Origin of the sequence: Methylobacterium sp. OAE515, assembly GCF_041806315.1 — a bacterium.
Classification (GTDB): Bacteria; Pseudomonadota; Alphaproteobacteria; order Rhizobiales; family Beijerinckiaceae; genus Methylobacterium; species Methylobacterium tardum.
This window is the reverse complement of sequence record NZ_JBGMUV010000002.1, coordinates 1-115,343: the sequence shown is the minus strand read 5'-3', so window position 1 is coordinate 115,343 and position 115,343 is coordinate 1. Positions and strand designations below refer to the sequence as shown.

Below are 115,343 nucleotides of genomic sequence, written 5' to 3'. Positions count from 1 at the left end.
GAGATCATCGGATTGTAGGGCAGCGAAACCCCCGAAGCGGGTTCCGGGAGAATGGATTCAGGGCCGAGCCGGCCTGCAGCACATAGGCGGCCCGCCGGCCACCCGCGACGATCGTCAGATCGAAGGCGGTCGAGGACCGTCCCGGGGTCGCGCGCGCGTGGTCCAGCAGCTTGAAAAGCGCCCAGGTGCCAGTGAACTGGAGGCTTGCGGGCGTCGGCCGCGGATCGCTCGTCGCGATCGCGAGTCCCCCGAAGACGCCGGGGTCCGGGGCGGGTTGATCATCGAAGGTCAAGGAGGCGGCACTTAGCCCCCCGCTCGGCCACGTGAAAGTCGCCGCCTGGTTCGGGTCCTTGCTGACGGTCGTGGCACCGATCGTCAAGCTTGCGGCGGGATCGTTGTTCGAGGCCGGAACCAGGGAGAAGCTGAGCTGCGGCGAGTTCCCTGCGGGGAAGAAGACGGCTCGTATCGCGGCCGCCTGCTGGAAGGCGGCGGCTGCGGCAGCGTCGAGCGGCGGAGCGATGCCACCCAACGTCCGTACCTGCCATGTAGGACCTCGGGTATCTACGAAGCCACGGATCTGCCTCTGGAAGTAGGTATCGAATTGGCCGCCGGGCGCGAACAGGCGCGAGAAATCGTCGATGGGAGCGTCGAGGCGGGAGTTCGCGTCGAACGGATAGTGTCCGTCGACGACGGCGTGGCAGAGGGCGAGAGGGCCGTCCGCCGCTGCGTAGGCACCGGCCGCGGAGGCACGCGTCGATGTGCCGAGGATCTGGCTGCCCGAGGTCGCAATCTCGCGTAGCCAGTTCGACAGGGGTATGGGCTGCCGATCGGCTTCGGCCGTCAGGAGCTGGGCAGGGTCGCCGCTCCGCTGGAGATTGTCCTGCAAGGGCGCACCGCCCGGAGCGGCGGCTGCCAGAACCTGCTGGAGATCGTTGATCAGTCGCAGGATGTTGGTGAGTGGCGACGCCTCTCCCTTATTCACCAGGTCGGCAAGCGCTCTGTAGTGTCCCTCCACGCTCCGCAGCGCGGGCGAGATCGGCGCCGAGACAGGAGTTCCGCCAGACGTCGAGGAGGGCCGGTCGGGCGGCGCAACGGATCGGTCCGTGGCTCCGTCCGGGATGCGCAGCTCCTGGCTGATCGCCGTCAGGAGATCTCGGATCGGAGATTGCGGCGAAGACAGCACGTACAGGTCGCGCACGGCCTTTTCCTGACCGTTGAGGTGCTCCAGGGCCAGGTCGCCGAGGAGCGCGTCCCAGTGAGCTTTGTAGTCGGCGGCGTAGAGCGAGAGGACGGCCTCCTCCAACGCTGAGATCTGCGGCTCCTCGGTCGGCACCTGCTCGGCCCGGCCGAGGACCCAACTCTCGGCCGCCGCCGCCCGCGCCACGCCCGGAAGAGTGGGCTGCAGCACGTCACGGTACCCGCGCCCGCTGTAGAGGCCCGGGATGCCCTCGCCAAGCGGTCGCCGGGAGAGCCGCGTGAACAGACGCCGTCCATCGGCACCGAGGGCCGCAGCGGCCGTCCATTCGGGGAGCGACAGGGCAGCGGCGCTCGTACGCAGCCGTCCGTAGACGCGTTCCGCCAGGGTGACGCGGCTGAAGGCGGCGCGGGCGGAATCGACGAGCGCTCCGTCGAGCTGGATCTCCGGCAGGCGTTCGGCAAGCAGCACGTCGAGGTGGCGGGACAGGGACGTACGCAGCGGCGCGTCCAGATTGGTCGGGAAGCGCACGTCCCAATCCGCACGCATCCGCGCCCGCACCGCATCGGGCTCGAGGGGGCCCTGACTGCCGAGCATGAGATAGATTCGCGTGGTGTCGTAGAGACGTGCCGGATTTCCGAACTCCGCCCGCATCTGATGCTCCAAGCGCCAAACGAGGCGGGGAAGAAGGATGCGCTGAAGCGCATGACGGTAGACCTGCCGGTTAGCCTCGGCCAGCTTGTTGCGCTGCGAGAGCCCGAGCATCAGCGGGTCGGCATCCACCTCGCGCGACAGCTCCGCCGCAGCGTCGAGGACCGGCGCGACCTTCACGAGGTCGTCGTCCGTGACCGGATCGAGCGGCAGGCTCGACAAGCGCTGCCGATACGTGGCGAGCGCCTCGCGGGCCTGATCGACCGCCTGCCGATCCTTCGCGTCCGCTCGAAAGATCAGGCTCCCGCCGGCCAGCAGGCTGGCCGCGACCAAGGCGAAGCCGGCGATCCGCAGTGCGTGCCGCCGCCAGCGGCCGCTCCCGCGGGTGATCAGCAGCGCCTCGCCCAGGATGACCTCTCGGACGAGCCGAGTGACGAAGTAGCTGCGTCCGCTCACCGGGCGTAGCGCCGGGACGCCCGTCTGATCGATGCCGAAGGATGCGGCCAGCATCCCGGTCAGCCTGTCGATCGGCGTTCCCTGTTGCGTCGCCGACGTGAGGTAGACGCCGCGCAGGAATGGAGCCGGGTCGAGGCGCCCTCCGGAGAAAGCGAGATTCAGAAAGGCGAGGAGAGGCTGCTCGAGGCTCGCGACCTGAAGGGCGAACTGCCCGATCAGGGCCCGACGCTCGCCGGCCCGCTCCGCCTGGAGACGTTCGACCTGACGATCCTCAAGCCGCCCGAGGAGCAGGCGGAACTCGGGTACAAAACGATCTGCACCGCCGTCGAGCGGAAACGTCATGCCCCATACCTGGCCGCGCCCTTCCGCATCGAGATCATCGAAGTAGGCATCGAATCCGCACAACCGGTCGGCCTTGCTCAGCACCAGGTATACGGGCACGCGCAGGCGCAGGCGCTCGGTGATCTCGTTGATGCGCAGGCGCACCGCCCTCGCGTGGGCGTCCCGTTCGGCCGGCGTGGCGGTTAGGAGATCGGGCAGCGACAGCACGACCACGACGCCGTTGATGGGCTGCCTCGGGCGGGTGCGCAGCAGGAGGTCGAGGAAGCTCCTCCAGCCCGCAGCATCGATTTCGGCGGACGAATCCTGGGTCGTGTAGCGTCCGGCGGTGTCGATCAGCACCGCCTCGTCGGCAAACCACCAGTCGCAGAGTCTCGTGCCGCCTACGCCCGGCAGGGACGGCTTCCCGCCGTCCTCCCCGAGCGGCAGGTGGAGGCCGGAGTTCATGAGCGCCGTGGTCTTGCCCGATCCCGGCGGTCCGATCAGCACGAACCACGGCTGGTCGTAGAGCTGCCCCTTGCGCCAACCACGCCGCTGCAGCCGAGCCAAGGTCCGCTTCATGTGTTCGCGAAGCTGCGCGACTTCCTCGGCCGCTTCGGCCTCGGCCTCGGCTTCCGCTGCCGCGCGGGCGCCAGCCTCGTCCGCCATGCCGGCGGCGAGCGCATTCCGGCGGCGGCGACCGCGCCACGAGATCGCGCCGTTCACGGCGAGGTAGACCACGAGCAGCGCGGCGATGGCGGAGAGCCGCACGGCCGGCGCTTCCAACATCGGAACGACCGGAAACACGGACCAGACCAATGCGCTCAGGATGGTCCAGCCCGCCAGGCCGGCGCCCCATCGACCCGCGAGCTGCATCAGCAGTGACGAGACGGCGTTCATCGGGGACGGCTCTCCGGTTCGGTCACGATCTCGATGCGGCGGTTCTGCTGGCGTCCCTCCGGCGTGCCGTTGTCCGCTATGGGATCCGCGTCCGCGCGACCTTCGGATCGGACGCGGCCGCTGCCGAGCGTCCGGGAGAGGACGGCCTCGGCCGCTCGGGCCCGGGCCCGTGAAAGTTCGTAGTTCGACGGGAACGCGATCGTGCGGATCGGTGCGTCGTCCGTGTAGCCCACAATGAGGATCGAACCCGGTCGGCTCTTCAGCGCCGCCGCGATCCGCTCGAGGATCGGTCTGAACCGCGGCTGGAGCGTCGCGCTTGCAGAGGCGAACATGCCGACGCTCCGGACCCGGATGATCGGCGCCGCGGCGGTTCCGGTCAGGCTCACCACCCCCGCCTTGATCTCGGGCTCCAGAAAGCGTGCGAACCCGTCCCCTTCGACCTGTTGCGGTGTCGGCGGCATCCTCTTCGGCGGTCCGTCGCGGGCGATGGTCGGCATCGCGCCCGGAGGTACGGCGAGCGCGGCATCGAATAGCAGGTCCGAGCTCCTGCTGAGGCCGAACAGAACGAAGGCGTAGGCGAGGCCGAGGAGACCGAGAGCCGCGAGGCCCGCGAGCCAGACCGGCAACTCGGGCCGCAACGGCCGATATGGTGCCGAGATCCCGTGCCAGTGAGGCGAGAGCGCGGGCTCGGCGATCCCGCGCTGCCGCAGGATTACGAGGTAGGTTTCCTCGCGTACGCGGTCGAGCTCGGCGGCGCCCCGGGGTGAAACGCGATAGCGGCCCTGCATGCCGAGCGACATGCACAGATACATGAGCTCGATCGCCGGCAGAAACCTGCCCGGCGTCTGACAGATGCGCTTGAGCAGGTCGAAGAAGCGCTCGCCGGCGCGAACCTCCTGGTGGAAGGTCGATACCAGGGAGGCGTCGGCCCACGAGCCGCGGCTGCCCCATGGTGTGTTTTGCACGACGTCGTCGAGGCTTGCGCAAAGAGCGTAGTGGCTCGTGCGTAGGAGATCGACCGGGACCTTCGCGGCCCGGAGCGCTTGTTCGTAGCGGCGCACCTCGATCACGGTCCGCTCGCGCAGACTCGAGGCGTCCGGAACTGACGCGACGTTGCGCAGGCGCGCCAGCAGCGACAGCAACGGGGTGGCGGCCGCGATCACCGGCGAGCCGTTGCCGACAGGCAGATCCGTGAAGCTGCCGAGCCAGGGATCGGGCGCGCGTGGCGGCGCCGCGGCGCGACGGCCTGATCTTGGCACGACGAACGTGCGATCGTCGTCACCGGGCTCGACGAACGGATTCTCGGTCAAGGTACTCGTCTCACGCGCGGATCGCCCAGAGTTCCAGGCCGAGGTTCGGGAAGTCGCCCGAAACGTGGATGGCGAAGCCACCCGAGTTCTGCATCTGCGGCCAGTGCGGCGAGTTGCGGTCGAGTTCGAAGTACTGGGCCTCCGGGATGAAGCGCATCTGCCGCGGCGCCACAGGCAGCGCCTGCAGCTGGATGCCAGGGATCGCTACGTTCACGAGTTCGCGTATGTGCTCGACGGCGCCGATCTTGACGGTGCTCGGGAACAGGCGCCGGAGGGTCTCGCCCGACATGTCGGCCTTCGCGACCAGGACGAGCCTCGTGCCGGTCAGGAGGGTGCGATCGAGGATCGGTCCGACCCTGACTCCATGGCGGCGCTCCTGCAGCGCGATCTGGATCGCAGTCTGCTCCAGCACCGTCGAGAGCGAGCGACGGATGTCGGCCACCACCGGAGCGAAGGTGCGCTGGAGGTCCTCGTGCCTGTACGACTCGAAGCGGCCGGGGCGCCGCCGCGAGTCCGTGAAGGTCGCAAGTTCCCCCGCGACCTGGAGGAGCGTGAGGAACAGGGCTTCGGGGTGGATGCTCCCGGTATCCGCAAGGTGGGAGAACATGGTCTGCCAGCCATTCACGGACTGCAGCAGAAGGAAGTCGGCGACTTCGGCGCTGCTCTTGCCCGCAACCGCGGTGAGCCGGGCCGCGATCGCCTCGCCGCGCTGGTTCAACAGACCTGAGAGCTCGACGAGGAGACCGGCGAGCTGCGGGGCCGCGACGCAGGTCAGCACCGTCGGGATGAAGCCATCGTCGAGCGTGACTCGCCGATCCGCGCCGACCTCGACGATCCGCGCGACGGGCAGGCAGACGTAGCCCTCACGATCGTCGGTCTCCAGGAGGAAGCGCAAGCTGAGGCGGCCGAGCTGGAGTTGTGCGCTGTCGGGCGCACCCGAATGCGTATCGAAGGCTTCGAACTCCTCGGCCTCGTAACGTCCGATGCGCCCCTCGCCGGTGACCTCGGCAGCACCTGGCTGTTGGAAGGGAATGGCGAGGAAGACGACAACGTTGCGGGCCGTCTCGGGGACCGTCAGGGGTGACGGCAGCGCCGCCTCGTCCGGCGTCGCGAAAGGCGTCCCGTCCACGAACAGCCCGGCTGCCGCAGTCAATGCGAAACGCCCGGTGCCGAGCAGGTCACGGGAGATCGATAAGGTCGTAAATCCGTAGGGGAACGGCCGCAACCCGGTAACGCTCCGCCGCAGCTCCGCTGCGGCCCACCGGTCCTGCTGCTGGAAATGCTGGGCTCGAAGGAACATGCCCTCCTGCCATAGAACTCGGCTCTGCCAGGTCATCGCGTCTTCCCGGGCTGTGCCATGTCGACGGCATCGGCGACGTCCCCGGGGTCGGTCTCGCGCGTCGCGATAGTGTCGAGGGCGGCTTCGTACGCACGCGCGAAGGCGCGGCCGAACACGCTGTCAAAGTCGTCGCCCAGCGCCTGCGTCACCTCGGCATGACGGACGACGTAGGTGTCCCAGGCCGCCTGCTTTCGCCGTTTGAGCAGGTCGTCCAAGGGGCGTGGCCGCACGCCGCGCATCAGTCGCTCGGGCGATATCTGGGCGAGCAGGTCGCGCACGGCGCTCTGCAGGGCGGCTGCCGTCGCCAGCTCGTGGAGCCGGATGTCGCGCAGTGCCTCGGCCAGCGCGGCAGCCGCCGTCACGGAACTCTGACGGCCGAGACCCAGAAGTGCGGCGAGAGCATCGTCGTCGTCCGCGGAGAACTTCAGCGGGTTGTTGCCGGCCGGGCGGATCATCGTCTGACCGATGCGGAACTCGCTTTTCACAGCGGCCCGGGCAATCATGCTCTGGCGTAGGCCGCTCACCACCACCCGGAAGGCGGCACCGAGTCGGTGCAAGGCCGCGTCCGGGTCCGCGGGGACTTCCGAGCGAACGCGTGCACCCGCCAGGAACGCGGCGAAGCCCGCCTCGGACGGTTCAACGGCCGTCGCGTCCGCGTCGGCGGAGAGGATGTACGACGGTCCGCCCGCCGGCCGCGTCGGCAATGCCGGCGCGGAGCCGTCGTGCGCGGACGGGACGGCGACGGCGTCGTCGACATCCCAGTCCTCCGGCAGCAGGTCGACGCTCGGACGGGGAGGCCTGAAGTGCGATTCGAGATCCGAAGTCTGATCGGCTTCGGGAAAGGGGCGTTCGGGGATCCGGTCTCCGTCTTCCAGAAGGGTGTCCAGATCGAGCGGCAACACAACTGACGGATTTGCGACTTCCAACGGATCATCGTCGTCGAGCGGAAATGGATCACTCGTCAGACGCTCCTCGCTCGACAGATTCCCATCAGGATCGGGCGGCATGGCCAATCGTGTCGGCGCGTCGGCGGCATCGCCGGACGCAGTCGGCTCAAGCCGGAACTCGATCTCGTAGCCGCCCAAGGTAAGCCGGTCCCCGGCGCGCAGAGGAAAAGGCAGCCGGTTCTCGATCGCGCGGCCATTCAGCAGAGTTCCGTTCGCGCTGGTATCGGTCACGAGCCATGTGTCGCCGCGCGCCTCGATCCGGCAATGTTGCTTGGAGAGGACCTTGTCCGGATCCGGGAGAACCCAGTCGCAACCGCTTCCGCGCCCGATCGTCAGGTCGCCGTTGGAGATGTCCCGCTGTTCCCGCACGACGCCGTCGGGAGAACGTATCACTGTTAGCGTCACGCTCATCTCAGCCGCCCCAGATGGGAGGGCAACCGGACAGCCCCAGCATGCATCGCATCTTCATCCGATGAGGACTGTCGGACAGCCCTGCACGACTTTACCCCCGTGCTGACAAGGATCGTTCACGCGGGCTGCACGCTTGCCGCCGATGAACACCGTGAGGGAGCCGAGCACAATGCGATCAGTTGGGCCGACGCAGGTGGCGGCGTCGCCCTGGCGAGCTGCCGGAAGGTTGGCGATTAGGACCGTCTCGCACCCCTGAACGATGGGGCCGCCCACATGTGGAATCGGCCCCGTCGAGGAGGGGCAAACATGCTCGTCAGAGATTCTCGCTGCAGGAAATCCGGCCATACTTCTGCCCTTCCTCAGAAATCCAGTCTATAATGATGAGCTCTGTTTGTTATGTTGCAATCCGTAAATTGTATGGCCATGAATTTTTGAACTTAATTATATTCATAATATGCGGCAGATAGCTAGATCTATGGCGTTCTAATTTATCCGGATGAGCGGACCTTTGATAACTATTCCCCCCTCAGAGATCTCAATTTGGCTGGGGCCTGATCTAAGCGTAATAGTGCCAAAATTAGCGGTAATAGAGATATCTCCGCGTTGGCTTAGGATTTTTCCATCGCGTCCAATTGTGATAGTTTTGTCTCGCTTGACAACTACGCTTCGGTCGCGATCTACCACGGTCAACTGATCGTTCTCGACCTCGGTGGTTTGATCTTTTTGCGCGTGCAGGTAAAGAAGCTCGTTATCCTTCGCGTCGTCGAAGGACAACTCGTTGAAGTCTTTCGTGCCGCCTTTCACGGTCGAGCGGCTTCGGAATCCCTGCTTAGTCTGCTCGCCCGGGACGGGAAACACCGGCGGGTCGTCCTGATGGTAAAAGCAGCCGACCACGACCGGATTATCGGGATCCCCGTTCATGAAGGAAATCCCGACCTCGGTGCCGACCCGTGGCAAGTGCTGCCATCCCCAGCGGTTGCCGGCCCAGGCGTGCAGCACCCGGATAAAGATCGCGCCTGCGGCGGTCGTCTCCTTGCGATGCTCGAACAGCGGCTGCACTTTGATGCGTGCGAGGCTGTCGGCGTGGATCTCCTGTCCGGCTTCGCCTAGGACGATCCCGGAGAAAATTCCGGCCATAACCGGCCGCGGGATCGTCAGTTCGTCGCGCCAAGTCACCGATTGCCGAAAGCAGGCGAACTCGCACTCGAAGGTGGGTGGTGCGGTCCCCCCCAGCCACGTCTCGTCGCTCGCCCGATGCGTAACACTCTGCACGACGAAGTCGACGTCGGCCTCGCGATCGATAGGATCCTTCTCCAGGGTGAAGCGAAGCCCGGCGGACAAGCGAGGGTCGAAGCCGTGACCGCGACACAGCGCAGCTGCTGCTTCGGCAGCTTCTTGTCGATACTGAGCGCGTTTGTCGGCGACGTTCCTATCCACTGTCATGGCCGGCCAGCGGTATACGTTGCGTTTGACGGCGCCGGCGGTTTCGAGCCGCGTGCGTTGCTGCCCGTCCACCAGCCGGCGCGGCTTCTCCGGATCGTAATCCTGGATCTGCACGGCACCCGTTGTCGTAGCGAGGCTCTCGCTCCACTCGTTGAAAATATCGACGTTGTCGCCCTGCCCGACGACACGATGCAGGGGGCCAGACTGCTGTCGGAATGATTGATTCCGGTTGGTAATGACAAGCTTATGGTTGGCCTGTTCGAACTCAAAAAAATAATATAATCCGCTCTCCTGCATAATCCTTTGCACGAACTGTAAATACGATTCGTCAAATTGCGTGGTATATGGGCGCACCTCGTCGGATCCAAAAATTCTAAACTCGACATCCGTGATGTCGTGCTCTCTAAATATTTCAGAAAGGATGTCTTTTGCGGACTTATGTTGGAATATTCGGCAATCGACGGACTGGGCGAGAAACCATAGTCGTGGAACGATCTCGAGCCGGTACACCCAGCGGCCGCGTCGCTCGATGCCGACGGAAGTAAAGCGACGGACTATCCCGTGAAAGCGGCGGTCGATGCCGTCCTTGCGGCGTACAGTCAGCCCCACAGATCTGTATAGAAGCCTGTCCGGATCGATCGCCTGCTCGGCCGACACCGCCTCCACGTCTATCTCATAAGGTGCACTGATCCGCTCACGCGCCGTCATCGCGACGGCGTGCAGCGTTCCCGACTGGTAGAGTTGCCGGTCGTCGCCAAGAGGCGAATCGAGCAGCAGCAACGACGACAATGCGCCGGTCATGTCAGGTACTCTCCCGCGGCTGGGCGGAAACGCGTGTTCGTGTGCACGCTCGGCCGTAATCCGGAGTAATATTCGCCGTCATCGAGCGTCTTCGCATGCGATATTCTGGTTGCCCTGTGGCCACAACGATCCACAAATTGATTGATATTGCGCCTTCAGAATTGAAATATTGTCGGTCTTTGTTACAGTATCATTTCGAAGAATTTTCCCTGAGTTACAGCTGTAACCCTCCTGCATGGGCGTGCGTCTGCGACGTTTGATCCGGTTCGAGCTAGGTGTATGGTCCCGGGATGAGGTGTGACGGGTCGATCCTGAAGCGATTGGGCTCTTTCGTCCAGGCGTTCAGGATGAACTCGGTGGGTGTCAGGCCCCGCAGGGTCTTGAGCCGACGAGCGTGATTGTAGGCATCGACGAACAGGTGCAGATGCGTTCGAAGCTGGTCGTGGCTGTCGTAGTGGTAGCGCTTGACCGTCGCATCCTTGATGGTGCGGTTCATCCGCTCGACCTGCCCGTTGGTCCAAGGATGGTTCACCTTGGTCAGCCGATGCTCGATGTTGTGCTCGTCGCAGACGCGGTCGAAGATGTGCTTACTATCGTAGATGTCCTGTCGACGTGATGTGAACTGAACGCCGTTATCTGTGAGCACGGTGTGGATGCGGTAAGGCACCGCCTCAATGAAGTCGCGCAGAAACTGGGCGGCCTCCATCTTGCCGGCGCTCTCCACGAGCCGCACGAAGGCAAATTTGCTGGTTCGATCGATGGCTACGAACAGCCTGAGCTTACCTTCGGCCGTGCTCACCTCGGCGATGTCGATGTGGACGTAGCCAATGGCGTAGGTCGCAAAGCGCTGCTTCTTGGGTTTGTCGCCTTCGATCTCGGGTAGTCGGCTGATGCAGTGCCGTTCCAGGCAGCGATGCAGCGAGGATCGCGTCAGGTGCGGGATCGTCGGCTGCAAGCCATAGAGGCAGTCGTCAAGCGGCAGCAGGGTATGCCGGCGGAAGGCGACAATGATCGCTTCCTCCTCGACGGTGAGCACGGTGGAGCGCGGTTCCTTGGGGCCCATCCGGGCATCCGCTGTGCTCGTCCGTTTGCGCCACTTCTGCACCGTCGTCGGGCTGACGCCGTAGCGCTTGGCCAGCGCTCTTACGCTCTCTTCACGTAGCTGGATCGCGCGACGGACTGCCTCCGTCGTGGTGGCGCTTCCATGAAGAACCTGGCCCATAGCGCATCCCTCGCAGCATGGTGGTCAACCGTACCACCACACCGCGGGATCAAACACCTAGCCCTAAATAGCCTCCGGGGGCCGGTCGTTGAGCGGGTGCAGATCGCGGACCATCGCGGCTGTCCGCGACATGTCTGTGTGCAGGTAGATCTCGGTCGTCCCGAGATCGGCGTGACCGAGCATCTCCTGGATCTCCCGCAGGTTCGCACCGTTCGACAGGAGGTGCGACGCGAAGGCGTGCCGCAGCTTATGGGGCGACACGCGGTCCGGGTTCGGAATGCCCGCAGCAACGGCCGCCTCTTTGATCTCGGCGAGCGCGCTCTGCCGGCTGAGGGCGGTCGCGCCGTTGCGGACAGAGTGGAACACCCACTTCTCCGACCGCGAGCCATACGCGGCCGCGAGGCGCCACCAGAAGGCGACCGCCTCAATCGCCCTGTCGTGAAGCGGCACCAGCCTGTCCTTGCCGCCCTTGCCGGTAACGATCATCGAGCGGGTGCCGGATGCGATCGCCTTCGCGGGCAGATTCACGGCCTCCGACACGCGCATTCCGGAGGCGTAAAGGATTTCGAAGAGAGCGGCCCGCCGCGCGTAGCCCGCCTGCCGGTATAGACCGACGGTCTCGTCGCGCGCCTGCGCGTGTGCGGTCTCGACGAGCCTGTCGACCTCGGACATCGACAGCACGAGCGGCAGGCGCCTCGGGCGTTTCATGGGCGCGACGAGGCTCGTAGGGTCGATCTCGACCAGTTCCTCGGCCAACAGGAAGCGGTGGAGCGATCGCACCACCGTCCTACGATGGCCAATGGTCGCTTCGGAGAGATTTTTTGCGTCGAGGTGTCCGAGATAGTCGGTGAAATCGGCCCGGGAAGCCTGTACGATCGTCTTGCCGCGACCGGCCAGGAAGTCCGCCCAGCACCGCGCGCTGTTGCGGTACACTTCCAGCGAACTGTTCGCGGTCCCGCGCTCCGCAGCGGAAGCCTCGAGCCACTCTTCGATGAGATGCGCGGACGTCGTCGGGTGGTGCATCAGGCCAGGCTGGCTCGATCCAATGAGGATTCCGTCAACGTCGGCATGTCGGACCGGGTACGATCGGCAGCCGAATGCGCCGTGAGCAAGGGGAGGGGGCCCGGTTTGCGCCGACCGGCGCCGTCGATATTCTGCGATCTATGACTTCAGGATCGAAGCTTCGCGTCGTGGTGGGTCGGATGACCCCCGGGTGCCCGATGGTTCGCGCCGTCGCTCGGACCGGGGCAGGGCGGTCGAGCACCCTGCCCCGGTCCGGTGATGGTGCAGTGACCCGGTCGGTTCGCATCGATGGGGAGGGCGACCTCCATCGCATGCACCTGGCTGAGGAGGATTACGGCGTCTCCACCTCGCTGACCGAAGCCCTGGAATACGTCTGCGAGCTTGAGAAGGCGCACCCGCAGCGCTATGATCTCAAGTTGCCTGAGGCCTCGATCAAAGCAGCACGCGGCACCAACCTCGCGTGGGTCGAAATCGAAGGCTAGCCGAAGAAACGATCACGCTCTGCATGGACGGGGCCTATCCTTCGACACGCCCGCGTCATGGAATTCTTGTCAAAAGATGCCTTATGCGAATTTTGCATGTTGAACGACTTGATCTTGTGACCGTCGGGCCCCGTCTAATCTCACACTGGCGCGAGCCATAAAATGGGACTGGCTCAGCACTCCTCCCGACAAGGCGCCGTAAAATGGTTGTGAAGGAGCGCCGTTCACGAACCGTGATGGTTTCGGATTGTCATAGGCGGCTATGTGGTGAACCCGAACAGCGCAGGTGTTGGGTTGGGGGAGAGGGCAGTCCGGATCCCCTCCCCGCTCGAGCCCCTCCCCGGTCAAGTTAGGATGCCCGAGAAACGTGTGCTCGACGCGGACCGGTTCGCTGGGTCAGGGTCAGATCCTCTTCAGCGCGAGATCACATCAGGCAGCACCTGCTGGAGCAGGTCGCCAGTTCGCACGCGTACGGACACATCGATCTCTTCAACCACCGCGGGCTGGCTAAGCTTCCATGACTGTAAGCGAAGCTCCCGGCGGATCAAAGTTTTTTGACCGCTAAAATGGTCATAAAAGGCCATTGTGCCCGTTATAGCGGTCATTATACGGTCTCGACTTTCACGAAGGCCTCGCGTGGTCCGATGTAGCGTCACTGTGCGCTTACCTCCGAACCAGCAGCGGATCTTAAAGGTGGCCTCAAGGGCCGAACGCCGTCGCCGAAGATGTAGCCGCAAAGGTTGCGTCGTGCCCGACAGCTTCCCGGAAGCAGACATCCGGCATCAATCTTCTCACGGCTTTGGCGCAGGTCGATCGTGAAGGCGACGACAACATGCCCAGTGGGCGACCGACACTTGCGACGCACCAACGGAATTGACACGCTCGGCATCACAGTATGGTCGGCTCTTCCGGAGGCAGATCAGCCGCCTGCTTGTAGTGCTGGTACCAGAAGCGCCGTGACAAGCCCGCCATACTCTCCAGAAAGCTTACTGCGAACTCGTTGCGCAATGCCGTTGCGATTAGATCGTTTAACTGACGATCCAGGCGCGTAAACGTCAGGTCGTCCGACACCAAAGCGGACTCGCGCAGAGCCTGCGCGATGCCGGCGAAGACTTACCGCTCCACCTTCGTGGCCCACTCCGCGGCATGGCGGGCGATTAGGCGCTTCAAGACGCACGGGGTCGCCGGCAGGCACAGCTGAGTGCGGACGTGAATGTCGGATACGAGGTGATCCTCCCCTGATTTCGCGGACACGGGGAGATTAGCTCGCGGTCCGTTCGGCCTGCTCGGGCGTGAGATAGCCGAGTGCCGAATGGATGCGTTGCCGATTGTAGTAGCCCTCGATGTAAGCGAACAGATCGCGCCGCGCTTCATCCCGGGTCGCCCATCGTCGCTGATGGACGAGCTCGACCTTGAGCGTGTGGAAGAAGCTCTCCATCGGGGCGTTGTCGTAGCAGCATCCTGTCCGACTCATGGACGGCTTGACCCCCATACCGGCGAGCTGCTTCCGGTAGGCCTCGGCCGCGTACTGGCTGCCGCGATCCGAGTGGCAGATCAACCCAGCGGCCGGCCGCTGCCGCTGGGCGGCCATCATCAGCGCAGCCACGCTCAGCTCGGCCCGCATATGATCGCGCATCGACCAGCCGACGATCTTGCGCGTGGCCAGATCGAGGACGGCGGCCAGGTACAGCCAGCCCTCGCCGGTTGGCAGGTAGGTGATGTCGGCCAACCAGACCGTATTTGGCCGCGCGGCCGAGAAGTCCTGCTTCAGGAGGTTTGGGGCGATCGGGAGATCGTGGCGGCTGTCGGTCGTGCAGGGCCGGAACCGACGCCCCGCCAGCGCACGAATGCCGTGTTGGCGCATGAGGCGCTCCACCCGCCCGCGGCTGACAGTCCGGCCCTCGGCCCGCATGCACGCGCGGCGCACCGTAGCGCCGATGATGGGCGGCATGGATGCGCTGGACGTCGTCCAGGAGCGGGCGGTTGGAGGCCGAGCGGGCGCTCTCAGGCCGTGACCGCCAGCCGTAGAAGCCACTGGGTGAGACTCCGTGGACACCGAAGCCCGCGAAGTCCTGTTCGAGAACCGCCAGTGGCGAGTGGATGAAGACGGGGTGGAATCCGTCGATCCTGCGCCCGAGTACTGGTTCGAGGCCAAGCGTCTGAGCGAGACCACCGCCCGCTCAGGCGAGACCTTCTACGATTGGCCGCTTCAGATGGCCGACAAGACGTGGATCGACATTGAGGCGTTCATCGAGGCGTTCACGAAGGCCCTGGAGCTGCACGCCGGCAAGTACGCGCCGCCGGTGGATGAGGATATGCTTGCGCGCAGCGTGGAGCGGGCCCGTCGGGAAGCCCGGCGGCGGTAGGATACCGTGCAGCGGGGCGTCGCGGTCAGGGGTCGTGATCTGACTCAGGCGGCGCCCGGATACAGGTCGATAGTCGGGCCGCGTGCACGTTCGACGCGCCTTCCGTGCGGGCTTCGATCGGCGTCAAGTGCCTGTGAAAACGTACCAATCCTGCCCGACCGCAAAACTCTCGCGCGAAACTAATTCTGCGGGTGGCTCCCCATCCGGTCTGTGCTCCCCCGGCCTGCGACTTTCGACCCGCCCTCCCATCGGCGCGGTCATCACCGGCCGCCACGATGCCACCGACACGGCTCGCTGAACCATCTGTCCGCGCCGCCGTGTCGTTCTCGACCTATCGGGACCGGCGACCGGCAGACCAACGGTTTGCCTCACCTCGAAAAGGTGTGGTGTGGCGGTGTGGCGCTAGGATGCCTACCTCACTGCCTCACCACCCCCACCCCCTTTAGGGGGGTGTGGCAGGTGGGGCAGCGGCGTCGCGGGCCGAAAATGAGGTGGGGCAGACGATGGCGGCAGATCGCAGGATCACGTTTTTGATCGGCAGGTACGGTGAGGATCGGGCCAAGCAGGTCGAACTGTTGGCCACCATCCAAGCCGAGCGCGGCCTCGACCCGCCGCAAATCACCGAGGCGGCGGACGGAGCCGCCTACGCCGACCTTTTCACCGATGAAGGCGGAAGCGATCTCGTCTGCTCGTACCGACAGTTGAACCTTTCTCCGATGCGCCTGTCGGAGCGCATGCTTGCCGACCTCTAGTCGGACGCGCCTTCGCCGACCTCGATGAAGCTCCGCTTGTTGCGCTTCTCGTACAGGCCCTCGACCACCACAAGCATGCCCGTGCCGATCCACGTCTTGAGCATCGCCTTGACCCGCGCCTTGCCGGCGACATCGAGCTCGATCGCCAGCGCCTCGGCGATGGCGAGGCCGGCCCAATCCTTGGCCTGCGCGTTCTCGCGCCACCGGCCCGCGCCGATCGCCCGCTGCGCTTTGCGCAGATCCTCGACCGTGACGCCCTCCAGCATGTCGGGCCAACACCAGGGCTCGACCGCCGCGACGTGGTCGCCACCGTCCGGTCCGTTGCCCAGCGGCACCGAGGCGAGCCGGAACCAATCGGTGCGATCCGGGGGAGGCGCTAGGTTCGCCTTGCCGTTGTCGGCCCGGAAGTAGCCGCGAGGCGTGACGAGGCCGGCCTTCTCGGCCTGGTCCTTCGTCATAGGGTTCAGCACGCGGGCCGATCGGGCCGCGGCCAACAGCGCGCCGGCACCGCGCCCATCCTCGACGGTGAACTCGACGCCGCCGCTCTGCCCCTTCCGCACGTGGTGGATCAGCTCGACGGCGGCCCGCCCGGTCTCGGCCACTCGATTCCAGGCCTTAGCCACCAGATTGATCGCGGCGTTGTCGTTCTCGCTCACCCGGTGCGACGACACGAAAGGGTCGACCATCGCCACGTCGATCCGGTTGGCGACGATGGTCTTCACCAGGTCCTCGACCACCGGCTCGGCGACCTTCGTGCCATCCTTCGTCGTCGAGGCGATGACGATCTCGGAGGTGCGCCCGCTGTCGAGGAACAGCCGGCCCTCCAGCTCGGCAGGCTCGACGCCGTAGCGCAGGCAGATCGCGGCGACACGGCGCTCGATCTCCTCGAGCGGATCCTCAAGCGCGATGTACCAGACCCGCAGGCAGCGCGGCGGCGCGACGCCGAGCAAGGCGCGACCCGTCACCATGGCTATTGCCTCGACCAGCGCGAGGCTGGACTTGCCGACCGCGCCGGGAGCCACCGTCTTCGACAGGAATCGCCGGATCAGATGCCGGCCGTACAGCCATTCCCGCGGCGGGATCTTGGACGGGTCCCGCCATCTGAACGGCGTGGCCTTTATCGCCTTGCGGGGCTTGCCGCCATCTCCGGCGCCGTCCGTATCCGGTTCGAAGGCCGTGAACTCGACGTGATCCTCGGCGTTCAGATGCTCCGGTTGCGCCATCAGCGTCGAGCCTCCCGGACCGCATCGTTCATGTCACCGCCGACGCGCGGGCGGGCCAGCACCACCTCACGCCCGGCCGCGTGCCAGCGCTCGCCGCACACCCGCGCGGCCGCCTCGCTCGCCCCGCCATCGCCGCTCTCCACGAGGATCGTCAGGACCTCTATGCCAGCGAGCACGGGAAAGACGCGGATCGCGCCGACCGAACCCAGGGCCCATGCTGGCCGGATGCCGAGCTGCCGCGCCGCGAGACACGTCTCGATGCCCTCGCCGATCGCGAGGCCGGTCGTCACCGCGTCGTCGGGGTCCAGCTTCACCGCCGCGCCGCCGACCGGGCCCAGCATCTTACGCCCGACCTTCGCGCCGTCGGCCATCAGCGCGGTTCGATGCACGGCCTGCAGTCGATCCGAGAGCACGCACCGCATGGCGGCGACCATGACGGGCAAGCGCTCCTCCCCGAAGGCGCAGGCCGCGTGGAATCGAAGCACTGCGCCAGGATCATTGGGCAGCGTGATCCCGCGGCCGGCGAGATAGCGCTCGACCACCGTATCGGTCGGATCGCCCGCGGCGTGCCACACCGCCAGGGCGCGGCGGCGGCGCTCCAGATCGTCAGCCGCCACCGGGGCCGGCCGGTCGCTGGGCGGCGCCGAGCGGGCAGCATGTGTGGACCGCTCCGGCGAGATGCCGAGCCGGCCGAGCACGTGATCCTTGACCGCGCGCCAGTCGTCGCCGGCATGACTGTGCACGAGCACACCGCCGGGCGAGCCGGGATCCGGCCGGACGACCACGCTGCGATCCCGCGCCGAATGGCCGGGGCCGGGGCACAGCACCTGGCCGCCCGCCACTTCGCCGCCCAGCGCGTGCGCCATCTGGCGGAGATTCAGCATGATCCGGCCGCCTCCGCCGTCGTCGCGAGAGCCAGCGCGATATCGGCCGGGGCTCGCTTGCGGATCTCGGACAGCCACACCGCCTCATGCGCGGGGTGCGTCTCGACGATGACGACGTTTTCGCGGTTGCGCACCGCTCAGTTCACCGCCTCGGCGTAGATCGAGACGACGGGCTCGCTCGCGCACACCGCCGCCGCCCGGCAGGTCGACAGGTGCCGGCGAAGCGAGGCGCGATCGAAGCCGCGCGGGCCGAACGAGGTAGCTAGATCGTCGCCGATCAGCACCACCGCCGGCCGGTCCCGCGGGACAGTGAAGGCCACGCATCCCTGCGCCACGAACACGAAGGCGCAGCCGTGATCGCGCACCGCGAGGAAAGCCGGCCGGAGGTGCGCCGGCGCGCGCGAGATCGCGGCGTCGAGCATGGGGCGCTCGGCCGTGGTCCAGTCCACGAACATGCGGGAGATCCTTGCGATAAAGGCGAGGCGCGGGTGCACGCCGGTTCGGAGACAGGCGCGCGCTGACGCCGCCCGTGGGATGCGGTCGGGTCCGCCTATGCGGCCCGCCAGACCTTCTCGACGATGCCGTCCAGCACCCCGGCCTGCTTCGCGGAGAGGCTGCGGCCCTTCACCAGCTGCTCGGCCAGCGATTCGAGGAAGCCGAACTCCCATTTCCGAGCGAGCAGGCCGCGATCAACGCGGTGAAGGACGCCGAGACGAAGGCCGAAGCGGCCGACCCGGGCAAGTTCTTCCGGGAGAGCGCGGTGCTGACGCCCTACCGCCGCGCGCGGCTGGTGGGTCCGCACGTCGCAACGGCCGCCACCGCGGCGAAACCGCAGCCCGCGGCCAAGCCGGCTGCCCCCGCGGCACCCACGCGAGCCACCGGCATCCTCGACGCGATCACCGCCAAGCCGAAGCCCACGCGAGGGTGAACCGCCCTGGCCTTCAAATTTGGCTCAGGAGCCGCGCGAGACCGTTCGGGGCATGGTTTTGCCGCCCTCGACGCCCTGATCGCCGTCAGCGGCTAGATTTGCCGGCCTGCCGGGCATTCGGTGGGCACAGCTCGGCCCGCATGGCGGCGAGAGCCGTGCCGAACTCGCGATCAAAGGCGGCTTGCGTGAGGTCCGGCCAGCGGTCGAGGCACGCGGCCAGGAGGCTATCGGCGTCCCGGTACGCGCGGCCTTCGTCCGAGAGCGCGAACGCCTCGACGGCCTCGGCGAGGTCAACCATGGCGCGTGCTCCGCGATCGAATCGGTGGGGTATCGGACTGGCCGGTTCCGCCCTGCTGTGTCGCGGCCTCGGCGCGGACGGTCTCGGCCGCGATCTCGATGCCGCGCGCGATCTCGCCGGCCGTGATGCCGGGGCAGTGCCGAGCGCAGGCCAGCCGCCGCGCGCCGGGCTCGCGGAGCTGCCGGCCCCGAGGCGTGAGCAGGAACGCCGCCATGACGGAGGCGCGATCCTGGCTCACGGCCGGGCCGCCCGCGCCGCCGCCTCGCGCTCGGCCAGCCACGCGTTCAGGGTCGAGCGGCGGGCGCAGGTGAGCTTGCCGACCTTGAACGTCGGGATCGTCCTCTTGTCCGCGAGATGCCGCGCCTGCGGGACCTTCAGGCCGAGATGACCCGCGATAGCAGGCATGCCGTACAGGAGGTCGCGCGATCCAAGTTCTTCATCCGAAACATCCATCGGCTACCTCCTTGTCGCGTTTTTTGTCGCGTCGAGAAGCCGTCAGGCTTTCTCAGGTCGTTTGATATCAATGGGTTAGGTGGCAGCTCGTGTTTCGGCCCCTATCCAAAGAAAACGCCGCCCCGCGGCGGCGTAAGGTACTGTGACGATTGCGCTTTTTCCGCTCTCTTGCGACTTCGAATGTAGAACCAGTGCCGCAACATGGAGGGCTGGATCCCGAGCTCGGCCGCGACCTGCATCTGCGGCCGGCCGCTGCTCTCCAGAAGGGCGACCGCTTCGCGTTTGAACTCGGGCGTGAACTCTCGTCTCGTCTTTGCCATCCGACACCTTCCCCACTCAGCATGAGCGTATCAGAGGTGTCCGCGAAGCCGAGGGAGGATCAGACATCCAGTCACGAGCTACCCAGCAACCGCGATCCCAGTACGCGCTAGGTCTGCGAAGCTGTTGCGGTCGGTGAGCGCGATCGACCACCCGCCGGCCCTCGCGGTCCGCCCGAGTGTCGTTATCGGTTTGATGAGGCGATGCTGATCGGCAGGTCGTAGCGGCATGCTACTTGGAAAGCCGCTTCGAGCGGCGTTTCGGTTCGATTTTGGCTGCGGGCTCGCCTGCACGATTGCTCAATGTATCCGCAGCTACCACCAGATCGACTAGTTCGTGGATGTCGAAGCCAATAACCTCCGAAAGCTCGACGAGTTCGACGAGATCGATCCTACGTCCTCCCGCCTCGAGATTCGAGATGACGGATGGATATCGGTCGATGCGTCTCGACAGTTCGAGTTGCGTCATTCCCGCGCGCAGGCGGTATGCCACCAAGCTGTCGATCATCACCCTATGCCGGGCGCTTCGAAGAGTCTTACGCATCTGCCGACGGTTCGAAAAAAGCCGACCCGCCAGGTATCGATAAGTTTTGAAGTTCAGAAATTTCAAAATTCGAAATTTCTGATAGCGTCGCGGCGCCTTCTGATTCGGGACCCTCCGCGAGGCCGTCATGAAAGTCTGGTTCACCGCCGACCATCATTTCGGCCATGGCAACATAATCGGCTTCTGCAGGCGGCCATTTGCCGACAGCTTCGCGATGGACGAGGCGCTCGTTTCGCGATGGAACGAGGTCGTTGGCCACGAAGACGAGGTCTGGCATCTCGGCGACTTCGCCTACCGCTGCGATCCCCACAGGATCGCTTGTCTCTTCGACCGTCTGCACGGCCGTACGAAGCATCTGATTACTGGTCATCACGACCGTCGGCACACCTTGCAGTTGCCTTGGACGTCCACGCGTCCCTATGCGGAGATCATGATCGACAAAATACCGATCATCCTATTCCACTATGCTCTTCGAGATTGGAGCCGAAGCAGATACGGGGCGTGGAACCTACACGGACAAGGTCACGGTCGACTTCCGCCGGCAGGCCGCTCCTGCGACGTAGGCGTGGACGCGTGGGAGTACCGACCGATCTCATTCGAGCAGATCGTGGCAGCACGGTTGAACATGGGGCTGCGGTCCGAGCAGCCGCACGCGATCCGTTCGTAGGAGACCAACTCAAGCACTGCCATCTGCGGGAGGAGCGGCGGCCGCACCGATGTCGACCGTCGACGGCCTCAACGCGATCTGCGGCCAGAAATCTCGGGTTCGGCTGAACTTGACTCCGGCTTCCTGCAGACACTCCGCGAGTTGCCGAATCGTCTCGGGTTTCGGTTTGACCGTCGCCAGTTCGATGGCCGCGACCGTTCGCGGCGAAACTCCAGCACGATCTGCCAATTCCTGCTGGGACCAGCCCAGCCACGCGCGAGCCGCGCGCAGCTGAGCGATATCGATTTTAGCGAGTAGTTTCACTTGACGCGGCTCCAAAATTTTTGCATCGTGCGAATCGCTGTACGGCAGACCTGAACGCGAAGCGCGGAAGGTGCCGCTGCTAGTTGGCCCGATCCTTCGATGGCCTGCAAGCCATAGGATTGAGGATATCGCCGCACCTTCGTGGCCGTTCCTTCGATACATGTCGAAGACGACGCGCGATGCCGATGCAGTCGACCGCTCGGACGCGACGGAATTCCTGATCATTCCATCGATCGCTTGCCGACTCATCGGCGGACCGGGAACCTTTGCGCCATGCCCATTCCTTCAGGTTCCGAGGCGCGGAACAGCGATGCCGAATGCCGTCGCATCAGGCTCGCCGCAAGCCGCGCCCGTCTCGAGACTCTTCTTGAGATCGCGTTGATGGGACGCGACGACATCCGGACGGTAATGTCCCGCGGCCTCACCTGCATGCAATTCTACCGACAGCTGGAAGCAGAAGGCCTCGCCCACGCTTTCACGATCCGTAATGACGGCAGCCGCGTCATTATCTTGGCGGGGACCCGTCGGGTCTGGCGGAAGCGGCCCTTGAAGCGAAGCCTACTCGCGATCAGGTGCCGCGCCGCCAAGCTGGGACAGCGCGTCGTCCTCGTTACCGAACGCGGCCTTCTACGTACGATCGAACGTCAGCGATCCGCAGGGCCCTCCGGCTTCGACCGATCGGTCCCGGCATGACGAACATCGTCCCCTTTCGACGAAGGCGCGCTATTACACCGGCGTCGCGACGTGGCAGCCGCGGCTTCACCGGCGACCTGACGGGTGCGCTGGCGGGCCGCCAACCCCACGATTTCTGTCTACATCTCGTATTCACTGGTGAACTCGGCATCTCAGTCGCCTCGGCGCCGATTTGGTGCCGGGATAGGATCGCCGAAGCCGGTTTTCCATCCGGACCCGCCGTTATCCTGTTCAGCGGTCGCGATCTCGACGGTGCCGCAGCCTTCGCGACGATCGCGACAGCCGACTGGAAATCCGCGGTTCTACGCCTGTGCACAATGCCGTCTTACGCCTTCGCCGAGAGGATGCTCCTTCTCTTCTGGACAGGGGCACTTCGACCGAGAGCTCGGCGGGCTATGTCGGCCGAGATTGGTCGGCGGATCGCGTCGTATGGAAATGCCCGCTGGCTGGGCCGCATCGCGACAACCCAGCCCGTCCACGGACCGGATCTCGACACTGGTGCGCTGACCGCCTTCGTCGTCGCCGCAGCCACCCTCACCGACATGCTCGACGGGAGCAGCCTATGAATGCCGCAAAGATTGGGCCCGATAAGGCCTTGAAGAGGGACGTGCTCGCGCGCGCCTTTCTCCGCTCTCTGAAGCGGATCGAACGCAAGGACATGCTCCAGCGGGATCGATTCCGGCACGATATCCTGGACGGCGACGACGGTGTGACCCGCCGCGTCCGTGCGATTGACAGCGCGCCAAGAGGTGATCGTGTTCTAATCCGTGCGGATCTCGCGGCCGTGGCCGTACTCGTTGCCCGCGCCATTGAAGCCGAGCCCGGCCTGCTTCGCCGGCTGAGGCACGACGCGCCGGTGGTCACGATCGCGACCCATGTCGGAGGCGTCGGTGCCCTCGTTCGTAGAATTGTCCAGCGATGCGTCTTCGGCGATGGGAGGATGGTTGTGGAGCCGAGCCGCGGCAGCTCGATCGGCGCAAGGAAGGGGGATGCCGCGCTGATCGTGTGGGACGGCGCCGACAAGCGCGACGCGAACGAAATTGGGAACGACGTCGTCGCCGCGATGCTGCACGCGCGCGTCCCTTTTATCGGAGTTGCGCCCGACCCCAGACGGGAACTTCCCCGGGATCTCGTACGCGCGGCAGATGCCGCTATCGCTCTTCCATCCTTAGATCCCAGCGCACTCGCGCTCGTCGTCGAAGCCGTCGTCGGCAGCCGTCCGACGCGAGTATTCGACCACGCCCTCCTCTCGACCATCGAGGTCGCCGATCTTACGGTCGCCCTCCGATGCGCCGTCGATCCCGAAGCTGCACTCGATGCAATCGCCCGAATCCTCTCCGCGAAGAACGAGCACGTTCATGAAGGTCCGACGCTTCGGGAACTTCAGGGCTACGGCGAGGCCCGGGAGTGGGGCCTTGCCCTCGCACACGATCTCAAGCTGTTTCGTTCCGGTGCCATTGCATGGCGCGATCTGGATACCCGCGCGCTTCTCACGGGCCCGCCCGGCGTAGGAAAAAGCAGCTTTGTCGGAATCGTAGCCAGAGAGTGTTCGCTGCCGCTGGTCGCTACGTCGGTCGCCGACTGGCATCAGTCGGAGTATCTCTCCGGTACGCTCAGATGCATCCGCGAGGTATTCGCATCAGCCAGATCGCGTGCGCCGTGCATCCTTTTCATCGACGAACTCGATGGCATCTCAGATAGGGCCGAGTTTCGAGGACAGTACGTCCAGTATTGGTCACAGGTCGTGAATCTCATCCTCGAGCTGCTTTCGGCAGGCGATGAGCTGGAAGGAGTCGTCGTCGTTGCCGCGACGAACTTCCCGGACCGGATCGACGCCGCCATTAGACGCGCGGGTCGTCTCGACCGCGAGATCGCGATCGGTCTGCCCGGAATGGCGAGCTTGTCCGCAATTTTCCGACAGTACATCGCGAACGAGCTGCCGTCGGACGTGTCGCTCACGCCGCTTGCCCTGGCCGCGCACGGTCGCACCGGGGCCGACGTCGAAGCCTGGGTGCGCCGGGCTCGAGGAGTCGCCCGCCGGGCCGGACGCGGTATCCTCCTAGACGACATCCTCACCGAGATTCGGGCGGGCCGCCCTCCCCTCCCCGTCGACGTCCGCCGCCGGATCGCCCTTCACGAGGCCGGCCACGTGATCGTGTATCTCGAATTGAAGCTTGGCCCGGAAGTCGACCTGGTCCTTCACGATGGCGGGGGGGAGGCGTTCGTAACAGTCAATCTCGCAGGAGATGCGACGTACGACCGCGTCGAAGCATATCTCAGCGTTCTCCTGGCCGGACGCCTCGCCGAGGAGATTGGCCTCGGGGCGGTGTCGCTCGGCGGTGCATCCGACCTTACCAAGGCGACTGCGCTCGCCCGAGATCTCGAACTGCGCTTCGGCAACGGACTGACCGGGCTCGTTCAAATTGAGCCCTACGATGGCGATCTGGTAATGGTCCGCGGTCTGCTTGAGGCCGTTTCGGAACGCCTACGGGCGGCTGAAGCCCACGCCCGGATCCTGCTTGAAAGGAGCTGGGCGTCGGTTGAAGCCGTCGCCGCCTCGCTCGAAGCCGCAGGCTACCTTGCAGGTCCGGACGTTCTCGCGATCGTCGCGAAGGCGCAAGCCTCGCCGCCGTCGTCGGATAGGTCGGACCAGGATCCGCGGACGACGGATCCCAATATTGCCGACTTGGGCCCGGACTGGGAAGCCGAGCCATGCACGGGAGCCTCGTCGTGACGACCGGACTGCCGACGGTGTTGCTACGGGGTACGCCGCGCGACCGTTTAGTCAGCCTCGAACTAAACGGTTCGGCCATTGCGATGCACGCCGTACCTTTCTGGCACTTCGACGAGCTTCTGGAACTTGCCGACGTGCTGGCACAGGGTGTCTACTGTCTCGTCGGCGTCGACAACGATTCCGCCGGGAAGGCCCCTGCCCTCATCCGCGAAGGCGAGATGAAGCGGGAGCGGCTCGCGTCCCATGCGTCCGACCCGAGGCTGGACTGGGTCTACGAACTCATCTGCTGGCCCTGCCCCCGTGTCATGTCCGACACTGTGCGTCTCTGCCTTCAGCGGCGTCTCGCCGACGAACTCCTGTCTGCCGAAAGGATCGGCAGACTCGTCGGCGACGATCCCGAGAGAGCCACGGCGAGCATCTACGACTCAGTCGCTGCCGACGGCATCCTTGAGGACATGAGAATGCTCGCCGGTCTCGCGACGCCAGGCATTATGGACAACGTGATTTCGGTGAGGGCGCCGATCGCGACCCGGAGTTCGATCTTACCTCGCTGGGTCGATCCGCAGCGGATGACGTGTTCAACGCGAGAGATGGCTTATGCCGGGGCCCGAGCGACGGCGAATATGCTGGCTCGCGAGACCATGCTGCTTTCGCCTGCTCCGCGGTCGTCATCGAACCAAGCCGCATTTCCCACTCCTTCGGTCCCGGCTGAACCTTTCAACCAGCCCGCTCTAAAGTCAGGCGGTCAGGTCAGTAGCGCACGCGCTCGGCATGAAAGCCGACGACATCGCGCTACGTTCGCCCGTCTGCGGCGGCTACGCCAAGGCGCCGGGCACCCCCACTCACAACAGCACTCCGGACATGCTCGGCGCGTTGTTCGCCGGTCTCTCGGCCGAAATCGTGATCTGCCGCAGCCCGTCCGCCAGCGCAAAGCCCGACCTCGCGACCGCCAAGCCGCTAGCGCACAATCCCCATTTCCGCTTGGGCATGGGCCGCTAGCTTGCAGTCCGGGATGCAGCGGCCTCAGTCGCCTTCAACCTCGTCGAATGCGAAGTTCGATCCCCCTTGTGGATCGCCGGCGAGATCGAGCTGCATAGGCGAGTTGACGTCGAGAAGTTGGCGGGAGCACTGCTCGAACATCGAGCGCTGGCCGCACCGGATGTGATCCACTTGCTCGGTGGTTCGGACGATCACCGGCAGCAAGCGGGGGACGCGGTGAATTAAGGAGTCGGGCATGGCGCGGAAGCTGACGATCTCTCGCAATCCGCTACCGGGCACCAGTGGGCGGCGGCGAACGAGCGGACGCCCGCCGCCTCTGACATCGCAGCTCCTTGAACGACCACGACCACATCGAGATGCAACGGTGATGAATGTGCTTAAGACACCCGCCGAGATATTCCTGCGTGCCCTCGCACGTGTACTAGCCGATGCGGATATGCAGGCCGCGCAGGATTACGATCGTCACGATTAAAAGTCATTCGTCAACTTCGCCAAAGAAATCTTCATGTTAATCGGTCGTTTGTTATGGTCGGCTATGATTGGACAAAGATTGTGATGATAGTTGCTCATCGCGCAGAGCAGTAGCTCAAACGGATCGAACAATGGCCTTCGACTCGAAGAACACGCAAATATCCTCTGATGACGACGAGGAGGACGTCCTGTCCCTGGCAGATGCGCTGGATGGGAGGCGGGCCGGCACAGATGAATGGCTGGAACTGTACCTCTTTAATACCGACACTGGAGGAAAAAGGGTCATCGATCGACGCATCGTCGCGGGAACGAAGCGCTTCGCCGTATATTCTCGATTCTCGACATCAAAACAGAAGCAGACGAGCATAGCTCGACAAAGGAACATATGTGAATATTATGTTAATATGGTTGGTGGGTGCATAGCTGATTACTTTGACGATCAAGGTAAGAGCGGCGCGACAGCTGCAGGTCGGAGTGGATTACTGGACCTTTTGGGAAGACTCCACGAATTTGATGCAATTGTCATAGAAGATTTCGATAGGTTTAGTCGAGAGCTCTACGACGCAATCGAGATCGCTGAACGCCTCGAGAAAGAGGGGGTGGAACTCCATTCTGCAATCGACGAAAGGCATCTCTCCAAGGAGGATATTGGGCAAGCCGCCATCCGTTCCGAGCGGGACCGAATCAGACGACGGAACCTTACTCAGGCGGGGATCACGCAACTCGTGCAGAGCGGAGGCATTCCAACTGGGGCCTGCTTTGGCTATCAAAACAGCGGGCGTCCCGGCTTTCCTAATATAAACCTACAACAATCCGGCGTCGTCTTGAAAATAATGAGACTGGCCGCAGAACGCATCCCTTACGGGCGCATCGCCCGCATACTAAATGCCGACGGAGACTTCTCGCCCACCAAACAATTAAATTGGACTTCAGGTACGGTCCAGGTTGTATTAAGGCGGCCGATATACACCGGAAGAATATTTTATAGACGTAAAATTTCCGTTAAAGACAGGAGGACTCTTAAGAAGGAAATGCTGCATAACATCAGACAAAAAATTGAGTCGAGTTATAATCCGAGCTTTCGGATTGTATCGGATGATCTTTTCAGGGCGGCCAACCGGACGCGCGTAAAGAAGGGCCGGCCTAAAAATTACAAGCCGAGCGATCACCCCAAAAGGTTGTTCGGTGCGGCATCCTGCGACTGTTCACATGTCGTCGGCCAAAAATTTCTGCACGATAGCAGCCAGGGTGGGCGCCTCATTTGCAAGCACGGTGTTGATACTTCATCCTGTGCCGCACGTTCTATGAGGGTGGATCTCAGTTCGATCGAAACGGCTATCGTAGATGCATTGGCGGATGAATTAAGGATTGATCAAATTCATGAGGGATTCGCCTGCCACTACGAGGAAAGGATTGCCGAGCGATTGAATTTCTATGCGGAAAAGACGTCCGCGCTTGAAAGCGAACTCGAGATCGAACTGTTCATGCGGCAGAGAACCTTCGATAAAGAGTTGATGAAAGGATGGGCAAATGATTTGCTCGTCGAGAATCGAAACAAAATCGCAAGCCGCATAAATCATCTTAAGGACATGATCCAAAATATTAGCAAGCGGCAAATTGAACTTTCCGAAAGATCTGGACGTTCGGCGGACATAGTACGCGGATTTTCCGAACTGCGGGCTAGACTACCGTTCTGCGTCCTCACAGAAGCAGACAGCGACTTTCTAAACATGTTTAGGAAGCTTGTTCCGGAAGTGCGGATCGAACGTCATGGACGTCCAGTCGGCGAGGCGAACATCGTCATAAAGGTCGCATGGGAGGCCCTTTTGACGGATGATCAGAATGCGATCGCCGAAACAACGCCGATATTCTTGGAACGCACAACCATACTGAATATCGAATATTTTTACAATGAAGCGGCGCAGTTATCGATGCAAAAACTCGCGGAAGAAGGTCGCTATAATCTGACAGACGCGCAGTGGTCGACCGTCGTTAATTATTTACCCGAGATGGAATTTACGGATGGTGGCAGAGCTACCGATACAATAACAAGAGTTATTGTAAACGCGTTGGTTTTCTCCTTGTCGACGAAAACTCCATTGAAAAAATTGCCTATTGCCTTTGGAGACAGAAATGAAATTTACTATGGCATCAAAAGGTTTGTCTATGCCGGTGGTGCTGAGACCCTCCGGGTTATACTCGAACCAATGTATCCCGAATTTGTGTCCCAGTGGGATGTCAAAATCATCGCCGGCCTGCCGCGGGCGGCGTATCTGGTCGCCGAACCTCGCGTCCTCCTTAGGCCACACCTCGCCGCCGCCGATTGTATCGGGTCCGGACGGCATCGTATCGCAGACGAGCACTGGGAAATGGTTCGCTGCACGATTCATCCCAATATTGAGCGGCCCAAAAGCGGCAAGATCTGCGCGATACCAGCGCGCGAATTGTTAGAATTGATAATGCTTAAGCTACGCGTCCGCTGCTCATGGGAACGAATGCCACTGGGGGAATACAATCTCGACGACTTTTTGTACGCTAAAAAACGTCTTGTTTACTGGGGAACATGGGATAAAATCTGCCAAATTTGGCAACGCGACGCACCGAGCGTGCTCGCGGGCATCGACCTTACCCCGATGCACAACATGAGAAGACAGTCGCGGCGTCTCAACAGGCAGGTAGACATCGAGACGGAGCAACAGCCGTTAACCTCTTCGCAGCGCGCCTGGAACTTGTCGGGCGACGTCCGAAGGATATCCGTCGAAGAGTGGAAGGATCTAACCACGCACGAATGGTCGATTGTCGCTGATCTGCTCACGCCGCTTCAGAAGCGGAGGCATCGGAAGATCATCAACGGTGTATTCTTCGTGCTTTCGGTTGGAGTGCCTTGGCCACAAGTGCCGAAAAGGTATGGAAACGGAAGGGCAGCGTATTACATGCTTCAATGCATGACCGCCAAGAATGACCGTGGCACCTCAGTATTGGAAGAGATTGTAGAAACTCTACAGCGCAAATCTCCGCAAACACTTACGAGAATGGGGTGGCCCGCACTACGCGCAAAGTTGTAGCAAATCACAGCGTGGACATCGTTTGCGGCGTCTCTGTTGGGGCCGTTTGGGTAGTTTCGCCCCATGCGGTAATCTTCCTTAAGGTGGCGCATCGCGTGTTGCACGGCGGCGCTGCATCCTATGTGGCCGCGAATGCCGCGCTTCGGTCTTGCGATGTAGACCTTACCGCTGTGAGAAGGTGCGTGCAGCCTGTGGGGCCTGACCAGTCCTTACGATTGACTGCGTGTCATGGCATTGATCTGTCAGCCCTCCAGGCTGCACCCGGGGCGTCACGAGACGTGACCTGATAGAAGTACAAGGATGTCCACGTCGCCGTCGCGATCAACGGACTGGGCGCACGCCTTGCCGCCGCATCATTCCCGGTGACCAGCGCGGGGTATCGCGAGGTGGCCGCCTGGGCGGCCGAGCACGGTGTGGTGCATGCCTTCGGCATCGAGGGAACCGGCTCCTACGGTGCCGGCCTCACGCGGGCCCTGACTGCCATGGGCTTGCGTGTCATCGAAGTTGGTCGGGTCAACTGGCAGCTCCGTCGCCGCCAGGGCAAGACCGATACCGTCGATGCAGAGTCGGCGGCACGGGCTGTTTTGGCCGGTGAGGCTACCGACGAGCCCAAGCTCGGCGATGGCGCCGTCGAGATGATCCGTCACCTCAAGATTGCTCGCGACACCGCGCTCAAGGCGCGAACCCAGGCGATGGTCACGCTCAAAACGCTGCTGGTCAATGCACCACAGGCGCTACACGGCCGCCGAGACGCTGTCCTTCGCCGCAGCCCTGAACCTCCCGCCCTTTTTCACGGTGCGCTCGTCCGAGAGCAACGGGGTGAGCGAGGCGTTCGTCAAAACGCTCAAGCGCGACTATGCCAGCGTCCAACCCCGGTCCGACGCCGACACCGCCCTGGCGCGGATCGGCGCCTGGATCACCGACTACAATGAACATCATTCCCATCGTGCGCTCGGCATGCGCTCGCCGCGTGGGTTCATCCGAGCTCAGATGCAACCAGCCCGGTGTCCGGTTTGATGGCGGCAACTCCAGTTGTCTGCTTGCATGTGACAGTTCCACAAACTAATTGATTTCCGCCAAGGGGTCAGAAACAAATAGAAAAACAAGCTTTTTCAATTACTTAGTGCGTTATTTGGCTTCTAAGAATTCCTATCTCAAAAATGCGATTGGTCCAACGACCCACTCTCTTTTTCGAGCGCCGCAACAAAATGCCAATCACACCGACCAAATTTCCCCTTGACGACATATTTTCCGGCGTGAGTGACCTGATCGGCTGGCTTTGGACCGGGCTGATTGAGAGGATCAGCTGTGAGCGGCATGGCCTCGGGCTTCAAGGCGCTGGACGCCAACCCGGAGGCCCGCGCCCTCGGCCACGCCGAGTGACTCGGATTGCTCCTCGACCACGAGGCCACGGCTCGGCGGCAGAAGCGCTTCGAGCGCCCGCGCCGCACGGCTGCGCTATCCCGCCAGTATCGAGAACGTCGATTACCGCAGCCATCGCGGCCTGGACCGAGGGCTATTCCTGAAGCTCGCCACCGGCGACTGGATCCGGACCCGGCGCAACCTCATGACTACCGGTCCCTGCGGCGTGGGCAAGAGCTGGCTGGCCTGCGCACGCGGGCACAAGGCCTGCCGGGACGACCTCTCCGTCCTGTACTACCGGGTCCCACGCCTGTTTGCGGCGCTCAGCCTCGCGCGTGGCGATGGCCGCTACGGGCGGCTGCTGCGCCAGACCGCGAAGGCGAATCTGCTGATCCTCGACGATTGGGGCCCCGAGCCGCTCCTGCCCGAACAGGCGCGCGATCTTCTGGAGATCATCGAGGACCGCTACGACGCCGGTTCGACCCTGATCACCAGCCAGGTGCCGGTGGATCGCTGGTACGAGATCATCGGCATCCCCACGCTCGCCGATGCCGTCCTCGACCGGCTGCTGCACAACGCTCACCGCATTGAACTCGCCGGCGAGAGCCTGCGCAAACGCAAGGCGGGCGAGCCCGCCGCTTGACCTGTCCGACTGACCTCGTGATCCTCACCCCAGACTCGCGGGAGTGCCTCGTCACTGGCCGGCTTCAGATCGGTCCGGTGGCCGGCTTCGCCTCGGAATGAGGGCCGGCTTCAAATCAGAAACCCCAACCGGCTTCGTCGGAATACGCAGGCATCCTCGCGCTCTCGGCCTATGTATCAGGCGGAAGGGGTGGAAGTCACCGCGAACGAATGACGTATCGCCTTCATTTCGATGTCTGGATGCGAGACCTCCTTGGCGCGTGCGACTACTTTGAGGGCTTTCGGGAGTGCCTCCGGGTCCGGCGGTTTGGTGACCGGCTTGGCGAGCTTAGGCTTCGCCTTCAGCCGCTCGCGCAGGACTATGTCGGTTGAGCGGCCTTTCAGAACGCGCTGACGGCGGCCGTTGTAGGCGACGTTGAAGCCAGTCTGTAGCTTGGGCAGGTGCTTCACGCCCATATGCACGAAGCCGACGTCGTAGTCCTTGAAGCTGCCGTGCGGTTTGCGCGTGCGCTGGGCGGGCGGCAGGCGGTTGAGGCCCTCGGCCTTGAGGATGCGGTAGACCGCGTCCCGGTTCAGATGCGGCAGGAAGTGCGTGATGATGAAGGTGAGATCGTCGAGCGAAAAGGAAGTCGCGCGGCGGAGCGCGCACACGATGGCGCGCTCCTCATCGCTGGCTTTCCACGGCAGCTTATGAGGTCGGGCGGAGCGGTCCTGGCAGTCGCCTGGACCGCGCTTGCGCCACTTGCGGATGGTCTCGGTCGAGACGCCGTAGCGCTTGGCCAGCACGCCGGAGCTCTCAGGGGAGCGGGCGATCTCAGCGCGGACGGCCGGGGTGGTCCGAGCCTGAGGATGGATGGCGAGCATCACCGGGCCCCCCGGCGGGGGCCACGACCATGGCAACCGTCAAAGCGCCAGGCATGCACATCGATGGCCCAACGCACCCGGTCCCAACGATGTCCCACTACCAAACAGCTAGTGTGCGGAAGTTGTGGACGTCGCCTAACCTATAATATTGCACGCACGCAGGTGCGATTGACTACTCGGGCATGTCGAAGCTGTAGATCTCCAGGCGGCACCGGAACCTATTCGATAAACAAGTAAAGCGGATACTCAGGGGCGAGACCCCGGCTTCGCCGCGTCCTTTTCGGGTGATGCGGCTTCCGCCCGAAGCCAATCGGCGATGGAGGGGTCCTCAAGCGAGTACCTGCCGCGCTCCAGTCGGACGACGAGCTCCTGCTCCCGCAGGCCGTCGAGTGCCTGCTGGACATCCTTGGCTGCGATCGGTTCGCCCAGGGCGTCTGAATACGCGGCGAGACTTTCGCCATCGAACGGTCTGAAACGCTCTCCTTCGCCGATGATCCGCTTGAGGACGGCTTGTTGCAGGGCATTCAGGTTCGACCATTGACGCCTATAAGAGTCCCAATGGGTTTCCCGCTCGTCCCGTGCGAGCTGAAGGAGGGAATCGAATTCTCGTTCGCCGCCCAGGTCGCCGGTCGCGTATCGTGTGACGGCGGCGTGGAGGTACTGGGGGCGTCGTCCGACGATGTCGAAGGCCTTCTCGATTTCCGCCGGATCGATCCGGCGATCCGGCGGCAGGAGTCCGTTGACATGTCGTCCGTACGCCTCGGTGTAGTCGCGTCCGAGCAGTGGGAAATCCCTGATCCTGGATCCGAAGAAGGGCTGGTCTCGTCCCGTCACGAGGGAAGCCAGCTTGTCGCGATGCGATCCGGTGAAAACCAGGCCCAGCGCCGCCGGTCGGCCGGCGGTCAGCGTCGGATCCAGGTTGATCGTATCCCGCGCCGACTTCAGGGCGAACATGGCATCCCGCCCTGCTTCCGACTTCAGCGCCTGCTGAGCTTCGTCGACGACCACCACGACCGGGCCTCCACCCTTCCGCACGAGCGCCGCCAGACCTTCCGCGAGCGTCGCGCCGCCGGGTACGCCTAGCTTCTCCAGGTCGAAGCTCAACCAGGATCCAAGCCCGGCCTTCGTCACCCCGGCGCCTCGGATGCGGTCGAGTACGCCTCTGCCCTGCTTGTCCAAGGCCTTCCGGACAGCTTCGTTGATCAGATCGCCCGGATCTCCGGACTTCTGCGACCACAGATCGACGTACACGGGGGTGGCACCGCGCGACGTCAGCTCCGGCAGCAGATCGTGCACGAGGAAGGTGCTTTTGCCAGTTCGGCGGGGTGCGGCGAGGAACACGCTGACCTCGCCAGGGGAGAATGGATCCTCCCCCAGAGCCCACTGCGCGACCCGCGAAGCCACTTCGGGCCGCGCGAACACGAACGGCGATGCCGCAGCCATGGTAATGTTACCAAGTTTCACCCGTCGATCGGTAATTTACCGCGCTCGGTAAAAAACGCAATAAATGGGACCTAAGGCGGAGCCGGCCGTCGGATTCCCGGCAGCAGTTTGAGATCAAAGCCTGTCCCGCCGGACGAGCGCGGGCGCGATGGACCTGCCTCCGACTAGCTGTTTAGTTGCGGAACGTCGTTGGGATGCGGCGCGTTGGGCGATCGAAGCCTATGCGCGGCGGTTCGACGGTGTGCGCCGCCATTCTGCCAAGAGGGAGCGCTGATGCTCGCCATCCATCCCCAGGCGCGCACGACCCCGGCCGTGCGCGCCGAGATCGCCCGCTCGCACGAGAGCTCCGGCGTGCTGGCCAAGCGCTACGGCGTCTCGACCGAGACCATCCGCAAGTGGCGCAAGCGCGGTCCAGGCGACTGCCAGGACCGCTCCGCTCGACCTCATAAGCTGCCGTGGAAAGCCAGCGATGAGGAGCGCGCCATCGTGTGCGCGCTCCGCCGCTCCACCGGCTTTCCCCTCGACGCGCTGACCTTCGTCGTCAGCCACTTCTTGCCACATCTGAACCGGGATACGGTCTACCGCATCCTCAAGGCGGAAGGCCTCAATCGGCTGCCGCCCGCCGAGAAGGCCCGCAGACCGCACGGCAGCTTCAAGGACTACGAGGTCGGCTTCATCCACGTCGACGTGAAGCACCTGCCCAAGTTGCAGGATCGCGACCGCGTCTCGCGCAAACGCTACCTGTACGTCGCCATCGACCGGGCCTCGCGCTACGTGCATCTCGCCGTCAAGGACGACGAGACCACCGCCTCGGCGGTGGTCTTCCTCACGGACGCGCTCGGGGCCTTTCCGTTCAAGGTCACGCACGTGCTGACTGACCGCGGCTCCTGCTTCACGGCCGACGCGTTCGAGGCCGCCTGCGAGCGGCACGGTGTGCAGCATCGCAAGACCCGCCCCTACACGCCCAAGACCAACGGCATGGTCGAGCGCTTCAACGGCCGGGTGCAAAGGGAGGTGCTCGGCATCACGCTCTATAGCCACGCTGACCTGGAGATCGTGCTGCGCGGCTTCAACGCCGCCTACAACGGCCGCCGGCAGCGCGTGCTGAACGGGCTCTCGCCCGAAATGGTGCTGCGTCAGCGCCTCGAAGCTGATCCCGCATTGGCCAACCCAACCTACAGACCACCCAGTCCTAATCTCATCAAACGCGCCCTCCGCATCGTTGAAGACGCCAAGGAGGTCTCACATCCAGACAGGGTCTGATGCTCACCTCCGTCGTTGTGGCGCTGACGTGAAGAACCTGGCCCATAGCGCGTCCCTCCACTCCAACGTGAAGAGTGCACCATAAAACCCCGGGATCAAACATCAGCCGTCGATCTGACCGGCGGGGCCGAGGGTCGCATCGAGGGCGTCGTGGCGTTGAGCCTCGAGCGATCCGGTGACCGAAGGATTGCGCTGCGCCCGCAGAGCGTCCGGGGCGCCTCCCGCCCGCGGCCCTTCATGGCCGCGTCGGGCGACACGGGCTATGCCGAAGTCCAGGCCGACAGCAGCCGCGTGGATCCCGCGGCCTTCCGGTCTTTCACCGCCTCAGTCGTGCGTCGTCCTGCGTGACGCGGCTGCGCAGCGTGTAGACGCCGCCTCCAGACAGGATGCCGCTCCGGGCGAGGAGACGGCCGCTCTGCCAGTTGGACAGCCCAAGTTCGGGCTGGTTCAGGGCATATTGCCCGTCGACCCACCGGGTGAACCCGTCGCCCACGAAGGGCGCGTTCACCGTGTCGTAGAAGCGCCGATGCGCTTCCGGATCCCGGCTGATCAACGATGCGGCGAAACGCGGGCTGTGGCGATTGAACAGCGTGACCGCGTGATCGAGATCGTCCACGATCTTCAGGCTGACCTCGGGCGTGTCCTCCCACTCCCACTCGTGGCCGAGATCACCCTCCGATTGGATCTCCGTCAGCGGCTCGGTGCGTTCGCCCTCGGCGCGCCGGACCCGGACGGTGGCGGTACGCCAGGCCTCCGGCAGAACGGTCTCGTCGCCCACGACCACGTGAAGCTTGCATCCGAAGCCGCGCGCTCGGCCGGCGGCCTCCAGGGCCGCCAGGAAGGCCGGCACTAGGTCCGGCACCCGGGCGCGATGGATGCAGCACACGTTCAGCGTATTGCACACCTTCCGGTCCAAGGAGGCTTCGACAGTTGCGGAGAAGCGCCCCGCATCCGCGTCCCGGTCGGCAACCATCCAAGCGCCTCCGGTTCCGTGCAGGCTAACTGCCGTGCCGGCCTGCCGGGCGACGCTTCCGAGCTGGGCCACCGCCCGACCCGAGCCTCGCGCCACCGCCAGCGAGAGCCGGCGGTCCGCGAAGAGCGCCCAGCCAGTCGACCGTTCCGGGCTCTCGACGAGCGAGATGGCCCCGGGCGGCAGGCCGGCCTCATCGAGCGCCGGCACCAGGGCGTGCCGCATGATGGCCTGTGCGGTGGCGAGTGCGTCGCTGCCGATGCGGAAGACGGCCGTGTTACCGCTGCGCAGGACGCCCGCTGCATCGGCCAGCACGTTCGGGCGACCCTCGAAGACGAAGCCGACCACCCCGAGCGGTGCCGCCACCTGCTCGATGGTCCAGCCGGTATGGACGATGCGTTCGACGACGCGACCGCGCGGTGTCTCGCTGTCACGCCACGCCCGCAAGCCCGCAATCATGTCCTTCCGCATCCGGTCCGTTGCGACCAGGCGGGTAGTCGAACGGCCACTGCTCTGGGCGCGCTCGACATCCTGCCGGTTCGCCTCCGCGATGGCATGCCAAGCCGAAGCGTCTTCCAGAAGCGCGGCGAAACAGTCGAAGAACCGGTCGATGGCCTGATCCGATATGGCCGACATTGCCAAGAAGGAATTGTGCGCTCGGTCCACCGCGGCGGCCGCTACTGCGATCTGTGCCGCCGGGATGTGGAGGAGGTCCCCAGTCTCCTGCAGGATCAGCAGATGATCGCCGGGCTGGAAGGCCTCCGCCAGTTCCTGCGTGATCACGGCCACGCGGTCGCCGCCGAAAGGCACCGGGGTCCCTGCCGTGAGGCGTGCGATCTTGGTCATCATGGGAGTGGGGCATAGGGCAAACTCGGTGCGGAGACCAAGCTGTGCCGTTTCCAAAAGCAACCCGGCGTTCGGACGGCGTGGGCGCAGGGGCCCACACCGATGAGCTTCATTCGGGTGACGATGTAGACCAAAGATCCGGCGGCATCGCCCGAGCCTTCAGGTAATGCTGAAGACCGCCTCTGACCTATATTACCGGTACCATGTAGAATTATTGCATAGCGGATATCAATCTTAAATACACACTGCGGCGGACTTATACTTGGTCTTAACTGCCATAGCGCCCCACTTCACGCCCAGCAATACCGATCCACGCGCATCCGGTTGCCGCGCTGGTCGCGGCCAGCGCCGAGATGGACGTTCTGGGCCTGATCGAAAGCCAGTATTCCGATGCCGAGCGCGAGACGGTCGTCACGGCTTATCCCCGCATCCCGGGCTACAAGGAAGACATCATCCAAGCTTTCTACGACAGCATCCAGCACAAGCCGGACAACACCTTCCGCAACTCCGCGGCCTACGTGATCGCCGACAGGGAGCAGGGCCGCCGCAAGGGGAACTTCTGCAGCGTAATACGGGCCTCCTACTGGCCCGGATGCGCGCACGCGGTAGGCTGCGGCCAGCACGGCTGAGGTTTATCTGCCGACCGTTCGGAACGGCCGCCAGGCCGCACGGCACGGTGTCTGCACGCGACGAAAAGCGCCGTCCCGCCTGACGGCGCCCGTCCCGGCTGTCCCCACGTGGGCAAGATCATTCGGCCCATCGCGGCAGACGGGGCAACGGCCTGTGCCGACTGCGCAGGGAGCCGGGCTCGAAGGGGATGACGATGGACGCGAAGGCCATCACCGTGGGGCTCGTAGCCCCCCGCAGATCCCAGGCGTTGGACGTCGTCGGACCTGCCGACGCGTTCGCGCAGGCCGGTCAGATCCGCGGCGCACGCGTCGCGTACAAGGTCACACTCCTTGGAACGGAGCCCGGACCCATCACCACCGCCTCCGGGATACGCATGCTGCCCGACTGCCTCATCGGCGAGGTGAAGGAGCCATTCGACACCTTACTAGTCGCCGGCAGCCCAGATTTCGAGGAGGGGAGCAGGGATCCGGAGCTCCTGCGATGGCTCGCCGGGATTGCGCCGAGGACCCGTCGCATCGGTTCGATCTGCAACGGTGCCTTCGTGCTCGCGGCCGCTGGCCTGCTCGACGGACGGCGAGCGACCACTCACTGGCAGTTCGCCAAGCAGCTCTCGGAGATGTACCCGAGGGTCCACATCGAGCCGGACCAGATCTTCGTCCGGGACGGCAACCTCTACAGCTCGGCCGGCGTGACGGCGGGGATCGATCTTGTCCTGGCCTTGATCGAGCAGGATTGCGGCGCCGCCATCTCGCTGGCCGTGGCGCGCGCGTTAGTCGTGTTCCTGCGCCGGCCAGGCGGACAGTCGCAGTTCAGCGTGCACCTGCAGGCACAGCTGGCCGAGCACGCGCAACTCGGTCAGGTTCTGGATTTCGTCTTAGACAACTTGTCGGCCGACCTCTCGGTCCCGCAGCTGGCGCGCCATGCGGGCGTCAGCGAGAGAAGTTTGACCCGCCTGTTTCACGACGAGCTCCGTACCAGCCCGGCTCGCTTCGTCGAGGTGGCACGGGTGGAGGCCGCACGCGGCCTCCTCGAAGCAGGGCAGCTGACCATCCAGCAGATCGCCTTCCGCTGCGGCTTCGGATCGACCGACACCATGCGGCGCGCCTTCCTGCGGCATCTTCAGACTGCCCCGGGCGACTACCGCCGACGTTTCCAAGTCCCGGTCGTGGCCAGCATGACCCGAGACCCGAGCTTGTGATGAGTAGTGAGGCAAGCAGGCTTCCGTCCCGAGCCTGTGCCATCGAGCAAAATGAAGTGCGAACGCGCTCGGCATTGGTTGCTCAATCAACGCGCATGCCACCCGGCGCGTCCGAAACTGCGTTCGATCTGGCGGGATCTGTCGTAACGCCAAACTGTACGCCTGGAAGACAGCCCAACTAATCTTCGCGGCACCGAAGCGGAACACGGTCGAGGTGACGCATGGCGGCGACGGTAGCAAGAGTGCCTGTCACGGTGCTCACGGGCTTCCTGGGATCTGGGAAGACCACTCTCCTTAACCAACTGCTCGCACGGGGCGAGGCCGAGGGGACAGCGGTCATCGTCAACGAGTTCGGCGAGGTCGGCATCGACGGCCAACTGGTGGTAGGCGTCGACGAAGACGTAATCGAGCTCAACAATGGCTGCATCTGCTGCACCGTCCGCGCCGACCTCGTCACAACCATCGGGCGCCTGCTCGCTCGGCCGAAGCCGGTGCGACGCATCCTGATCGAGACTACGGGCTTCGCCGATCCGGCCCCCATCATCCAGAGCTTCATGCTCGACGAGCATCTCCGGGCACGAACCGAGCTCGATGCGCTCGTGACCGTCGTCGATGCCCGTCACAACCCGCTCTGGCTGTCTATGGGCGAGGAGGTCGAGGCCGCGGGCGGGGAGAACGTCGCGCGGGAGCAGATCGCCTTCGCCGACCTCCTCCTCCTCAACAAGACCGACCTCGTGGACGAGGCTGCCCTGGATGCCTGTGAGACCGAGCTCCGCCGCATCAATCCGCTCGCCCACATCCGGCGCATGCGAGACGGATCGGTGCCGGCTAACGAGGTGCTCGGCATCGGCGCTTTTGACCTCAAGAACGCGCTTGCCATCGAGCCGGAACTTCTGTCGGAGGTGGAGCACGAGCACGACGAAACCATCGCGAGCGTCTCGCTTCGCCCAGAGGGAGACCTCGATCCGAGGACGTTCTTCCGGTGGCTGAATCGCTTCGTGCAGGCCAAGGGGCCCGACATCCTGCGTGTAAAGGGCATCGTCGCTCTCGTCGGCGAGGCGCGGCGCTACGTTTTTCACGGCGTGCACATGACCCTCGACGGCCGGCCCGGCAAGCCCTGGCGTCCCGGCGAGCCACGTCGCGGCGATGTCGTATTCATCGGCCGCAATCTCGATGCCCGGGAGATCGCGGCCGGCCTGGCTCAATGCCGAGCGGCGCAAGCGGCCTGAGAGGCCTCACGAGATGGGAGACGACCAGCCATGCCACCGACCCTCGCATTTGCCTCCAGCATCGCCGTCCTGGGCGGTCTCGATACCTTCCTGACCGCCACGGTCCTGCCGATCCCGGTCTGGGTGACGTTCATCGCCTGGGCCTCGTTCTTCGCCTGCGGCGGCGGCTTGGCGGGCTTCGTCAAGTCGGTCACGTCGAATTGGGTCGGCATCGTGATCGCCAGCCTGTGCCTGCTGGCCATCGCGACGGCACCAGGCTCGCCGACCCTCGCGGCCATATCGGTCGGGCTCGGCAGCGGCCTCATGATCCTCGCCGCCTCGGCCGGCTTCCTCGGCTATCCTCCGGCCATCGTGTTCGGCTTCGCCTCGCTGGTGGGCACGACCCAGGCGACCGGCCGTGGCGTGCTCGACGCTGCGCTCACACACCCAACCCTCGTGGCCGGGTTCTCAATGCTGGTCGGCGCCCTCTTCGGCATCGTCTCCGAGATGTTGGCGAAGATGCTGACCGAACGACCCCGCGCCCCCGCGCCGGCCCGTTGAAAGGAGGCTCCATGAAGCTCCAGCACACCCTCGGCGGCCTCGAAGGCCTCGACCCCATCCAGCCCGAACTGCGCGTCTTCGTCGAGCCCTGGGAGGAGCGGATCTTCGGCATCCACACCGCCATGATGGCGCTCAGCCCGCAGCTCAACCTGCCGCAGACCTCCAGTACCTTCCGCACGGTCTGGACCTGGGCCGACCTGCGCAAGGGCGCCGAGGCCATGAACCCGTTCGACTACTTCAAGTACCGCTACTACGAGAAATGGCTGGGCGGCATCTCGGGCTACTTCGTCGCCAACGGATACATCACCCAGGCCGAGCTCGACGCACGCACGGACGAGTACCTCGCCGATCCGGCCAAGCCGCTGCCGTCGGGCGGTACGCCGGAGGTCGACGACCGCATCCACAAGTACCTGATGGACGGCGACTCGCCCTGGCACCAATGGGCGGACAAGCCGCGCTTCTCCGTGGGCGACACGGTGCTGGTCGCCGACCCGCAAACGGTCGAGCACACCCGCCTGCCCGGCTACCTGCGCAACAAGGTCGGGGTCGTCGAGACCGTCTACGACGACGCGTTCAGCTACCTGTGCTCGACCGGACCCGACGGCATCGGCCCGGCCATGCCGGTCTACTGCGTGAAGTTCGACCCGCAGCACCTCTGGCCCGGCAACGCCGAGCCCGGCTTCTTCATCTACGCCGACTTGTTCGACGCCTACGTACGCCCGGTCCAGGACCGGGCCGCCGCGTGAGGGATCACCGATGACCGACCGCTTCGCCTATCCCCAGGACCGTGAAGCGCGCAACGCGGCGCGCGTGCGGGCGCTCGAGGCCCTGCTGATCGAGAAGGGCGTGATCACCGATCAGACCGTCGACAAGGTCATGCAGACCTTCGCCACCGAGATGGGGCCGTTCAATGGCGCCAAGCTCGTGGCGAGAGCCTGGACCGATGACGCCTTCAAGGCGCTTCTCGTGACCGACACGATGGCGGCTGTCGCCCAGCTCGGCCTTCCCACGGGGGCGGCTGGCGCGGAAGGCGAGCACATGCGCGCCGTCGCGAACACGCCGCAGGTCCATAACCTCATCATCTGCACGCTGTGCTCCTGCTATCCCTGGCCGGTGCTGGGACTGCCGCCCTACTGGTACAAGGACCCGTCCTTCCGTGCCCGCGCGGCCAGGGAGCCGCGGGCGGTGCTCAAGGAGTTCGGCCTGGACGTCGATCCCGCGAAGGAGATTCGCACCTGGGACAGCTCGGCCCAGATCCGCTGGTTCGTCGTTCCGGAGCGGCCGGATGGGACCCAGGGTATGAGCGAGGACGACCTCGCGAAGCTGGTCACGCCGGAGGCGATGATGGGCGTGGCCGTCGCCCAAGCTGAAGCGGCGTGAGGGCATCCGTCGTGCAGACGAGCTTCGAGCACTTCGCCGTCGCGAGCATGATGGGCCAGCCCGACACGCCGCCCCGTGCCAACGGCAGCCTCTGCTTCCATCAGCCCTGGGAACGGCAGGCGTTCGGTTTAGCCGTGGCCCTTGCCCGGGACGGCCACTTCGAATGGGAGGACTTCAGGCAGGCGTTGATCGCGGAGATCGCGGCCTGGGAGGCGTCCCATTCCCGCGACGACCCGGGTTGGGACTACTACGAGTGCTGGCTGAACGCTCTCGAAGCCGTGACGCGGGCCAACGTCCTGCCGCAGATCCCAGCGGCAAGTTCGATGCTCAGTTCAAGCGATTCGGCCCTCTGAGGTCGCGCTGCTGCGAGGCACCTGCTGGCGAAGGAGGGGGCGACACGTTCCCAACCGAGTACCCGAACGATGGCAGGAGACGACAAGCGTGCATCCTTCCAATTCCGCTTTGCGGTTCCTGGTGGCCGAGAGCGGGCCACTCGAAGCTCGGGAGGAGGGTCGCGAGAGCATCGGTCGCTGCTCAGGCGAGAGCTACGTCGAGACGCTCGTCTGCCCCAAGTGGCTGTACGGGGTTGACGCGCCGCACCTCTGATCGCCTCGTGGGTGCCGGCGACCTGAACCGCCGACGTCGGACCAACATTGGCATTCGGCGAGACCCACGCGATTTCGCTGTCCTGATAATCCACAGCGGAGACGATACGACGCGCGACCACCGTCCGGTCCGACGCGTTGGATGGAGCGGCCTGGAATGTTGGCCGCCGAGCGTACGTAGGTGGACGCAATGTCCGAAACCCGAAACTTCGGAGCTGACGACCGTGCGATTGTCTTGGAGCGGCAGCGGATTCAGAAGATGGCCAAGTCGGCCCACGCCTACGTCCGTGGCAATACCGTGAAGTATGACGCTGGAAGTGCCGGTGCTGCCGGTCCTGCGTGCCGTGATCGTGGCCTGCCCGAATTAGAACCTTACGTTCCTGGTGACCGAGCGCGGCCAGCCACTCACGTCGAACGGATTCGGTAGTTGGTTCAAGGATCGGTGCCGGGAAGCCACCCTGCCCTACTGCTCAGCTCACGGCCTCCGGAAGACCGGGGCTACGCTCGCGGCCGAGAACGGCGCGACCGATCGGCAGGTGATGGCGATGTTCGGGGGGCGGACGTCCAAGTTGGCCGAGCACTACACCCGCAAGGCGGAGCAGAAGCGGCTCGCCGGCGGTGCCATGCATCTCATTGACCTGGATTGCTTGGGCTCAGGTAGTGTCCCACTTTTAGAGGCTAAGCGAGCCGGTGGGACTTTCAGCAGAGAAATCGCAATGAAATCAAGGATAATTCCAGCGATTGGTGCCCAGGAAAGGACTCGGCTTGCCTGCCGCTAAGTCATTGTAATCTTTGAGACGGGTGAGCCGCCGTTCGCCGATTTGTATCACGGTCGTGTATCGCGTGCCAAGATGGTTGTGCCTGCCCATTCTGGACGAAGGGCCGCTTAATGATCGAATCTGATGGGAGGCGTCCCCCGACGGCATTTCTGTGCCAAAGTGAAGGTGTCGATCATCACTGAGGGAGCCGTCTGTGTCGAGGTTGTCGCCGTCGGGCTAGATCACATGCTGATGCAGGTCAATGGCCAGGAATGAGGACGTTGAAGTTAACTTTCACTTACCCGCAGCATAACTGCTCATCTTCCACCTCGGTAAAGGTCCGCTACAACTTTACTCAGCTATCGACGGCACAGTTAGGTTGATAAAAGTTGCGCGCGTGCAAAGTCAACAAGCCCGCTTCTAGTATGCAATCAGCTGAAGGTGAATCTGCCATGGAAAAAGCGTCTAGTGTTGCTGTTGAACCAGATATATCATCTCCGGACGAGAGGTATCTGAGTGCATCCGCCATACGTGACCGCTGCCCCTTGATCGTCAGTGCGGCAGTTCAGGCTGGAGATATTCTACTAACCAGAGGACCAGGGCATGAATCAGCCTTGATTGCCGCGGCAACCGGCGGTCTTTATTCTCACGCAGCAATCTGGCTTCCGTTTAGGCTAGAAGATGAGGACGGGAAGATAGTCGGCCAATCGCTCCATCTGATAGAGTCTGACGATCACGGCGTCGGCGAGTCCTATCCAGAAAGATTATATCTGGAAGGAGAAATATTTCACCGGCAGTTATGTTACTGCACGGCTCCAGGAACCAAATCTGCCTTACTATTAAGGCATAAGAACATTCATTTGGTTTCTCAGGAAGAGATAATTTCAGCCACCCGCAGTCTTAAGGAGTCTGAGTTCTACAAGGCATATTCCGAGCTGCATCGTCTATTGGAAGCAACAAAATTTGTTCCTACGGTAAGAAAGGCGCTCGAGCTGTTTTTGCGGTTTCAAGATCGTGCCGATATCAATCTCGTTACGGGTTCCTTTTGCTCTGAGCTCGTGGCAAAATTCTTTAAATTGCTGAATTTGGATTTGTACAATTTTGACCAAGCGCCTTCGTCAATATCGCCGAACGATTTAAGTCGAAGTGCTCTACTATGCGCTGTAGCCGGCGCAGTGATTAACAAAGATCAGGTATCCGATTCCGCCACCGCTTACCGCTCTCGCTACACGAATGTATTTAAACGAGATGTCATATTGCCCGGGTTTGTTCGACAGAATTCGCTGACAATCAGGTTCAGCGAGAAAATTGCCGCTCTTAATTCGCATATCAATTCAGAGATGATTGGGATACTTAGGCTCAACATAAATACCGCCGCACAACAGGCTGAGCGCGTTCGGGATATGTCCGCTGAGGCGTCCGCTGATGGCGATCTAAGAGCGACGGCGTCACTCTCGCAGATTTTTGGTGCCTACCGTCTCGCAGGGGAAATTTACAGTCAAAGACTGGTCCGACGCGCGTCGGGGAGAGAGAATGGCTTGCCAGGCATCTCCGCGGAAGCAGAGCTGAAACTCGAAAATATCTGTAGCGACCTTATGATCCGAAGCAACAAGCGCTTATCAACAACACATTCGTTGATGGGTATTCGCAAAGGGCGCGCGCTATATCGCGAGGGAGGTGAAACTCCGGTCCTACATGAGCATTTAACAACTTTGAGACTTGGACTGTTAACATATTGGCTGGAATATCGTCAGAAGGTAAACTTGAATCAGCCGCCCGAGGATTTGCCGGATGATGGCAAGGCGTCAATAATTGACGGAAATTCCGATGCTTCGACCATTGAGGGTGAAGTTAACGACGTGCTGTGCGCCGCTCTGAATGCCGTGGTGAACGATACGGACGATGCTACGTATCCAAGGGGGAATTAGAGCGTGGATCACCTGATGTAGCTGCGTCCTATATTCATTCAGGCCTTTATGAATCCTGTAAGTTCCTGGTCCGAGCGCACTCAATTGTTGCAGAGCTTCGAGCCAGCGCAGGTCATTTTGGGTGCGTCTGCCTCGAATGACGGCTTGAATGGGTTTTTTGCGTTCCGCAATAAACCTACTAATTGGTAGGCGGCCAGTCGCCATGGTGGGCCTGACACATAGCGCCGTGCAAATCCTCCCGCTCGCCGGGCGTAGCCGCATCGAAGCGAGCAACCCGCAGAAGCGCTTCAATCGGGATTGCATTAGGGTGTGAACCGAACCAAGCCATTGCAGGGTTTGTCGTTTTATGATTCAGGGCCGCCTTTTACACCGTGGAGGCGGCGATGGCGGACCTGTTCTGGCTCTCGGACGAGCAGTGGGCGGTGATGGCCTCGTTCATCCCCAAGGATCAGCCCGGACCGGAGCGGAAGGACGACCGGCAGATCATCTCCGGCATCTTGCACGTGCTCACCTCGGACGACCGCTGGCGTGACTGCCCCGCCGCGTACGGGCCTCGCACGACCGTCTACAACCGCTTCAACCGCTGGTCCCGGCGTGGCTTCTGGACGGCGATGTTAGCGGCCCTGGCCAAGGCCGGCTGGTCGGGCGAGGCGGCTGCCATCGACAGCACCTACGTGCGAGCACATCGCTCGGCGCACGGTGGGAAAGGGGGGCGCAGGCCCAGGCCATCGGCCCGTCGCGCGGCGGCCAGACGACCAAGGTCCATGCCCTCACCGATGTCCTCGGCCGGCCCGGCGTGCTCCTGTTGACGCCCGGCAACGCCAGCGATGTCACCGCCGCTCCGGCCGTCCTGGCCGAGGCGCCGGGCCGGATCCGCCGCCTGAGCGCCGACAAGGGCTACGACGCCGATTGGCTGCGCGCTGACCTACGCAGAAGCGGCATCATGCCGATCATCCCGGGCAAGCGCGGCCGCAAGAGAAGGATCCGTCACGACAAGCGGCGCTACCGGGAGCGCTGGCGCATCGAGGCGACGTTCAACCGCCTCAAGGACTTCCGCCGCATCGCCACCCGGTACGACAAGCTCGCCCGCAACTACGCCTCTGCCGTCGCCCTGGCTGCCGTCATCGCCTTCTGGTGCTGATCGAGGCCAAACCCTAGAACAGAAAGCGAATGCGGCGAGCGGATGAGTTGCTTGTTACGCGTGCCCGTGAACAGAGCGGGATCTCGGTGACGGATCGTTAACCATGCCGTGCCAGGATGGCCGCAGCGATCGGCTCGGGGGGCGAGCAGCGACGCGCTTGCACAAGCGAAGTCAAATAGATCGCGCACGCGACCATAGCGCAGACCGCGAGGCCGAGTGCTTGGGCGAGAGGTAGGATCATGTGAGGGTAGTGCCGTCTGGTTGTGGCCGGAGTGTTTCCGGTCCGGAGTGGGGTAGCCACCGATAGGGTTTGGATCCTCGAACCGACGTGCGGAAGCGCACAGCCATAGGCAGACCCTAGTCCGAAGTATCGATCACATCGGCTGAAAACTCAGCTGATCCCCGGCGAACACTACGGAAATCGGCAAGGCGTTTCCCGACGGGCTGAAACGATCACAGGTCGGTGAGTAACGGGAGGGTGCACAGTCGCAACTTCGCCGTCTCTCGTCCGGAGGGAGAATTTCACGTCGCCGATCGTAGCCGTCAGACGCTGAGCGCGAACGTTCCCGACTGCGGGTAGATCGATCACGAGGAGTTGCGAGCGGACGCGCTCAACAACGTCCGCTGGCATTCTGTGTCTGAACTGATGCTGTGTGGAGTCGCTGCGCTTAGCGTGTCTCGCCATTCTCAGGACCATGGTCGGCTGTGCCCCGGCTTTGTGTACCGATCCACGCTCGATTATCCTGAGAAATCAATACGTCAATGACTTAGCGGGCGGTGGCGCACAGTAAAGGATTCACTCGGAGGCGGGCTCCAGGAGGCCAGTAGATTACGTTTGCCTACAATCCCAATTGGCGTACTGGACTCTCGGTCATTAGTTTGCTGCGGCGGACGTAGCCGCGCATCGTTTTCAAATCCCGATGGCGCGAGTGCCCCATGATGGCTTCGTCAGAAACCCCTTTTCGATAGAGGGATGTGATGCAGCCTGCCCGCAATCCGTGAGCCGAAATCCGCTCGTTCGGGCTTGCTGTCGTGACACCGGCGAGCGAAGCACGTTTCTTCACGATTTCGCCTAATGAGTTCGGGTGAAGAGGCGACTCGAGAACGGTTCCATCCGCGCGAATACTACGAAAAATCGCGCCGTCCGCAGGTGCCGCCTGCAGCCACCGAACAAGCGCCTCGACGGGGCATGTTTCTTTATTGGTCCCGCGTGGAATGCCGAGAACCTGGCCCTCACCAGTCTGGTCGGATTTTGAACGGACCAAAAGAATGCGTAAGCCGTCTTTGCCGATCGCTACGTCCTGGCGCTGCAGCCGTGCAATCTCGGATCGCCGCATCGCGCCTGCAAAGGTCAGCAGGACGATTGCCCGGTCGCGAAGACCCACTGTAGATCTCGGCATGACGGCCAGTATCGCACGGATCTCATCCAACTCGATTGCTGCCGCCTTCACCTGCGGTCTGCCGTGCAGCCGGAACATGCCGCGCAGCGTCGCTCGGATCTGCGGGTGACCTGAGGTCCATGGCAGTCCCTTGATCTTGTGGGCCTGAGCGATCGTCACGAGACGGCGCTCGATGGTGGCCCGAGCGTGGGTCTCCGCCATTGAGGCGAGATAGTCGCACACCGTCTGGACCGAGGCCGGCAGTCCGGAAACGCCACGCGAGTCGCACCAGTCGAGAAAGTGGTTCCAATCTGCGCGATAGGCCCTCGCAGTGGCCTTCGACAGCGCCTGGCGAGCGTACGTGTCCGCGAGCGAGACGACGGGGAGCTGGGTCACGGTCCGATCCTAGGCGGCTGCGATGCAGCCGATCTGACCCAGCAGGTGATAAGGAAGGGTTATCACTTGTACCGTTCTGGTCAGAGCCCCAGATCGCTCGAGAGGTGCTCCCCATGAGCCGGTTCAACGACCTGCTGACGCCCTGCACGAGACGCGTGCTTCAGCCTGAGGGTCCCCCGGATCTTGGTCCGGCCGAAAGGTGAGCCTCCGGATCTCATTCGGCGGCCTGGATGGCCGCCGCCAGGGCGAATTCCTGGGGCGTCCGCCACCCCAGGGCGGTGTGAGGACGGCTCTCGTTGTAGTGCCGCCGCCACGTCTCGATCTTGCTCCTCGCGTCGGCCAACGACAAGAACCAGTTCGCGTTCAGGCACTCGTCGCGCAGACGGCCGTTGAACGACTCGACCAGCGCGTTGTCGGTCGGCTTGCCAGGCCGTGAGAAGTCCAACGTGACGCCGTTCTCGTAGGCCCAGCGGTCGAGGGCTTTCGAGACGAACTCAGGCCCGTTATCGACCTGAATCGCGCACGGTGCTCCGCGCAGCAGCGCCAAGCGGCCGACGACAGCCACGACCTGTTCGCCTTTGATGCCCTGGTCGACCTCGATCGCCAGAGCCTCGCGCGTGAACGCATCGACGACCGTCAGGGCCCTCAGCCGGCGGCCGTCGAACAGCGCGTCGGAGACGAAGTCCATCGACCAGCGTTCGTTCGGCCGGAGCGCAGCAGGCTGACGCTCGCGGTGTGCCGCGCTGACGTGCCGGCGCGGTCGCTTGAGCCGCAGGCTGAGCCCCTCGTCCCGGTAGAGACGGTGGACCCTCTTGTGATTTACCCGCCAGCCCTCCCGGCGCAGCAGGATGTAGATCCGGAAGTACCCATAGCGCACCCGGCTCTTGGCCAGATCACAGATGCGCATCCGCAGCGGTGCCTGATCGGGCTTGGTCGAGCGGTAGCGGACGCCCGACCGGCCGACGCCGAGCGCGGCGCAGCCGCGCCGCTCGCTCACCCCGTGTGCCGCCTGAACCTGGTGCACGAGCGCGCGTCGCCGATCAGGCGTCAGAGCTTTTTTGCGAGCACGTCCTGCAGGATGTGCTTGTCGAGGCTCAGATCGGCAACGAGCTGCTTGAGCTTGCGATTCTCGTCCTCAAGCTGCTTCAGCCGCCGCAGCTCGCCTGTGCCCAAGCCACCGTAGAGCTTCTTCCAACGGTAGAATGTCTGTTCGGAGATGCCCATCCGGCGCAGCACCTCCGCGACCGGTGTCCCGGTCTCCGCCTGCTTCAGCGCGAAGGCGATTTGCTCCTCGGTGAACCTGCCCTTCTTCACGGCTCTGCTCCTCCCATCAGGGTCTCACACAACCGGAAAACTCGCACTCACGCCGGACCAAAGCGATGGGGGGACGTCACTGCTCGACCTGCCGAAGGGCATGCTCCGGTCGGGCACCGGCTACGGCACCTTCGCCGAGCATACCGGCGAGCCCGGTCGCCCCGCCTTGGAGAGCGAGGATCAGGTCCGGCACGGCAGCCGGAACCCCCGCGAGGCGGTCACCTACGAGCGCGAGCGCGCCGACGGCCATCACTTGGAGATCCGCCGGACGCCGATGCCGGACGGCGGCTTCGTCCTGACGATCTCGGACATGACCAAGCGCGCCCAGGCCGAAGCCGTGCTGCGCGAGGCGCAGAAGATGCAGGCGGTCGGGCAACTGACCGGAGGGATCGCGCACGATTTCAACAACCTGCTGCAGGTCATCCTCGGGAACCTGGAGTTCGTCCGGGCGAAGCTCGACGGCGACGCCAGGCTACAAGAGCGGAGCGAACCGGATCACGGTAGATGCCCTTGGCATTGATCCGTTTGCCGCGGCGGCGCTCAATCGTGTCGTCCAGTCACAGGACCACGGGGACGCGTTGCGCGAACGCATCGACGAGGAGCCCGAGCAAGATACGGCTGCCGGAGCGCGGGCACCACGCAGCGCGGTTGAGGATGCGGTGGACGTTCGCGAACCGCCGCTCCTCCGCGCGGCCGATGATGCGCAGGACGCTCGTCACCGTGCGGCGGCCCGGCGTCAGGATCGCGCCGACCAGCAACAGCTGGGCATACCGCCAGGAGCGGTGGATGAACAGCGGCGACAACGCCAGGATGAGCCCGGCGAAGCGGATGGGCAGGGGCAACATGGCGGGCTCTCTTGGCGGGGACGCCACCGGCCTATCCGTCACGCCCGCTTCGTCACCTCACATACTCGACGACCGGTCCGATTGGCCAAAGTCGAGCTGAGGCATCTATATCTAAGAAGTCCTCACACGCCGCATTGCAAGCCCCATTGCCCGCAATCTAACCAAGTGGCCCTATTCGGTTCTTTAACGACGAGAAACAAAACGACGGGATCAGCGACCTGCAATAAGCCGTTCTGCCGAAACTGCTGCTGCCTTCCAGCTGCGGCTAGCACAAGAGGAGTATAAGGTTGTGCCGAAAACGTTCTTTAGAGCCTTGACTTAGGCATACTTGTGCAGGCCCATGAATCTTACCGTACGGCAAATGAAAACGAAATCTCCAACTTGATGCTGTAGCAGAACGGAAGGATTTTTAGTTTTTCCGCTGACATAAAGCCGGTCTAGTTCGGAACAAGGTCAGCTATAATGGTCGATATATTTTCATAGAAATCAGTCGTCCTAAAGTTTTCAGACATCAGGCGGGTTTTAGTTCGAAATCGATCTGTATCGAGAACCTCAGCAACTGCTGCATTCAGCGCCTCCGCTGTTGGGCTATTGGAGGCTAAGTTTATACCAACTCCAAACCAGGCGACTCGGGCGCCGACCTCCGCCTTGTCCTCAGTCAGGCCCGAAACCACAACTGGAATTCCCTGTGCAAGCGCCATCGATACCGTGCCATAGCCGCCGTTTGTCACCAGAACGTCAACTTTTGGCAGCAGGGCATCAAACGGTAGGAAGCTTGCGAGCCGAGCGTTTCTAGGAACATCGACGGCAATGTCCTCCACCGAGCGCCCTCCTGTGGTCACCACCACAAGCAGATCATCTCGGTTCGCGAGAGCCGTCAGGGTTGGCTCAATGAGCTGGCTTAAGTCAGTGTTTGCGACCGTTCCCTGTGTGACCAGCACAATCCGCCGATCGTCGTCCAGATCCGCCCACCAGTCCGGGAATGGAACGGTCGTTGGCGGAGGTGGCAAAGCGCCGATAAAATGGACATGCTTTGGCAGAGCATAGAAGTCGTACTCAAAGGCCGGTGCTGTCGGCATCAAGTAGGCGTCGCAGTGCATAACGCGCGCCTGCATCAGCGCTTCTTGTATGACCGGAACGCCCATCGTACGGAGAAGATCGTTCGTATAGGATAGGACCGGCTCGAACGAGGCATCCACCTGAGCAGAGAGTTCGGCATAGCGATGTCGGGTGTCTGCGTCGCTGGCGGGAGGCAGGCCCAACCAAAGCGGGGCACCATCAGGACGATTCAGAGGCAGGAAGCTCACTCCTACCGTAATAAGAGGCGGCCGCGGGTGCCGGGTGTCGAGGAAGAGCGGTGTTGAGCCGCAAAAGATCTGATCCACGATGACCACATCAGGCTTCTCGCTGTCGATCAACGCTTGAAGCGTGCGCGCCTGAGCGGGCATCGTGTCGAGGAATACCCGCTTGAACACGTAGCCCTCCCTGAGCGGGCCCGGTGGGAATTGTTCCAAATCCGGCAAGATTTTATGGATTTGGCGGAGATCGATATTGGCCTCCAGCTCGAGCGGCTTAAAGCGCACTCCGGCATTGGTCACACGAGACGCGAGCGACGTGGCTGTGGTGAGAATGACGTCATCGCCCTTGGAGTGAAGAAGGCGTGCAATCGCCAAAAGTGGGTTAAGATGCCCGACAGCGGGGGTCGATGCCATAAGGATCTTCAAATCAAATCTCGCAAATCGTTCGTTGCTGAGCGGGACGCCTTCGTGACAATGAACCGACGTATCGAATTTGAAGCCACATCCACCTTGGATCAGGCTGAGACGGAGCTTCACATCGATCCCGCCGACATTCGTTCGGATAGCGCTTCGACGTCGTTCACCGCGACAGACGTACTCCGGCCGGATTTCGGAACGATTTCAGAAACCACGTCCGATCGTTACGATTGAAATATCGTCCGACAGCGCGAGGAAAGCTTGGCTATGTCTGCAAACAGATGTGAGCTAGCAAGGTTATGTGCTGACCAATCGTTGCAGTCATGGGATATAGCTTAATGCAGTTTGACAAACACATCATTCCGGTAATAGACTGTAGAGATATTTTTCTAAAGCTTTTGGACAGCTGCTTATCCGAACTATAAACAGCTCCCATGGTGCTGACGGCATTGGTATCACCTGAAATTTATGCCATCAATCAGAGCTTTTAACAGACTATGGCTTCATTATCGCTGACATGCAAAATCAGCAACTACATCACATGGCACTGTTCAAATTTCATCCATGCAAGATTGTCGGTTTTATTTGACACTTGGATTAATACAGCCACCATCCATATCAACACTGCCCCCTCCACCGCAGACTTGACGAATTAGAGCTGTTCCCAGTCAGGTAGCGACAGCCAAGTCGTTCTCGTAGCCGGCTGCGACGAGGTAGTTGCGGCACTCCTGCGGGGTGAAGCGGGTGAATGCCTGGCGGATCGCCGCCCAGAGATCCGGAATTGTCTGGGCGGCCGCACTTCGCAACAGCGCCTTGAGCTTTGCGAACACTTGCTCAATCGGGTTGAAGTCAGGGCTTTAGGATGGGAGGTAGAGCAGCCGCGCTCCTGCGGCCTCGATCGCATCCTGCACGCCGGCGACCTTGTGGGCAGGCAGGTCATCCATGACAACGATGTCGCCCGGCTGCAGCACCGGGACCAAGGTGTCGGTGACGTAGCTGCAAAAGCGCCTGCCGTTCGTGGGACCGTCCAACAGCGCGGTGGCGCACAGCGCACTGGTGCGCAGGGCGGCGGTGATGGTGGTGGTTTTATAGTGGCCCAACGGGGCTGCGAGCCGGCAGCGCTCACCGCGCGGAGCCCAACCATAGCGGCGCGCCATGTTGGTGGCAGCCGCTGTCTCGTCCAGGAACACGAGCCGGTCCGGGTCGAGTTCGGGCTGTGCCTCGAACCAGGCCTCGCGGGCCGCTCTTACGTCCGCACGCTCCTGCTGGGCTGCGTGCGTCGCCCCTTTTCCAGGTGATCCCGTGTCGGTAGTAGAAGCGCGACAGGCCGCTTGTGCTGGTCTGGACGCCCTGCTCAGCCAGCCGGTCGCGCACCTCGCGCAGGAAAAGACGCGGCTCCTGCTTGGAGATCCTCAGGATCAGCGCGGCATGCGCCTCGATGCGCTGCGAGGTGTGATCGCCACCCATCGGCTTGGAGGCGAGTTGGCCCTCGTGGCGAAAGCGCTCCGACCAGCGGCTGGCACTCGACACGCTGACCCCGAAGCGGGCTGCGGCGCGATGGCAGGAGACACCCGCCACCACGGCAGCCACGACACGCTCGCGCAGGTCCACAGACAGGGGTGAAGGCATGAGCAAACTCCTTCACCCACCAACGCGCGACCCGCAAACCCGTCTCAAGCGGCGCGGGACCGGCTCTAGTACTCGAGTTACGGGATATAGCGCTCGTCTCGCTTACCGATGGCCAAAGCGAGGAGGTGGAACGAAGAGGTGTCATGACACAGAGTCGTTCATTATTTTAAACTATGTGATCGTCTTGATGTATTTGGACGCTGGGTTTGCCAACGCACCAGGATACGGGTTCAAGATCTCGGACGGCGCAAATCTCGATGCAAAGAGGCCACCAGCCCGCTTGCGGGCTGTTGACGCTACCGCCCACGAAGAGTTTCTTCTGATGAACCAATTGCGGCACCGGCCGGCCTGCGGTTGTCGTTGGCGCCGTAGAGCAGGCCCGGCCGCATCCGCCCCGTGCGCGAGGCGTCGTTGCCGGACGACGCGGCCTCCGGAAGCACGGGCGCCGCGGCGCGGACCGCGATGAGTTCCTGTGCGCCCCAGGGCTTCTGCTCGACGATCGTGTGGCCCATGCCCCGCAGGAGCCCCTGCGTGTCCGCCGAGAGCGCGAAGGGCTCGGCGTAGACCGTGTCGGGCAGCCACTGGTGGTGGATGCGCGGGGCATCCACCGCCTCCTGCGGCTCCATGCCGAAATCGAGCATGTTGATCAGCGTCTGCGCGTTGATCGTGATGATCCGCGAGCCGCCCGGCGAGCCCGCCACCATCGCGACCTGACCGCCGCGCAGCACGATCGTCGGCGCCATCGACGAGAGCGGGCGCTTGCCCGGCTGGATCGCGTTCCTCGTCCCCTGCACGAGGCCGAACAGGTTCGGCACCCCGATCTTGACCGTGAAGTCGTCCATCTCGTCGTTGAGGAAGAACCCCGTGTCGCCGGCAATCACCCCGGCGCCGAAATAGCCGTTGATCGTGTAGGTCAGCGAGACCGCGTTGCCGGCCCTGTCCATCACCGAGATGTGGGTGGTCTCGGGCCGTTCCCGCGTCTCCGGGCCGGGATCCGGCCGGATCTCCGCCGACGGGGTCGCCCGGTCCGGGCGGATCGAGGCCCGGAGCGTCTCCGCGTAGGCCGGCGACAGGAGACGGTCGACCGGGTTCTCCACGAAGGCCGGGTCGCCGAGCAGCAGGTTGCGGTCCGCGTAGGCGCGCCGCATCGCCTCGACCATCAGGTGCACGGTCCGGGCCGAGTTGAACCCGGCGGCCCGCAGGTCGTAGCCGTCGAGGATGTTGAGGATCTCGCAGAGCGTGGTCCCGCCGGACGAGGGCGGGGGCGCCGACAGGATCGTCGCGCCTCGGTAGCGGCAGGTCAGCGGCTCGGACTGCGTCACCGTGTAGGCGGCGAAGTCGGATGCCGTCAGCAGGCCGCCGCCCGCCCGGGAGGCCGCCTCCACGGCCTCCGGGATCGCGCCCCTGTAGAACGCGTCCGCGCCGTGCTCGGCGATGGCCTGGAGGGTGCGGGCGAGGTCGGCCTGGACCAGCCGGTCCCCGGGCCGCCACGGGCTGCCGTCCGGGCGCAGGAAGATCCGGGCGACGTTCGCTTGGCCCGCGAACAGCTTGGTGCCGGATTCGAGAATGTCGGTGTCGCCCCGGGTCAGCACGAACCCGTCCCGGGCGAGCGCGATCGCCGGCGCCATCACCCGGGCCAGCGGCAGGGTCCCGTACGCGGCGAGCGCGGTGTTGAGGCCGAGCACCGTCCCGGGCACGCCGGCCGCCTTCCAGCCGCGCAGGCTCGCGCCCTTCACGACGGTGCCGGCGGCGTCGAGATACATGTCCCGGGTGGCGGCCGCCGGGGCGGTCTCGCGGAAATTGACGAAGCGGCTGCGCCCGTCGGCGCTGTGGAGCACCAGGAAGCCGCCGCCGCCGAGATTGCCGCAGCACGGGTTCACCACCGCCTCGGCGTAGGCCACCGCCACCGCGGCGTCGACGGCGTTGCCACCGGCCTTCAGGATGTCGGCGCCCACCTGCGAGGCGAGGCGCTGGGACGAGACCACCATCCCGTTCTCGGCCTCGACGGCCGGCCCCGAGGCGGCCCAAGTTGAGCTACAGAGGACAACGTAGGCTGCGAAGCTGGAGGTGACGAAGGCGGTCAATCGCGATCGAGCCTTCGAGCTAATACGCATGTACAAAGCAGCTCTTTAAACAGGCACCGGATACTTGGCCCCACGCCACGTGAGGCGGCAGAAGAAGCCTGTGACGGCCGCACAAGAACAGCGCCTTGTTACAGCGTGATTTCAGAGCCGCCTTGGCCCCAAAGAGACCCTGATGGCCGCGAAGCACGGCCACAGTCGCACGTAGCCACTACGAATGGTCAGGCCACCAGACAACGGCCCCTTAACAAAACGACGCTCTAATACCAATCGGCACTGATCATAACCGATAGGCCCAGTCTCGCAGGCCGAGAGACATGATCTTCCACGGCTGCGCGATGAGCCTGTTCCAAGCGTCGCAGCAGCCGTCGACGATGTCGTCGTAGGAGGTGAAGATCCGGTCGCCGAGCCATTTGTCACGGATGAACTGCCAGACGTTCTCGACCGGGTTGAGTTCGGGCGCGCAGGGTGGCAGCGGCAGCAGGGTGATGTTGTCGGGCACGGCCAGATCATGGGCGCCGTGCCAGCCGGCGCCGTCCAGGATCAGCACGGCATGGGCGCGGGGAGCGACGGTGCGGCTGATCTTGGCCAGATGCAGGTTCATCGCCTCGCTTTCGCAGCGGGGCAGGATGAGACCGGCGCCCTTGCCCTTCTCGGAGCAGATCGCGCCAAAGATGTAGGCGTGCTGTTTAGTTGCGGAACGTCGTTGGGATGCGGCGCGTTGGGCGATCGAAGCCTATGCGCGGCGGTTCGACGGTGTGCGCCGCCATTCTGCCAAGAGGGAGCGCTGATGCTCGCCATCCATCCCCAGGCGCGCACGACCCCGGCCGTGCGCGCCGAGATCGCCCGCTCGCACGAGAGCTCCGGCGTGCTGGCCAAGCGCTACGGCGTCTCGACCGAGACCATCCGCAAGTGGCGCAAGCGCGGTCCAGGCGACTGCCAGGACCGCTCCGCTCGACCTCATAAGCTGCCGTGGAAAGCCAGCGATGAGGAGCGCGCCATCGTGTGCGCGCTCCGCCGCTCCACCGGCTTTCCCCTCGACGCGCTGACCTTCGTCGTCAGCCACTTCTTGCCACATCTGAACCGGGATACGGTCTACCGCATCCTCAAGGCGGAAGGCCTCAATCGGCTGCCGCCCGCCGAGAAGGCCCGCAGACCGCACGGCAGCTTCAAGGACTACGAGGTCGGCTTCATCCACGTCGACGTGAAGCACCTGCCCAAGTTGCAGGATCGCGACCGCGTCTCGCGCAAACGCTACCTGTACGTCGCCATCGACCGGGCCTCGCGCTACGTGCATCTCGCCGTCAAGGACGACGAGACCACCGCCTCGGCGGTGGTCTTCCTCACGGACGCGCTCGGGGCCTTTCCGTTCAAGGTCACGCACGTGCTGACTGACCGCGGCTCCTGCTTCACGGCCGACGCGTTCGAGGCCGCCTGCGAGCGGCACGGTGTGCAGCATCGCAAGACCCGCCCCTACACGCCCAAGACCAACGGCATGGTCGAGCGCTTCAACGGCCGGGTGCAAAGGGAGGTGCTCGGCATCACGCTCTATAGCCACGCTGACCTGGAGATCGTGCTGCGCGGCTTCAACGCCGCCTACAACGGCCGCCGGCAGCGCGTGCTGAACGGGCTCTCGCCCGAAATGGTGCTGCGTCAGCGCCTCGAAGCTGATCCCGCATTGGCCAACCCAACCTACAGACCACCCAGTCCTAATCTCATCAAACGCGCCCTCCGCATCGTTGAAGACGCCAAGGAGGTCTCACATCCAGACACGTAGCGTTACAGTTGCATCTTTCTTCTGAGATGGGCCTGTCCAGCGGTAGCTTGATGGGCACGTCGCCAAGCTGACCAGGCGAGCACGAAGGCAGGTTCAATGCGCCGCTGCGCCAACCGCATCGCCACGCGCCGGATCTCTTGGATGGCCACGGCACCTGCGAGCTTGGCGATGAGCGTCGTTTTGGGGGCGGCCCGTTGGCCAGCCGGCGCACCCGCGCCAGCATCGCGAAGGCCAGCATCACCAAGCTGACATGCCGGTGCCAGCCGTGCCACGAGCGGCTCTCGTTGTGGGCCAGCCCGAGTTCCGTCTTGGCAGTCTCGAACGCGTCCTCGATCGCCCATCGGCGGCCCTCTACTATCACCAGCGTCTCGACCGGCGTGCCGGCCGGGCACCAGGTGGTGAAATACGCGAGCGCCCCATCCGACAGGCTGCGCCGCACCAGCAGGCCACGTGTCCACAAGCTCTGATCGAGCGCGGCGTCGAGCGTGTCGGCCCGGAGCGTGGCCAGCGGTAGATAGGCCCAGTCGAACAGGCGCGGTCCCTTGGTGCCGGCTCCGGCCGAGAGGCGCAGCCAGTCCTGGTCGGGGATGCCCTTGGCGATCTCCTCGGCAGTGCCCGCGACGTCTAGGTGTGCGTCCCAAGACCAGACACGATGCTGACCGGTGACGCCGAGCACGTAGCCCTTATAGGCCCGCCGCAGCGCCATCTTGATCTCACCCACGCCGTAGATGCTGTCGGCGGCTACCCACGCGAACGGCACCTCTGCCTGGATGGCCCGCTCGATCATGGTCAGCGCCAGCTGCGGCTTGGTGGCAAACGTGATCGCCTCGGGCACATGCGCCGCTTGCCTTCGGGCCTGATCGCCGGTCCAGGCTTTGGGCAAGTACAGGTTACGGTCGATGAAGGCGTGGCCCTGATCCGAGACGTAGGCGGCCAACACCCCGATCTGGCAGTTGGTGATCTTACCGGCCGAGCCCGTGTACTGCCGGCCCACACCGCACGAGGCTTTGCCCTGTTTGAGAAAACCGGTCTCGTCGACCACGAGAACCGCGTCGGGCGAGGCGAACGTCTCGAGGACATCGTCGCGCACCACGTCGCGCAGCGCCTCCGCATCCCAGTGCGTGCGACCGAGGATGGCCTGCTGGCGCCAGGGACCCGGATCGCGGGCAGCCTCGGCGCGCATCCAGCCGGTCTTGCGCCGCTCACCGCCGAGCAGGCCGTCCAAGAAGGCGTTGGCGGAGGCGGCGACACTCGGGGCGGCAAACAGCGGGCGGATGCGCTGCTTGGCCTGCCGCAGCGTCGTGGACCAGAGCTCCAGCGTGGACTCGAGCGAGGCTGAGGACATCGCGCTCTCCGATCCGAAACCTCTCAGATGGGAGCCAACGCCTGCAACTGTAATGCTAGGCCGAGGACGAGGCACGAGACAGGACTGCGACGAAGCTCGGTGCCGAGCGCGTTCACGGATTCGTCAAGAGACATAGTTCGAATCGGACCGTATGTTTAGGACTGAAGGCGGCGGCCGTCTGAGATCGTTCAGGCACTTTCAAACACACGCTGCGCCATGGGGGTCTAACGCATGAAAGCGCGGGTTTCGCCCAGGACCGAAGAAGCCTATGCCCGTGGGCCGATCGAAGCCGCGATTGATCATACGATAGGTGAAGCACTTCAAAATGCGGCCAGAAGCTGGCCGAACCGCGTGGCACTCATCGACGGAGGTCCGTCCGACAGCGCCGGTCAACAATGGACATTCGCTACTTTACTGGAACACGCTGAACGTACAGCTCGCGCACTACTCGCCCGATTTGCGCCCGGCGACCACGTCGCGGTCTGGGCCGCCAACCGACCAGAGTGGATATTTCTCGAATTCGGCGCTGCCTTGGCAGGTCTAACGCTCGTCACTATTAATCCCGCCAACCTCGACGAAGAACTAGCTTTTGTTCTCAATAATAGTCGAACCAAAGGCGTTTTTGTTCAGGATGTCTTCCGCAACAGAAATCTTCGAAGCGCTATTGAGCGCATACGCGCGCAAATTCCTTTGTTAAAGCATGTCATTCCGCTATCCAAATGGTCAGAATTTTTGTCAGAAGCTGCCGATAACGAATTACCCACAGTAACATCGAACAATGTTGCACAAATTCAGTACACGTCTGGCACAACCGGCTCCCCAAAAGGGGCCCGTCTCACGCATCGAAATCTCGTCAACAACGCGCACATCTACGCTGGAACTATTGGCGCAAATTCCGATGACACATGGATTAATCCGATGCCGCTGTTCCACACCGCTGGATGTGGATTGGCAACGCTCGGCGCACTCCAGACTGGCGGTCGTCTGGTATTAGCCCGCATCTTTGACGCCGACCTTGTCCTAGATCTCTTCGAACGAGAGCATGGGACCGTAATGCTCAGCGTGCCCACGATGCTCGGCCGTGTTCTTGATCGGCAAGGCGAGGCGCCGCGCGATCTTTCGTCGTGGCGCCTATCCACGCTCGGCGGAGCTCCGGTGGCACCCGAACTCATCCGACGAGCGGAATCACTTGGCATCAAAGTGGCCATTGGCTTTGGGCAGACAGAAGCCTCTCCTTATCTGACGCACACTGTCCCTGATGATCCACACCCTGATTGGAGTTCGACTGTCGGACCACCGATGGCCGGAACTGAGATAAAGATCATTCGACCAAGCGATGGTGCTTTGCTACGGATTGGTGAAATAGGCGAAATTTGCGCCCGCGGTTACTCGGTCATGAAAGACTACTTTAATCAGCCAGATGCCACAAGAAAAGCGATCGATTCGGAGGGCTGGCTTCATACCGGCGACCTTGGCAGTCTCGATGCGTATGGCTACTGCCGGGTGCAAGGCCGCCTCAAGGACATGATCATACGTGGAGGCGAGAATATCTACCCGCGCGAAATCGAGGACGTATTGTTCGAGCATCCATCCGTGGCCGACGTGGCCGTGATAGGCGTGCCCGACTCTGACTGGGGCGAAGTTGTTGTAGCTTTTATCCGATCCGCATCTGAGTCTAAGGCGGACCAAACTGCGCTCCAGGCATTCTGCCGGGCGCGTCTTGCTGGCTACAAGGTCCCACGCATCTGGCGCTTTGTCGATGACCTTCCGTTAACAGCTTCTGGGAAGGTTCAGAAGTTTATTCTCCGGGAAAGCTACCTTGAGGAGGGCTGGAAAGCAGATGAAGACCCTCGTTAACAAGACGCTGTTCATAACTGGTGCAAGCCGCGGTATCGGCCGTGCCATCGCGCTTCGCGCGGCCGCCGACGGAGCGCGCATTGCGATTGTAGCCAAGACAGATAAACCACATCCGACACTCCCCGGCACGATCCACACCGTCGCAAGTGAGATAGTCGATGCCGGTGGCGAAGCCCTACCGATCCCCGTCGATATCCGCCGGGACGACGAGATCGCAAAAGCGGTTCGGGACACGGTGGAGCGTTTTGGCGGCATCGACATCGTCATCAATAACGCGAGCGCACTCGATCTTTCTACAACCCTCAATTTACCTATGTCGCGATTCGATTTGATGTTTGACATCAACGTCCGGGGTACTTTTGCGGTCACTCGCGCGTGCTTGCCACACCTGAGGCGGTCCGCCAACCCGCACATTCTGACAATGTCGCCGCCGCTTGATTTGGTTCCGACTTGGTTCGGCGAGCATTGCGCCTACACGGTATCGAAATACGCTATGAGCATGACAGTGCTTGGTTTCGCCGAGGAGTTCCACGGCGATGGCGTTGCCGTGAATGCGCTCTGGCCGCAGACGATGATTGAGACGGCTGCGAGCCGGTTATTAGGCATGCCACAATCGGCCTGTCGTTGGCCTGAAATCATGGCCGACGCCGCTCACGCAGTGCTCGTTCAACCTGCCCGCGCTTGCACCGGAAATTTCTTCATCGACGAGGATGTTTTGCGTGCGGCTGGACTCAGAAACTTCGATAAATATGCCACGACACTCGGGGTGGATTTAGCATTAGACCTTTTTGTCCGCGAGCCTGAAGGAGTTAATCGCAATGACTGACGACCAGACATCATATAGCCGATAGCTAAAATTTGGATCCTAGATCACAGTGCCCGCAAGCAACTTGTACTTGACACCTAAAACGATTGTTTACGACATGGATGCGCTGCTGTTTGACGCAATTTAAATCTCTGTCTGGTTATGATTTCAGTTGAAGACTGAAGATCCTATGTAAGAGACCCCGGATGGCAGAGCGTGATGTTCTCAGCCTCGCTCAAATCGGCACTGCTGCTCCGGTCGACGACGGCGCGGCAGACCAAGCAGCGCATCGGCGCGTTGTCCGCGACCGCGAGAGTCGCTGCGACTGATCCTCCCTCGGCTTCGCGGACACCTCTGATACGCTCATGCTGAGTGGGGAAGGTGTCGGATGGCAAAGACGAGACGTGACCTGACCGGCTGGCTTCGGACCGAGCTGATTGAGAGGATCAGCCAGGACCAGAGGAGTCGGACATGCGGCGAGGTCAGAAGACGAGCGCGGAGCAGGTGGTGCTGAAGCTGCGCCAGATCGAGGTGCAGACGGCCCAAGGCAAGAGCTTGGCGCTGGCGTGCAAGGAGGCGGAGATCTCCGAGCAGAGCTATTACCGCTGGCGCAAGGAGTACGGCGGCCTCCAAGTCGACCAGGCCAGGAAGATGAAGGACCTGGAGCGCGAGAACGCTCGGTTGCGGCGGCTCGTGGCGGACCTGTCGTTGGAAAAGCAGGTACTGGCGGACGTCGCCTCGGGAAACTTGTAGCCCCCGAGCGGCGCCGGCAGGCGGTCGATGGCATCCGGGAGAAGTACGGCCTCTCGGAACGTCACGCCTGCCGGATCGTCGGTCAGCACCGCGGCACGCAGCGCTACGTGCCCATACTGCCGGCCGACGAGGATGCGCTGACCCAGGCCATCATCGCCCTGGCGTCCGAGTACGGGCGCTATGGCTATCGCCGCGTCACGGCTCTGCTGCAGGCAGACGGCTGGCAGGTGGGCAAGGATCGGGTTCAGCGCATCTGGCGTCGCGAGGGGCTGAAGGTCCCCCAGAAGCACCGGCCGCGCAGCCGTCTCTGGCTGAACGACGGCTCATGCGTGCGACTACGGCCGCTCCGCCGCAACCATGTGTGGAGCTTCGACTTCGTGCAGGCGCAGACATACGACGGGCGGAGCCTGCGCATCCTGACGCTGATCGACGAGCACAGCCGGACATGCCTGGCGCTGAAGGTGGCGCGGCGGATCAACAGCGTCGGTGTGATCGAGGCGCTGGCCGACGCCATGTGCCTGCACGGCATCCCGGAGCAGATCCGCTGCGATAACGGCCCCGAGATGATCTCGAAGGCGCTGCGCAAATGGGTCGCCAAGACGGGGCCGCAGATCCAGTACATCGCACCCGGCTCGCCGTGGGAGAACGGGTACTGTGAGAGCTTCAACGGCAAGCTGCGCGACGAGTGCCTACGCCAAGAGATCTTCTACTCGCTGAAGGAGGCGCAGATCGTGATTGGTCTATGGCAATCTACCTACAACCGCGTCCGACCGCATTCGTTGCTTGGCAATCGGCCGCCCGCGCCTGTCAGCTTCCCGGATCTGGCCTTCCGGCTACCCATGGCAGCGGCCATGCAGTAGCCTCTCACTCGGCTCGGTCCAAAATACCGGTCAGGTCAGTTGACCGTCAGCTTTTTATCGACCGAACCTCGCCGTACGAACTGGCGGAGCCACACTCGATGGATTGGAGGCGGCAAAGGAGGCTACGAAGCCGGCTAGGGAGCGGACGTCATCCGGTTGACGCGGATCACGAGCAACCGCCTCCGCCTCGCGTTCCAGCCGAAGGTTGCAGGCCTTCGAGGGCAGTCCGACATCCGGCGTGCAGGCGTCGTGGTGAGCACAAGCTGCATCAAGAGCGTCGATCGGCGGCAAGGGAGCATTGTTGCCCGGACCGCAGTAGTTGCCGTGGATCAAGATCTTGGGCCCGCCATTGGCGGCGGGCTGTGCTAAGGACGGAGCGGCCCAGGCGGCAATCAGGAAGACTATGGCGGCATGGTTGACGATGGTGCGAGTCAACATGGTGAAAACCCTCCAGCACCTACGCCGCATAATCTCATCGGCAGTGACGGTGCGAGACATGGTTAAGCACCACACATCACATCGCGACGTGCTCCGGAACACTCCCCCTATTTGGATGATGCTCTACCCGCGCGGCTGAGATAGTGGATCCCAGGTCGCCCTTTGCTCGACGTGGTGTAGTGACCTGACCGGTATTTTGGACCGAGCCGATTGAGCGACTGTCTTGTCGGTCAAGCGGTTTGCCATAGCTTTCCGTCTCTCAAGATGGCGTTGAGGATCGTGATCAGCTTTCAAGCGATGGCGATCAGGGCGACGAGCTTGGGCTTACTGGCCGCGATGAGCCGGTCACGGAAGGTTTTCAGCGTGGCGTTGTGACGGCTGGCCACCAGAGCACCCATGAACAGCGCCGTGCGGACAGGCGCGCGACCGCCCGCGATAAAGCTTCTCCCGTGCCACTGACCGGATTGCCGCGTCCAGGGGGCCAGGCCGACCAGTGCGGCGACTTGCTTTCCGTTGAGGCTTCCAAGCTCGGGCAGATCCGCGATCAGGGTTCGTGCGATCGTCAGCCCAACACCAGGAACAGAGGTCAGAAGGGTCTCTTTCCTGCGCCATGCAGTGAGCACGGCTAAAGGCAAGTTCAGGCTGTTCGTAGCCATTGATCGAACCAGCAAATTTGCCTTCGTGTGGCTCGTGGAGAGCGCCGGTAGACCAGGGGCTTAAGGATGAAACTTTTGGCAAGGCGCGCAAGCGTAAGCCTGAATGCTTTGGTATGCAGAGATCACCGGCCAAATTGGCTAAGAATCCGGGGGCATCACAAGCACCAATTGCTCGGTTTGATAGGGGATCACCTGAAGCTCTTCGACCGGCCGAAAATGTGAAGATCATCTGCATCCCTAAGGCACACCTCCGGTCGGGATAATTTTACTTTGCACAATGAATAATAATTCGACGTCTATCTATTTGACGCCGGTTTTGCCGCGATCAATGTCGACACCTTTTTTGTTTCAACTGTAACTGATTGGGCAGAAAAGTGAAACAAGCCTGTAGCTCGGCGCTGATATCGTGTTGCGTTGGTAGACGAAGCACAATCTACCTCTGAATCAGATCTAAAAGATGGCTCGTGATCGCATGTCAAAATCAACTGCTACCCTCAACGAATTAACGTTTACCGTATTTGCGAAATAACGCAGATCTAAATTTACGATCAATTTTTTACACTCTATTTTGGATTGATAGCCAAGTTACTCATGGCAAATTCTCGGTCTTCTATACCGTCGCGCAAAAGGCATTTGCAGAATTATAAATTACAGCCACAACCTTCAATGTATCATTTCAATATTATTGTGTATAAATTCAAGTATGGCCTTGCTAGATAATAAACGACTACATCAGATAGCCTGTCGAAGCAGTGACAATTAACAGCGATGATCGAAATTAATTATTTTATTCTGACGATTGAACCGGGAATAGAAGCCAAATTGCAGCCATTCAGATGCTAAAAGCCTTGTGGGTCTCCCAGGTGATATCAGCGAACGTTCGGATTAGAATCGTGAAGCACGAGTTCAATTAAACGCGCTATCCAATAATTAAGTACATCGTAAACCAGTTGTATGTTTTCGGTCTTTAAATATGCGTTGTGGTAGCTTATAAGCACTTGATTGTTTTTATAAATATGTATTGGACCTGTTTCAGTGTCGCCAGACAATTGTCGTATATGAGATCGGACTATCAAAAAGCTGATCGTATACTATCGTATCTAAAATCTTGTCCGTAAAATCATTGTTGAGTTATTCCAGGTGGAACTATTACAACTAAAAAGCACCCGGGCTGTTCTGAATTAATTCAGTATGTAGATTGTGTTATGAATGATATTCTTCCGCACAACAGTAGAAACGGTTTCGCGATCTTCCCACTCAAACGTTGATGATTGCAGAGGTGACGTGTGCACAACGCTGATTTAGTCCCCCGAAACGTCAAGCCCCCGAATACTAGCGATGGCCGCAATGAATCGCCAGTATCGTTAAATGATATGTCAAGTGAACGAACTCGAAGTTTGATCTGGGATCAGGACCGACTCGATACTTGGGCAGAAACTCCGAGCTTACTACTTATATTACTCATGATTATATTGGTGGCCGCGGCAATTCCAGGCACGATCTTTCTTGCGCTCCGGGATTCACTTACGTTCCAGAAGAAAAGCGAATGATTGTATCCGTGTATCCGCGGACGGTCTATGGGTCACGCCCGTTCTAGCTGGCAATGGCGGTGATCGACAGACCCCGGTGGAGCAGGTCGCGAATCATGAGGGGTTCTCCCCGCAGGATCATTCTCGTCGCTCCCGGCCGATACATATTGGCAGGCATGGTGGCGCAGGATGAATAAGCCTGAGAGTGCGGGGTGCCCTGCGAGTTCTCTGGCCCGGGTGCCGACCAGGGATTTCCGATGCCCACAATCAGGGAGTATTCAGGTTCTTCCGCACTTCATGTGGCGCGAGACGCGAGGTCAGATCGCGGTGAGGGCGCGCTGGCGCAAGAGCACGAATCCCGCGCGGCCGAACACCGTGCGTTTGAGCATCTTCAGCCTGCCAATCAGCCCCTCCACCGGGCTCGTCGACCAGGGCGTCGTGATCGTGCCGTGTAACGCGTCCCTGTCGCGCTCGAGGCCCACGGCGAACTTCGCCAGCGATGTCGCGGCCGCCGCCGTGAGCCAAGCCTCCGGACTCTCGCCCGAGCGCCGTTGCGCAACGTCGGCAAAGCGCGTCGCGACGGCGACGCTCTTCGCCAGATCGGGTGCCTCCACCGGCAGGCGGTCGAGGAAGTGGCGATCGCCCGAAACGAGTGTGCTCGGGTCCGCCTGCAGAAGCCGCGCCGTCCGGTTGATCGACGGGGGCCGCCAGGGCGGCGGGCTCATCGAGCCGGGCGTGGCGTCCAGCACGTCTGTGCTCGCGCGACGCCGCCTCATCGCCCAATTCCGCACCACCCGCGGACGGATGTCGGCCCCCGCGCGGATCAGCCCGCGGGCGAATTCGGCGGCGTTGCGGCAGCCAGCCTGCCAGCGCGCCTCGAGATGATCGCGGTAGGGGTCGAGGATTGTCGGCACGGTGCGGCGTCGCTGCCAAGAGGGCAGCGCGTCCTGGCGCAGCCAGAACCACAAGCGCACCTACCGGGACGAGGGACCGTCGATCCGGCCCAAGCAACCCAAGCGCAACCGGGCTTAGCACTACCCGAAAGGGCGGCCCGCGATCGGCGGTCCAAACGAGGTTTGGGCCGTGGACTGCATGTCCGATCGCCTGTTCGACGGACGTCCGTTCCGGGCCCTGACGGTGGTCGATTGCCATACGCGAGAGGCGCTCTCGCTATACCGAGAGCCGACGTCCGCGCCTTCCAAGTGACCGAGGCCCTGGACGCACCGGTGAAGCTCCGAGGTCAGCCGATAAGCCTACGGGTGGACAACGTCCTACGTAGCGAGGAAGGATGGCTGGCTAGGCAACAGGTCTCCGTCCGCGAACATGCGCCCGCGGTGTGCTTGTCGTCGACGTCGATCCAGGCGGCTCCTACCGATCCGGAAGAACTCTCGGCCTGAGCTGCCACAGGATCCAGCCGATGCACGTGCCACCCTAATCTTCACCGTCCTCAACACGAAATGTCGATCCAGGCAGGAGACCCGAGTATTGTCTACAGGGTCGTGGCTCTCACGCCCTCACGGCTCTGCTGAGAGGGTTTTCCAGCCCGTCTGAGCACCAGCGTGTGTTGCGCACGGCCACCGCCACCTTGCCCTCGTGACGGCGCGTCTCGGCTCCCTCCGCATGTCGCTGGAGCAGGAGGGCGTGCACCTTCATGACCCGGTAAACCCCCTTGGCGTTCGGCGCAGGCCGCCCATCCCGCGCGGCCTGCCCGCAGAAGCCCGTAGCGGCGGGCGACGAGCGAGACGGATCGGCCGAGCAGATAGGTCTGCTCGACGAGGCGCACCTTCTCCTGCGTGGTCCAGTGCCGCCGCCGCTGGACCGAGGTGATTACCTCGACGCCTTCGGCGCGGGGCGGGTCGTTAGAACGTAAGCGCTCGGCGAGGGGCCCGGTTGATCAGGCGGCCTGAGCACCAGCGGCGACCGGCGACCAGTTCCAGGGCAGGAGTTCGGCCAGGCGTTTGGCTGGATGATCGGCGAGGCGGGTGAGCACGTCGTGCAGATAGGCCTCCGGGTCGAGCGCGTTGAGCTTGGCCGTCTCGATCAGGGTGTAGAACGCCGCGGCTCGCTCGGCGCCGCGCGCCGAGCCGGCGAACAGGTAGTTCTTGCGCCCGATCGCGACGGACCGCAGCGCCCGCTCGGCCGGGTTGTTGTCGAGCGCGATCCGGCCGTCGTCGAAGACGCGGGTCAGCGCCGTCCAGCGCACCAGCATGTAACGGAACGCCTTGGCGAGATCGGAGCCGCCGGAGAGCTGCGGCAGGATCGTCTCAGCCCAGGACTTCAAGGCCGCTGCGAGCGGTCGTGATCGAGCTTGGCGCTGCCGCAAGCGCTCGTCGGGAGGCTTGCCGCTGACGGATCGCTCGACCTCGTAGATCACGCCGATCCGTTCCAGAGCCTCGAAGGCGACCGCCGAACCGGTCCTGGCATGAACGTCGAAGAACTTGCGCCGCGTGTGAGCCCAGCACGCCGCCTCGATCAACGCGCCGCCCGGGCGACGGGCCTCGTAGAGCCCGTTGAAGCCAGCGTAGCCATCCGCCTGAAGCACGCCGGAGAACGCCGCCAGATGCGTGAGCGGGCGCTCCCCCTTCCGGTCCGGCGAGGCGAAGAACACGGCCGCCGGCGGACGCACCCCGCCATGAGGACGCTCGTCACGCACATACGCCCAAAGCCGACCGGTTTTCGTCTTGCCCGCGCCGGGCGCCAGGATCGGCACCGTCGTATCGTCGCCGTGCAGGACGTCCGAGCCGGCAATCACCTCCTCGCGAAGCTGATCGACCAGAGGGGCCAGCGCGGCGGCAGTCGCGCCCATCCAGTCGGATAGGGTCGAGGTCTGCAACGTGACGCCGTCCCGCGCATAGATCTCCGCCTGACGATACAGAGGCAGGTGATCATCGAACTTGGCCACGGCGATGTGCGCGAGCAGCCCGGGGCCTGCACGGCCGCGCGCGATGGCGTGGTAGGGCGCGGGGGTCTGCACCACGCTCTCGCAGGACCGGCAGGAGAAGGCCTCGCGCAGGTGCCGCACCACCTTGAAGCGGCCCGGCACGTAGTCGAGGCTCTCCGTCACGTCCTCGCCAATCCGGCGTAGGCCACCGCCGCACGCTGGGCAGGCGCAGGGGCCGGGATGAGCGACGGTCTCGCGCGGCAGATGATCCGGCAGGGGGCGGCGTGCTGGCCTCCGGCTTGCCGCCTCGACCGCCTCGGCGACGACCGGAGCCGCTGCAAGACGCTCGGCCTCGTCGACCTCCAGGGCCTCGATGGCGAGTTCGAGCTGCTCGACGCGGGCTTGCAACTTCTCGGACGAGACACCGAACTGCGCCCGCTTCAACCTGGCGAGTTCGCTGCGCAGCTTCTCGATCAGCGTGTTGGCATGAACGGCGTCCTTCGCCATGCCGATGATCATGCGTTTGAGCGCATCCACATCATCCGGCAACGAGGCAGGATCGAGAGCCATACCAATAGCTTAGCTTGTCCACGATGGCTTCGCCAGCTCCTTCGGGCGCGGCCGCCCTCAGCCCGCGATGCGCGGCCGGTCCGTGCGCTCGGGCGCCCGCCAGTCAATCCCCTCCAGCAGCATCGCCAGCTGAGCCGGTGTGAGCGCCGCCGCGGCCCCTGCAGTCCCCGGCCAGACGAAACGGCCCTTCTCCAGCCGCTTCGAGAACAGGCACAGGCCCTGGCCGTCCCACCACAGGACCTTGATCAGCCGCCCCGCACGGCCGCGGAAGACGAAGGCCTGACCGGAGAACGGATCATGGTGCAGGTGGTCCTGCACCAGCGCGGCGAGCCCGTCGAAGCCCTTCCTCATGTCCGTGTGGCCGGTGGCCAGCCACACGCGCGAGCCCGAGGGAACGGGGATCATCGATCCAGCAGCGCCGCGAGAAGATCCCGCACCAAGGCGGGATCGGCACCGGCCTCGGCACGGAGCCGATGCCCGCCGACCAGTTCCACCTCGATGGCGCCACCCGGCGCACCCTGGTCACGGGTCGGCAGCCCCACCGGTGCCGGCAGTGCGAGCGGAACGAAGGGAGGCGGAACCGGCAGGGCCGCCGCCCGCTCCTCATCCCAGGCCTCGCGTCGCCAGCGAAAGAGCAGCGATGGCGTCAGGCCATGGCGGCGTGCCACGGACGAGATCGACGCGGTGGTGCTCTCTGCCTCATCGAGGATCGCTCGCTTTTCCTCACGCGTCCACGAGCGACGCGTGCCGGCTACGACGATATGGGGCGAGATCGTAGGTCCAGACATAGGGCGGATACAGGCCTTCGCGACAGCACTGTATCCAGGTCCAGGATCTTATCCCGCAAGGCGCCTGCCAACGAGCGCTTACGTTAGAACTCACCATATGGTCGGTCATAGGCACACACTTCCACAAGCATGAGCCCCTGTCCGGTCATTTCGGGGGCTACTTCGATCGCGGTAATCAGCTCGACGCGCTCGGCGCGGTGCAGGTGGTTTGAGCTCACCCTAGAGGCAGCCGCAGGCACACGCTTTCATAAGCGTGAGATCCTTTCCGATCGTCGGGGGGGGGGCTGCCTCAGACGGCCCGCGCCAGCACTTGTTGAACCTTGATTGCACTCCACTGACCGCCACGTGGGGTGCGGACTTGGCGAGCGTTTAGCTCAGCTGCGATGTCGGCGTTTGTCGCAAGCCCGCTGGCACGAATGCGGGCAATGACCGGTAGGATGCTGCTGACGAATGCTTCGGCTTTGGCGTTTCGCGCAGCAAGCCCAAGGGCGCTGGCAACTTCCAAATTTGTTTTTCGCGCTTCTGTCATGCGAACAATTTCGGGTTATGCATCGTGGACCAAGCTGTCGCAAAGTTGATCACAATGCCTTTTTAAATACTGTCGATTAGAACTGTGCAGCTTTTTGCTCCGTGGTTAAATCTTTTTATGATACTCACCATAGCTACTCCCAAGTTTAATTGTTAAGCTCGAGAAAGATCAGACATCGGCAATCAGATGTCATAAGTTAGTATAAATGTGGGCTTTTTGCGGCATAAGCCACTCTCTATTCTCATTCCAAATCGCCTCCACAAGGTTCGTCGAGGAATATCGCATGGAAGCTGCAGTCGGCCTCATAGTGCCTGGGCTCATGATCTTGCCACAAATGACTCACCACTGCGGCTTCGATTCCACTGACACAATGCGGTGCGCGCTCCAGCGCCGTCTTAAGACACCTCCATGCTATGATCCCTGACGGTTCCCTACGCCCGCTGTCTCTATGGCGGCCGACAGTGACGGTCATTGACCGTTACTTTGGACAGGGGGCCCGCGTCCGAACGAGGAACGAGATCAATGAAGCAGATCAATTCTTCCATCGCCCCTACCGGATGATCATCTCTCAGCGCAAATGCAAGCGGCAGATACCTATTCGAGGCGCAAAACCGCCAGGATGTCCGAATTTGCGTCTCGAATGGCAGATTTCGTCGCGAACTCGAACTGTACGAGGAGGAAGAGTGTGTCCTAACCTTTGCGGCATCGAAGCACTTCACGACCAAGGGGGCGCATGGCGATCATGACAGGAAAGATTCCCGTCACGGTGCTCACGGGCTTTTTGGGCTCAGGCAAGACCACCCTCCTCAATCACCTCCTCTCTCAGGAAAACGCTGAGGGCACAGCCGTCATCGTCAACGAGTTCGGCGCGGTCGGCATCGACGGCCAGTTGGTCGTAGGCGTCGACGAGGACGTTATCGAAATCAACAACGGCTGCATCTGCTGTACGGTCCGAGCCGATCTCGTCACAACAGTCGAGCGCCTTCTCTCGCGATCAAAGCCCGTCCAGCGCATTCTCATCGAGACCACGGGCCTCGCCGACCCGGCGCCTATCATCCAGAGCTTTATGCTCGATGAGGGGCTCCGTGCATCGACGGAACTCGACGCGTTCGTCACTGTGGTCGATGCCCGTCATAACCCGTTTTGGTTGTCCATGGGCGAGAGGGCTGAGGCAATAGGCGGAGAAAACGTCGTAAAGGAACAGATCGCTTTCGCTGATCTCCTCCTTTTGAATAAGATTGATCTGGTCGACGAGTCGGAACTCCTGGCCTGCGAGACCGAGTTGCGCCGCCTCAACCCACTGGCTCGCATCCGTCGCATGCGTGACGGATCAGTGCCGGCTAACGAGGTGCTCGGCATCGGCGCTTTTGACCTCAAGAACGCGCTTGCCATCGAGCCGGAACTTCTGTCGGATGTGGATCACGAGCACGACGATGCGATTACGAGCTTCGCGCTTCGCCCGAAAGGGGATCTCGATCCAACCACGTTCTTCCGCTGGCTGAACCGCTTCGTGCAGGGCAAGGGAGCTGACATCCTGCGGATCAAAGGCGTCGTTCCCTTCGTTGGTGAGGCACGCCGCTATGTGTTCCACGGCGTGCACATGACGCTCGATGGCCGACCCGGTCGTCCCTGGCGCGCTGGCGAACCGAGGTGTGGCGAGATCGTATTCATCGGCCGCAATCTCGATACCGGAGAGATCGAACGCGGCATCGCGCAATGCGGCGTGGCTCAGGCCGCCTAACGAGCGGGAGATGATCACATGTTGCTACCAGTGCTCGCCCTGGTTACCGGCATCGCTGTTCTGGGGGTCATCAATCTCAGCTTGGCCGCCACGCTGCTCACGAGTCCGCTCCAGGTGACCTCTATTGCCTGAGCACTGTTCTTCACCTTCGGTGCGGGGTACCAGAGCTGGCCGAGGAGAAGGGCGCGAACTGGATCGGCGTCGTGACTGTCAGGCTGTACCTGCTTGCTATCGCGGTGGCACCGCGCTCGGCAGCGGCCTCATGATCCTCGCCGCCTCGGCCGGCTTCCTCGGCTATCCTCCGGCCATCGTGTTCGGCTTCGCCTCGCTGGTGGGCACGACCCAGGCGACCGGCCGTGGCGTGCTCGACGCTGCGCTCACACACCCAACCCTCGTGGCCGGGTTCTCAATGCTGGTCGGCGCCCTCTTCGGCATCGTCTCCGAGATGTTGGCGAAGATGCTGACCGAACGACCCCGCGCCCCCGCGCCGGCCCGTTGAAAGGAGGCTCCATGAAGCTCCAGCACACCCTCGGCGGCCTCGAAGGCCTCGACCCCATCCAGCCCGAACTGCGCGTCTTCGTCGAGCCCTGGGAGGAGCGGATCTTCGGCATCCACACCGCCATGATGGCGCTCAGCCCGCAGCTCAACCTGCCGCAGACCTCCAGTACCTTCCGCACGGTCTGGACCTGGGCCGACCTGCGCAAGGGCGCCGAGGCCATGAACCCGTTCGACTACTTCAAGTACCGCTACTACGAGAAATGGCTGGGCGGCATCTCGGGCTACTTCGTCGCCAACGGATACATCACCCAGGCCGAGCTCGACGCACGCACGGACGAGTACCTCGCCGATCCGGCCAAGCCGCTGCCGTCGGGCGGTACGCCGGAGGTCGACGACCGCATCCACAAGTACCTGATGGACGGCGACTCGCCCTGGCACCAATGGGCGGACAAGCCGCGCTTCTCCGTGGGCGACACGGTGCTGGTCGCCGACCCGCAAACGGTCGAGCACACCCGCCTGCCCGGCTACCTGCGCAACAAGGTCGGGGTCGTCGAGACCGTCTACGACGACGCGTTCAGCTACCTGTGCTCGACCGGACCCGACGGCATCGGCCCGGCCATGCCGGTCTACTGCGTGAAGTTCGACCCGCAGCACCTCTGGCCCGGCAACGCCGAGCCCGGCTTCTTCATCTACGCCGACTTGTTCGACGCCTACGTACGCCCGGTCCAGGACCGGGCCGCCGCGTGAGGGATCACCGATGACCGACCGCTTCGCCTATCCCCAGGACCGTGAAGCGCGCAACGCGGCGCGCGTGCGGGCGCTCGAGGCCCTGCTGATCGAGAAGGGCGTGATCACCGATCAGACCGTCGACAAGGTCATGCAGACCTTCGCCACCGAGATGGGGCCGTTCAATGGCGCCAAGCTCGTGGCGAGAGCCTGGACCGATGACGCCTTCAAGGCGCTTCTCGTGACCGACACGATGGCGGCTGTCGCCCAGCTCGGCCTTCCCACGGGGGCGGCTGGCGCGGAAGGCGAGCACATGCGCGCCGTCGCGAACACGCCGCAGGTCCATAACCTCATCATCTGCACGCTGTGCTCCTGCTATCCCTGGCCGGTGCTGGGACTGCCGCCCTACTGGTACAAGGACCCGTCCTTCCGTGCCCGCGCGGCCAGGGAGCCGCGGGCGGTGCTCAAGGAGTTCGGCCTGGACGTCGATCCCGCGAAGGAGATTCGCACCTGGGACAGCTCGGCCCAGATCCGCTGGTTCGTCGTTCCGGAGCGGCCGGATGGGACCCAGGGTATGAGCGAGGACGACCTCGCGAAGCTGGTCACGCCGGAGGCGATGATGGGCGTGGCCGTCGCCCAAGCTGAAGCGGCGTGAGGGCATCCGTCGTGCAGACGAGCTTCGAGCACTTCGCCGTCGCGAGCATGATGGGCCAGCCCGACACGCCGCCCCGTGCCAACGGCAGCCTCTGCTTCCATCAGCCCTGGGAACGGCAGGCGTTCGGTTTAGCCGTGGCCCTTGCCCGGGACGGCCACTTCGAATGGGAGGACTTCAGGCAGGCGTTGATCGCGGAGATCGCGGCCTGGGAGGCGTCCCATTCCCGCGACGACCCGGGTTGGGACTACTACGAGTGCTGGCTGAACGCTCTCGAACGCGTGCTGCTGGCGCGCGTTATACCTGACCACCGGAGAACGGAAATATAAGCGTATATTTACATTCGAATTTCCGACCTTCACAGCAGCAAATTAGCACTATCAAATCCTGTCCATAGGCGAAAATTGGTCGATTGCGCTTATCGCTAACGCCATCAAGTATAATCTTCTGCTCGACAAACAAGATAGTTTCGAATTAAACTTTTGCATAAGAGACAGGACACGCACACGCGTTACTGCCGCATCGAAGCTCTAATGATCGGACAACTTCTGGAGTAGGAACAATCAGAAATGGCGAAGTTCTGAGCGTGCGGATGGCTGGAGTAAGGCTGTGATATTGAACGTTTTGCCTAACAGGGGAACTTCAGACTCAGTATGGCGCAAGGTGGGTCTAATTTATCTCGTCTTAATCGTCAGTAATGTCTCGGCTTGGCTTTGGGCATACGACCTCTTCTCAGGTCAACCCGAGATGCTCTCGGGCGCGCTCCTAGCCTACGTCCTCGGTCTGCGCCACGCGGTCGACCCAGACCACATTGCCGCGATCGACAACGTCACGCGCAAGCTCATGCAGGACGGTCAACGGCCTGTCACCGTGGGCTTCTGGTTTGCGCTTGGCCACTCGACCGTCGTTGTGGCAGCGGCTTTCATAGTCATATTTGCGACGAAAAGCTTCCTAATATGCTCCGAAGATTATCGTGGTTTGGGCGGCCTCATAAGCACGAGTGTTTCGGCTGCGTTCCTCATCTTAATCGGGTTGATCAACCTTGTCATGCTCGCCGGCGTTTGGCGCACATTCCGTGAAGTTCGCCGCACGGGTCGCTATGTCGAGGAGGATCTCGGCATGCTGCTCGCGCACCACGGCTTTCTCGCGCGCTTGTTGCAACCGCTGTATCGGCTCGTGACGCGCTCGTGGCACATGTACCCACTCGGCCTCCTATTCGCACTCGGCTTCGACACCGCTACAGAGGTGAGCCTGTTCGGTCTCTCAGCCACGCAGGCCGGGCACGGAGCGGATCTATGGATGATCCTCGTCTTACCGGCCCTTTTCACTGCCGGCATGACGCTGGTGGACGCGACCGACGGCGTACTTATGCTCGGTGCCTACAGCTGGGCGTACGTCCAACCGATGCGCAGGCTATTCTACAACCTAACCATCACTTTGCTGTCGGTTTCTCTTGCGCTGGCGATCGGCACGATGGAGGCACTCGACCTCATTGGCGGCAAGCTAGCTCTCAAGGGCCCGTTTTGGACGTGGATCGACACGGTCAACGACAACATCGCCACCCTTGGATTGGGGATCGTAAGCCTATTCGCGGCGGCTTGGCTACTATCCTGGCTGTTCTACCGCCTACACGATCTCGAACGTACTGGTGTCCAGCCAGCAGATATTCAATGATAAGTCGTTGTCGCAACTGTTCTGCTCACATCGTGCACTCGATGAGGCTGCTGAGCGCGCAACGAGCGCAAGCGGCTCGCATTTGATATGGAGCAAACCGGCCGCTCATGATCGGCGCGGCTTTCACCAAAATTCGCGTGAGCATCTCAGATAAATGGATCTCCGCCGGTTCGGCCCCGGATTGCTTAGAGCGGATTTGGATCAGCTTGAAGCACAAGCATCATCCTCGTCGCTGAACGAGGGCGTGCGAGATTACTGCCGGGACGAGGGCATCGTCCTCACCCGCTGCCGGCCCTACTGCAAGAACGAACAGGCCTATATCGAACAGAAGAATGGCTCGGTCGTGCGCCAGATCGTGGGCTATCGCCGCTTCGAAGGCATGACGGCCGCGCACGAACTCGCCCAGCTCTGCGCGAGGACGCGGCTGTTCGTGAACGCCTTCCGGCCCTCCTTCAAGCTGATGGACAGGGAGCGGGAGGGCGCACCGGTGCGCAAGCGCTATTATGCTCCGGCGACGCTTTGCGACCGACTGGTCGCCGATCCACGCACGAGCTCCGAGGTTCACGGTCGCGTTGAGGCTCTGCGCACCGATCTCGATCCCGTTCGCCTGCTGGCCGAGATCCGGGCGGCACAGGCGAGGTTTGATCCTCCCCTGATTTCGCGGACACGGGGAGATTAGCTCGCGGTCCGTTCGGCCTGCTCGGGCGTGAGATAGCCGAGTGCCGAATGGATGCGTTGCCGATTGTAGTAGCCCTCGATGTAAGCGAACAGATCGCGCCGCGCTTCATCCCGGGTCGCCCATCGTCGCTGATGGACGAGCTCGACCTTGAGCGTGTGGAAGAAGCTCTCCATCGGGGCGTTGTCGTAGCAGCAAGCTGTGCGGCTCATCGACGGCTTCGCCCCCATACCGGCGAGCTGCTTCCGGTAGGCCTCGGCCGCGTACTGGCTGCCGCGATCCGAGTGGCAGATCAACCCAGCGGCCGGCCGCTGCCGCTGGGCGGCCATCATCAGCGCAGCCACGCTCAGCTCGGCCCGCATATGATCGCGCATCGACCAGCCGACGATCTTGCGCGTGGCCAGATCGAGGACGGCGGCCAGGTACAGCCAGCCCTCGCCGGTTGGCAGGTAGGTGATGTCGGCCAACCAGACCGTATTTGGCCGCGCGGCCGAGAAGTCCTGCTTCAGGAGGTTTGGGGCGATCGGGAGATCGTGGCGGCTGTCGGTCGTGCAGGGCCGGAACCGACGCCCCGCCAGCGCACGAATGCCGTGTTGGCGCATGAGGCGCTCCACCCGCCCGCGGCTGACAGTCCGGCCCTCGGCCCGCAGGGCGGCATGCACGCGCGGCGCACCGTAGCGCCGATGATGGGCGGCATGGATGCGCTGGACGTCGTCCAGGAGCTGGCGGTTGGAGGCCGAGCGGGCGCTCTCAGGCCGCGACCGCCAGCCGTAGAAGCCGCTGGGTGAGACTCCGAGCACGCGGCACATGAGACGCACCGGCCAGGTCCGCGCATGCTGCTCGATGAAGGCGAAGGTCACTTGGGCATCTCCGCGAAGATGCCGATGGCTTTTTTTAGCACGTCGCGCTCCATGCGCGTGCGGTCGAGCTCACGCCGCAGCCGGGCGATCTCGGCGGCCTGATCGGACGGCGATGCGATCGGGCTTGGTGGCGAGGCGCCCGTCGATCCAGCAGACCGCGGCCCGGGTGAGGCCCCGTTCAGCGTGGCGCGCCACTGCCTCAGCATCGAGGGCTGGATCCCGAGCTCGGCCGCGACCTGCATCTGCGGCCGGCCGCTGCTCTCCAGAAGGGCGACCGCTTCGCGTTTGAACTCGGGCGTGAACTCTCGTCTCGTCTTCGCCATCCGACACCTTCCCCACTCAGCATGAGCGTATCAGAGGTGTCCGCGAAGCCGAGGGAGGATCATCGGCTGATGCAGTGTCGTTCCAGGCAGCGATGCAGCGAGGATCGCGTCAGGTGCGGGATCGTCGGCTGCAAGCCATAGAGGCAGTCGTCAAGCGGCAGCAGGGTATGCCGGCGGAAGGCGACAATGATCGCTTCCTCCTCGACGGTGAGCACGGTGGAGCGCGGTTCCTTGGGGCCCATCCGGGCATCCGCTGTGCTCGTCCGTTTGCGCCACTTCTGCACCGTCGTCGGGCTGACGCCGTAGCGCTTGGCCAGCGCTCTTACGCTCTCTTCACGTAGCTGGATCGCGCGACGGACTGCCTCCGTCGTGGTGGCGCTTCCATGAAGAACCTGGCCCATAGCGCATCCCTCGCAGCATGGTGGTCAACCGTACCACCACACCGCGGGATCAAACAGGGTTTCCAGCGCAGGAGGATCGCGATGGCACGGTTGTTCTGGCTCTCCGATGAAGCCTGGGGGCGGATCGAGCCGCACCTACCGCACGGCCAACCGGGCAAGCCCCGGGTCGACGACAGGCGGGTGATCAGCGGCATTCTGCACGTGCTGAAGGTCGGCTGCCGCTGGCAGGACACGCCCTCCACTTACGGTCCGCACACGACGGTCTACAACCGCTACAACAGGTGGTCTCAGCGCGGGATCTGGCAGCGGCTGTTCGCCAAGATCGCGGCCACGGGTCCCGTGCCAGATGAGTTGATGCTCGACGCGTCCCACGTGAAGGCCCACCGCTCGGCATCAGGCGGAAAAGGGGGGCCTGGAGCCAGGCGATCGGCCGCTCGCGGGGCGGGTTCACGAGTAAAATCCATTGCTTGGCCGATGATCGTGGCCGACCGGTCGCGTTCGCCCTGACGCCCGGCAACGTGGCCGACATCACCATGGCGCTGCCCCTGCTGTGCGCTAAGGTGCCGCCCAAGCGTCTGATCGCCGACAAGGCCTACGATGCGCAGAGCTTGAGGGATTGGCTCAAGAGCCACCGGGTGATCGCCACCATCCCGTCCACGGCCACCCGGACGGTACCCTATAAGCACAGCCAGATCGCCTACTGGCGGCGCAATCGGATCGAGCGGCTGTTTGGTCACCTCAAGAACTGGCGGCGCGTCGCGACCCGCTACGATCGCTTAGCCTGCAACTATCTGGCCGCCGTCGCGCTCGTTTCCTGTGTCATCGCATGGACCTGAATGAGGCCCCTACCTAGTGCACAGACGCCGACGAACGCACCACGTGCTTGTCTGCTAACTTACTGCCCCCGCTTCGGAATCTATGCTGGCTAGTGTATGCTTTGTCGGCGTCAGAGCAATAGCATGAAGCCCCCGTTGCCGCCGACCAATGACGAAGCACCGAGCACATCAGCAACGCACGAAAAAGCCCGCCCAGAGGTGGTCCTGGGCGGGCTTTGAGCCACTGCGTCAGCGAGACCGCACCGTGACGGACCGTCAAAAACGGACCCGGTGCAGCTCTTACGTCGCTCGACCATTGGCCGATTGCGTTCGGCAATGTAGCAAAACGGCTAAGAAACTGTTGCCGCAAGTGTGGTGTGCGACTTTTGCTTTCGGATAAGTCTTCACAAGACGGCCGAGCAGGCGGAGACTCAGCAGCTCAGTGAAAGCGATACGCAGTTGAAGTTTTGAAATCGTCTCAATTAGCTCCAGTGTGCATGCCAACGGCGATGCCAAAATCCGTAGCCGTGACGGTGCCAGCCGCCATAGCCATAACCCCATCTATGAAAACGCCTACCGACGTAACGTCCGTAGCCATAGCCCCCGTAGCGGTGGCTGTACCAGACATTCTCGACCGCTGTAGCGGCCTTCGGAACAGCTCCGATACCAATCTGCATAGCTGAAGCCGAATGCGGATGCATAAGTAGGGCGACTCCAAACAGACTAGCCGCGTAAATTGGAATTTTCATCACAAATTTACTCCAACAGAGACCGCGGAATATAGCCTCTCGACCAATCCATATATGGCCTTTGGCACCGATTAGTTTCGAGCATATGAAAAAAGGACTACAGCTGTAACTTTTTAAGTTGGAGACGAAAAAGCCCCGCGCGGCAGCACCGGCGGGGCGAAGTGAGTCTCTTGGGAAGAGAGGACCACAACATATGCTAGAGTCACCTGGTATGCCAAGGCGCGAGATGCAGATTTGCCCGTCGCTGAGCACAGAAGAACCGCCGCGTGACATCACGCACCGTCGTCGGTTTTGAGGTGACGGCTCTGCTTCTCGTGACCCGGCCCTCCAGGCTGTTCGGCACCCGGTGGCTGACGCGATGATCGCCTTCCTCGTTGCCACGCTGTCGCTCGTCGCGATCAGCACGATTGCGGGCCTGGTTCGGGAGCACGAGAGCGAGCACGGTTCGCAATGGTCCGCGATCCAGTAGGTCGCGGCCGAGATCGGTTGGCGGACTTCACTCACGTGGCGACCTGGGTGGAGTTCGTCTATGCGGCCTTCGTGATCGACGTCTTCGCCCGTCGGATTGTGGGCTGGCGTGTCTCACGCTCGGCTCGGGCAGACTTCGTGGTCGATGCTCTGGAGCAGGCTCTGCACGAGCGCCGCCCCATCGCCGACGGCGGGCTCGCCTGCCACTCGGATCGCGGATCGCAAAACGTCAGCATCCGCTACACCAAGCGCCTCACCGAGGCCGGCATCGAACCCTCCCTCGTCCGCGCCGAGGATTTCTACGACAATGCTCTCGCCGAGACGATCATCGGCCTGTTCAAGGCGGAGACGATCCATCGACGCGGGCCATGGCGCTCGTTCCAGGCCATCGAGTACGCCAAGCTCGAATGGGTAGATTGGTTCAATAACCGGCGGTTGCTCGTACCGATCGGCAAAGCCCCTCCCGGCAAGGCGGAAGCGCGCTACTATGCCCAGGCCAAGCTCCAAGTCTTGGCCGCCTGACCCAAACCAAACGGCCTCCGGGAAACCCGGAGCGGTTCACGAGCGTGTCATCGAAGCGGTCGAAGCGGTCGAAGCGGGATCGTCGCGCCGGCAAGCGGCCGAGCGCTTCGGTGTCGGGAAGGCCAGCGCGATCCGGTGGCACGCGCGCTGCCGGGACGCGCGTGAGATCGCCCCCAAGCCCGTGGGCAGCGACCGGTCGCCGCCCGCCATCGAGGCTCATGCCGAGACGATCCTAGAGATCTGCCGCGAGCATCCGCAGATTTTCCTGCGGGAACTACGCGACAGGCTGGCCCAGCAGGGTGCCCGAACCAGCACAAGCGGGCTGTGGCGGTTCTTCGGTCGCCACGGCATCACCCGTAAAAAGGGGCTCTTCATGCAGACGAGCAGCAGCGCGAGGACGTGAGGGCGGCCCGGGACGCTTGGCTCGACGGCCAACTCGATCTCGATCCGGACAGCCTCGTCTTCATCGACGAGACCGCTGCCGCCACCAACTTGGTGCGGCCCTATGGCCGATCCCTACGGGGCGAGCGCTGCCGCATCTCCGCTCCGCACGGGCACTACAAGACCACCACCGTCACCGCCGCCCTGCGCACGAGCGGCCTCGTCGCCACCACCTTGTTCGACGGAGCGACGAACGGCGGGCGCTTCCTGGCTTACGTCACCGATACCCTGGTCCCGGTGCTGAAGCGCGGCGACACGGTCATTCTCGACAACCTGAACGTCCACAAGGTGGCCGGCGTGCGGAAGGCCATCGAGGCGGCCGGTGCGCGTCTGCTCTACCTCCCGGCCTACAGCCCGGATTTCAACCCGATCGAGCAAGCCTTTGCCAAGCTGAAGGCGCTCCTGCGAACGCCCGCCGCGCGCACGGTGCCAGACCTCTGGGCCGCCATCCGAGAAGCCTTCAAGGCCTTCCGCCCGCACGAATGCCGAAACTACGTCGCCGCTGCCGGATACGATGCCTTCGACCCAACATGACCGGCAACGGCTCTAACGGCGGCCTGGGCAACGTTTGCACGAGGTCCCCAGGCCGCCTGCCGCAGGGCCAGTTGAGGCGGGCCTTGGCGACGCGTCTACAAGAAGACACCCATGTTACGCCGAAATTACCGGTTGCATTGTGATTTGTTTCAACTGTAACCTCGATCCGCACCTTTGAACCGGCGATAGAAGTTTTCGTATAGAGACTACCACCGCAAGATGCGCATCGACCGTAGGGGCTGTCATCACCTGAAGTCATGATTACGGCGGCGAGGCAGAGAACGCGGGCGAAACTGGCGGCAGTCTTCTCATAGCGCGTGGCAACCGCGCGCCATTCCTTAAGCCGTGCCCCGAGCCGCTCGACGATGTTGCGGTTGGTGTAGATCCAGTCCGGGTATCGCGCGGGAGCTTCGATGCACTTGGACGGGTTGGCGGGTTCCGCCTTGGTGTCTCGGACGTGCTACCGGAAGCGGTGGCTGGTTGCCCCGATCAGCCACGATCCATCCCGGAACGCCCGGCTGGTGATCGAGCAAGGGTCGCGCGTGCGGCAGTTCATGGGCCTGCCCCGGCGCAATCCGAAAGGCGATCGCGTGGCCTGCGCCGTCAGCGATCACGCAAGCCTTGATCCCTGTCTGGATGCGAGACCTCCTTGGCGCCTGCGGCCACCTTGAGGGCTTTCGGGATTGCCTCCGGGTCCGGCGGTTTGGTGACGGGCTTGGCGAGCTCAGGCTTCGCCTTCAGCCGCTCGCGCAGGACTATGTCCGGTGAGCGGCCTTTCGCGCGATCTGGCTCCATGCTCATCGCTTCCCCGAAGCAGCGACTATCCAGGCACGCGCCTCAGCCATTCGCTCATCCTCGGTACGCATCCGCATGTCAGTAGCCACTGCTTCCACGATAAGTCTTGTCACCCATCCATTTAGGCCACGCTCACGGGCGAATTGGGCAAGACGACACATCATGCGCTGCACTTCAGGCCGATCGGGTTTGATGTTGCTATTTGCTGCTCTGATCATGCGCATCAATTCACGGGCAGCCCAACAGGATTGCGGCCTGAGCCATATTCGCTTCCAGGCGGGCTGATCCTCGAAGGTTACAACCGCGACCGCTCGCCCGCCAGTGTGGGCCGCGGACGTGACGACGCCGGGATGCTGCGTCGGGATCGAAGCGACGTGCGTCGGGGCATCCTTCGTTCAACATGCTCGGCCTACTGGTCGGGCGCCGGTGAAGCGCTGCCAGCCGCGACATGCCTTGGTTATCTTCGGGACGTAGCGAGCCGCGGAAGGATCCCGGCACCTTCCCCGGCAGTTCCTGCGGTCGTCATCCCGAAGCCTACAAACGATGCTATGTGGTCTTCTGGGCAAAACTCTGGTGCCAGGCAGCTCATTTGCTATCGTGGCCGGTACAAAGGCGACAGAAATTGGGGCGCCCGGCATCCTCACGGAGGGTTGGGCGGCTGTCATGCCGGCATGCCTCACAGCAGTCTTGGTTCGTTGCCGAGGCGCCGATATCGATAATGGCTTGTATTTTCCAATCTGCAGTGCGGCAGGGGCCGCCGACAACTGTTCATTGGCTTAGCTCGATCCGTGGTGGCATCGTGCGCTTTGGTAGTAATGCGACGATTACGGCGAGCGCACCAACTATCGCAGCCAAGATGAGGTACTTATCGCTGTAAGTCATGATGTCGGCCTGCTGCTGAACTGCTCGCGCAAACCTCGCGAGGCCACCCGACGTTCGTACCATGTCGTCAGTCAGCACCGGCGGCTCCCGGCGCAGCACCTCGGCCGCCTGAGCGGTGCGCCATCGGTCGAGCCCTGCCTGATCGGCGATGCGATTGTAATGCAAATTGCCACGCCACCGCTGGATAAGGCCGATAAGCCAGATCCCCACCCCTTCGCCAATTGACCGAACGAAATTGAAGTTCGCCGAAGCGAACGGCCCCTCCTCCTTCTTCTTGACCGTGTTTGTGGCCAGCAGAAGCAGCGGCATGACAACCATCGCCTGACCTGCAGACTGAAGAACCTGCCACGGGTAAAACTGCGCCGCGTACCACATGCCGTCGACATTAGATGCGCCGACGCAGCCAAGGACGATGCAACCGACACCCAGCACGGTGACGAGGCGCGCGTCGACTTCCTCTCGGTCCAGTAGCAGCGCTAGCAGGGGCAGCCAAAGCAGCTGGAGGGCTGCCACCTCTAGGGTCACAAGATGGGCCTGCAGCGGCCGGAAGCCCTGGACCTGTATGAGGAAGTTGACGGGCACGGGCCCAGCCGCCTGCGTGGTCACGATGAATAGAAATAGCGCCACGAGGCCGTAGCAAAAATTTCGACGGCCAAGCAGCTGGATTTTCAGGAAAGGTAGGGGATGGTGCCACTCGTTCACCACGAGCAGCGGCAGGCAAACCGCACTCACAAGGGCGAGCACGCATATGGTAGGGGAGTTGAACCAGTCGAATCGGTCGCCTTGGTAGAGCATCGTGATCAGCGAGCCGCCCCCGACGGCGATCAGCACGACCGCGCGCCAATCGAATTGTTCGAAACGTCCGTATTGCGGTTCGTCCGGCGGGAAGCCGTACCAGGCCAGCAAGAACCCTACGGCACAGCCCGGAACGGCTTGATAGAACACGAAATCCCAGGCTAGCACGTCCTGCCAGAAGGCGACCACGCTGGCGGCCAGATAGGGGACGAAGGTCGCCGTCAAAGCGTAGAGAGCCAGTCCGTAAATGCGTTGGGTTGGTGGGAGCAGGGCCAGTGAAACGCTTAAGAGGATCGGCGTCATGAGGCCGCCTGCGAAACCCTGCAGTACACGCAGAGCGTAGAACGCTTCGACGTTCGGGCTGAACGGCAGAAGCGCGCTGGTCGCACCGACAAACGCGATAACGATGAGCGCCCAACGGCGGACCGTTAGGGTGGGAATGAACCATGCAGAGATGGCCATGCCCAACGGCTGGGCGGAGAGGTAAAGGCTCTCGATCCACGTTCCAGCGTCGTGGCCGATGCCCAGTGCGCCTTGCAACTCGGGCAGTGCTACAGCGGTGACGACGTCGTTAGTATCGCTGATCAAGACAGAGAGTAGCACACCTGCCAAGCCGAATAGTGGTCGGGTGCTCATGGGCCGTCCGCCGCTCGCCAGGTGAAACGTCTTGAGGTCCGATCCCGCCCATTCCACGTAGGCAAGGCGGCGATCATAGAGCTGGTCCGGGCGCTATCCCATCGAGCAGCGTCGCGGGCGCGAGTGGCGGTCCGACGACGGGTGGCGGCCGTGGGGTCGCATTAGGCGTGTCTGCGACGTCCCAGCCGCCGCCAAGCACTCGGTACAGCCGCACCAAATCCGTCGTGATAAGTACGTCCGCCTCTGCAAGGTCGTTCTGGCTCTGCAGTAGTTGCGCCAGCGTCGTATTGACGTTGAGGAAGTCGGCCGCCCCCTCGACGTAGCGCTGGCGCGCGGCCGCCACGGCGATCGCGTTCTGCGCAACCGCCCGGGCGAGCTCGGAGCGGCGGTGCTGGGCCTGCGTGTAGGCCGTACGTGCGTCGTCTACCTGCTGCCAAGCGGCGAGTACCGTTTGCTGGAAACGTACCGCCGCCTCACGCTGTTCGGACTCGCGCAAAGCCAACGTGCCCTTCAGACGGCCGCCCTCGAAAAGCGGGATCGTCACCGAGGGGCCAATCTGCCAAGCACTAGAAGCGAGGGTAAACAGGCGACCGAGAGTCAAGGACTGCACGTCGACCATGCCCGTAAGCGATACGCTGGGGTAGAAGCTCGCAACGGCGACGCCGGTCTGCGCGACCGCTACTCGTAGCCTCGCTTCCGCCTCTCGTACGTCAGGACGCCGCGCCACGAGTTCAACCGGCAGACCGATAGGCACGACACGTGGCACGCGCGGTACCAGTCGCGGCGGCTTGAGCTGCGCCTGCAACGCGCGGGGTGCCTCGCCGAGCAGTAACCCAACCGCGTTGATGAGGGACGCTTCTTGAGTAAGCAGCGGCGGCAGGCTGGCAGCGATAGTTGCTTGCTGCGCACGGGCCTGGGCGAGGTCGAGGGTGTTGGCCGCGCCGTTTGCAAAGCGGGTCTGCACCAGCGCGATGTTCTGTTCGGCGACTCCAAGATTACGACGGGCGATGGCCAATCGGACCTGGGCACCACGCAGCTGAAGGTAGCACTGCGTGAGTTCTGCCAGCGCGGCCAGCGTGATCCCGTGCCGCGCCTCGACCGACGCCAAAGTCTGCGCGTCGGCGGCCTCAACCGCTTGGCGGATGCGGCCGAAGAAATCGAGCTCCCACGAAGCCGAGAGCCCCTCGTTGTAGAGCGTGAAGTCGGGCTTGGAGCCCGGAGCGGGCTGGAGCAGCTTGACTAGGCCGTCGGGGCTCAGCCGCAGATACGACTCTTGGGACGCGCCAGCGGTCCGCGGTAAGGCCTGCGCGGCGACCACCTGAGTCTGCGCCGCGCTCTGGAGAATGCGCTCGTAGGCAGAGCGCACGTCGAGGTTGTCCGTAGCGACGCGCTCGGCTAGGTCGGCGAGCATGGGATCACGGAAGCTACGCCACCAGCGCAAATCGACTGCCTCGTCGCCCTGGCGGATCGGCCGCAGGACTTTCGTCTCCGGTCCCCAACGCTCGGGGGCGACAATAACAGGCGGCTGGTAGGCCGGACCGACGACACAGCCCATAGGCCCGAACGCGGCAAACAGGCTGATCGCAGTAGCCCTAAGGGGAGCAAGGGAGTCATGTCCCAATATGCAGCCAACGGGAAGACTCATCGATCCGTCACCCCACGGACAGAACGCGTCTGCTCGCCGGTGACATCCTCTAGGCCGGTGTGAATCGTGGCCTCGACAGAAAATCCCACGCGCAGAAGCTTGGCTAACGGCTGGCCTGGGTCGATGTCGATGCGGACTGGGAGGCGCTGGACGATCTTGGTAAAGTTGCCAGTAGCATTGTTGGGCGGGATAGGAGAGAAAGCCGCCCCGCTTGCCGCCGGTATTGCGTTGACCCGTCCGCGCAAGGTAATGTTGTAGGCATCAACGTGGATGGTAGCGATTTGTCCGGTACGGACGTGCTTAAGCTCGACTTCCCGGTAGTTGGCATTGACGTAGACCTGTTGAAGCGGCACCAACGTCATTATCGTTGAACCGGGTGACACAACATTTCCAAGTTGGACGGAGCGTTCGGCCACCATACCGTCGATGGGGGCGAGGATGCGTGTGTAGCTGAGGTTGAGCTGAGCCTGCTTCAGACGAGCTTGATCCGCTTTGATCGTCGCATCGAAGGCAGATTTCTGCCTCCTGAGCACCTCCAGCTGACGGCGATTGGCTTCGAACTGCGCCTGCGCCGCGCGAAGGGCTGCTTGGCTAGCTTTAAGCGCTGCGCCGGTTTGCTGACGCTGCTGGCCAGTCCCAGCTCCTGTCACAGCAAGATTTTCATACCGGCGCGCGTCGAGTTCGGCGAAGCCGAGGCGCGCCCGCGCCGCATCTATTTCGGCCGCAGCCTGGTCGATGAGCGCTGGCTGTCGATCGATGTTAGCCGCTACATCCGCAGATTGAGCTTGGTCGCGTTCCAGCTGAGCCTCGGCTGCTGCAACTGCGGTCTCGTAGTCGCGCGGATCGAGCTGGGCGAGGAGGGCCCCCTCAACAACGTAATCATCGTCGTCTACCGAGACCAGCATTACCTGTCCGGACACACGGGGGGCTACCGTTGCATAGTGCACACGAATGTATGCGTCGTCGGTCCATACATCCGGTTTGGGCCGGAAGATTAGAAACAGAATAGCGCCTATGCTGATAGCGACAATCAAAGCCGCTGCGATCAGCGGCCAGCGGCGGGTGGTGAAATCAGTCCGCGACTCATTTTCGGTGCTCTTTTCTGAACGTTGATTGGCTTTGTTACTCTGATCAACTCCACGGTCACTTGAGCCGCCTGAACCCTGCACATCATCATTATGCGGCAGCCGGAACACCTGCTTCTCACCATCTCTCGTGGCACAATCGTGTTGAACGTCCTCCGTCACGTCATTCCTCGACGACGCATCTTGATTACGACGATCGACGATCCCTTTCGTCTCAGACATCGGACCGGTGCTCCCCAGAACTCGCACCGCCGGTTCGGAAGCCCCCATCAGCCAGTCGTTGCAACAGTTCGGCCACGGCTTGAACGACACTGTCCGCCGGATCCCAGGGGCCGGCCATGACGAAGTCAGCGGCCGGCGACGGGGGAAGACCGCTTTCTGGCCCGATCTCCTTCACGCCGCACATCGGCATCGAACGCGGTCCAATGCATAGACCCAAACCGCTCTGTAGCGCAGCCTCGATGCCAGCAAGGCCAACGCCTTCGAACCTAATTCGCCATGTGCGGCCGTTCGCGCGCAGCAGGTCGAGGATTGCAGGCCGGAGTGGATTTGGCGAAATAGGGACCACAAGCGGCACTGGGTCCATGACAGCCGAGGCGAAGCGGGGATGGCCATACCAGACCTGCTCATCGCGCCAGAGCTTTCGCGCATCGGGGTAACGGTCCCACTGGCGCATGACAACTAAGTCCGCAGCGCGGTTGTCGATCGCTTCAGCGAGCATGTCATAGCTTCCGGCAAGCACGCGGAGCTCGACCCTCGGCAATCCGGCAGAGAGCAGCCCGAGAAACGATGGGAGAGCAGTCCGGCAGAAATCCTCGCCCATGCCGACGCAAATCTTGCGCGTATTTCCGGTCACTCCGAAATGGCTTTTAAAATCCTCGGCGATAGCCTTCATCGCCATAGCGTACTTGATAACGATTTCGCACTCGCTAGTTGGCTCAACCCCGCGCCTATTCCGCCGGAAGAGACTAAGTCCCGCCAGCCCTTCCAACCGTTTGATCTGCTGACTAATCGACGACTTCGTGACTCCGAGCTTGTCGGCTGCTGCCGAGAAACTGCCTGTCTCAATGACGGTTGTCAGGAGATGAACTTGCTCTCTTTCTAACAGCGCTTCTACGTTCATATGGCTCAAAAGCTTTGCCCGCAACTATGCGCCCCGGATGCACCGACAGACGCGCCGAGTCCAATGAAAACTATCTGCATCGTTTTCCCATACCGACAACCAAGAATAAGATCCAGACTTATTTAGTCAACCTAATACTGAACGGCTGGGTTAAGTTGAACCTTAACGCAGCCATTCGAGATTTCTGGCCGGCTCAAGCTGCCAAGCAGGATGGCGCCCTACGAACTGAGGTACGATCCCGATGTTGCGACCATTCATCTGCGCTCACTTGCTCTCGACCCTTCCCAACGATGCGAGTGTGCGCAAAAGCGGCGATACATGGCCGACTATGCGGTGAAATTGGCAGATTTAGCCGCGATTCTTTGGTTGATGCCTCTACTGAGGAAGCGTAGCTAAAGGCCGCGTCGGCGGAGCAACTTTGTTTCGGATGCGTCATCACGGCGAGATGCCGCTCTGTACGTTCATCGAATTTATTCATGGAAGCGTAGCCGAGGCATCGGCTTTGCGACCATGCTCCACTAGCTCTGTATGATACACCACGTTATGATACAGAGCGGCTTAGTAAACCTCCTTGCCAAAATTTTGACAACACCTATTTAGCTAATCAAATATAGATCCTCGAACTTGATCGGGGCACAAAAAGGGGAGGATTTGAGCCGAGCCGTCCAGATGTTCGGCAACGCGATCTATGTAAAAGGAACCAGCTGTGAAAAATACGATCATTAAGCTGAGCATGGCCGCTGCAACGTTCGCCGCAGTATGCTCTGCCCATGCTGCACCCGCTCGAAATGTGGTACTGGTGCATGGCGCCTTTACCGACGAGACTAGTTGGAACAAAGTCGCTGGGCTGCTGCGTCAGAAGGGCTACCACGTCACCCTAGTCTCCGATCCTCTTACCTCTTTGGAAGATGACGTCGCCGCGACCCGTAAGGCAATCGCAGCTCAGGATGGCCCGACTGTGCTGGTAGGGCACAGCTGGGGGGGTGTTGTCATCGGGGAGGCCGGAAACGACTCCAAAGTCTCCGCACTCGTTTATGTGGCCGCCTACGCGCCTGATCGAGGCGAAAGCTTACAAGATCTATCTAAGGATGCACCTGCGACACCAGGTCAAAAAGCGCTGCGACCAGATGCGCGCGGTTACCTATCAATAGATCCCGACGCATTGCCGGCTGTGTTCGCGGGCGACCTGCCAAAGAGCGAAGGCAAGACCTTAGTGGCGCACCAGCTGCCGCTTAACGGAGCCGTATTCAAGTCTAAAGCGCAGGTCGCGGCCTGGCACGACAAACCAACGTTTTACGCGATTTCTGCTGACGACCAGATGCTGTCGCCTCAGGCAGAGAGCATGTTCGCTCACCGCATGAACGCACAAATCATTACAGTGCAGTCGAGTCACGCGTCGCCGGTATCACACCCTGCAGAAATCGCCGCACTGATTGAACGCGCCGCGCAATAAGGGGCGCACTGTCGAGTTCGACTTAGCAGTTGTGTCTCCATTATCCTAATGCAGGAGACACGGACAAAGGTGCGTGAAGCCTACGTCAATTCATGAGGCCGTAGGGCAAATACACGCACCTTTTTTCCTTTCTTACATCTCAATCATTTTCAGGACTTGCGCGAGTGACGGCAAGAATATTCAGCTGACACATACTATACATGGCAGACGGCGTATGCAAACAACACTCCAACAAGACATAATACCGCCGCTCATTCCATCCATAATTCATCAAAAATGTGCGCGTTTGCGCATATGCGCTTTCAAATTTACGATGAAATTAATTTGAAATTATATTATTGATCATGTTATGGCATAATTGTTACATTATCATCTCATATTCCCAGTGAATACAGTCTTCGAAATCAGTTTTTGAATGATTGCGAGACGCTAAAAGTGGAGATTTCGGAATTCATATTTTAGATCGAAGCCTAGTTTTATTTGGCCAGGACCGAAAAACTCCTTTTAATCGGTAAAACTGAGAGGTCAGCTATGCGGCCAAATCACTCAATGCATCCGCTCTCCGCTAAAACCCCGATTGGTCTTTCTGCGGCGGGAATGCGTCGCGAGACGGATTCGATGGGCGGGATCGACGTTCCGGCAGACCGCTACTGGGGAGCGCAGACCCAGCGCTCGCTCCAGCATTTCGCGATCGGCAACGATCGCATGCCCAAGCGGGTCTACCACGCCTACGGCTACGTTAAGAAGGCCGCCGCCCTGGTCAACGCCGCCGCCGGGCGCCTGGAGGACTGGCGCGCGCAGGCCATCGTCCAGGCCGCCGACGAGGCGATCGCGGGCAAGCTCGACGCGAACTTCCCGCTCTACGTCTGGCAGACCGGCTCCGGGACCCAGTCCAACATGAACGTCAACGAGGTGCTGTCGAACCGCGCGATCCAGCTCCTCGGCGGTGAGCTCGGTTCCAAGAGCCCGGTCCACCCGAACGACCACGTCAACATGGGCCAGTCGTCGAACGACACCTTCCCGACCGCGATGCACATCGCCACGGTCCTGGAGCTCGACGAGGTCCTCCTCCCGCAGGCGCACGCGCTCGCCGACGCAATCGACGCCAAGGCACAGGCTTGGATGGACGTGGTCAAGATCGGCCGGACCCACCTCCAGGACGCGACCCCGCTGACGGTCGGCCAGGAATGGTCGGGCTACGTGGCGCAGATGCGCGACGCGCTGGCCCTGGTCGAGGCGTCGCGCGCTGGGCTGTACAAGCTCGCGGCCGGCGGCACCGCGGTCGGCACCGGCCTCAACGCGCCGGAGGGCTTCAGCGCCGAGATCGCCGCCAAGATCGCCGAACTCACCGGCAGGCCGTTCGTCACGGCGCCGAACAAGTTCGCCGCGCAAGGGTCGCTGGACGCCATGGTCGCCGCCATGGCGGCGGTGCGCGGGCTCGCGGTCGCGCTGATGAAGATCGCCAACGACATGCGCTGGCTCGCCTCGGGCCCGCGCTGCGGCCTCGGCGAGCTGCTTCTGCCCGCCAACGAGCCGGGCTCCTCGATCATGCCCGGCAAGGTCAACCCGACCCAGTGTGAGGCCCTGGTGATGGTCTGCATCCAGGTGATCGGCGAGGACAACGCGGTCGCCTTCGCGGGTTCGCAGGGCAACTTCGAGCTGAACGCGATGCGCCCGATCATCATCAACAACACGCTGCATTCGATCCGCGTGCTGGGCGATGCCTGTGAGAAGTTCCGGACCTTCTCGGTCGAGGGCACCGAACTCAATCGGAAGCGCATCGACGAGACCGTGAACCAGTCGCTGATGCTGGTGACCGCCCTGTCGCCGGTGATCGGCTACGACCTCGCCTCCAAGATTGCCCACCGTGCCAGCGATGAAGGTACGACGCTGCGCGAGGCCGCCCTGGCCGAAGGCGTTCCGGCCGAGCGCTTCGACGCGGTCTGCGATCCGAAGGCGATGATCGGTCATGGGCTGGCCGGTGCCTAAGTGCTCCACTCCTCGTCTGTTCCACTGATCTGTTGATGTGAGGCTGCGAAATGCGCGTCCTTCTAGTCGTTGCTCTCCTTCTGACCGCCATCGAGGCTCAAGCTCAGACGGACCGGACCGGGACGGGCGGCGGTCCGCTCTCGACCGAAACGGCCCCGAACACGACGACGACCGGCACGACGATGCCGCCTGACCGCGCAGCAAGTCCGACAGCGACCGAGCACCCCGACCGTCCCACACGCGAGGAACGCGCGATGGACCGGATCGACGACAGCATCTGCATCGGTTGCGAACCGAAGTGACCTAGACGGATCGGCGTCAGCGCATATTGGAGAGAGAACGATGGCTACTAAAGTGGCGGACCTGTTCGTCCGGGCGCTGGCGCAGGCTGGGGTTAGGCGCATCTACGGCGTGGTCGGCGACAGCCTGAACGGTCTCACCGAGTCTCTGCGCCAGGACGGCTCGATCGCCTGGATCCACACCCGCCACGAGGAGAGCGCCGCCTTCGCGGCCGGCGCCGAGGCGCACATGACCGGCGAACTCGCGGTCTGCGCCGGCTCCTGCGGGCCGGGCAACCTGCACCTGATCAACGGCCTGTTCGACGCGCACCGCTCCCGCGTGCCCGTTCTGGCCATCGCGGCCCAGATCCCCTCGGCGGAGATCGGCCGGGGCTACTTTCAGGAGACGCATCCGCAGAACCTGTTCCAGGAATGCAGCCACTACTGCGAGCTGGTCTCCTCGCCGGCCCAGCTGCCCGGCGTGATCGAGACCGCGATCCGCGTCGCCATCGCCGAGCGCGGGGTCGCCGTGGTGGTGATCCCGGGCGATGTCGGCCTCATGGCCATGCCGGGCGGGGCGCCCGAGCTGTCCGCCGCCTTGGTGCCGCCCCCGGCCATGGTACGCCCGCACGACGCCGACCTCGACGCGCTCGCCGGGATGCTCAACGCGGCCGGGCGCGTGACCCTGTTCTGCGGACGCGGCTGCGCCGGCGCCCACGCGGAGCTGCTGCAGCTCGCCGAGGCGCTGAAGGCGCCGGTCGTCCACGCGCTCGGCGGCAAGGAGCACGTCGAGTGGGACAATCCCTACGACGTCGGCATGACCGGCCTGATCGGCTTCTCGTCGGGCTACCGGGCGATGCTCGACTGCGACACCCTGCTGCTGCTCGGCACCGGCTTCCCCTACCGCCAGTTCTACCCGGAGGACGCCAAGGTCGCGCAGGTCGACCTGCGGGCCGAGAGCCTCGGGCGCCATTGCCGGATCGATCTCGGCCTGATCGGCGATGTCGGCGAGACGATCGCGGCGCTGCTCCCGAAGCTGCGGGCGAAGACCGACCGGGCGCATCTCAACGACAGCCTTGCCCATTACCGCAAGGCCCGCGCCGGGCTCGACGCCCTGGCGGTCGGCAAGCCCGGCGGCAAGATCCACCCGCAATACGTCGCCCAAACGCTCAGCGAGGCGGCCTCCGAGGACGCGGTCTTCACCTTCGACGTCGGCACGCCGACGATCTGGGCGGCGCGCTACCTCGCGATGAACGGCAAACGCCGGCTGATCGGCTCGCTCAACCACGGCTCCATGGCCAACGCCCTTCCGCAGGCGATCGGCGCGCAGGCGGCCTATCCCGGGCGGCAGATCATCTCGTTCTCCGGCGACGGCGGCTTCGCCATGCTGATGGGCGACCTGCTGACCCTCAACCAGCACAGGCTGCCGGTGAAGATCGTAGTGCTGAACAACGGCACCCTCGGTTTCGTCGAGCTGGAGATGAAGGCCGCGGGCTTCCTCGAGACCGGCGTCGAGCTGGTGAACCCGGACTTCGCCGCCATGGCCCGCGGGGCCGGGATCCACGCCCAGCGCGTCGAGGATCCGGCCGCGCTGCCGGACGCGATGCGCGCGATGCTTGACCACGACGGCCCAGCCCTCCTCGACGTCGTCTCGGCCCGCCAGGAACTAGCGATGCCGCCGGAAATCGGGGCCGAGCAGGTAGTGGGTTTCGGGTTGTGGCTCGCCAAGGCGGTGATCGACGGGCGCGGGACCGAGATCATCGACCTCGCCAAGACCAACCTGTGGCGCTGAAGCGCCCTTCCGAAGCCGGAGTTCTGCCCAATGATTCGCTGCGTACGCATCTGGACCGGTGACGACGACAATTCCCACTTCGAGGAGGGCGTCATCGACCTGCCTCACGGCGAGCGCGGCGACATTCTCAGCGGCAGGACCGACGTGGTCTCGATCTCCTTCCGGGAGACGCAGCCCGGCGGCACCTACGCGTGGCACCCCGCTCCGACCAAGCAGTTCGTCATCACCCTGCGCGGCACCCTCGACTTCCAGACGAAAGCCGGCGCGCACTTCACCATCCGCCCCGGCGACATCCTTATCGCCGAGGACACGGCCGGCTCCGGCCACTCCTGGCGCCTCGTCAACGACGAGCCCTGGTGCCGGGCCTACGTGATCCTCGCCCCCGGCTCCGAGGCCCGGCTGCCCTTCGTTCGGGACGGCAAGTGAAATCCCCAGAGCGCGGTGTGAGGAGTCCCGCAATGACCGGCATGATCTACGACGACAATCCCGACGTGGTCCTGATCGGCGCCGGGATCATGAGCGCGACCTTCGGCACGCTGCTGAAGGAGTTGGAGCCATCGCTCAGGATCGCGATGTTCGAGACGCTGCACGATTGTGGTCTGGAGAGTTCGCAAGGTTGGAACAACGCCGGCACCGGCCACGCGGCCAATTGCGAGCTGAACTACACGCCCCAGCGCCCCGATGGCAGCGTCGACATCGCCAAAGCCCTGGAGGTCAACACCGAGTTCGACATCTCCCGCCAGCTCTGGGCGCATCTGGTGAAGAAGGGCGTGATCCCCGATCCCCGCGCCTTCATCCATCCCTGCCCGCACATGAGCTTCGTCTGGGGGGCCGAGAACGTCGCCTTCCTCAAGGCGCGCTACGCCGCGATGTCGGCGCACCACTGCTACCACGGCATGGAATACAGCGAGGACCCGCAGGTCATCGCCGGCTGGGCGCCGCTGATCATGGAGGGCCGCAATCTCGACGAGCCGATCGCCGCCACCCGGATCGTCACGGGAACGGATGTCGACTACGGCGCCCTCACGCATCTGCTGGTCAAGCAGCTCTCCGCGCAGCCCGGCTTCGCCGTCCACTACAACCGCAAGGTCGTCGCCCTCGACCGGGTCGACGACGACCGCTGGGCCGTGACCGTCGAGGACACCTACGACGGCACCCGCCAGACCGTGACGGCGAAGTTCGTGTTCATCGGCGCGGGCGGCGGCTCGCTGCCGCTGCTGCAGGCTTCCAAGATCCCTGAGGGGCGCGGCTATGGCGGCTTCCCGGTCTCGGGGATCTGGCTGCGCTGCGACGTCGATGCGGTCAGCACGCGCCACCACGCCAAGGTCTATGGCAAGGCCCCGTCCGGCTCTCCGCCGATGTCGGTGCCCCACCTCGACACCCGCATCGTCGGCGGCCAGCGCTCGCTGCTGTTCGGGCCCTACGCGGGCTTCTCGTCGCGCTTCCTCAAGCACGGGTCGCTCACCGACCTGTTCACCGCGCTGAAGCCGCACAACATCGTGCCGCTGCTCGACGTCGCCAAGGACAACGTCGCGCTCACCGAGTACCTCGTGGGCCAGGTGCTCCAGAGTTCCGAACACCAGTTTGCGACCCTCAAGCAGTTCTTCCCCAAGGCCTTGAGGAAAGACTGGACCAAGGCGGTCGCCGACCAGCGGGTGCAGACGATCAAGCCGACCGGCGAAACCAACCCGCTAAAGCAAGGCCGCCTTGAGTTCGGCACCGAGCTGGTGGCCGCGCAAGACAACTCGATCTGTGCGCTGCTCGGCGCCTCGCCCGGCGCCTCGACGGCGGCGTTCATCGCGGTCGAGGTGCTGGAGAAGTGCTTCGCCGACCGGCTGACGCCGGACGGCTGGCTGCCCCGGCTGAAGGCCGTGATCCCGACCTACGGCATCGACCTCAAGCGGGACGCCGAGGCCTGCCGGCGCAGTCGGGCTGAGACCGCGCCGGTCCTACAAATCGAGAACGTCTGACACTTCCGCGAGGCAGTTCTCCCGGCCGCCTCGCCGCTCATCTGACGGACCATTGCACCCTCTCCGGGCTGCAGAACGTACGTCCATGCCCTGAAGTGAGGATCGATGGACATTTCTGCCCTGATGCTGTCACGCATCCAGTTCGCCTTCACGGTCTCGTTCCACATCATCTTCCCGGCCTTCACGGTCGGGCTGGCGGCCTGGCTCGCCTTTCTCCAGGCGCGGGCGATGATCTCGGGCGAGCCGGTCTACGATCGCCTGTTCGACTTCTGGCTCAAGACCTTCGCGGTCGCCTTCGGGCTCGGCGTCGTCTCCGGCATCGTCATGGCGTTCCAGTTCGGGACCAACTGGAGCGAGCTGTCCCGCCGCACCGGCTCGATCCAGGGGCCGCTCCTCGGCTACGAGAGCTTCACGGCCTTCGCGTTGGAGGCCTCGTTCTTCGGCGTGCTGATGTTCGGCCGCAGGCGGGTGCCGCGCTGGTTCTACCTGTTTGCCTGCTTGATGGTCTGCCTCGGCACTAGCCTGTCGTCGTTCTGGATCCTCGTGAACAACTCGTGGATGCAGTACCCGACCGGTTTCACCATGCGGTCCGACGGGGTGTTCGAGCCGACCGACTGGTGGGCGATCATCTTCAACGCGGTCGTCTGGGTCCGCTTTCCCCACATGGTCCTCGCCGCCTACGTCACCACCAGCTTCTGCGTGGCAGCGACCGGAGCGTGGTACCTGCTGCGTGGCAATGACCGGATCGAAGCCCGTGCCATGGTTCGGATGGGGCTCGGCTTGGCCTGCCTGCTCGTCCCGATCCAGCTCTTCTTCGGCCATCTGACGGGCGACTATGTCGTCCGGCACCAGCCCTCGAAGATTGCCGCCATCGAAGGTCATTGGGAGAGCCATGCCCCTGCGGGCGAGATCATCATCGCCTGGCCCGACGAGGCGCAGGAGAAGAACCACTTTGTCATCGCGCTGCCCGCCCCGATCGGCAGCCTGATCGACGACGGCACCCTCACCGGCAAAGTAATCGGCCTGAAGGACATCCCGAAGGCCGACCGGCCGCCGGTGCTGATCCCATTCTTTACGTTCCGGATCATGGTTGGCTGCGGGCTGCTGATGCTGGCGCTGGCCTGGGGCGGGATGGCCTACTACGCCACTGGCCGGCTCGAACGGGCGCGCTGGCTGCAATGGGGCATCTTCCTGTCGTTCCCGCTGGGCTTCGTCGCGACGCTGACCGGCTGGTTCACCGCCGAGGTCGGTCGCCAGCCCTGGACAGTCTACGGCCAGCTGCGCACCGCCGACGCGGCAACCCCGTTCCTGACCTCCCCGCAGGTCGCCACCTCGCTCGCCGTGTTCAGCGCGATCTACGCGCTGATCTTCGCGGCCGGCACCGTCTACATCTACCGTATGCTCAGGGCCGGCATCCTGCCGACGCCGGAGCACGCCGGCGCCGCCGCCAATCCCAAGCGGCCACTCGCCGTTCCGGGCGGCAGCCCCGGCACCCCCAGCGGCGCACCGGCGGAGTGAGCGACCATGATCGAGTTCTGGGCCGCCGCCCTCGCCCTCACCCTCATGCTCTACGTGCTGCTCGACGGATTCGACCTCGGTGTCGGCATGCTGTTCGGGATAGCCCCGGACGAGACGGCGCGCCGCCACATGATGCAGGCGATCGCCCCGGTCTGGGACGGCAACGAGACCTGGCTGGTCCTTGCCGCCACGATCCTGTTCGGCGCCTTCCCGACGGTCTATGCCCTGCTGCTCTCGGCCTTCTACTTGCCACTCCTTCTCATGCTCGCGGCGCTGATCCTACGCGGCGTCGCCTTCGAGTTCCGCTACAAGTCGCGGCGGCTGCGATGGATCTGGGATGCGGGATTCGTAGGCGGCTCATTCTGCGCCAGCTTCGTGCAGGGCGTGACGGTGGGGGCACTAGTGCAGGAACTGCCGGTGCGGGACGGGCAGTATGCCGGCGGACCGTTTACGTGGCTGTCGCCCTTTGCACTGCTCTGCGGTCTCGGCCTGTGCCTGGGCTACGCGCTGCTAGGCGCGGCGTGGCTGTGCAACAAGACCGAGGCTGACGTGCGCGACCTCGGCTTCCGGCTGCTGCCGCGATTCCTGCTCGGCGTACTGGTCTTCTTGGGTATCGCCTTCGCATACGCATTGGCGATGAACCTACGGGTGCTCCACCGCTGGATCGAACGACCGGAGATGCTGATCCTGCCGCTCCTGGGCGCTGCCGCCTGTGCGGGTCTCTTGTTCGCGGTGCGACGCCGGATCGACGCCCTACCCTTCCCGCTTGTGACGCTGATCTTCGCCGCCGCCTTCGCGACATTGGCCGCCTCGTTCCTGCCCTACATGGTGCCGTTCGCAATCACTGTGAACGAAGCGGCGGCGCCGGAGGCGAGCCTGTCTTTCATGTTCTGGGGTGCAGGCGTCGTGGTCCTGCCGATCACGCTGATTTACACACTGGTGGTCTACCGGGTGTTCAAGGGTAAGGTTGACGTCGCCGCACATCATGATTGAACTCGCTACCGAGTTCCCAGCCCTGCACTGGCCGGTAGGGGTGCGCCATGGCTAGTGATGCCGCACCGGAAGTCCGATCTACGGCCATCGATAGCTTCAGGCACCGCCTTTGGTGGTGGCCGCGGGAGGCCGCAGAGGCGGTGCGGATCTCCCTCACCGTCATTGCGGCGATCTGGCTCGCCATGTCGCTCGAACTGACGCTACCGCACTGGGCCGGCTGGACGGTTATCTCGGTCACGCTCGCCACCCGAGCGGCCTCCCTCCGCAAGAGTTTGTGGCGGGCTGGCAGCACGCTCGTGGGCGTCACCGTCGCGATGGTCCTGGTGGCCAATTTGGCGCAAGCGACCCTGGCCTTCAACCTCGCCCTCGCTCTGTGGATGGGCCTGCTCACCGCGGCCTCCAGCGTAGAGAGTGGCCAGCGTGCCTATGGCTTTGCGCTGATGGGCTTTACGGTACCGATCATTGCGCTGGCCGATGTGCAGCATCCAGAGGCTGTCTTCAACACCGGTGTCGATCGCTGCTCAACGATCCTGCTCGGGATCGGCTGTGCCTACGCGTCGAATGTGTTCGTGGCTCCGGGCGTCCCCGCGGTCAGCCGCGCCCTGGCGGCGCGGCTCGAGGCGGCCGCCGAAGCCTGCGACGCCTGGATGGCTGCCCTGCGGCGGGGCGAGCGGCCCGGCCCAATGCCGATTGGCGCCGTGATGACGCTGGGCGAGGATGTCACCGACACATTCACCGAGCAGCCCTCCCTCCGCTCCGGGGGCGGGAGCATCCGCAACGCCGCCCCCCGGCTGCGGCGCGTGCTCGCCGCCGGCCTGCTGCGGGCGCTTCTACCGGACCGGCCGGGATCGCGCTCGACCGACCTCATCGGCGCCGGCGGCGCGATCGCCGTTCGGCAGATCGGGCGCGTCCGGATCTCGGCGCGGCTCCTGCGGGCGGGGCGCCGCATGGGACGGCGGCGGGTGCCGTACCGCCCGCACCTGGTCCTCTGGAACGACCTGGACTGGGATGGCTGGCACGCCGTCGACAACGGTCTGCGCACTGCGGCCGCCGTCCTACTCGTGAACGGCTTCTGGTACGTTGCCGGTTGGTCGAACGGGGCCGGCGCCGCGACCTGGGCGAGCCTCCTCTGCGTCCTTTTGGCCGCCCACGCCGACCCGCGAGCGGAAGCCCGCGCTTTTTTGGTCGGTGCACTGCTCGCGGCCGTGGTCGGGCTCACCCTGCGCTACACCCTGCTGACTACCACCGGGAGCTTCGCGCTGCTGGCCGCGGTGCTGCTGCCGGTCGCGATGCTGGCGGTGGTCGGTCGCGCCGACAAGCGCGCGATCTACGGCATCGGTTTCGGCTTCTTCGTCTTCGGCGTGCTCGATCCCAAAAACCCGATGACCTACGACCTCGCAGACTCGCTCAACACCGTGTTGGCCGAGCTGCTCGGGATGGGGGCGGCGACGATCGCGTTCGCCGCCCTGCCGCCGCCTGTGAGCGCCGCGATCCTGCAGCTGCGGGCTCGCCGCCGGCTGGTCCGATCGGTGCGCGGCGCCGCCTTCGACCCGGCGATCCTGCTGCCGCCGCTCGACCGCTATCTCAGCCGCGGCTTCGGCCGGCTCGCCATCATCGGCGCGGACGACGCGGCAGCCCGGAGCGGCGAGCGCCTGCTCGTCATCGGGCTCCTGCTGCTGGCCTTGCGAGAGACGGATGATTGTGAGGGCCGCCGCGCCGGCCGGGCGGTCTGGGCGCGGCTCGCCGCGTCCTGCCCGGCGGGGCCGATGACGGCACCGGATCCGTTGCGCGATCTCGCCGATCGGGCGACCCTGTCGCTCCAGGCGGAGCGCATCAGGGCGTTGGCCAGCCTCGTGTCGGATCTCGACCGTGCGGGCTGGCCAACCCTCGATCCGGGAGTGCGGGCGTGATCGGATTGCGGGCGGTCGACGTTCTGGGGCTCTTCGTCGAGCCGGGTGTGATCTGCCTGCTGACCGCCTTGGCGATCACCTGGGGCCTACGCTGGATCCTGGACTGGATCGGCATCAACCATCTTGTCTGGAACCGCGCCCTGTTCGACTTCAGCCTCCTGACCGCCGTGACGGCCCTGCTGATCCTATCGCTGCGCGTCCAGGGTCCGTGACATGGCCGCGAAGCCGCGATCATCCCTGCGCGACTGGCAGCCGCCGCCCGCCTACAACGTCGCCGCCACCCTGCTGGCCCTCGCGGCTGCTACGGGCCTCGCCTATCTCGCCTTCCTCTACTACGCCTACACGCCCTGGACCCGGGACGGGCGCGTGCGCGTCTACACCGTGCAAGTGGCGCCCGAGGTCTCCGGAACGGTGGTGGCGGTCCGCGTCCACGACAACCAGTTCGTCCGCAAGGGCGACGTTCTGTTCGAGATCGACCCTGGCACGTTCAGGAACGCCGTGACCCAGGCTGAGGGCGCTCTCGCCAGCGCTCGGGCGCAAGCCGGGTACCTCGCAGGGATCGCGCGCCGCACGGCTGATCTCGACGATCTCGCCACCACCCCGCAGCAGAAGCAGACGACCAGCGGACAAGCGGAAGCCGCCCAGGCCAACGTGGTCCAAGCGGAAGGCGCGCTGGCGCAGGCGCGGCTCAACCTGGAGCGCACGACCCTGCGGGCCACCGTGAACGGCTGGATTACTAACCTGCTCTTACGGGAGGGCGGGTTCGCCGCCACGGGACAGCCGGCTCTGACCCTGGTCGACGGTGACAGCTTCTGGATCGAGGGCTATTTCGAGGAAACACAGCTACCACGCATTGCCGAGGGTGATGCCGCGCGGGTTTCGCTGATGGCGTGGCCCAATCTGGCCATTTGGGGTCATGTGACGGGTTTCGGCCGCGGTATCAGCGTCGCGGACGCCGCGCCAGGGGTTCAGGGGTTGCCGTCGGTCAATCCGATTTTCACCTGGGTCCGGCTAGCGCAACGGGTGCCGATCCGGATCGACCTCGATAATGTACCCTGCCCTATTGTGTTGATGGCCGGCATGACGGCAAACATCGCGATCCTATCTAGGGGGCCCTTGAAAATAACTCCGATGATGACGGAACGCCTATTAGGTGAATCTGCCAGCAACAGCTGCCTACCACACCAGGATCAACAGAACTGGGATAATTTTCGCGGGTAAATACTTTATACTAACTACTTATTAAGTCCTAATCAAATACGGTTTTCTTATATGCCCTGAAATATCCCATCTTCTCAGAACGGAACGAGCCATGCTATAATCACTACTGATCCATAGACGGACCTAGCTTACCTAACGTCTCAAAGACGGATCGTATGACTTCACGCATCGCAGGAACCACCTCGTCATCCGTATTTCTGGGTTGACGCTCCAACATAAACAGATCAAGCGAAGGCAAGGTAGGCAATCCTGAAGCTTCGTCTAAAATAATTGCACCTTTCGGCACGATTAGTCGCGACGTTATTGATACCCCGATTCCTGCAAGCACAGCAGCCTCCCGAGCGCTGAGGCTCGCGCTCTCAAACACTATACGCCAGGGGCGCCCCTGAGCACGCAGAGTTTCCAGGGCAACCTCGCGAAACGGCGCAGGCTGAGGAGCTAGGATAAGGGGCAGGGGTACGGCGCTGGCTAGTACATTTTCGCGGCCGATCCACACCACCTCAAACTGACGCAACAAACTCCCACGGGTGGACCTGATCGCGTTTGCTATAACAAAATCATATTGCCCTCCATCAAAGTCGGAAACCAAGCGTTCGGTCAAATTGGCGCTAATTACAACCTGCGCATTCGCGAATTCCTTTACGAACAGCGCCAAAATATGCGCCAAACGTATCCTAATGAATTCTTCCACTAGCCCAAGATGAAGTGTGCTGTGTGTTTGTAGCTGAGAAAAATGGCGCCTCGCTTCAACATCGATATGCCTAATACCGTGCGCAAAAATCAAAAAGGCTTCCCCCTCGGGAGTCAGAGTGAATCGCCGCGCGGCTCGATTGAAAAGTTTGTGTCCAAGCTCTTGCTCCAGCTTACCAAGCTGCTGACTGATTGCTGGTTGACTGACGCCAAGCTCATAAGCCGCGTTCGAAACGCTGCCGGATCGCGCCAACGTTCGCACCATGTTGATGCGCTCGGAGGTGAACAGATCGGAACCGGTCAGGGGGCTACTCCGCTGGTGAGGTCGGATTTCCATACATCGGAATCTACACGCGCGGAAGCCTGATATATAAGCACGGACTTATGGCTTTATGCGTGCCCCATTATAAAATAAGACTGAACAAAATTGCTCGAAGATGCTTGATTGCCAGATGTCGACGGAGTAAATCTATTTACAGACAAAAGCATTTCCGCAAGAAAATGCGGGCCTGCCACGCATCTCCTAGGACTATTCTGCACTATGCGATGCTTACAGGCCAATACCCTCTTAATCTGAAGAGACAACGTCGACATGCTTCCTTCTGCTGCGAAAATTCTGATGAGGAGTCCCATGAAGTCCTTTGATCAGAACCACGCCAGTTTCACTGTTGGGGATAAAAAATCGAGGTTCAAACTCTTGAAGCGCAGTCTCGCTGAGCACATGAATTCGGCGGTTGTTCGAGCGAGCGTGCTGCCAAAGATGACGACCTCATAACGAAAGCTAGCGAACAGTAGTCCTTCGCGCTGGAGCGCTCCACCAGCCCGGAGCTTGTTCGGACAGCACAAATCGTCTCCTTCCCATCCTTTTTGTCATTGTACGCGCATTATCAGTTACGGACCCTGCATGGCACCCCGATCCATCGCAATCTTGGTGCTTCCAGGCGCCCAACTTCTCGATGTGGCCGGTCCGCTCGACGTCTTTGCGGAAGCGAATATTCAGAGCGGCCGAGACGTCTATAATCTGGCGGTCGTCGGGACCGAGCCCGGTCATATAATGACCTCGTCTGGGCGAAGTCTCGTTTCGGATTTCGTTGCACCAGAAACTGCGCCGACGCACTTTGACACTCTTTTGGTGGCCGGCGCGCCTCGGGTTCTCGAAGCGAAGGTAGGAGCCGACCTGTTGGAGTGGCTGGGACGAACTGTAGCGCACTGCAGGCGCTACGGCTCAGTCTGCAGCGGAGCCTTTCTCCTCGGGCAAGTCGGCCTGCTCGACGGCTATCGGGTGACGACACACTGGGCCATGGCGAAGGCACTAGCCGAACGGTTTCACAAGACCTTCGTTGAGCCCGATGCGATCTGTCTGTTCGACGGGCCCCTGCGCACCGCGGCAGGGGCCACAGCTGGGCTCGACCTTGCTCTTGCACTGGTCGGCGAGGATCTAGGCTTGGACATCGCTCAGCGGGTCGCAGCGCAATTGGTCATGTTTTTCAAGCGCGGTGGTAGCCAAATACAGCTGAGCCGCCGAGGGACAAGTGCTCCGGTCGGCCGTTCGGCTCTGCAGGAGGTGCAGCGCTGGGTCGCCAGTCATCCGGCCGAGGATCACGGCGTCAGACACCTCGCCGAGCGGGCGGGGATGAGCCCGCGTCATTTCGCGCGGCTGTTCCGAGCTGAAATGGATCTGACACCGGCCGTCTATGTCGAGACTATCCGGATCGAAGCCGTTCGCCGCCTTCTTGAGACAGATTCCGTCGCGCTGAAGCAGATTGCAGGTGCCTGCGGGTTTCGCGACGCCGACACGCTCCGACGCGCATTCATGCGGCGGGTCGGCACGACACCAGCGGAATACCGTCGCCGGCACGCACGCTCCTGACAGTGGGCTGGTTGTCGAAACTGCTATAGAGACTACTGATCAGCCGGGCCTCATCCAACGGCAGACATTCGACGAGAGCCGCCTAGAGCACCGTCCGAGCGTGATGAAACGCCTGGCGAGGTGAAGGGTTGGTCGGCGAAGGAGAGCGCCGATGTCCTCAGCCCTGTCCGTCGATCTGCGTCAGCGCGTGGTCGGTGCCATCGCGGCCGGCGCCTCCCGGCACAAAGCTGCCGAACGCTTTGGGGTCAGCCTGGCGAGCGCCAGTCGGTGGTGTGAGCGCTTCACCCGTGAGGGCCACGTCGCGCCCAAGCCGATGGGCGGCGATCAGCGCTCGCACCAGATCGAGGCCCAGGCGGACCTGATCGTCTCCCTCTACGAGGCGCAGCCCGGCATCTACCTGCACGAACTCCATGCGGCTCTGGCCGAGCACGGCATCTGCGTGGCTCAGAGTAGCCTCTCGCGCTTCTTCAAGCGCCACGGCATCTCGCGAAAAAAACGACAGGCCACGCGGCCGAGCAGGACCGGGAGGACGTGAGAGCTGCGCGCGAGGCGTGGTTCGAGGGCCAACTCGACCTCGACCCGGATCGCCTCGTGTTCATCGACGAGACCGCAGTCAACACCGCCATGGCCCGGCGCTACGGGCGCGCTCCACGGGGCGAACGCTGCCGGATGAGCGTGCCGCAGGGCCATTGGAAAACAACCACCGTCACGGCGGGTCTGCGCACCAGCGGCATCACCGCACCCTGGCTGCTGGACGGTGCCATGAACGGACAGGCCTTCCGCACCTACGTGGCCGACGTGCTCGCTCCAACGCTCCAGCCCGGCGACACGGTCGTCATGGACAACCTGCCGGCTCACAAGGTCAGCGGCGTCCGCGAGCGGATCGAGGCGGTGGGAGCCCGGCTGCTCTACCTCCCGGCCTACTCGCCCGACTTCAACCCGATCGGGATGGCCGCCGCTCTCACACTTTCTTGACGTAGCTGTATTGCGCGACGGACCGCCTCCGTCGTGCGGGCGCTGCCGTGGAGAACTTGGCCCATAGCGCATCCCTCGCAGAATGATGGTCAACAGTACCACCACACCGCGGGATCAAACACCTAGCAGTTCGAGTTTACCTCGCTAGTTGTTTGGTAGTGGAACGTCGTTGGGACCGGGTGCGTTAGGCAATCGAGGAGCATGCTTGGCGCTTTCTTGGCGCTTTGACGGCTGCCGCGGCTCCCGCCGGAGGGCCCGCTGATGCCTGCCATCCACCCCCAAGCTCGTACCACCCCTGGGGACCGTCAGGAATTTCGTGTGGGGGCGGCCATAGTGGACCCGAAGGAGGTTCCCGATGGCACGACGAAAAGCACCCCGTATCCCAGGCGCGATCCTGGACCAGCTCCTGGCCGGGGCCGATCCGAAGACGGCCTTCGAGGCCGATGGCCTGCTGGACGAGTTGAAGAAGGCCCTGGCCGAGCGGGCGCTCAACGCCGAGATGGACCACCGCTGGAGGGCGAGGACGCCGGCAACACGCGCAACGGCTATGGCCGCAAGACGGTCACCACCGAGACAGGCCGGATCGAGTTGGCGATCCCGCGCGACCGGCAGGCGACGTTCGATCCGCAGCTGATCGCCCGGTATCAGCGCCGCTTTCCCGGCTTCGACGATAAGATCGTGTCGCTGTACGCCCGCGGCATGAGCACCCGGGAGATCGTCGCGCACCTGCGCGAGCTCTACGGCATCGAGGTCTCCCCCGACCTGATCAGCGCGGTGACCGACGCAGTCCTGGAGGAGGTCGCCGCCTGGCAGGCCCGGCCGCTGGAGCCGGTCTATCCGATCGTGTTTTTCGACGCCCTGCGGATCAAGGTGCGCGACGAGGGCGTGGTCCGCAACAAGGCCGTCCACATCGCGCTGGGCGTGCGCGCCGACGGCTCCAAGGAGATCCTCGGGCTCTGGCTGGAGCAGAACGAGGGGGCCAAGTTCTGGTTGCGGGTCATTGAACGAGCTGAGGCACCGCGGCGTCGAGGACGTGCTGCTGGCCGTGGTCGACGGCCTGAAGGGCTTCCCCGACGCGATCCGGGCGGTGTTCCCCGAGGCGCTGGTCCAGACCTGCATCGTCCACCTCCTGCGCCACAGCCTCGACTTCGTCTCCTACAAGGACCGCAAGCTCGTGGCGGGAGCGCTGAAGGACATCTACCGCGCGCTCGATGCCGCGGCTGGCGAGGCGGCGCTAGCAGCCTTAGAGGCGGGTGAATGGGGTCGGCGCTACCCGGCCATCGCCCAGAGCTGGCGACGGGCCTGGGGCGAGGTGATCCCGTTCTACGGCTTCCCCGGCGAGGTTCGCCGGATCCTGTACACGACGAACGCCATAGAGGCCCTGAACGCCACGCTGCGCCGGGCCGTGCACGCCCGCGGTCACTTCCCGACCGACGAGGCCGCGCTGAAGCTGCTCTACCTGGTCTTGAACCGCTCCGAGAAGGCGTGGAAGATGGGCCCGCGTGAGTGGGTCATGGCCAAGGCGCAGTTCGCCGTCATCTTCGGCGAGCGCTCACTGCCGTTCGAGCCGAGATCGCCGGCTCGCATGAGAGCTCCGGCGTGCTGGCCAAGCGCTGCGGCGTCTCCACCGAGACCATCCGCAAGTGGCGCAAGCGCGGTCCAGGCGACTGCCAGGACCGCTCCGCTCGACCTCATAAGCTGCCGTGGAAAGCCAGCGATGAGGAGCGTGCCATCGTGTGCGCGCTCCGCCGCAGCACAGGCTTTCCCCTCGACGATCTCACCTTCATCCTCACGCACTTCCTGCCGCATCTGAACCGGGATACGGTCTACCGCATCCTCAAGGCCGAGGGCCTCAACCGGCTGCTGCCCGCTCGGCGCACGCGCAAACCGCACGGCAGCTTCAGGGACGACGAAGTCGGCTTCATCCACGTCGATGTGAAGCACTTGCCCAAGCCGGAGGATCGCGACCGCGTCCTGCGCAAGCGCTACCTGTACGTCGCCATCGACCGCGCCTCAATGTCGCCTACAACAGCCGCCGTCAGCGCGTTCTGAAAGGCCGCTCACCCGACAGGATCCTGCGCGAGCGGCTGAGGCGAAGCCTGAGCTCGCCAAGCCCGTCACCAAACCGCCGGACCCGGATGCACTCCCGAAAGCCCTCAAAGTAGTCGCACGCGCCAAGCGGGTCTCGCATCCAGACAAACGATCATTGATGCGACCTTACTGAGGCTTCGCTGCGCATGGAGTCAAGATACAACAAGAGAGCATCCAACTGATTCGGCAACAATGATTTCTCGTCAAATGCAGGCATTTGTATACTAATCGACCGCCCTCCCCCGCGCGGATTTCGTATGATCGAACGCAGCTCTCCAGAGCCGAGGGTAGATTTGCCGGGCAACAAACCCAAGTCGAGTCCCAAGTGGCTTACTCCAGCTCTTTTCATCTGATGACAAGGAAAGCAGTAATCCTCGAAAACTTTCTCGCCATATCTTAGAGGGCTGTCATTTGGCAGATGGTTTGACGGCAATAACTGCGGCCACCGACGGATTGCTTCATCTACAAGAGTGATGCTGACCACTTGGTAAGGGGCTTGTTCGTGGCTGACACCTGAAACCTCGGGGTGCATCCAAACAATATAGAATGGACCAGCGGAAACGGTCTGATGAGGCAGTGGAGGCCAAAGATTCTTGGGCTCCTCAACTGCTATATAAGCTGTAGATCCGCCATCAAGACTGTCTTCCACTAAAGATAGTGGTATTTCACCGATGAACCCATCACGAGCCCTTACTTCTAGCACCGAATGATTCGAACTTGTTCGTAAATCTAACAAAGATAGGAGAGGCACTGCACGGTACTTGATCTCACCGTGATAGACATCTCCTTCGATTTTTATATCTGTAACATCACTCCTCGCAAGCAAATCATTTATCGTAAAGTTTTTCGTCGATTGAAGAGACACTATTGAGAGAGGCTGCTCTTTGGAATTCCCGACGTCATTTGCAGCGGACGCACTTATAAACATGCACAATGCAAAGCAGAATATGGGACATGTAAACTCTGGACGCATGCAAATATCCTCTTATGTCAAAACTCGAATTTGCCAGACGTAGGATGGACCACATTATATCTATTGGTTTATGCTACATCACGCTTCCTGTTCCAAAGATTATGAGCACCTATCGCCTTCCTTGCATTGTTTCAAGCATTTTAGATGGATTATTCGGTCATTTCGGATTACATCTGTAATGAAGTCATGTCGTCCAAAAATATTTGGATCGCATATGTAGATAATGCTAAAATTCTGTAGCAATTTTCGAATCAATGGGCCGCGATAGTCTTACGTGCATTGCTGATCAAGAAATTCAACTGTTATGTGCACCTAGTCTGGCGAACAGCTCGCACCACCGGCAAAGCTTGAGCTTGTTCTGCGGGCCCGCGTGCACCTTCCATTTCGCTCAGAATACAAGCGACAAGCACCGTGGCTACAGTGAGTAGGCAGCTTAGCCGGGAGTGGACTCGCAGGGTGGATGAGCACGCTGGAGTTGGGAGCTTTGCGCAACGGTGCAGCCCGTGACCGGCCGTTTGGCGAGTGAGAGCGGTCTACCCTGCGTCGAACACATCGAGATGATCACCTCATTCTAGTAACAACGGCAATGAGCCACACAGGAATAGAGTGCAGTTAGTCGACGAGAGAACCTTTTCAGGCGCCCCGCTCTCTGTATCGAACGGGGCGAACTTCGTAGAATTAAAATCTCATGAATTCCAGAGATGTTCAGACATTCCAGCAGCACCGAGCTGAAATTCGAAAATCATCAATGAATTAGTAGTAGATAATATCTATTGAAAATCGGCGTCAGTATCGTGATACTTGATATATTCTACATGTGATGGCGCAGAATGGACTGGAAACTGATAGATTATTATTGTTACAGCGGCTAAGAGGAGAGCGAAAGCAATGTATATCATGGATTCTGAAAGCTTTTCGATCATAGAATAGATCCATCCTTGGTAGAAGCATGCTCCAGATGTACGTCTTGTGCGACGCGACGACGATTTTTCAGCAACCGCCACTATGGAATATTTTTTTGGATATCATTCAGAACGGCAGGACTCGAATCGAGATATAAGCCCCGCCTTACAAATCGATGTCATTCGCGCTTCAGTTGAAATGATTGGCGCTTTAAATGCCGGCTCCCAGCGGCCAAAATGGCTGGTTCCGGCGTTTGTTGGTCGTGGAGAGATGATTTCGCAGCAAATCCGGAAATGTCCTAGGTAAATACAAGTCTAAAGTTTTTATTGATCAGAATATTCCTTCTGTATCTGTCACAGATCTGTAATCGAACGCGCAAGTCTCCGGACGATGCTCAACGATCGTATCAGGATTATCGCTCATCACCCAGCGCTGGCTCTCATGATCGAGCTTGGTGACGCCGGAATTGGACTGGCGCGTTGCTCTTTTCGATCTGTCGCGGGCGGCCTGGACGAGGTGCGGGAAATTCTCTCAAGCCGCTGCAGCCGCAGCACCAGTTCGATCAACTCCTCGCTGCTCAGCCGTTCCAGTTCGCGGCACCTCATGTCATAGGGACCAGCAACACCGACTCTCTGCAAGGATGTGGTAATTCATCTAGAGCGTGTTATGGACCCTCCAGCGAGGATCACTTACGCCAGCTGACGCGCATCTAATACAGATGCCCTGCCTAGTCTCTGAATGGCTTGGCGCCCAGGACCGGATGCTTCGTTCATGAAGAAAACCGTCGTGCGGATGAAACTAGCTGGCTCTAGGCGTCAATTGGATCAACGGCTTACCAGAGCACAGGTTCATAACACGCTCTAAGTTACAATTATATTCGTACTAAAATGATCAACTGTTATATGTTATTTATTGTCGATTTTTGCAAACACGATTATAAGTTATTGTCATACAAGTATATAATAATAAGTCTCACGAATTAGGTATATTTATACAGCTGCCGGCAGATTTTGCTTCTAAATATTTACCGATAAGAGGCGACACGTGTAATCTCTAGACCCATATGCATCAAGAACGTCCGTGCCGCCGCCGGTACTCGGCCGGACTCGTGCCGACCCGCCGGGTGAAGGCGCGCCGGAGCGTGTCGGCATCCCGGAACCCGCAGGCGCCCGCGACCTGCTTCAGGGCGATGTCTCGGGTCTCGAGGAGGCGGCGCACCGCCTCGATCCGCACGGTCTCGACGTAGGCGGCCGGGGTCAGGCCCGTCTCGGTGCGGAACACGCGCGCGAAATGGCGCGGGCTCATCCCGGTCCTGGCGGCGAGCCGCTCGACGCCGTGGTCCTCCGCCGGGTGGGCGGCGACCCAGCGCTGTACCTCCTGAAGGGCGGAGCGGCCGCTGGGCGCGCTGACGCCGCGGCGGCTGAACTGCATCTGGCCGCCGCCGCGCTTGAAGAACATGACGAGCTGAGCCGCCACCCGGCGGGCGATCTCGACACCCAGATCCTCCTCCACGAGCGCCAGGGCGAGGTCGAGCCCCGCCGTGACGCCGGCCGCGGTCCGGAGTGGCCCGTCGAACAGGCAGATCGCGTCGGGCTCGATCCGCGCGCCGGGGTAGCGCGCGGCCAGCATCTCCGCCACGGCCCAGTGTGTCGTCACCCGCCGGCCGTCGAGGAGACCGGCCTGCCCGAGCAGGAAGGCGCCGCTGCAGACCGAGCCGTAGCGCCGGCTCCGTGCCGCCGCGTCGGCGAGCCAGGCGAGGAGATCGGCCGCGATTGCGGCCTCGTGGATCCGGGGCGCTCCGGCGACGAGGAGCGTGTCGAAGGCTGCGCCGGCTTCGGCGGGGGCCACGAGGTCGGCGATCAGGCGCCGGCCCGACGAGGTCGTGATCGGGCCCGGCTCCGTCCCGATGAGCGACAGGCTGTAGGCGTCACGGCCGCTCTGCGCATTCGCCTCGGCGAAGACGTCGAGCGGACCGGCCACGTCGAGGAGCTGGACGTCGGGCACGGCGAGGAGGGCGATCGATCGGGGCGCCATGCGGGCTCCGTGGCCGGGGATGCAGGCAGTTTGGCAGAAATCATCGTGACACGGTGATTGATGTCATGTCCGAAGCTTCGTAGCGCATGAGGACCGCCAGCGCAAAGGAATCCCTCCATGAGCATCCGTTCCGAGGCCGTCATCCCCGACAGCACCCTCGCTCGGGCGATCACCGAATTCGTCCGCGACAGCGAGACCGAGCTGCTCTTCAACCATTCGAGCCGCGTCTATCAGTTCGGCGCGCTCGCCGGCGCGCATCGCGGCCTGACCTTCGACCGCGAGCTGCTCTACGCGGGCGCCATGTTCCACGATCTCGGTCTGATGCCCGAGCACAGCAGCGCCGAGGAACGCTTCGAGGTCGATGGGGCCAACGCCGCGCGCGACTTCCTGAAGGCGCACGGCGTGCCCGAGGCGGAGGTCTACACCGTCTGGACGGCCATCGCGCTCCACACCACGCCCGGCATTCCGGTTCACATGCATCCGGTGGTCGCCCTGGTCACGGCGGGCGTCGAGATGGATGTGCTGGGGCTGACCTACAGCCAGTATTCCGATGCCGAGCGGGAGGCGGTCGTCTCCGCCTTTCCCCGCACGGCGGATTTCAAGGAGGACATCATCCAAGCCTTCTACGACGGCATCCGGCACAAGCCGGACACCACCTTCGGCAACGTGAAGGCCGATGTCATCGCCGACAAGGAGCCGGGCTTCCGCAAGGGGAATTTCTGCAGCGTGATCCGCGCCTCCCGCTGGCCCGGCGGCGCGCATGCGGCGGGCTGCGGCTGCGGCCAGCACGGCTGATCCAAATACTCCTTTACAGTTCTAGAGAGCTCACGTTCGTCTGCGTGGATTCTTGCATTATCCAACAGGGCGGCTCCACCAAATCAGGCGCCGAAACTTAAGAGATACGACTCTCTGATAAAGATGGTCACCGCTTATGAAAAACGATGATCAAACGTTCTGCAGCCACAATCGTGGAATGGAGCGATCTACTTTGATTGTTATGTGTTCTTAAGTTACGCATCCCTGCATCGCAGCAACGAAGTACTTTGAAATTTTGTCGGCCGGGAGATCCCGGCCGGCCCTATGACCCTAAGGCGTGCAATATTTTTGCTGATCGTTACTGCTGCCTGATGAATGAAAAATAAAGACGACAAGAATCAACATCATTCCGTGTGGACGTGTGAGTACCTTCGACTTATCGATCACTCGTTTCCAGGGCCCGCCAAGCTTGTGTAAGGTTTTGGCGCCGATATCGCACGCCCAAAGACCGGACGGCGCGTTACCATGAGGCTGACCGCGCAGGCCGCCGTGCTCGGGGTGCTTCTGGCCGGGCTGCTCACGTGGCTGATGGTCAACGGCAAGGGCGAGATGGACGCCGCCTACGTGCAGACCCAGCGCACGATCGACGCCCTCGCGCTCGCCGAATCCCGGATGCAGCACGACGTGCTCCGGGCACGGACCGGGCTCCTGCGCAACTACGATCCGATCGTCACCCATCTCCGGGAGATGCAGGCGGCGCTCGCCGCGATACGGGCGTCGAGCGGGCCGGACGATCGCGAGGTGCGCGCCCTCGCCGAGGCGATGAACCGCGAGGCGCAGATGGTCGAGCGCTTCAAGACCGGCAACGCCCTCGTGCAGAACTCGATCGCCTATTTCGATTCCCTCAGCGACCGCCTGTCCGAGCCGGACATCGATCCCTGGCTCGCCCGGGCGGTCGCCGCCCTGCAGATCCGGGTCTCGGAACTCGCCCGGGAGTCCAGCCCGAGGCGCCTCGACGACATCCGCGCCCGGCTCGACGCCCTGGCGGCGGTCAGCCATCCGGCGGGTCGGGGAGCGGACATCGCCGCCATCGTCCTGCACGGGCGCCAGCTCCTCGAGCTGCTGCCGCAGGTCGACACCGTCACCCGCTCCCTGCCGGCCTCGTCGAGCGAGCCGGCGCGTCAGGCTCTCCTGGAGGCCCGCCGCGCTTTGAGAGACCAGCGGCAGGTCCGCGCGGATGGCTACCAGCTTGCACTTTACGCGGCAGCTCTAGCGCTATTAGTTCTAGTTGTCCGCGTGGGCCTGCTTATGCGGGTGGGAACCCTCAACCTGCACCGTACGATCGCCTTCCAAACTGTCGTGGCTCAGGCAGCCAATCGCTTCCTCGCCAGCCAGCCAGATGCGATTTTCTCCTGTATCGGCGAAGTATTGGCGACGGTTGGCAGTGCCATGAGTACGGACCATAGCTACATTCTCATGCTTGATGACAGTGGGACAACATACCTGTGGAACCGTTCAGGTCTAGACTCACCTCCTGGTTGGCCTCAAGCACATCAAGCTCTGATCCCGTCCATCAGCGCAGAGCTTAACGATCTCATTTTCGTTAAGCCGAACGAACATATCGGTTCTCAAAATCTCTCAATCGCCTTGTCTGAACGAGGCGTTAGATCGTGGGCGTGTGTACGCCTACGTCGAGGGGAACAGATCATTGCATTGCTTTGTTTCGAGCGCAGCACCAGCGAATTACCACTTTGGCTAAGTCATTCACGGAGGCTCCTGCAGGTCGTTGCGGACAGTTTTGGAGCAGCACTAGAGCGTCAGCACGTTTTCGCTGAGCGACGCAACATCGAGGCGGCCCTGCGGCGCGCACAACGCCTCGAAGCGATCGGAACTTTCGCCAGCGGCGTGGCACACAACATTAACAACGTGCTAAATGTTATGCTTGGCCATGCCGAGATCGCAGCCGACGCCCTACCGGCCGATTTGCGGCGGGTAGCCTTGCATATCGAACTGTTGGCCCAGGCCGGCGGCCGGGCGCGGGAAATTGCAGGGCAGATCCTCGATTACGGGCGGCGCAGCAGCACAACGCATCATATGAGCGCCGTCGACGCGATTGTTGCTGAGACAGTTGCTCAATTCCACGCCTCGACGACCTTACCAACAGCTATCCGCCTGAACGGGAACGCAGGGGGTGTAACCGTCGGAGGTGAGCCTGCGCAACTGCAGCAGGTAGTCCATAACCTGATCCGAAACGCCGTTCAGGCATCCAGCCCGGGTAGAGCGATCGAAGTGCAGCTCGAAAGCGTCCGATCGACCGAGCACCGGACCATGACCCACGGCACGTTGAGGCCCGGTGCGTATGTCAAAATCCGTGTGGCCGATGCCGGCTGCGGCATGGACGAGGCCACGCTCACGCGGATCTTCGAGCCATTTTTCACAACACGTCCGGCTGGGACCGGACTTGGGCTCGCCACGGCTTACGAGTTCGTCCAAGAACAGGCTGGCGCTTTCGACGTGCACAGCGAATTAGGCGTGGGTAGCGTCTTTGAAGTATGGTTGCCTGTGCGCTGGCAATCAACTCCCGACATCACGTTCAGCGGCGGTACCGTGATGCTCATCGGACGTTTGCACTCTTCGGTAGAGGAGGATGAAGAGACCCTCGCCGCCTTGGGCTATGAGCCAGTAGGGTACGAAGACCCAGCTGCGGCTCTAGCAGCCCTGCGGTCCGAGCCGACGCGCTTCGATCTGCTGATCGTAGAGAGTCACTTGCAAAATTGCTCCGGCCTTGAGTTTGCTCGAGTAGCGAGTGCACTCTCGCGCCGACCCATCATTCTCTCAGTGACAGCGTCTGACGCCATGAGGTCGGAGGAGCTAACAACAATTCCAATTGCTGACATAATGCCTCGACCATGGCAATTAAACGCGCTTTCCTGCTTAATACAGAGAAATATTGCCAAGCCTTCGCCGGACATTAATTCAATTCCTTCTCGTTGATGCTCGCTCATTGGCAGCAACGTCGTTTGCATTCAGCTGAATGGTACAACGCCGCTAATCTCCCCAGATCGCGATTCCTATTAAACGATATCCCCTCGAAGACGGGCAAGACGCGCTCATCACGATCAACCGAGCAGTCGCCACGCGGGAGGGTCGCATCCTTTCCGTTCAACCATCTATCGGAGGAGCGCACCGTCCCTACCAGCACGGCAGCAAGTGGCACTGCCAACCTCATGTCGATCAACTGACGACGGCGTCATCCGAGGTACCGATCGAGAGGAATTGGACTTGGAGAACGCGAGATCTCTGCGAGGTGCCGTAGCCAGACTGGTGGTCCTGATCAGAGGCAGAAAGATGAGCTTGGCCCTTCTTGAGGGCTGCATGGATGAGGAACTCGGGCTGCTCGCAATGCGCGTCATCGATCAGTAACCGTCGGAGGAGCTGGTGTAGAGCGCGGAAGAACAGGATCTCACCATATTGCCCAGCTGCGAACGCTTGGACCGACTGGCGGAGGCTCATCACCGGTCCCGGAAGATGCTAGAAGCCTCCGGCTTCGGCTTCAGGGCAGACGCCCCGAGGATCACGGATCGGCAATGAGGATGGAGCAGCAAGCCAAGCAGATAGGTCCAACGGCCCGTGAAGGTCGGCGTGATCGCGTTTGCGGCAAGCCCGTCCATAGGACGCACAATTCGGAATTAATTGCAGGATGAAATTGCAAAAATCGGATGTTGAAGTTGCCAGCACATTGGCG

Annotated in this window: 92 protein-coding genes and 20 pseudogenes (1 of these 112 running past the window's edge); 55 read left to right on the top strand and 57 right to left on the bottom strand. The window is 62.7% G+C overall.

Going from position 1 to position 115,343, the window contains the following annotated elements; all coding sequences use genetic code 11:
* The 9 genes from tagF to ABIE45_RS30725 all read right to left on the bottom strand — a co-directional run.
* Positions 1–8, bottom strand: partial view of a type VI secretion system-associated protein TagF gene (gene tagF / locus ABIE45_RS30765; protein WP_192711420.1) — the 5' end (the start) only. Its footprint begins 541 nt before the window's first position; 8 of the gene's 549 nt are visible here — the first part of the coding sequence; its start codon is at positions 6–8; its stop codon lies beyond the left edge, outside the window.
* Complete coding sequence (gene tssM, locus ABIE45_RS30760) at positions 5–3,520, bottom strand: type VI secretion system membrane subunit TssM (protein WP_192711419.1); 3,516 nt, start codon at positions 3,518–3,520, stop codon at positions 5–7. The genes tagF and tssM overlap by 4 nt, the downstream gene beginning before the upstream one ends.
* Positions 3,517–4,830, bottom strand: a complete 1,314-nt coding sequence (gene tssL, locus ABIE45_RS30755) for a type VI secretion system protein TssL, long form (RefSeq protein ID WP_192711418.1) — start codon at positions 4,828–4,830, stop codon at positions 3,517–3,519. Before tssL ends, tssM begins: the two co-directional genes overlap by 4 nt.
* A 10-nt stretch (positions 4,831–4,840) precedes the next feature.
* Entirely contained in the window at positions 4,841–6,166 is a 1,326-nt protein-coding gene (gene tssK / locus ABIE45_RS30750; protein WP_192711417.1) for a type VI secretion system baseplate subunit TssK, read from the bottom strand.
* Complete coding sequence (tagH, locus tag ABIE45_RS30745; RefSeq protein WP_192711416.1) at positions 6,163–7,527, bottom strand: type VI secretion system-associated FHA domain protein TagH; 1,365 nt, start codon at positions 7,525–7,527, stop codon at positions 6,163–6,165. Before tagH ends, tssK begins: the two co-directional genes overlap by 4 nt.
* A 54-nt stretch (positions 7,528–7,581) precedes the next feature.
* Positions 7,582–7,872 (bottom strand): PAAR domain-containing protein, encoded by a 291-nt coding sequence (locus tag ABIE45_RS30740; RefSeq protein WP_192711415.1) that lies wholly within the window; start codon positions 7,870–7,872, stop codon positions 7,582–7,584.
* 138 nt (positions 7,873–8,010) lie between these two features.
* Entirely contained in the window at positions 8,011–9,771 is a 1,761-nt protein-coding gene (locus ABIE45_RS30735; RefSeq protein WP_192711414.1) for a type VI secretion system tip protein TssI/VgrG, read from the bottom strand.
* Between the two features lie 271 nt (positions 9,772–10,042).
* Positions 10,043–10,993, bottom strand: coding sequence for an IS481 family transposase (locus ABIE45_RS30730; RefSeq protein ID WP_373622127.1), 951 nt, complete (start codon positions 10,991–10,993; stop codon positions 10,043–10,045).
* A 63-nt stretch (positions 10,994–11,056) separates the two neighbouring features.
* Complete coding sequence (locus ABIE45_RS30725; protein ID WP_192711786.1) at positions 11,057–12,016, bottom strand: tyrosine-type recombinase/integrase; 960 nt, start codon at positions 12,014–12,016, stop codon at positions 11,057–11,059.
* A 311-nt stretch (positions 12,017–12,327) separates the two neighbouring features.
* Between ABIE45_RS30725 and ABIE45_RS30720 the strand changes: the two genes are divergently transcribed.
* Complete coding sequence (locus tag ABIE45_RS30720; protein ID WP_192711785.1) at positions 12,328–12,498, top strand: hypothetical protein; 171 nt, start codon at positions 12,328–12,330, stop codon at positions 12,496–12,498.
* An 888-nt stretch (positions 12,499–13,386) separates the two neighbouring features.
* Here the strand turns inward: ABIE45_RS30720 and ABIE45_RS30715 are convergent.
* Both ABIE45_RS30715 and ABIE45_RS30710 read right to left on the bottom strand, forming a co-directional pair.
* Positions 13,387–13,569 (bottom strand): hypothetical protein, encoded by a 183-nt coding sequence (locus tag ABIE45_RS30715; RefSeq protein WP_192711784.1) that lies wholly within the window; start codon positions 13,567–13,569, stop codon positions 13,387–13,389.
* A 190-nt stretch (positions 13,570–13,759) separates the two neighbouring features.
* Positions 13,760–14,552, bottom strand: a pseudogene (locus ABIE45_RS30710) (IS3 family transposase); the annotation flags it as partial.
* Here ABIE45_RS30710 and ABIE45_RS30705 point away from each other — a divergent pair.
* Entirely contained in the window at positions 14,547–14,864 is a 318-nt protein-coding gene (locus ABIE45_RS30705; protein ID WP_192711615.1) for a hypothetical protein, read from the top strand. The pseudogene ABIE45_RS30710 and the gene ABIE45_RS30705 overlap by 6 nt on opposite strands.
* Positions 14,865–15,355: 491 nt before the next feature.
* Positions 15,356–15,616 carry a hypothetical protein gene (locus ABIE45_RS30700; RefSeq protein WP_192711614.1) on the top strand — a complete coding sequence of 87 codons (261 nt, stop codon included), beginning with the start codon at positions 15,356–15,358 and terminating at the stop codon, positions 15,614–15,616.
* Here ABIE45_RS30700 and ABIE45_RS30695 read toward each other — a convergent pair.
* Genes ABIE45_RS30695 through ABIE45_RS30680 form a run of 4 tightly spaced genes read right to left on the bottom strand, consistent with a single transcriptional unit; the run spans position 15,613 to position 18,178 of the window.
* Positions 15,613–16,839: an AAA family ATPase gene (locus ABIE45_RS30695; RefSeq protein ID WP_192711613.1), complete on the bottom strand. Its 1,227-nt coding sequence runs from the start codon at positions 16,837–16,839 to the stop codon at positions 15,613–15,615. The two genes, ABIE45_RS30700 and ABIE45_RS30695, sit on opposite strands and share 4 nt — an antisense overlap.
* Positions 16,839–17,723, bottom strand: coding sequence for a toprim domain-containing protein (locus ABIE45_RS30690; RefSeq protein WP_192711612.1), 885 nt, complete (start codon positions 17,721–17,723; stop codon positions 16,839–16,841). The genes ABIE45_RS30695 and ABIE45_RS30690 overlap by 1 nt, the downstream gene beginning before the upstream one ends.
* Positions 17,717–17,857 carry a hypothetical protein gene (locus ABIE45_RS30685; RefSeq protein ID WP_192711611.1) on the bottom strand — a complete coding sequence of 47 codons (141 nt, stop codon included), beginning with the start codon at positions 17,855–17,857 and terminating at the stop codon, positions 17,717–17,719. Before ABIE45_RS30685 ends, ABIE45_RS30690 begins: the two co-directional genes overlap by 7 nt.
* A gap of 3 nt (positions 17,858–17,860) precedes the next feature.
* Complete coding sequence (locus tag ABIE45_RS30680) at positions 17,861–18,178, bottom strand: hypothetical protein (protein ID WP_192711610.1); 318 nt, start codon at positions 18,176–18,178, stop codon at positions 17,861–17,863.
* Between the two features lie 74 nt (positions 18,179–18,252).
* Between ABIE45_RS30680 and ABIE45_RS30675 the strand changes: the two genes are divergently transcribed.
* Positions 18,253–18,651, top strand: a complete 399-nt coding sequence (locus ABIE45_RS30675; RefSeq protein WP_192711609.1) for a hypothetical protein — start codon at positions 18,253–18,255, stop codon at positions 18,649–18,651.
* 85 nt (positions 18,652–18,736) lie between these two features.
* Here the strand turns inward: ABIE45_RS30675 and ABIE45_RS30670 are convergent, their stop codons facing one another.
* The 8 genes and pseudogenes from ABIE45_RS30670 to ABIE45_RS30635 all read right to left on the bottom strand — a co-directional run bounded on the left by ABIE45_RS30670 (position 18,737) and on the right by ABIE45_RS30635 (position 21,704).
* Positions 18,737–18,949 carry a hypothetical protein gene (locus ABIE45_RS30670; RefSeq protein WP_192711608.1) on the bottom strand — a complete coding sequence of 71 codons (213 nt, stop codon included), beginning with the start codon at positions 18,947–18,949 and terminating at the stop codon, positions 18,737–18,739.
* Positions 18,942–19,163: a hypothetical protein gene (locus ABIE45_RS30665; RefSeq protein WP_192711607.1), complete on the bottom strand. Its 222-nt coding sequence runs from the start codon at positions 19,161–19,163 to the stop codon at positions 18,942–18,944. The genes ABIE45_RS30670 and ABIE45_RS30665 overlap by 8 nt, the downstream gene beginning before the upstream one ends.
* A 20-nt stretch (positions 19,164–19,183) precedes the next feature.
* Positions 19,184–19,402, bottom strand: a complete 219-nt coding sequence (locus ABIE45_RS30660) for a DNA-binding protein (RefSeq protein ID WP_192711606.1) — start codon at positions 19,400–19,402, stop codon at positions 19,184–19,186.
* Positions 19,403–19,590: 188 nt separating this feature from the next.
* Positions 19,591–19,722, bottom strand: a pseudogene (locus ABIE45_RS30655) (transposase); the annotation flags it as partial.
* Positions 19,723–19,951: 229 nt separating this feature from the next.
* Entirely contained in the window at positions 19,952–20,227 is a 276-nt protein-coding gene (locus ABIE45_RS30650) for a helix-turn-helix transcriptional regulator (protein ID WP_192711605.1), read from the bottom strand.
* A gap of 28 nt (positions 20,228–20,255) precedes the next feature.
* The gene (locus ABIE45_RS30645; protein WP_373622925.1) at positions 20,256–20,633 is read right to left on the bottom strand and encodes a hypothetical protein; all 378 of its coding nucleotides are present in this window, start codon (positions 20,631–20,633) and stop codon (positions 20,256–20,258) included.
* A gap of 306 nt (positions 20,634–20,939) precedes the next feature.
* The gene (locus tag ABIE45_RS30640; RefSeq protein WP_373622924.1) at positions 20,940–21,458 is read right to left on the bottom strand and encodes a helix-turn-helix transcriptional regulator; all 519 of its coding nucleotides are present in this window, start codon (positions 21,456–21,458) and stop codon (positions 20,940–20,942) included.
* Positions 21,459–21,518: 60 nt separating this feature from the next.
* Positions 21,519–21,704, bottom strand: a complete 186-nt coding sequence (locus ABIE45_RS30635) for a hypothetical protein (RefSeq protein ID WP_192711603.1) — start codon at positions 21,702–21,704, stop codon at positions 21,519–21,521.
* 218 nt (positions 21,705–21,922) lie between these two features.
* On the opposite strand from ABIE45_RS30635, the gene ABIE45_RS30630 reads away from it, so the two are divergent.
* From ABIE45_RS30630 to ABIE45_RS30620, 3 genes are all read left to right on the top strand, one after another.
* Positions 21,923–22,492 (top strand): hypothetical protein, encoded by a 570-nt coding sequence (locus tag ABIE45_RS30630; RefSeq protein ID WP_192711602.1) that lies wholly within the window; start codon positions 21,923–21,925, stop codon positions 22,490–22,492.
* Positions 22,489–24,660, top strand: coding sequence for an AAA family ATPase (locus ABIE45_RS30625; RefSeq protein ID WP_192711601.1), 2,172 nt, complete (start codon positions 22,489–22,491; stop codon positions 24,658–24,660). The genes ABIE45_RS30630 and ABIE45_RS30625 overlap by 4 nt, the downstream gene beginning before the upstream one ends.
* A 771-nt stretch (positions 24,661–25,431) precedes the next feature.
* On the top strand, positions 25,432–25,659 hold the full coding sequence (locus ABIE45_RS30620; protein ID WP_192711600.1) for a hypothetical protein: 228 nt from the start codon (positions 25,432–25,434) through the stop codon (positions 25,657–25,659).
* Positions 25,660–25,683: 24 nt separating this feature from the next.
* On the opposite strand, the gene ABIE45_RS30615 is transcribed toward ABIE45_RS30620, so the two are convergent.
* Complete coding sequence (locus ABIE45_RS30615; RefSeq protein WP_192711599.1) at positions 25,684–25,923, bottom strand: hypothetical protein; 240 nt, start codon at positions 25,921–25,923, stop codon at positions 25,684–25,686.
* Between the two features lie 338 nt (positions 25,924–26,261).
* Between ABIE45_RS30615 and ABIE45_RS30610 the strand changes: the two genes are divergently transcribed.
* The 4 genes and pseudogenes from ABIE45_RS30610 to istB all read left to right on the top strand — a co-directional run.
* Complete coding sequence (locus ABIE45_RS30610) at positions 26,262–29,195, top strand: transposase (protein WP_192711598.1); 2,934 nt, start codon at positions 26,262–26,264, stop codon at positions 29,193–29,195.
* A 320-nt stretch (positions 29,196–29,515) separates the two neighbouring features.
* Positions 29,516–29,854, top strand: a pseudogene (locus ABIE45_RS30605) (transposase); the annotation flags it as partial.
* Between the two features lie 76 nt (positions 29,855–29,930).
* A pseudogene (locus ABIE45_RS30600) lies at positions 29,931–30,212 on the top strand (integrase core domain-containing protein); the annotation flags it as partial.
* A 366-nt stretch (positions 30,213–30,578) separates the two neighbouring features.
* Positions 30,579–31,200: pseudogene (gene istB / locus ABIE45_RS30595) on the top strand (IS21-like element helper ATPase IstB); the annotation flags it as partial.
* A gap of 422 nt (positions 31,201–31,622) precedes the next feature.
* On the opposite strand, the pseudogene ABIE45_RS30590 reads toward istB, so the two are convergent.
* Positions 31,623–32,063, bottom strand: a pseudogene (locus ABIE45_RS30590) (IS481 family transposase); the annotation flags it as partial.
* A gap of 246 nt (positions 32,064–32,309) precedes the next feature.
* Entirely contained in the window at positions 32,310–33,506 is a 1,197-nt protein-coding gene (locus tag ABIE45_RS30585) for a hypothetical protein (protein WP_192711596.1), read from the bottom strand.
* Positions 33,507–33,779: 273 nt separating this feature from the next.
* On the opposite strand from ABIE45_RS30585, the gene ABIE45_RS30580 reads away from it, so the two are divergent.
* Positions 33,780–34,769, top strand: coding sequence for an IS481 family transposase (locus ABIE45_RS30580; protein ID WP_373622923.1), 990 nt, complete (start codon positions 33,780–33,782; stop codon positions 34,767–34,769).
* A 316-nt stretch (positions 34,770–35,085) separates the two neighbouring features.
* On the opposite strand, the gene ABIE45_RS30575 is transcribed toward ABIE45_RS30580, so the two are convergent.
* On the bottom strand, positions 35,086–36,588 hold the full coding sequence (locus tag ABIE45_RS30575; RefSeq protein WP_192711780.1) for an aldehyde dehydrogenase family protein: 1,503 nt from the start codon (positions 36,586–36,588) through the stop codon (positions 35,086–35,088).
* 350 nt (positions 36,589–36,938) lie between these two features.
* Between ABIE45_RS30575 and ABIE45_RS30570 the strand changes: the two genes are divergently transcribed.
* From ABIE45_RS30570 to ABIE45_RS30520, 11 genes are all read left to right on the top strand, one after another.
* On the top strand, positions 36,939–37,214 hold the full coding sequence (locus ABIE45_RS30570) for a hypothetical protein (protein WP_192711779.1): 276 nt from the start codon (positions 36,939–36,941) through the stop codon (positions 37,212–37,214).
* A gap of 194 nt (positions 37,215–37,408) precedes the next feature.
* Complete coding sequence (locus ABIE45_RS30565) at positions 37,409–38,413, top strand: GlxA family transcriptional regulator (RefSeq protein WP_210332106.1); 1,005 nt, start codon at positions 37,409–37,411, stop codon at positions 38,411–38,413.
* Between the two features lie 221 nt (positions 38,414–38,634).
* The gene (locus ABIE45_RS30560; protein WP_192711778.1) at positions 38,635–39,642 is read left to right on the top strand and encodes a GTP-binding protein; all 1,008 of its coding nucleotides are present in this window, start codon (positions 38,635–38,637) and stop codon (positions 39,640–39,642) included.
* A 30-nt stretch (positions 39,643–39,672) separates the two neighbouring features.
* The gene (locus tag ABIE45_RS30555) at positions 39,673–40,182 is read left to right on the top strand and encodes a DUF1097 domain-containing protein (RefSeq protein ID WP_373622922.1); all 510 of its coding nucleotides are present in this window, start codon (positions 39,673–39,675) and stop codon (positions 40,180–40,182) included.
* An 11-nt stretch (positions 40,183–40,193) separates the two neighbouring features.
* Positions 40,194–40,928, top strand: coding sequence for a nitrile hydratase subunit beta (nthB, locus tag ABIE45_RS30550; RefSeq protein ID WP_192711799.1), 735 nt, complete (start codon positions 40,194–40,196; stop codon positions 40,926–40,928).
* A gap of 10 nt (positions 40,929–40,938) precedes the next feature.
* Positions 40,939–41,562: a nitrile hydratase subunit alpha gene (gene nthA / locus ABIE45_RS30545; RefSeq protein WP_192711798.1), complete on the top strand. Its 624-nt coding sequence runs from the start codon at positions 40,939–40,941 to the stop codon at positions 41,560–41,562.
* A gap of 11 nt (positions 41,563–41,573) precedes the next feature.
* Positions 41,574–41,915, top strand: a complete 342-nt coding sequence (locus ABIE45_RS30540; RefSeq protein WP_373622942.1) for a nitrile hydratase accessory protein — start codon at positions 41,574–41,576, stop codon at positions 41,913–41,915.
* An 88-nt stretch (positions 41,916–42,003) separates the two neighbouring features.
* A complete protein-coding gene (locus tag ABIE45_RS30535) occupies positions 42,004–42,168 on the top strand; it encodes a hypothetical protein (protein ID WP_192711763.1) in 165 nt (54 codons plus the stop codon).
* Between the two features lie 382 nt (positions 42,169–42,550).
* Positions 42,551–42,946, top strand: a complete 396-nt coding sequence (locus ABIE45_RS30530; protein WP_373622921.1) for a tyrosine-type recombinase/integrase — start codon at positions 42,551–42,553, stop codon at positions 42,944–42,946.
* 431 nt (positions 42,947–43,377) lie between these two features.
* A complete protein-coding gene (locus tag ABIE45_RS30525; RefSeq protein WP_192711762.1) occupies positions 43,378–44,853 on the top strand; it encodes a hypothetical protein in 1,476 nt (491 codons plus the stop codon).
* 383 nt (positions 44,854–45,236) lie between these two features.
* A protein-coding gene (locus ABIE45_RS30520) for an IS5 family transposase (RefSeq protein ID WP_192711761.1) occupies positions 45,237–45,994 on the top strand; the annotation gives its coding sequence in 2 pieces (ribosomal slippage) (positions 45,237–45,573 and positions 45,573–45,994; 759 coding nt in all).
* 839 nt (positions 45,995–46,833) lie between these two features.
* On the opposite strand, the gene ABIE45_RS30515 is transcribed toward ABIE45_RS30520, so the two are convergent.
* Together ABIE45_RS30515 and ABIE45_RS30510 are read right to left on the bottom strand one after the other, a co-directional pair.
* Complete coding sequence (locus ABIE45_RS30515) at positions 46,834–47,769, bottom strand: tyrosine-type recombinase/integrase (protein ID WP_192711760.1); 936 nt, start codon at positions 47,767–47,769, stop codon at positions 46,834–46,836.
* A 214-nt stretch (positions 47,770–47,983) separates the two neighbouring features.
* Positions 47,984–49,083, bottom strand: a protein-coding gene (locus ABIE45_RS30510) for an IS3-like element ISMex11 family transposase (RefSeq protein ID WP_192711804.1) whose coding sequence is annotated in 2 segments (ribosomal slippage) — positions 47,984–48,831 and positions 48,831–49,083 — 1,101 coding nt in all. Because the reading frame shifts where the segments join, the coding sequence is not laid out codon by codon here.
* On the opposite strand from ABIE45_RS30510, the gene ABIE45_RS30505 reads away from it, so the two are divergent.
* Entirely contained in the window at positions 48,986–49,603 is a 618-nt protein-coding gene (locus tag ABIE45_RS30505) for a PAS-domain containing protein (RefSeq protein ID WP_373622920.1), read from the top strand. The two genes, ABIE45_RS30510 and ABIE45_RS30505, sit on opposite strands and share 98 nt — an antisense overlap.
* A 37-nt stretch (positions 49,604–49,640) precedes the next feature.
* Here ABIE45_RS30505 and ABIE45_RS30500 read toward each other — a convergent pair whose 3' ends face one another.
* From ABIE45_RS30500 to ABIE45_RS30480, 5 genes and pseudogenes are all read right to left on the bottom strand, one after another.
* On the bottom strand, positions 49,641–49,928 hold the full coding sequence (locus tag ABIE45_RS30500) for a transposase (RefSeq protein ID WP_373622919.1): 288 nt from the start codon (positions 49,926–49,928) through the stop codon (positions 49,641–49,643).
* Positions 49,929–50,365: 437 nt separating this feature from the next.
* Positions 50,366–51,763, bottom strand: coding sequence for a glycosyltransferase (locus tag ABIE45_RS30495; RefSeq protein ID WP_192711753.1), 1,398 nt, complete (start codon positions 51,761–51,763; stop codon positions 50,366–50,368).
* Positions 51,764–52,311: 548 nt separating this feature from the next.
* Positions 52,312–53,272: pseudogene (locus ABIE45_RS30490) on the bottom strand (IS630 family transposase).
* A 296-nt stretch (positions 53,273–53,568) separates the two neighbouring features.
* Positions 53,569–55,386: a gamma-glutamyltransferase gene (gene ggt / locus ABIE45_RS30485; RefSeq protein WP_192711752.1), complete on the bottom strand. Its 1,818-nt coding sequence runs from the start codon at positions 55,384–55,386 to the stop codon at positions 53,569–53,571.
* A gap of 247 nt (positions 55,387–55,633) precedes the next feature.
* Positions 55,634–56,074 (bottom strand): annotated as a pseudogene (locus ABIE45_RS30480) (IS630 family transposase); the annotation flags it as partial.
* Between the two features lie 69 nt (positions 56,075–56,143).
* On the opposite strand from ABIE45_RS30480, the gene ABIE45_RS30475 reads away from it, so the two are divergent.
* Positions 56,144–57,130 (top strand): IS481 family transposase, encoded by a 987-nt coding sequence (locus tag ABIE45_RS30475; protein ID WP_373622918.1) that lies wholly within the window; start codon positions 56,144–56,146, stop codon positions 57,128–57,130.
* Between the two features lie 172 nt (positions 57,131–57,302).
* Here the strand turns inward: ABIE45_RS30475 and ABIE45_RS30470 are convergent.
* A pseudogene (locus tag ABIE45_RS30470) lies at positions 57,303–58,475 on the bottom strand (IS701 family transposase); the annotation flags it as partial.
* Positions 58,476–58,706: 231 nt separating this feature from the next.
* On the opposite strand from ABIE45_RS30470, the gene ABIE45_RS30465 reads away from it, so the two are divergent.
* The 3 genes from ABIE45_RS30465 to ABIE45_RS30455 all read left to right on the top strand — a co-directional run bounded on the left by ABIE45_RS30465 (position 58,707) and on the right by ABIE45_RS30455 (position 62,750).
* Complete coding sequence (locus tag ABIE45_RS30465) at positions 58,707–60,332, top strand: AMP-binding protein (protein WP_192711716.1); 1,626 nt, start codon at positions 58,707–58,709, stop codon at positions 60,330–60,332.
* Positions 60,316–61,158, top strand: coding sequence for an NAD(P)-dependent oxidoreductase (locus tag ABIE45_RS30460; protein WP_192711715.1), 843 nt, complete (start codon positions 60,316–60,318; stop codon positions 61,156–61,158). The genes ABIE45_RS30465 and ABIE45_RS30460 overlap by 17 nt, the downstream gene beginning before the upstream one ends.
* 450 nt (positions 61,159–61,608) lie before the next feature.
* Positions 61,609–62,750 (top strand): IS3 family transposase gene (locus tag ABIE45_RS30455; protein WP_192711714.1). Its coding sequence is split into 2 segments (ribosomal slippage): positions 61,609–61,876 and positions 61,876–62,750, totalling 1,143 coding nucleotides; the frame shifts between segments, so codons are not numbered across the junction.
* A gap of 54 nt (positions 62,751–62,804) precedes the next feature.
* Here ABIE45_RS30455 and ABIE45_RS30450 read toward each other — a convergent pair.
* The 3 genes and pseudogenes from ABIE45_RS30450 to ABIE45_RS30440 form a co-directional block, all read right to left on the bottom strand.
* Positions 62,805–63,188, bottom strand: a complete 384-nt coding sequence (locus ABIE45_RS30450) for a hypothetical protein (RefSeq protein ID WP_192711713.1) — start codon at positions 63,186–63,188, stop codon at positions 62,805–62,807.
* 290 nt (positions 63,189–63,478) lie between these two features.
* Positions 63,479–63,802 (bottom strand): annotated as a pseudogene (locus ABIE45_RS30445) (transposase); the annotation flags it as partial.
* Between the two features lie 1,888 nt (positions 63,803–65,690).
* Positions 65,691–66,341 carry a transposase gene (locus ABIE45_RS30440; RefSeq protein ID WP_192711718.1) on the bottom strand — a complete coding sequence of 217 codons (651 nt, stop codon included), beginning with the start codon at positions 66,339–66,341 and terminating at the stop codon, positions 65,691–65,693.
* On the opposite strand from ABIE45_RS30440, the pseudogene ABIE45_RS30435 reads away from it, so the two are divergent.
* Positions 66,334–66,641, top strand: a pseudogene (locus ABIE45_RS30435) (IS3 family transposase); the annotation flags it as partial. The gene ABIE45_RS30440 and the pseudogene ABIE45_RS30435 overlap by 8 nt on opposite strands.
* A gap of 268 nt (positions 66,642–66,909) precedes the next feature.
* On the opposite strand, the pseudogene ABIE45_RS30430 reads toward ABIE45_RS30435, so the two are convergent.
* The 5 genes and pseudogenes from ABIE45_RS30430 to ABIE45_RS30410 all read right to left on the bottom strand — a co-directional run.
* Positions 66,910–67,050: pseudogene (locus ABIE45_RS30430) on the bottom strand (IS3 family transposase); the annotation flags it as partial.
* A 217-nt stretch (positions 67,051–67,267) separates the two neighbouring features.
* Positions 67,268–68,824, bottom strand: coding sequence for an IS66 family transposase (locus tag ABIE45_RS30425; RefSeq protein WP_192711792.1), 1,557 nt, complete (start codon positions 68,822–68,824; stop codon positions 67,268–67,270).
* 57 nt (positions 68,825–68,881) lie between these two features.
* Positions 68,882–69,229 carry an IS66 family insertion sequence element accessory protein TnpB gene (gene tnpB, locus ABIE45_RS30420; protein WP_192711791.1) on the bottom strand — a complete coding sequence of 116 codons (348 nt, stop codon included), beginning with the start codon at positions 69,227–69,229 and terminating at the stop codon, positions 68,882–68,884.
* The gene (locus ABIE45_RS30415; protein WP_192711790.1) at positions 69,226–69,612 is read right to left on the bottom strand and encodes a transposase; all 387 of its coding nucleotides are present in this window, start codon (positions 69,610–69,612) and stop codon (positions 69,226–69,228) included. The genes tnpB and ABIE45_RS30415 overlap by 4 nt, the downstream gene beginning before the upstream one ends.
* Before the next feature lie 289 nt (positions 69,613–69,901).
* The gene (locus tag ABIE45_RS30410; RefSeq protein WP_192711787.1) at positions 69,902–70,141 is read right to left on the bottom strand and encodes a recombinase family protein; all 240 of its coding nucleotides are present in this window, start codon (positions 70,139–70,141) and stop codon (positions 69,902–69,904) included.
* 733 nt (positions 70,142–70,874) lie between these two features.
* Here ABIE45_RS30410 and ABIE45_RS30405 point away from each other — a divergent pair.
* From ABIE45_RS30405 to ABIE45_RS30375, 7 genes are all read left to right on the top strand, one after another.
* Positions 70,875–71,882 carry a GTP-binding protein gene (locus ABIE45_RS30405; RefSeq protein ID WP_192711788.1) on the top strand — a complete coding sequence of 336 codons (1,008 nt, stop codon included), beginning with the start codon at positions 70,875–70,877 and terminating at the stop codon, positions 71,880–71,882.
* 151 nt (positions 71,883–72,033) lie between these two features.
* Complete coding sequence (locus tag ABIE45_RS30400) at positions 72,034–72,381, top strand: DUF1097 domain-containing protein (RefSeq protein WP_373622941.1); 348 nt, start codon at positions 72,034–72,036, stop codon at positions 72,379–72,381.
* An 11-nt stretch (positions 72,382–72,392) separates the two neighbouring features.
* The gene (nthB, locus tag ABIE45_RS30395) at positions 72,393–73,127 is read left to right on the top strand and encodes a nitrile hydratase subunit beta (RefSeq protein WP_192711799.1); all 735 of its coding nucleotides are present in this window, start codon (positions 72,393–72,395) and stop codon (positions 73,125–73,127) included.
* A gap of 10 nt (positions 73,128–73,137) precedes the next feature.
* The gene (gene nthA, locus ABIE45_RS30390) at positions 73,138–73,761 is read left to right on the top strand and encodes a nitrile hydratase subunit alpha (RefSeq protein WP_192711798.1); all 624 of its coding nucleotides are present in this window, start codon (positions 73,138–73,140) and stop codon (positions 73,759–73,761) included.
* Between the two features lie 11 nt (positions 73,762–73,772).
* Entirely contained in the window at positions 73,773–74,087 is a 315-nt protein-coding gene (locus ABIE45_RS30385; RefSeq protein WP_373622940.1) for a nitrile hydratase accessory protein, read from the top strand.
* A 418-nt stretch (positions 74,088–74,505) separates the two neighbouring features.
* Positions 74,506–75,432 (top strand): HoxN/HupN/NixA family nickel/cobalt transporter, encoded by a 927-nt coding sequence (locus ABIE45_RS30380; protein ID WP_373622917.1) that lies wholly within the window; start codon positions 74,506–74,508, stop codon positions 75,430–75,432.
* A gap of 154 nt (positions 75,433–75,586) precedes the next feature.
* Positions 75,587–76,111 (top strand): hypothetical protein, encoded by a 525-nt coding sequence (locus ABIE45_RS30375; RefSeq protein ID WP_192711793.1) that lies wholly within the window; start codon positions 75,587–75,589, stop codon positions 76,109–76,111.
* Here ABIE45_RS30375 and ABIE45_RS30370 read toward each other — a convergent pair.
* Positions 76,108–77,291, bottom strand: a protein-coding gene (locus tag ABIE45_RS30370) for an IS3 family transposase (RefSeq protein ID WP_373622916.1) whose coding sequence is annotated in 2 segments (ribosomal slippage) — positions 76,108–76,994 and positions 76,994–77,291 — 1,185 coding nt in all. Because the reading frame shifts where the segments join, the coding sequence is not laid out codon by codon here. The genes ABIE45_RS30375 and ABIE45_RS30370 overlap by 4 nt on opposite strands.
* Before the next feature lie 62 nt (positions 77,292–77,353).
* Positions 77,354–77,692: pseudogene (locus ABIE45_RS30365) on the bottom strand (helix-turn-helix domain-containing protein); the annotation flags it as partial.
* A gap of 81 nt (positions 77,693–77,773) precedes the next feature.
* Here ABIE45_RS30365 and ABIE45_RS30360 point away from each other — a divergent pair.
* The 3 genes and pseudogenes from ABIE45_RS30360 to ABIE45_RS30350 all read left to right on the top strand — a co-directional run bounded on the left by ABIE45_RS30360 (position 77,774) and on the right by ABIE45_RS30350 (position 81,221).
* Positions 77,774–78,528, top strand: a protein-coding gene (locus ABIE45_RS30360) for an IS5 family transposase (RefSeq protein WP_373622915.1) whose coding sequence is annotated in 2 segments (ribosomal slippage) — positions 77,774–78,145 and positions 78,148–78,528 — 753 coding nt in all. Because the reading frame shifts where the segments join, the coding sequence is not laid out codon by codon here.
* 1,214 nt (positions 78,529–79,742) lie between these two features.
* Positions 79,743–80,246, top strand: a pseudogene (locus tag ABIE45_RS30355) (DDE-type integrase/transposase/recombinase); the annotation flags it as partial.
* 49 nt (positions 80,247–80,295) lie between these two features.
* Positions 80,296–81,221 (top strand): IS630 family transposase gene (locus tag ABIE45_RS30350; RefSeq protein ID WP_373622939.1). Its coding sequence is split into 2 segments (ribosomal slippage): positions 80,296–80,617 and positions 80,617–81,221, totalling 927 coding nucleotides; the frame shifts between segments, so codons are not numbered across the junction.
* Between the two features lie 259 nt (positions 81,222–81,480).
* Here the strand turns inward: ABIE45_RS30350 and ABIE45_RS30345 are convergent.
* The 6 genes and pseudogenes from ABIE45_RS30345 to ABIE45_RS30320 form a co-directional block, all read right to left on the bottom strand.
* A pseudogene (locus ABIE45_RS30345) lies at positions 81,481–81,850 on the bottom strand (transposase); the annotation flags it as partial.
* On the bottom strand, positions 81,825–82,022 hold the full coding sequence (locus ABIE45_RS30340) for a hypothetical protein (protein WP_192711539.1): 198 nt from the start codon (positions 82,020–82,022) through the stop codon (positions 81,825–81,827). The gene ABIE45_RS30340 and the pseudogene ABIE45_RS30345, both read right to left, overlap by 26 nt.
* 762 nt (positions 82,023–82,784) lie before the next feature.
* Complete coding sequence (locus ABIE45_RS30335) at positions 82,785–84,329, bottom strand: MFS transporter (RefSeq protein ID WP_192711523.1); 1,545 nt, start codon at positions 84,327–84,329, stop codon at positions 82,785–82,787.
* Positions 84,330–84,402: 73 nt separating this feature from the next.
* A complete protein-coding gene (locus tag ABIE45_RS30330) occupies positions 84,403–85,974 on the bottom strand; it encodes an efflux transporter outer membrane subunit (RefSeq protein WP_192711524.1) in 1,572 nt (523 codons plus the stop codon).
* The gene (locus ABIE45_RS30325; protein ID WP_192711525.1) at positions 85,971–87,281 is read right to left on the bottom strand and encodes an HlyD family secretion protein; all 1,311 of its coding nucleotides are present in this window, start codon (positions 87,279–87,281) and stop codon (positions 85,971–85,973) included. Before ABIE45_RS30325 ends, ABIE45_RS30330 begins: the two co-directional genes overlap by 4 nt.
* Positions 87,274–88,182, bottom strand: coding sequence for a LysR family transcriptional regulator (locus ABIE45_RS30320; RefSeq protein ID WP_192711526.1), 909 nt, complete (start codon positions 88,180–88,182; stop codon positions 87,274–87,276). The genes ABIE45_RS30325 and ABIE45_RS30320 overlap by 8 nt, the downstream gene beginning before the upstream one ends.
* Positions 88,183–88,888: 706 nt before the next feature.
* On the opposite strand from ABIE45_RS30320, the gene ABIE45_RS30315 reads away from it, so the two are divergent.
* The 10 genes from ABIE45_RS30315 to ABIE45_RS30270 all read left to right on the top strand — a co-directional run bounded on the left by ABIE45_RS30315 (position 88,889) and on the right by ABIE45_RS30270 (position 101,306).
* Positions 88,889–89,635 carry an alpha/beta hydrolase gene (locus tag ABIE45_RS30315; protein WP_192711527.1) on the top strand — a complete coding sequence of 249 codons (747 nt, stop codon included), beginning with the start codon at positions 88,889–88,891 and terminating at the stop codon, positions 89,633–89,635.
* A 531-nt stretch (positions 89,636–90,166) separates the two neighbouring features.
* On the top strand, positions 90,167–91,624 hold the full coding sequence (gene fumC, locus ABIE45_RS30310) for a class II fumarate hydratase (RefSeq protein ID WP_373622914.1): 1,458 nt from the start codon (positions 90,167–90,169) through the stop codon (positions 91,622–91,624).
* 342 nt (positions 91,625–91,966) lie between these two features.
* Positions 91,967–93,694 (top strand): ubiquinone-dependent pyruvate dehydrogenase, encoded by a 1,728-nt coding sequence (gene poxB, locus ABIE45_RS30305; protein ID WP_192711529.1) that lies wholly within the window; start codon positions 91,967–91,969, stop codon positions 93,692–93,694.
* A gap of 30 nt (positions 93,695–93,724) precedes the next feature.
* Entirely contained in the window at positions 93,725–94,120 is a 396-nt protein-coding gene (locus ABIE45_RS30300) for a hypothetical protein (RefSeq protein ID WP_192711530.1), read from the top strand.
* A 41-nt stretch (positions 94,121–94,161) separates the two neighbouring features.
* Positions 94,162–95,664, top strand: a complete 1,503-nt coding sequence (gene mqo, locus ABIE45_RS30295; protein ID WP_192711536.1) for a malate dehydrogenase (quinone) — start codon at positions 94,162–94,164, stop codon at positions 95,662–95,664.
* A gap of 105 nt (positions 95,665–95,769) precedes the next feature.
* Positions 95,770–97,182, top strand: a complete 1,413-nt coding sequence (locus tag ABIE45_RS30290; RefSeq protein WP_192711531.1) for a cytochrome ubiquinol oxidase subunit I — start codon at positions 95,770–95,772, stop codon at positions 97,180–97,182.
* 6 nt (positions 97,183–97,188) lie between these two features.
* Positions 97,189–98,175 (top strand): cytochrome d ubiquinol oxidase subunit II, encoded by a 987-nt coding sequence (gene cydB, locus ABIE45_RS30285; protein WP_192711532.1) that lies wholly within the window; start codon positions 97,189–97,191, stop codon positions 98,173–98,175.
* A 140-nt stretch (positions 98,176–98,315) separates the two neighbouring features.
* The gene (locus tag ABIE45_RS30280) at positions 98,316–100,085 is read left to right on the top strand and encodes an FUSC family protein (protein ID WP_373622913.1); all 1,770 of its coding nucleotides are present in this window, start codon (positions 98,316–98,318) and stop codon (positions 100,083–100,085) included.
* A complete protein-coding gene (locus tag ABIE45_RS30275) occupies positions 100,082–100,297 on the top strand; it encodes a DUF1656 domain-containing protein (RefSeq protein WP_373622912.1) in 216 nt (71 codons plus the stop codon). The genes ABIE45_RS30280 and ABIE45_RS30275 overlap by 4 nt, the downstream gene beginning before the upstream one ends.
* A gap of 1 nt (position 100,298) precedes the next feature.
* Positions 100,299–101,306: an HlyD family secretion protein gene (locus tag ABIE45_RS30270; protein WP_373622911.1), complete on the top strand. Its 1,008-nt coding sequence runs from the start codon at positions 100,299–100,301 to the stop codon at positions 101,304–101,306.
* 103 nt (positions 101,307–101,409) lie between these two features.
* Here the strand turns inward: ABIE45_RS30270 and ABIE45_RS30265 are convergent, their stop codons facing one another.
* Positions 101,410–102,333, bottom strand: a complete 924-nt coding sequence (locus ABIE45_RS30265) for a LysR family transcriptional regulator (protein WP_192711533.1) — start codon at positions 102,331–102,333, stop codon at positions 101,410–101,412.
* Positions 102,334–102,900: 567 nt separating this feature from the next.
* On the opposite strand from ABIE45_RS30265, the gene ABIE45_RS30260 reads away from it, so the two are divergent.
* Both ABIE45_RS30260 and ABIE45_RS30255 read left to right on the top strand, forming a co-directional pair.
* Positions 102,901–103,866 carry a helix-turn-helix domain-containing protein gene (locus ABIE45_RS30260; protein ID WP_192711534.1) on the top strand — a complete coding sequence of 322 codons (966 nt, stop codon included), beginning with the start codon at positions 102,901–102,903 and terminating at the stop codon, positions 103,864–103,866.
* A gap of 151 nt (positions 103,867–104,017) precedes the next feature.
* A pseudogene (locus tag ABIE45_RS30255) lies at positions 104,018–104,826 on the top strand (IS630 family transposase); the annotation flags it as partial.
* On the opposite strand, the pseudogene ABIE45_RS30250 reads toward ABIE45_RS30255, so the two are convergent.
* Positions 104,802–104,906 (bottom strand): annotated as a pseudogene (locus ABIE45_RS30250) (IS481 family transposase); the annotation flags it as partial. The pseudogenes ABIE45_RS30255 and ABIE45_RS30250 overlap by 25 nt on opposite strands.
* A gap of 290 nt (positions 104,907–105,196) precedes the next feature.
* Here ABIE45_RS30250 and ABIE45_RS30245 point away from each other — a divergent pair.
* Positions 105,197–106,393: pseudogene (locus tag ABIE45_RS30245) on the top strand (IS256 family transposase); the annotation flags it as partial.
* Positions 106,348–106,857 (top strand): annotated as a pseudogene (locus ABIE45_RS30240) (IS481 family transposase); the annotation flags it as partial. The pseudogenes ABIE45_RS30245 and ABIE45_RS30240, both read left to right, overlap by 46 nt.
* Positions 106,858–107,044: 187 nt before the next feature.
* On the opposite strand, the gene ABIE45_RS30235 reads toward ABIE45_RS30240, so the two are convergent.
* The 3 genes and pseudogenes from ABIE45_RS30235 to ABIE45_RS30225 form a co-directional block, all read right to left on the bottom strand.
* Positions 107,045–107,905 carry a cytochrome c gene (locus ABIE45_RS30235; protein WP_192711681.1) on the bottom strand — a complete coding sequence of 287 codons (861 nt, stop codon included), beginning with the start codon at positions 107,903–107,905 and terminating at the stop codon, positions 107,045–107,047.
* Between the two features lie 1,275 nt (positions 107,906–109,180).
* A pseudogene (locus ABIE45_RS30230) lies at positions 109,181–109,413 on the bottom strand (IS66 family transposase); the annotation flags it as partial.
* A gap of 463 nt (positions 109,414–109,876) precedes the next feature.
* Positions 109,877–110,842 carry a helix-turn-helix domain-containing protein gene (locus ABIE45_RS30225; protein WP_192711680.1) on the bottom strand — a complete coding sequence of 322 codons (966 nt, stop codon included), beginning with the start codon at positions 110,840–110,842 and terminating at the stop codon, positions 109,877–109,879.
* A 117-nt stretch (positions 110,843–110,959) separates the two neighbouring features.
* Here ABIE45_RS30225 and ABIE45_RS30220 point away from each other — a divergent pair, with 117 nt between their 5' ends.
* The gene (locus ABIE45_RS30220) at positions 110,960–111,637 is read left to right on the top strand and encodes an HD domain-containing protein (protein WP_192711679.1); all 678 of its coding nucleotides are present in this window, start codon (positions 110,960–110,962) and stop codon (positions 111,635–111,637) included.
* A gap of 486 nt (positions 111,638–112,123) precedes the next feature.
* On the top strand, positions 112,124–114,592 hold the full coding sequence (locus ABIE45_RS30215; RefSeq protein ID WP_192711678.1) for a two-component system VirA-like sensor kinase: 2,469 nt from the start codon (positions 112,124–112,126) through the stop codon (positions 114,590–114,592).
* 537 nt (positions 114,593–115,129) lie between these two features.
* Here the strand turns inward: ABIE45_RS30215 and ABIE45_RS30210 are convergent.
* Positions 115,130–115,343 (bottom strand): hypothetical protein (locus ABIE45_RS30210; RefSeq protein WP_373622910.1); only part of this gene is annotated, 214 nt, incomplete at its 5' end.

Excerpts from the sequence above, each read along its gene's own strand:
- tssM (WP_192711419.1), bottom strand. The coding sequence starts at position 3,520 with ATGAACGCCGTCTCGTCACTGCTGATGCAGCTCGCGGGTCGATGGGGC.
- tssK (WP_192711417.1), bottom strand. The coding sequence starts at position 6,166 with ATGACCTGGCAGAGCCGAGTTCTATGGCAGGAGGGCATGTTCCTTCGA.
- tagH (WP_192711416.1), bottom strand. The coding sequence starts at position 7,527 with ATGAGCGTGACGCTAACAGTGATACGTTCTCCCGACGGCGTCGTGCGG.
- ABIE45_RS30740 (WP_192711415.1), bottom strand. The coding sequence starts at position 7,872 with ATGGCCGGATTTCCTGCAGCGAGAATCTCTGACGAGCATGTTTGCCCC.
- ABIE45_RS30735 (WP_192711414.1), bottom strand. The coding sequence starts at position 9,771 with ATGACCGGCGCATTGTCGTCGTTGCTGCTGCTCGATTCGCCTCTTGGC.
- ABIE45_RS30730 (WP_373622127.1), bottom strand. The coding sequence starts at position 10,993 with ATGGGCCAGGTTCTTCATGGAAGCGCCACCACGACGGAGGCAGTCCGT.
- ABIE45_RS30725 (WP_192711786.1), bottom strand. The coding sequence starts at position 12,016 with ATGCACCACCCGACGACGTCCGCGCATCTCATCGAAGAGTGGCTCGAG.
- ABIE45_RS30720 (WP_192711785.1), top strand. The coding sequence starts at position 12,328 with ATGCACCTGGCTGAGGAGGATTACGGCGTCTCCACCTCGCTGACCGAA.
- ABIE45_RS30695 (WP_192711613.1), bottom strand. The coding sequence starts at position 16,839 with ATGGCGCAACCGGAGCATCTGAACGCCGAGGATCACGTCGAGTTCACG.
- ABIE45_RS30690 (WP_192711612.1), bottom strand. The coding sequence starts at position 17,723 with ATGCTGAATCTCCGCCAGATGGCGCACGCGCTGGGCGGCGAAGTGGCG.
- ABIE45_RS30680 (WP_192711610.1), bottom strand. The coding sequence starts at position 18,178 with ATGTTCGTGGACTGGACCACGGCCGAGCGCCCCATGCTCGACGCCGCG.
- ABIE45_RS30670 (WP_192711608.1), bottom strand. The coding sequence starts at position 18,949 with ATGGTTGACCTCGCCGAGGCCGTCGAGGCGTTCGCGCTCTCGGACGAA.
- ABIE45_RS30665 (WP_192711607.1), bottom strand. The coding sequence starts at position 19,163 with ATGGCGGCGTTCCTGCTCACGCCTCGGGGCCGGCAGCTCCGCGAGCCC.
- ABIE45_RS30660 (WP_192711606.1), bottom strand. The coding sequence starts at position 19,402 with ATGGATGTTTCGGATGAAGAACTTGGATCGCGCGACCTCCTGTACGGC.
- ABIE45_RS30650 (WP_192711605.1), bottom strand. The coding sequence starts at position 20,227 with ATGATCGACAGCTTGGTGGCATACCGCCTGCGCGCGGGAATGACGCAA.
- ABIE45_RS30645 (WP_373622925.1), bottom strand. The coding sequence starts at position 20,633 with ATGACCAGTAATCAGATGCTTCGTACGGCCGTGCAGACGGTCGAAGAG.
- ABIE45_RS30640 (WP_373622924.1), bottom strand. The coding sequence starts at position 21,458 with ATGATCAGGAATTCCGTCGCGTCCGAGCGGTCGACTGCATCGGCATCG.
- ABIE45_RS30630 (WP_192711602.1), top strand. The coding sequence starts at position 21,923 with ATGACGAACATCGTCCCCTTTCGACGAAGGCGCGCTATTACACCGGCG.
- ABIE45_RS30625 (WP_192711601.1), top strand. The coding sequence starts at position 22,489 with ATGAATGCCGCAAAGATTGGGCCCGATAAGGCCTTGAAGAGGGACGTG.
- ABIE45_RS30620 (WP_192711600.1), top strand. The coding sequence starts at position 25,432 with ATGAAAGCCGACGACATCGCGCTACGTTCGCCCGTCTGCGGCGGCTAC.
- ABIE45_RS30610 (WP_192711598.1), top strand. The coding sequence starts at position 26,262 with ATGGCCTTCGACTCGAAGAACACGCAAATATCCTCTGATGACGACGAG.
- ABIE45_RS30585 (WP_192711596.1), bottom strand. The coding sequence starts at position 33,506 with ATGGCTGCGGCATCGCCGTTCGTGTTCGCGCGGCCCGAAGTGGCTTCG.
- ABIE45_RS30580 (WP_373622923.1), top strand. The coding sequence starts at position 33,780 with ATGCTCGCCATCCATCCCCAGGCGCGCACGACCCCGGCCGTGCGCGCC.
- ABIE45_RS30575 (WP_192711780.1), bottom strand. The coding sequence starts at position 36,588 with ATGATGACCAAGATCGCACGCCTCACGGCAGGGACCCCGGTGCCTTTC.
- ABIE45_RS30570 (WP_192711779.1), top strand. The coding sequence starts at position 36,939 with ATGGACGTTCTGGGCCTGATCGAAAGCCAGTATTCCGATGCCGAGCGC.
- ABIE45_RS30565 (WP_210332106.1), top strand. The coding sequence starts at position 37,409 with ATGGACGCGAAGGCCATCACCGTGGGGCTCGTAGCCCCCCGCAGATCC.
- ABIE45_RS30560 (WP_192711778.1), top strand. The coding sequence starts at position 38,635 with ATGGCGGCGACGGTAGCAAGAGTGCCTGTCACGGTGCTCACGGGCTTC.
- ABIE45_RS30555 (WP_373622922.1), top strand. The coding sequence starts at position 39,673 with ATGCCACCGACCCTCGCATTTGCCTCCAGCATCGCCGTCCTGGGCGGT.
- nthB (WP_192711799.1), top strand. The coding sequence starts at position 40,194 with ATGAAGCTCCAGCACACCCTCGGCGGCCTCGAAGGCCTCGACCCCATC.
- nthA (WP_192711798.1), top strand. The coding sequence starts at position 40,939 with ATGACCGACCGCTTCGCCTATCCCCAGGACCGTGAAGCGCGCAACGCG.
- ABIE45_RS30525 (WP_192711762.1), top strand. The coding sequence starts at position 43,378 with ATGGAAAAAGCGTCTAGTGTTGCTGTTGAACCAGATATATCATCTCCG.
- ABIE45_RS30505 (WP_373622920.1), top strand. The coding sequence starts at position 48,986 with ATGCCCATCCGGCGCAGCACCTCCGCGACCGGTGTCCCGGTCTCCGCC.
- ABIE45_RS30500 (WP_373622919.1), bottom strand. The coding sequence starts at position 49,928 with ATGTTGCCCCTGCCCATCCGCTTCGCCGGGCTCATCCTGGCGTTGTCG.
- ggt (WP_192711752.1), bottom strand. The coding sequence starts at position 55,386 with ATGCGTATTAGCTCGAAGGCTCGATCGCGATTGACCGCCTTCGTCACC.
- ABIE45_RS30475 (WP_373622918.1), top strand. The coding sequence starts at position 56,144 with ATGCTCGCCATCCATCCCCAGGCGCGCACGACCCCGGCCGTGCGCGCC.
- ABIE45_RS30465 (WP_192711716.1), top strand. The coding sequence starts at position 58,707 with ATGAAAGCGCGGGTTTCGCCCAGGACCGAAGAAGCCTATGCCCGTGGG.
- ABIE45_RS30460 (WP_192711715.1), top strand. The coding sequence starts at position 60,316 with ATGAAGACCCTCGTTAACAAGACGCTGTTCATAACTGGTGCAAGCCGC.
- ABIE45_RS30450 (WP_192711713.1), bottom strand. The coding sequence starts at position 63,188 with ATGTTGACTCGCACCATCGTCAACCATGCCGCCATAGTCTTCCTGATT.
- ABIE45_RS30425 (WP_192711792.1), bottom strand. The coding sequence starts at position 68,824 with ATGGCTCTCGATCCTGCCTCGTTGCCGGATGATGTGGATGCGCTCAAA.
- tnpB (WP_192711791.1), bottom strand. The coding sequence starts at position 69,229 with ATGATCCCCGTTCCCTCGGGCTCGCGCGTGTGGCTGGCCACCGGCCAC.
- ABIE45_RS30415 (WP_192711790.1), bottom strand. The coding sequence starts at position 69,612 with ATGTCTGGACCTACGATCTCGCCCCATATCGTCGTAGCCGGCACGCGT.
- ABIE45_RS30410 (WP_192711787.1), bottom strand. The coding sequence starts at position 70,141 with ATGACAGAAGCGCGAAAAACAAATTTGGAAGTTGCCAGCGCCCTTGGG.
- ABIE45_RS30405 (WP_192711788.1), top strand. The coding sequence starts at position 70,875 with ATGGCGATCATGACAGGAAAGATTCCCGTCACGGTGCTCACGGGCTTT.
- nthB (WP_192711799.1), top strand. The coding sequence starts at position 72,393 with ATGAAGCTCCAGCACACCCTCGGCGGCCTCGAAGGCCTCGACCCCATC.
- nthA (WP_192711798.1), top strand. The coding sequence starts at position 73,138 with ATGACCGACCGCTTCGCCTATCCCCAGGACCGTGAAGCGCGCAACGCG.
- ABIE45_RS30380 (WP_373622917.1), top strand. The coding sequence starts at position 74,506 with ATGCTCTCGGGCGCGCTCCTAGCCTACGTCCTCGGTCTGCGCCACGCG.
- ABIE45_RS30375 (WP_192711793.1), top strand. The coding sequence starts at position 75,587 with ATGGATCTCCGCCGGTTCGGCCCCGGATTGCTTAGAGCGGATTTGGAT.
- ABIE45_RS30340 (WP_192711539.1), bottom strand. The coding sequence starts at position 82,022 with ATGAGCATGGAGCCAGATCGCGCGAAAGGCCGCTCACCGGACATAGTC.
- ABIE45_RS30335 (WP_192711523.1), bottom strand. The coding sequence starts at position 84,329 with ATGAGCACCCGACCACTATTCGGCTTGGCAGGTGTGCTACTCTCTGTC.
- ABIE45_RS30330 (WP_192711524.1), bottom strand. The coding sequence starts at position 85,974 with ATGAGTCTTCCCGTTGGCTGCATATTGGGACATGACTCCCTTGCTCCC.
- ABIE45_RS30325 (WP_192711525.1), bottom strand. The coding sequence starts at position 87,281 with ATGTCTGAGACGAAAGGGATCGTCGATCGTCGTAATCAAGATGCGTCG.
- ABIE45_RS30320 (WP_192711526.1), bottom strand. The coding sequence starts at position 88,182 with ATGAACGTAGAAGCGCTGTTAGAAAGAGAGCAAGTTCATCTCCTGACA.
- fumC (WP_373622914.1), top strand. The coding sequence starts at position 90,167 with ATGCGGCCAAATCACTCAATGCATCCGCTCTCCGCTAAAACCCCGATT.
- poxB (WP_192711529.1), top strand. The coding sequence starts at position 91,967 with ATGGCTACTAAAGTGGCGGACCTGTTCGTCCGGGCGCTGGCGCAGGCT.
- ABIE45_RS30300 (WP_192711530.1), top strand. The coding sequence starts at position 93,725 with ATGATTCGCTGCGTACGCATCTGGACCGGTGACGACGACAATTCCCAC.
- mqo (WP_192711536.1), top strand. The coding sequence starts at position 94,162 with ATGATCTACGACGACAATCCCGACGTGGTCCTGATCGGCGCCGGGATC.
- ABIE45_RS30290 (WP_192711531.1), top strand. The coding sequence starts at position 95,770 with ATGGACATTTCTGCCCTGATGCTGTCACGCATCCAGTTCGCCTTCACG.
- cydB (WP_192711532.1), top strand. The coding sequence starts at position 97,189 with ATGATCGAGTTCTGGGCCGCCGCCCTCGCCCTCACCCTCATGCTCTAC.
- ABIE45_RS30270 (WP_373622911.1), top strand. The coding sequence starts at position 100,299 with ATGGCCGCGAAGCCGCGATCATCCCTGCGCGACTGGCAGCCGCCGCCC.
- ABIE45_RS30265 (WP_192711533.1), bottom strand. The coding sequence starts at position 102,333 with ATGGAAATCCGACCTCACCAGCGGAGTAGCCCCCTGACCGGTTCCGAT.
- ABIE45_RS30260 (WP_192711534.1), top strand. The coding sequence starts at position 102,901 with ATGGCACCCCGATCCATCGCAATCTTGGTGCTTCCAGGCGCCCAACTT.
- ABIE45_RS30235 (WP_192711681.1), bottom strand. The coding sequence starts at position 107,905 with ATGCGTCCAGAGTTTACATGTCCCATATTCTGCTTTGCATTGTGCATG.
- ABIE45_RS30225 (WP_192711680.1), bottom strand. The coding sequence starts at position 110,842 with ATGGCGCCCCGATCGATCGCCCTCCTCGCCGTGCCCGACGTCCAGCTC.
- ABIE45_RS30220 (WP_192711679.1), top strand. The coding sequence starts at position 110,960 with ATGAGCATCCGTTCCGAGGCCGTCATCCCCGACAGCACCCTCGCTCGG.
- ABIE45_RS30215 (WP_192711678.1), top strand. The coding sequence starts at position 112,124 with ATGAGGCTGACCGCGCAGGCCGCCGTGCTCGGGGTGCTTCTGGCCGGG.